This window comes from Crocinitomix algicola (genome assembly GCF_001661595.2).
Taxonomy (GTDB): Bacteria; Bacteroidota; Bacteroidia; order Flavobacteriales_D; family Crocinitomicaceae; genus Crocinitomix; species Crocinitomix algicola.
On the sequence record NZ_LYPF02000012.1, the window covers coordinates 57,672 to 173,014 of the forward strand.

General features: G+C 34.9%; 122 protein-coding genes (2 of these 122 cut by a window edge). 62 read left to right on the forward strand and 60 right to left on the reverse strand.

Annotated features, from left to right (window positions below):
- Both A8143_RS07015 and A8143_RS07020 read left to right on the forward strand, forming a co-directional pair.
- Positions 1–371, forward strand: the 3' end of a protein-coding gene (locus A8143_RS07015; RefSeq protein ID WP_066757624.1) for an ABC transporter ATP-binding protein. The gene continues 577 nt to the left of window position 1, outside the view; the window shows 371 of its 948 coding nt (coding positions 578–948); its start codon lies beyond the left edge, outside the window; the stop codon is at positions 369–371.
- A gap of 87 nt (positions 372–458) precedes the next feature.
- A complete protein-coding gene (locus A8143_RS07020; protein ID WP_217494793.1) occupies positions 459–1,259 on the forward strand; it encodes an XRE family transcriptional regulator in 801 nt (266 codons plus the stop codon).
- 41 nt (positions 1,260–1,300) lie between these two features.
- Here A8143_RS07020 and A8143_RS07025 read toward each other — a convergent pair whose 3' ends face one another.
- The 6 genes from A8143_RS07025 to A8143_RS07050 form a co-directional block, all read right to left on the reverse strand.
- Complete coding sequence (locus A8143_RS07025; protein ID WP_066757630.1) at positions 1,301–2,011, reverse strand: tRNA1(Val) (adenine(37)-N6)-methyltransferase; 711 nt, start codon at positions 2,009–2,011, stop codon at positions 1,301–1,303.
- Positions 2,008–2,547, reverse strand: a complete 540-nt coding sequence (gene rimM, locus A8143_RS07030) for a ribosome maturation factor RimM (protein ID WP_066757633.1) — start codon at positions 2,545–2,547, stop codon at positions 2,008–2,010. Before rimM ends, A8143_RS07025 begins: the two co-directional genes overlap by 4 nt.
- Positions 2,548–2,576: 29 nt before the next feature.
- Positions 2,577–3,122 (reverse strand): 30S ribosomal protein S16, encoded by a 546-nt coding sequence (locus tag A8143_RS07035; RefSeq protein WP_066757636.1) that lies wholly within the window; start codon positions 3,120–3,122, stop codon positions 2,577–2,579.
- A 166-nt stretch (positions 3,123–3,288) separates the two neighbouring features.
- A complete protein-coding gene (locus A8143_RS07040) occupies positions 3,289–4,719 on the reverse strand; it encodes an MltF family protein (protein ID WP_066758151.1) in 1,431 nt (476 codons plus the stop codon).
- Positions 4,720–4,782: 63 nt separating this feature from the next.
- Positions 4,783–5,382 (reverse strand): ACP phosphodiesterase, encoded by a 600-nt coding sequence (locus tag A8143_RS07045; RefSeq protein ID WP_066757639.1) that lies wholly within the window; start codon positions 5,380–5,382, stop codon positions 4,783–4,785.
- Between the two features lie 6 nt (positions 5,383–5,388).
- Complete coding sequence (locus A8143_RS07050; protein WP_066757642.1) at positions 5,389–6,987, reverse strand: peptide chain release factor 3; 1,599 nt, start codon at positions 6,985–6,987, stop codon at positions 5,389–5,391.
- Between the two features lie 149 nt (positions 6,988–7,136).
- Here A8143_RS07050 and A8143_RS07055 point away from each other — a divergent pair, with 149 nt between their 5' ends.
- The 6 genes from A8143_RS07055 to mltG all read left to right on the forward strand — a co-directional run bounded on the left by A8143_RS07055 (position 7,137) and on the right by mltG (position 11,806).
- Positions 7,137–7,916 carry a murein L,D-transpeptidase catalytic domain family protein gene (locus A8143_RS07055; protein WP_066757645.1) on the forward strand — a complete coding sequence of 260 codons (780 nt, stop codon included), beginning with the start codon at positions 7,137–7,139 and terminating at the stop codon, positions 7,914–7,916.
- 377 nt (positions 7,917–8,293) lie between these two features.
- Positions 8,294–8,971 carry a hypothetical protein gene (locus A8143_RS07060; protein WP_066757648.1) on the forward strand — a complete coding sequence of 226 codons (678 nt, stop codon included), beginning with the start codon at positions 8,294–8,296 and terminating at the stop codon, positions 8,969–8,971.
- Positions 8,964–9,752 carry a diaminopimelate epimerase gene (gene dapF / locus A8143_RS07065; RefSeq protein ID WP_066757660.1) on the forward strand — a complete coding sequence of 263 codons (789 nt, stop codon included), beginning with the start codon at positions 8,964–8,966 and terminating at the stop codon, positions 9,750–9,752. The genes A8143_RS07060 and dapF overlap by 8 nt, the downstream gene beginning before the upstream one ends.
- Positions 9,739–10,254 (forward strand): hypothetical protein, encoded by a 516-nt coding sequence (locus A8143_RS07070; protein WP_066757663.1) that lies wholly within the window; start codon positions 9,739–9,741, stop codon positions 10,252–10,254. The genes dapF and A8143_RS07070 overlap by 14 nt, the downstream gene beginning before the upstream one ends.
- Positions 10,238–10,753: a GNAT family N-acetyltransferase gene (locus tag A8143_RS07075; RefSeq protein WP_066757666.1), complete on the forward strand. Its 516-nt coding sequence runs from the start codon at positions 10,238–10,240 to the stop codon at positions 10,751–10,753. Before A8143_RS07070 ends, A8143_RS07075 begins: the two co-directional genes overlap by 17 nt.
- 3 nt (positions 10,754–10,756) lie before the next feature.
- The gene (gene mltG, locus A8143_RS07080; protein WP_066757669.1) at positions 10,757–11,806 is read left to right on the forward strand and encodes an endolytic transglycosylase MltG; all 1,050 of its coding nucleotides are present in this window, start codon (positions 10,757–10,759) and stop codon (positions 11,804–11,806) included.
- On the opposite strand, the gene A8143_RS16855 is transcribed toward mltG, so the two are convergent.
- Positions 11,756–12,193 (reverse strand): hypothetical protein, encoded by a 438-nt coding sequence (locus A8143_RS16855; RefSeq protein WP_139134293.1) that lies wholly within the window; start codon positions 12,191–12,193, stop codon positions 11,756–11,758. The genes mltG and A8143_RS16855 overlap by 51 nt on opposite strands.
- A 98-nt stretch (positions 12,194–12,291) precedes the next feature.
- The gene (locus A8143_RS07085) at positions 12,292–14,337 is read right to left on the reverse strand and encodes a dipeptidyl-peptidase 3 family protein (RefSeq protein ID WP_066757672.1); all 2,046 of its coding nucleotides are present in this window, start codon (positions 14,335–14,337) and stop codon (positions 12,292–12,294) included.
- 179 nt (positions 14,338–14,516) lie between these two features.
- On the opposite strand from A8143_RS07085, the gene A8143_RS07090 reads away from it, so the two are divergent.
- The gene (locus tag A8143_RS07090) at positions 14,517–16,772 is read left to right on the forward strand and encodes a T9SS type A sorting domain-containing protein (RefSeq protein ID WP_066757675.1); all 2,256 of its coding nucleotides are present in this window, start codon (positions 14,517–14,519) and stop codon (positions 16,770–16,772) included.
- Between the two features lie 2 nt (positions 16,773–16,774).
- On the opposite strand, the gene A8143_RS07095 is transcribed toward A8143_RS07090, so the two are convergent.
- The gene (locus A8143_RS07095; RefSeq protein ID WP_066757677.1) at positions 16,775–17,452 is read right to left on the reverse strand and encodes a hypothetical protein; all 678 of its coding nucleotides are present in this window, start codon (positions 17,450–17,452) and stop codon (positions 16,775–16,777) included.
- Between the two features lie 249 nt (positions 17,453–17,701).
- Between A8143_RS07095 and A8143_RS07100 the strand changes: the two genes are divergently transcribed.
- The 4 genes from A8143_RS07100 (at position 17,702) to A8143_RS07115 (ending at position 23,311) form a co-directional block, all read left to right on the forward strand.
- A complete protein-coding gene (locus A8143_RS07100; RefSeq protein WP_066757680.1) occupies positions 17,702–18,661 on the forward strand; it encodes an arginase in 960 nt (319 codons plus the stop codon).
- Positions 18,658–20,562 carry an arginine--tRNA ligase gene (gene argS, locus A8143_RS07105; protein WP_066757683.1) on the forward strand — a complete coding sequence of 635 codons (1,905 nt, stop codon included), beginning with the start codon at positions 18,658–18,660 and terminating at the stop codon, positions 20,560–20,562. The genes A8143_RS07100 and argS overlap by 4 nt, the downstream gene beginning before the upstream one ends.
- A gap of 249 nt (positions 20,563–20,811) precedes the next feature.
- On the forward strand, positions 20,812–22,299 hold the full coding sequence (locus tag A8143_RS07110) for an OmpA family protein (RefSeq protein WP_217494794.1): 1,488 nt from the start codon (positions 20,812–20,814) through the stop codon (positions 22,297–22,299).
- Positions 22,300–22,609: 310 nt separating this feature from the next.
- Positions 22,610–23,311 (forward strand): DUF2490 domain-containing protein, encoded by a 702-nt coding sequence (locus A8143_RS07115; protein WP_066757688.1) that lies wholly within the window; start codon positions 22,610–22,612, stop codon positions 23,309–23,311.
- Here the strand turns inward: A8143_RS07115 and A8143_RS07120 are convergent.
- Positions 23,308–23,784, reverse strand: a complete 477-nt coding sequence (locus tag A8143_RS07120; RefSeq protein ID WP_066757691.1) for a DUF2452 domain-containing protein — start codon at positions 23,782–23,784, stop codon at positions 23,308–23,310. The two genes, A8143_RS07115 and A8143_RS07120, sit on opposite strands and share 4 nt — an antisense overlap.
- A gap of 92 nt (positions 23,785–23,876) precedes the next feature.
- Here A8143_RS07120 and A8143_RS07125 point away from each other — a divergent pair, with 92 nt between their 5' ends.
- Positions 23,877–24,680 carry a GIDE domain-containing protein gene (locus tag A8143_RS07125; protein ID WP_066757695.1) on the forward strand — a complete coding sequence of 268 codons (804 nt, stop codon included), beginning with the start codon at positions 23,877–23,879 and terminating at the stop codon, positions 24,678–24,680.
- Positions 24,681–24,793: 113 nt separating this feature from the next.
- On the forward strand, positions 24,794–25,609 hold the full coding sequence (locus A8143_RS07130; protein ID WP_066757698.1) for an enoyl-ACP reductase FabI: 816 nt from the start codon (positions 24,794–24,796) through the stop codon (positions 25,607–25,609).
- Between the two features lie 62 nt (positions 25,610–25,671).
- On the opposite strand, the gene A8143_RS07135 is transcribed toward A8143_RS07130, so the two are convergent.
- Entirely contained in the window at positions 25,672–26,304 is a 633-nt protein-coding gene (locus tag A8143_RS07135; protein ID WP_066757702.1) for an NUDIX hydrolase, read from the reverse strand.
- A gap of 180 nt (positions 26,305–26,484) precedes the next feature.
- Between A8143_RS07135 and A8143_RS07140 the strand changes: the two genes are divergently transcribed.
- From A8143_RS07140 to A8143_RS07170, 7 genes are read left to right on the forward strand one after another with little or no spacing between them, the layout of a single operon-like run.
- On the forward strand, positions 26,485–27,021 hold the full coding sequence (locus A8143_RS07140) for a hypothetical protein (protein WP_066757706.1): 537 nt from the start codon (positions 26,485–26,487) through the stop codon (positions 27,019–27,021).
- Complete coding sequence (locus tag A8143_RS07145) at positions 27,014–27,280, forward strand: DUF493 family protein (RefSeq protein ID WP_066757708.1); 267 nt, start codon at positions 27,014–27,016, stop codon at positions 27,278–27,280. Before A8143_RS07140 ends, A8143_RS07145 begins: the two co-directional genes overlap by 8 nt.
- Before the next feature lie 3 nt (positions 27,281–27,283).
- Positions 27,284–27,676, forward strand: coding sequence for a hypothetical protein (locus A8143_RS07150; RefSeq protein WP_066757711.1), 393 nt, complete (start codon positions 27,284–27,286; stop codon positions 27,674–27,676).
- A gap of 10 nt (positions 27,677–27,686) precedes the next feature.
- Positions 27,687–28,352 carry a hypothetical protein gene (locus tag A8143_RS07155; RefSeq protein ID WP_139134294.1) on the forward strand — a complete coding sequence of 222 codons (666 nt, stop codon included), beginning with the start codon at positions 27,687–27,689 and terminating at the stop codon, positions 28,350–28,352.
- A gap of 6 nt (positions 28,353–28,358) precedes the next feature.
- Positions 28,359–28,976 (forward strand): hypothetical protein, encoded by a 618-nt coding sequence (locus tag A8143_RS07160; protein WP_066757716.1) that lies wholly within the window; start codon positions 28,359–28,361, stop codon positions 28,974–28,976.
- An 11-nt stretch (positions 28,977–28,987) separates the two neighbouring features.
- Positions 28,988–29,767 carry an MBL fold metallo-hydrolase gene (locus A8143_RS07165; RefSeq protein ID WP_066758153.1) on the forward strand — a complete coding sequence of 260 codons (780 nt, stop codon included), beginning with the start codon at positions 28,988–28,990 and terminating at the stop codon, positions 29,765–29,767.
- Positions 29,757–30,506 carry a glycoside hydrolase family 25 protein gene (locus tag A8143_RS07170; protein WP_066757721.1) on the forward strand — a complete coding sequence of 250 codons (750 nt, stop codon included), beginning with the start codon at positions 29,757–29,759 and terminating at the stop codon, positions 30,504–30,506. Before A8143_RS07165 ends, A8143_RS07170 begins: the two co-directional genes overlap by 11 nt.
- A gap of 690 nt (positions 30,507–31,196) precedes the next feature.
- Here the strand turns inward: A8143_RS07170 and A8143_RS07175 are convergent.
- The 11 genes from A8143_RS07175 to A8143_RS07225 all read right to left on the reverse strand — a co-directional run bounded on the left by A8143_RS07175 (position 31,197) and on the right by A8143_RS07225 (position 40,599).
- Complete coding sequence (locus A8143_RS07175; protein ID WP_066757723.1) at positions 31,197–32,741, reverse strand: thioredoxin-like domain-containing protein; 1,545 nt, start codon at positions 32,739–32,741, stop codon at positions 31,197–31,199.
- Between the two features lie 83 nt (positions 32,742–32,824).
- Positions 32,825–34,015 (reverse strand): hypothetical protein, encoded by a 1,191-nt coding sequence (locus tag A8143_RS07180; protein ID WP_066757727.1) that lies wholly within the window; start codon positions 34,013–34,015, stop codon positions 32,825–32,827.
- Between the two features lie 4 nt (positions 34,016–34,019).
- A complete protein-coding gene (locus A8143_RS07185) occupies positions 34,020–34,661 on the reverse strand; it encodes an ATP-binding cassette domain-containing protein (RefSeq protein ID WP_066757729.1) in 642 nt (213 codons plus the stop codon).
- Between the two features lie 70 nt (positions 34,662–34,731).
- Positions 34,732–35,181, reverse strand: coding sequence for a GNAT family N-acetyltransferase (locus A8143_RS07190; RefSeq protein ID WP_066757732.1), 450 nt, complete (start codon positions 35,179–35,181; stop codon positions 34,732–34,734).
- An 11-nt stretch (positions 35,182–35,192) separates the two neighbouring features.
- Positions 35,193–35,894: a lysophospholipid acyltransferase family protein gene (locus A8143_RS07195; protein ID WP_083261269.1), complete on the reverse strand. Its 702-nt coding sequence runs from the start codon at positions 35,892–35,894 to the stop codon at positions 35,193–35,195.
- A 104-nt stretch (positions 35,895–35,998) separates the two neighbouring features.
- Complete coding sequence (locus A8143_RS07200; RefSeq protein WP_066757735.1) at positions 35,999–37,177, reverse strand: acetyl-CoA C-acyltransferase; 1,179 nt, start codon at positions 37,175–37,177, stop codon at positions 35,999–36,001.
- A 118-nt stretch (positions 37,178–37,295) separates the two neighbouring features.
- The gene (locus tag A8143_RS07205; RefSeq protein ID WP_070137846.1) at positions 37,296–37,823 is read right to left on the reverse strand and encodes a hypothetical protein; all 528 of its coding nucleotides are present in this window, start codon (positions 37,821–37,823) and stop codon (positions 37,296–37,298) included.
- 85 nt (positions 37,824–37,908) lie between these two features.
- Positions 37,909–38,589 carry an MBL fold metallo-hydrolase gene (locus tag A8143_RS07210; RefSeq protein ID WP_066757741.1) on the reverse strand — a complete coding sequence of 227 codons (681 nt, stop codon included), beginning with the start codon at positions 38,587–38,589 and terminating at the stop codon, positions 37,909–37,911.
- A gap of 52 nt (positions 38,590–38,641) precedes the next feature.
- Positions 38,642–39,205: a Crp/Fnr family transcriptional regulator gene (locus A8143_RS07215; RefSeq protein WP_066757743.1), complete on the reverse strand. Its 564-nt coding sequence runs from the start codon at positions 39,203–39,205 to the stop codon at positions 38,642–38,644.
- Between the two features lie 23 nt (positions 39,206–39,228).
- Positions 39,229–39,600 carry a VOC family protein gene (locus A8143_RS07220; protein ID WP_066757749.1) on the reverse strand — a complete coding sequence of 124 codons (372 nt, stop codon included), beginning with the start codon at positions 39,598–39,600 and terminating at the stop codon, positions 39,229–39,231.
- 93 nt (positions 39,601–39,693) lie between these two features.
- Positions 39,694–40,599: a hypothetical protein gene (locus tag A8143_RS07225; protein WP_066757752.1), complete on the reverse strand. Its 906-nt coding sequence runs from the start codon at positions 40,597–40,599 to the stop codon at positions 39,694–39,696.
- A gap of 113 nt (positions 40,600–40,712) precedes the next feature.
- Between A8143_RS07225 and A8143_RS07230 the strand changes: the two genes are divergently transcribed.
- A complete protein-coding gene (locus tag A8143_RS07230) occupies positions 40,713–41,588 on the forward strand; it encodes a winged helix-turn-helix domain-containing protein (protein WP_066757754.1) in 876 nt (291 codons plus the stop codon).
- 20 nt (positions 41,589–41,608) lie between these two features.
- Here A8143_RS07230 and A8143_RS07235 read toward each other — a convergent pair whose 3' ends face one another.
- From A8143_RS07235 to A8143_RS07270, 9 genes are all read right to left on the reverse strand, one after another.
- Positions 41,609–42,181: a sugar O-acetyltransferase gene (locus A8143_RS07235; RefSeq protein ID WP_066757758.1), complete on the reverse strand. Its 573-nt coding sequence runs from the start codon at positions 42,179–42,181 to the stop codon at positions 41,609–41,611.
- A 38-nt stretch (positions 42,182–42,219) separates the two neighbouring features.
- The gene (locus tag A8143_RS07240) at positions 42,220–43,296 is read right to left on the reverse strand and encodes an acyltransferase family protein (RefSeq protein WP_066757763.1); all 1,077 of its coding nucleotides are present in this window, start codon (positions 43,294–43,296) and stop codon (positions 42,220–42,222) included.
- A gap of 129 nt (positions 43,297–43,425) precedes the next feature.
- Positions 43,426–44,739: a 30S ribosomal protein S12 methylthiotransferase RimO gene (gene rimO, locus A8143_RS07245; RefSeq protein ID WP_066757768.1), complete on the reverse strand. Its 1,314-nt coding sequence runs from the start codon at positions 44,737–44,739 to the stop codon at positions 43,426–43,428.
- Positions 44,736–45,125, reverse strand: a complete 390-nt coding sequence (locus A8143_RS07250) for a hypothetical protein (protein WP_139134295.1) — start codon at positions 45,123–45,125, stop codon at positions 44,736–44,738. Before A8143_RS07250 ends, rimO begins: the two co-directional genes overlap by 4 nt.
- A 4-nt stretch (positions 45,126–45,129) precedes the next feature.
- Entirely contained in the window at positions 45,130–46,083 is a 954-nt protein-coding gene (gene ftsY, locus A8143_RS07255; protein ID WP_066758157.1) for a signal recognition particle-docking protein FtsY, read from the reverse strand.
- Positions 46,084–46,151: 68 nt separating this feature from the next.
- Entirely contained in the window at positions 46,152–46,307 is a 156-nt protein-coding gene (locus tag A8143_RS16580; RefSeq protein ID WP_083261270.1) for a DUF4295 domain-containing protein, read from the reverse strand.
- 67 nt (positions 46,308–46,374) lie between these two features.
- Positions 46,375–46,563, reverse strand: coding sequence for a 50S ribosomal protein L33 (gene rpmG, locus A8143_RS07260; protein WP_066757777.1), 189 nt, complete (start codon positions 46,561–46,563; stop codon positions 46,375–46,377).
- A gap of 21 nt (positions 46,564–46,584) precedes the next feature.
- Positions 46,585–46,821 (reverse strand): 50S ribosomal protein L28, encoded by a 237-nt coding sequence (rpmB, locus tag A8143_RS07265; protein WP_066757780.1) that lies wholly within the window; start codon positions 46,819–46,821, stop codon positions 46,585–46,587.
- Positions 46,822–46,947: 126 nt separating this feature from the next.
- Entirely contained in the window at positions 46,948–48,195 is a 1,248-nt protein-coding gene (locus tag A8143_RS07270) for a CinA family nicotinamide mononucleotide deamidase-related protein (RefSeq protein WP_066757782.1), read from the reverse strand.
- 80 nt (positions 48,196–48,275) lie between these two features.
- On the opposite strand from A8143_RS07270, the gene A8143_RS07275 reads away from it, so the two are divergent.
- The 3 genes from A8143_RS07275 (at position 48,276) to A8143_RS07285 (ending at position 50,844) form a co-directional block, all read left to right on the forward strand.
- On the forward strand, positions 48,276–49,022 hold the full coding sequence (locus A8143_RS07275) for a DUF4197 domain-containing protein (RefSeq protein ID WP_066757785.1): 747 nt from the start codon (positions 48,276–48,278) through the stop codon (positions 49,020–49,022).
- Positions 49,023–49,165: 143 nt separating this feature from the next.
- Positions 49,166–49,456, forward strand: coding sequence for a hypothetical protein (locus A8143_RS07280; protein ID WP_066757787.1), 291 nt, complete (start codon positions 49,166–49,168; stop codon positions 49,454–49,456).
- The gene (locus tag A8143_RS07285; protein WP_066757788.1) at positions 49,453–50,844 is read left to right on the forward strand and encodes a proprotein convertase P-domain-containing protein; all 1,392 of its coding nucleotides are present in this window, start codon (positions 49,453–49,455) and stop codon (positions 50,842–50,844) included. The genes A8143_RS07280 and A8143_RS07285 overlap by 4 nt, the downstream gene beginning before the upstream one ends.
- Before the next feature lie 2 nt (positions 50,845–50,846).
- Here A8143_RS07285 and pheT read toward each other — a convergent pair whose 3' ends face one another.
- Complete coding sequence (gene pheT / locus A8143_RS07290) at positions 50,847–53,273, reverse strand: phenylalanine--tRNA ligase subunit beta (RefSeq protein WP_066757790.1); 2,427 nt, start codon at positions 53,271–53,273, stop codon at positions 50,847–50,849.
- Between the two features lie 273 nt (positions 53,274–53,546).
- Between pheT and A8143_RS07295 the strand changes: the two genes are divergently transcribed.
- Positions 53,547–53,945: a CAP domain-containing protein gene (locus tag A8143_RS07295; protein ID WP_217494795.1), complete on the forward strand. Its 399-nt coding sequence runs from the start codon at positions 53,547–53,549 to the stop codon at positions 53,943–53,945.
- Here A8143_RS07295 and A8143_RS07300 read toward each other — a convergent pair.
- Positions 53,942–54,517: a uracil-DNA glycosylase family protein gene (locus A8143_RS07300; protein ID WP_066757795.1), complete on the reverse strand. Its 576-nt coding sequence runs from the start codon at positions 54,515–54,517 to the stop codon at positions 53,942–53,944. The genes A8143_RS07295 and A8143_RS07300 overlap by 4 nt on opposite strands.
- Positions 54,518–54,573: 56 nt before the next feature.
- Here A8143_RS07300 and A8143_RS07305 point away from each other — a divergent pair, with 56 nt between their 5' ends.
- The 4 genes from A8143_RS07305 to A8143_RS07320 all read left to right on the forward strand — a co-directional run bounded on the left by A8143_RS07305 (position 54,574) and on the right by A8143_RS07320 (position 58,753).
- On the forward strand, positions 54,574–55,833 hold the full coding sequence (locus A8143_RS07305; RefSeq protein WP_066757799.1) for a hypothetical protein: 1,260 nt from the start codon (positions 54,574–54,576) through the stop codon (positions 55,831–55,833).
- Complete coding sequence (locus A8143_RS07310) at positions 55,833–56,666, forward strand: hypothetical protein (RefSeq protein ID WP_066757806.1); 834 nt, start codon at positions 55,833–55,835, stop codon at positions 56,664–56,666. Before A8143_RS07305 ends, A8143_RS07310 begins: the two co-directional genes overlap by 1 nt.
- A 12-nt stretch (positions 56,667–56,678) precedes the next feature.
- Positions 56,679–57,218, forward strand: coding sequence for a T9SS type A sorting domain-containing protein (locus tag A8143_RS07315; RefSeq protein WP_066757809.1), 540 nt, complete (start codon positions 56,679–56,681; stop codon positions 57,216–57,218).
- A gap of 107 nt (positions 57,219–57,325) precedes the next feature.
- Positions 57,326–58,753, forward strand: coding sequence for a hypothetical protein (locus tag A8143_RS07320; RefSeq protein WP_066757810.1), 1,428 nt, complete (start codon positions 57,326–57,328; stop codon positions 58,751–58,753).
- 19 nt (positions 58,754–58,772) lie between these two features.
- Here the strand turns inward: A8143_RS07320 and A8143_RS07325 are convergent, their stop codons facing one another.
- Both A8143_RS07325 and A8143_RS07330 read right to left on the reverse strand, forming a co-directional pair.
- Positions 58,773–59,717, reverse strand: coding sequence for a phosphoribosylaminoimidazolesuccinocarboxamide synthase (locus A8143_RS07325; RefSeq protein WP_066757811.1), 945 nt, complete (start codon positions 59,715–59,717; stop codon positions 58,773–58,775).
- Between the two features lie 21 nt (positions 59,718–59,738).
- Positions 59,739–60,674 carry a PhoH family protein gene (locus tag A8143_RS07330; RefSeq protein ID WP_066757812.1) on the reverse strand — a complete coding sequence of 312 codons (936 nt, stop codon included), beginning with the start codon at positions 60,672–60,674 and terminating at the stop codon, positions 59,739–59,741.
- Positions 60,675–60,803: 129 nt separating this feature from the next.
- Between A8143_RS07330 and A8143_RS07335 the strand changes: the two genes are divergently transcribed.
- Positions 60,804–61,676, forward strand: coding sequence for an SAM hydrolase/SAM-dependent halogenase family protein (locus A8143_RS07335; protein ID WP_066757813.1), 873 nt, complete (start codon positions 60,804–60,806; stop codon positions 61,674–61,676).
- Between the two features lie 9 nt (positions 61,677–61,685).
- Complete coding sequence (locus tag A8143_RS07340) at positions 61,686–61,994, forward strand: putative quinol monooxygenase (RefSeq protein WP_066757816.1); 309 nt, start codon at positions 61,686–61,688, stop codon at positions 61,992–61,994.
- Between the two features lie 420 nt (positions 61,995–62,414).
- Here the strand turns inward: A8143_RS07340 and A8143_RS07345 are convergent, their stop codons facing one another.
- Positions 62,415–62,837, reverse strand: coding sequence for a nucleoside-diphosphate kinase (locus tag A8143_RS07345; protein WP_066757820.1), 423 nt, complete (start codon positions 62,835–62,837; stop codon positions 62,415–62,417).
- 180 nt (positions 62,838–63,017) lie between these two features.
- On the opposite strand from A8143_RS07345, the gene A8143_RS07350 reads away from it, so the two are divergent.
- Genes A8143_RS07350 through A8143_RS07375 form a run of 6 tightly spaced genes read left to right on the forward strand, consistent with a single transcriptional unit; the run spans position 63,018 to position 68,788 of the window.
- A complete protein-coding gene (locus A8143_RS07350) occupies positions 63,018–63,692 on the forward strand; it encodes a metal-dependent transcriptional regulator (protein ID WP_245676485.1) in 675 nt (224 codons plus the stop codon).
- A gap of 5 nt (positions 63,693–63,697) precedes the next feature.
- Positions 63,698–64,615 (forward strand): metal ABC transporter solute-binding protein, Zn/Mn family, encoded by a 918-nt coding sequence (locus A8143_RS07355; protein ID WP_066757822.1) that lies wholly within the window; start codon positions 63,698–63,700, stop codon positions 64,613–64,615.
- Complete coding sequence (locus A8143_RS07360; RefSeq protein ID WP_066757823.1) at positions 64,616–65,407, forward strand: metal ABC transporter ATP-binding protein; 792 nt, start codon at positions 64,616–64,618, stop codon at positions 65,405–65,407.
- An 8-nt stretch (positions 65,408–65,415) separates the two neighbouring features.
- Entirely contained in the window at positions 65,416–66,699 is a 1,284-nt protein-coding gene (locus A8143_RS07365) for a metal ABC transporter permease (protein ID WP_066757824.1), read from the forward strand.
- Entirely contained in the window at positions 66,700–67,560 is an 861-nt protein-coding gene (locus A8143_RS07370) for a metal ABC transporter permease (RefSeq protein WP_066757826.1), read from the forward strand.
- 46 nt (positions 67,561–67,606) lie between these two features.
- Positions 67,607–68,788 carry a T9SS type A sorting domain-containing protein gene (locus A8143_RS07375; protein WP_066757828.1) on the forward strand — a complete coding sequence of 394 codons (1,182 nt, stop codon included), beginning with the start codon at positions 67,607–67,609 and terminating at the stop codon, positions 68,786–68,788.
- Here A8143_RS07375 and A8143_RS07380 read toward each other — a convergent pair.
- The 15 genes from A8143_RS07380 to A8143_RS07450 form a co-directional block, all read right to left on the reverse strand.
- Positions 68,785–69,780: a potassium channel beta subunit family protein gene (locus A8143_RS07380; protein ID WP_066757836.1), complete on the reverse strand. Its 996-nt coding sequence runs from the start codon at positions 69,778–69,780 to the stop codon at positions 68,785–68,787. The two genes, A8143_RS07375 and A8143_RS07380, sit on opposite strands and share 4 nt — an antisense overlap.
- A gap of 98 nt (positions 69,781–69,878) precedes the next feature.
- Positions 69,879–71,150 carry a helix-turn-helix domain-containing protein gene (locus tag A8143_RS07385; RefSeq protein ID WP_066757838.1) on the reverse strand — a complete coding sequence of 424 codons (1,272 nt, stop codon included), beginning with the start codon at positions 71,148–71,150 and terminating at the stop codon, positions 69,879–69,881.
- Positions 71,151–71,222: 72 nt separating this feature from the next.
- Entirely contained in the window at positions 71,223–71,816 is a 594-nt protein-coding gene (hisIE, locus tag A8143_RS07390; RefSeq protein ID WP_066757839.1) for a bifunctional phosphoribosyl-AMP cyclohydrolase/phosphoribosyl-ATP diphosphatase HisIE, read from the reverse strand.
- Positions 71,813–72,565 carry an imidazole glycerol phosphate synthase subunit HisF gene (gene hisF / locus A8143_RS07395; RefSeq protein WP_066757840.1) on the reverse strand — a complete coding sequence of 251 codons (753 nt, stop codon included), beginning with the start codon at positions 72,563–72,565 and terminating at the stop codon, positions 71,813–71,815. Before hisF ends, hisIE begins: the two co-directional genes overlap by 4 nt.
- Positions 72,552–73,271, reverse strand: a complete 720-nt coding sequence (gene hisA / locus A8143_RS07400) for a 1-(5-phosphoribosyl)-5-[(5-phosphoribosylamino)methylideneamino]imidazole-4-carboxamide isomerase (RefSeq protein WP_066757841.1) — start codon at positions 73,269–73,271, stop codon at positions 72,552–72,554. The genes hisF and hisA overlap by 14 nt, the downstream gene beginning before the upstream one ends.
- A complete protein-coding gene (gene hisH / locus A8143_RS07405) occupies positions 73,268–73,846 on the reverse strand; it encodes an imidazole glycerol phosphate synthase subunit HisH (protein WP_066757848.1) in 579 nt (192 codons plus the stop codon). Before hisH ends, hisA begins: the two co-directional genes overlap by 4 nt.
- Positions 73,843–74,931 carry a bifunctional histidinol-phosphatase/imidazoleglycerol-phosphate dehydratase HisB gene (hisB, locus tag A8143_RS07410; RefSeq protein ID WP_066757851.1) on the reverse strand — a complete coding sequence of 363 codons (1,089 nt, stop codon included), beginning with the start codon at positions 74,929–74,931 and terminating at the stop codon, positions 73,843–73,845. Before hisB ends, hisH begins: the two co-directional genes overlap by 4 nt.
- Entirely contained in the window at positions 74,928–75,953 is a 1,026-nt protein-coding gene (hisC, locus tag A8143_RS07415; protein WP_066757854.1) for a histidinol-phosphate transaminase, read from the reverse strand. Before hisC ends, hisB begins: the two co-directional genes overlap by 4 nt.
- Positions 75,950–77,236, reverse strand: coding sequence for a histidinol dehydrogenase (hisD, locus tag A8143_RS07420; RefSeq protein ID WP_066757857.1), 1,287 nt, complete (start codon positions 77,234–77,236; stop codon positions 75,950–75,952). Before hisD ends, hisC begins: the two co-directional genes overlap by 4 nt.
- Entirely contained in the window at positions 77,236–78,093 is an 858-nt protein-coding gene (gene hisG / locus A8143_RS07425) for an ATP phosphoribosyltransferase (protein ID WP_066757859.1), read from the reverse strand. The genes hisD and hisG overlap by 1 nt, the downstream gene beginning before the upstream one ends.
- Positions 78,094–78,337: 244 nt before the next feature.
- Positions 78,338–79,624, reverse strand: coding sequence for an O-acetylhomoserine aminocarboxypropyltransferase/cysteine synthase family protein (locus A8143_RS07430; RefSeq protein WP_066757862.1), 1,287 nt, complete (start codon positions 79,622–79,624; stop codon positions 78,338–78,340).
- Positions 79,625–80,027: 403 nt separating this feature from the next.
- Positions 80,028–80,969 (reverse strand): aldo/keto reductase, encoded by a 942-nt coding sequence (locus tag A8143_RS07435; RefSeq protein WP_066757866.1) that lies wholly within the window; start codon positions 80,967–80,969, stop codon positions 80,028–80,030.
- Between the two features lie 2 nt (positions 80,970–80,971).
- Entirely contained in the window at positions 80,972–82,159 is a 1,188-nt protein-coding gene (locus A8143_RS07440) for an MFS transporter (protein WP_066757869.1), read from the reverse strand.
- A gap of 1 nt (position 82,160) precedes the next feature.
- Positions 82,161–82,904 (reverse strand): type 1 glutamine amidotransferase domain-containing protein, encoded by a 744-nt coding sequence (locus A8143_RS07445; protein ID WP_066757872.1) that lies wholly within the window; start codon positions 82,902–82,904, stop codon positions 82,161–82,163.
- Between the two features lie 93 nt (positions 82,905–82,997).
- Entirely contained in the window at positions 82,998–83,570 is a 573-nt protein-coding gene (locus A8143_RS07450) for a Crp/Fnr family transcriptional regulator (RefSeq protein WP_066757875.1), read from the reverse strand.
- 522 nt (positions 83,571–84,092) lie between these two features.
- Between A8143_RS07450 and A8143_RS07455 the strand changes: the two genes are divergently transcribed.
- The 11 genes from A8143_RS07455 to A8143_RS07515 all read left to right on the forward strand — a co-directional run bounded on the left by A8143_RS07455 (position 84,093) and on the right by A8143_RS07515 (position 94,118).
- The gene (locus tag A8143_RS07455) at positions 84,093–84,530 is read left to right on the forward strand and encodes a 4-fold beta flower protein (protein ID WP_066757878.1); all 438 of its coding nucleotides are present in this window, start codon (positions 84,093–84,095) and stop codon (positions 84,528–84,530) included.
- 132 nt (positions 84,531–84,662) lie between these two features.
- Complete coding sequence (locus A8143_RS07460) at positions 84,663–84,914, forward strand: type II toxin-antitoxin system ParD family antitoxin (RefSeq protein ID WP_066757881.1); 252 nt, start codon at positions 84,663–84,665, stop codon at positions 84,912–84,914.
- Positions 84,907–85,206, forward strand: coding sequence for a type II toxin-antitoxin system RelE/ParE family toxin (locus A8143_RS07465; RefSeq protein WP_066757883.1), 300 nt, complete (start codon positions 84,907–84,909; stop codon positions 85,204–85,206). Before A8143_RS07460 ends, A8143_RS07465 begins: the two co-directional genes overlap by 8 nt.
- A gap of 464 nt (positions 85,207–85,670) precedes the next feature.
- Positions 85,671–86,288 (forward strand): RDD family protein, encoded by a 618-nt coding sequence (locus tag A8143_RS07470; protein WP_066757887.1) that lies wholly within the window; start codon positions 85,671–85,673, stop codon positions 86,286–86,288.
- Between the two features lie 75 nt (positions 86,289–86,363).
- Positions 86,364–86,873, forward strand: a complete 510-nt coding sequence (locus A8143_RS07475) for a hypothetical protein (RefSeq protein WP_139134296.1) — start codon at positions 86,364–86,366, stop codon at positions 86,871–86,873.
- Positions 86,874–87,738: 865 nt separating this feature from the next.
- A protein-coding gene (locus A8143_RS07490; protein WP_096348989.1) for an IS3 family transposase occupies positions 87,739–88,829 on the forward strand; the annotation gives its coding sequence in 2 pieces (ribosomal slippage) (positions 87,739–88,000 and positions 88,000–88,829; 1,092 coding nt in all).
- Positions 88,830–89,079: 250 nt separating this feature from the next.
- On the forward strand, positions 89,080–90,060 hold the full coding sequence (locus A8143_RS07495; RefSeq protein WP_066757897.1) for a hypothetical protein: 981 nt from the start codon (positions 89,080–89,082) through the stop codon (positions 90,058–90,060).
- A 330-nt stretch (positions 90,061–90,390) separates the two neighbouring features.
- Complete coding sequence (locus A8143_RS07500) at positions 90,391–90,690, forward strand: hypothetical protein (protein ID WP_066757898.1); 300 nt, start codon at positions 90,391–90,393, stop codon at positions 90,688–90,690.
- Positions 90,691–90,709: 19 nt separating this feature from the next.
- The gene (locus tag A8143_RS07505) at positions 90,710–91,531 is read left to right on the forward strand and encodes an RES domain-containing protein (protein WP_066757899.1); all 822 of its coding nucleotides are present in this window, start codon (positions 90,710–90,712) and stop codon (positions 91,529–91,531) included.
- 121 nt (positions 91,532–91,652) lie between these two features.
- Complete coding sequence (locus A8143_RS07510) at positions 91,653–92,297, forward strand: hypothetical protein (RefSeq protein WP_066757900.1); 645 nt, start codon at positions 91,653–91,655, stop codon at positions 92,295–92,297.
- 222 nt (positions 92,298–92,519) lie between these two features.
- Positions 92,520–94,118, forward strand: a complete 1,599-nt coding sequence (locus tag A8143_RS07515) for an RNA-binding domain-containing protein (RefSeq protein ID WP_066757901.1) — start codon at positions 92,520–92,522, stop codon at positions 94,116–94,118.
- Positions 94,119–94,372: 254 nt separating this feature from the next.
- Here A8143_RS07515 and A8143_RS07520 read toward each other — a convergent pair whose 3' ends face one another.
- The 5 genes from A8143_RS07520 to guaB all read right to left on the reverse strand — a co-directional run bounded on the left by A8143_RS07520 (position 94,373) and on the right by guaB (position 101,239).
- Positions 94,373–95,089: a hypothetical protein gene (locus tag A8143_RS07520; RefSeq protein WP_066757904.1), complete on the reverse strand. Its 717-nt coding sequence runs from the start codon at positions 95,087–95,089 to the stop codon at positions 94,373–94,375.
- 220 nt (positions 95,090–95,309) lie between these two features.
- Positions 95,310–96,695 (reverse strand): peptidylprolyl isomerase, encoded by a 1,386-nt coding sequence (locus A8143_RS07525; RefSeq protein ID WP_175437507.1) that lies wholly within the window; start codon positions 96,693–96,695, stop codon positions 95,310–95,312.
- Positions 96,667–97,482 carry a hypothetical protein gene (locus A8143_RS07530; protein ID WP_217494796.1) on the reverse strand — a complete coding sequence of 272 codons (816 nt, stop codon included), beginning with the start codon at positions 97,480–97,482 and terminating at the stop codon, positions 96,667–96,669. The genes A8143_RS07525 and A8143_RS07530 overlap by 29 nt, the downstream gene beginning before the upstream one ends.
- Before the next feature lie 134 nt (positions 97,483–97,616).
- On the reverse strand, positions 97,617–99,713 hold the full coding sequence (locus tag A8143_RS07535; protein WP_066757911.1) for a peptidylprolyl isomerase: 2,097 nt from the start codon (positions 99,711–99,713) through the stop codon (positions 97,617–97,619).
- Between the two features lie 35 nt (positions 99,714–99,748).
- Entirely contained in the window at positions 99,749–101,239 is a 1,491-nt protein-coding gene (gene guaB / locus A8143_RS07540; RefSeq protein ID WP_317040032.1) for an IMP dehydrogenase, read from the reverse strand.
- Between the two features lie 130 nt (positions 101,240–101,369).
- On the opposite strand from guaB, the gene A8143_RS07545 reads away from it, so the two are divergent.
- The gene (locus A8143_RS07545) at positions 101,370–102,008 is read left to right on the forward strand and encodes a peptidase associated/transthyretin-like domain-containing protein (RefSeq protein ID WP_066757923.1); all 639 of its coding nucleotides are present in this window, start codon (positions 101,370–101,372) and stop codon (positions 102,006–102,008) included.
- Here the strand turns inward: A8143_RS07545 and A8143_RS07550 are convergent.
- On the reverse strand, positions 101,998–102,453 hold the full coding sequence (locus A8143_RS07550) for a type I restriction enzyme HsdR N-terminal domain-containing protein (RefSeq protein WP_066757929.1): 456 nt from the start codon (positions 102,451–102,453) through the stop codon (positions 101,998–102,000). The two genes, A8143_RS07545 and A8143_RS07550, sit on opposite strands and share 11 nt — an antisense overlap.
- 144 nt (positions 102,454–102,597) lie before the next feature.
- Here A8143_RS07550 and recF point away from each other — a divergent pair, with 144 nt between their 5' ends.
- The 3 genes from recF to A8143_RS07565 are packed head-to-tail and all read left to right on the forward strand — an operon-like array spanning position 102,598 to position 104,284.
- A complete protein-coding gene (recF, locus tag A8143_RS07555; protein WP_066757932.1) occupies positions 102,598–103,701 on the forward strand; it encodes a DNA replication/repair protein RecF in 1,104 nt (367 codons plus the stop codon).
- Complete coding sequence (locus tag A8143_RS07560; RefSeq protein ID WP_175437508.1) at positions 103,688–103,987, forward strand: DUF721 domain-containing protein; 300 nt, start codon at positions 103,688–103,690, stop codon at positions 103,985–103,987. Before recF ends, A8143_RS07560 begins: the two co-directional genes overlap by 14 nt.
- Positions 103,988–104,041: 54 nt before the next feature.
- Positions 104,042–104,284 (forward strand): hypothetical protein, encoded by a 243-nt coding sequence (locus A8143_RS07565; RefSeq protein WP_066757934.1) that lies wholly within the window; start codon positions 104,042–104,044, stop codon positions 104,282–104,284.
- An 88-nt stretch (positions 104,285–104,372) separates the two neighbouring features.
- On the opposite strand, the gene A8143_RS07570 is transcribed toward A8143_RS07565, so the two are convergent.
- Complete coding sequence (locus A8143_RS07570) at positions 104,373–104,801, reverse strand: peptidylprolyl isomerase (protein ID WP_066757936.1); 429 nt, start codon at positions 104,799–104,801, stop codon at positions 104,373–104,375.
- Between the two features lie 133 nt (positions 104,802–104,934).
- On the opposite strand from A8143_RS07570, the gene A8143_RS07575 reads away from it, so the two are divergent.
- From A8143_RS07575 to A8143_RS07595, 5 genes are all read left to right on the forward strand, one after another.
- Entirely contained in the window at positions 104,935–105,381 is a 447-nt protein-coding gene (locus A8143_RS07575) for a hypothetical protein (RefSeq protein ID WP_066757938.1), read from the forward strand.
- Positions 105,382–105,384: 3 nt separating this feature from the next.
- Positions 105,385–105,798, forward strand: a complete 414-nt coding sequence (locus A8143_RS07580) for a hypothetical protein (protein ID WP_066757943.1) — start codon at positions 105,385–105,387, stop codon at positions 105,796–105,798.
- A gap of 103 nt (positions 105,799–105,901) precedes the next feature.
- Positions 105,902–107,491: a bacillithiol biosynthesis cysteine-adding enzyme BshC gene (bshC, locus tag A8143_RS07585; protein ID WP_066757945.1), complete on the forward strand. Its 1,590-nt coding sequence runs from the start codon at positions 105,902–105,904 to the stop codon at positions 107,489–107,491.
- A 1-nt stretch (position 107,492) separates the two neighbouring features.
- Entirely contained in the window at positions 107,493–108,365 is an 873-nt protein-coding gene (locus tag A8143_RS07590) for a nucleoside phosphorylase (protein ID WP_066757947.1), read from the forward strand.
- A 61-nt stretch (positions 108,366–108,426) separates the two neighbouring features.
- Positions 108,427–109,320, forward strand: a complete 894-nt coding sequence (locus A8143_RS07595) for a transglutaminase-like domain-containing protein (RefSeq protein WP_083261272.1) — start codon at positions 108,427–108,429, stop codon at positions 109,318–109,320.
- Here the strand turns inward: A8143_RS07595 and A8143_RS17045 are convergent.
- Positions 109,317–109,670, reverse strand: a complete 354-nt coding sequence (locus tag A8143_RS17045) for a hypothetical protein (protein WP_066757950.1) — start codon at positions 109,668–109,670, stop codon at positions 109,317–109,319. The genes A8143_RS07595 and A8143_RS17045 overlap by 4 nt on opposite strands.
- The gene (locus A8143_RS07605) at positions 109,667–110,413 is read right to left on the reverse strand and encodes a TrmH family RNA methyltransferase (protein ID WP_066757952.1); all 747 of its coding nucleotides are present in this window, start codon (positions 110,411–110,413) and stop codon (positions 109,667–109,669) included. The genes A8143_RS17045 and A8143_RS07605 overlap by 4 nt, the downstream gene beginning before the upstream one ends.
- 39 nt (positions 110,414–110,452) lie before the next feature.
- Here A8143_RS07605 and tamL point away from each other — a divergent pair, with 39 nt between their 5' ends.
- The 3 genes in view from tamL to A8143_RS07620 are tightly spaced (at most 15 nt apart) and all read left to right on the forward strand, a layout consistent with a single transcriptional unit that may run on beyond the window.
- Complete coding sequence (gene tamL / locus A8143_RS07610) at positions 110,453–113,170, forward strand: translocation and assembly module lipoprotein TamL (RefSeq protein WP_066757957.1); 2,718 nt, start codon at positions 110,453–110,455, stop codon at positions 113,168–113,170.
- 15 nt (positions 113,171–113,185) lie between these two features.
- Positions 113,186–114,484, forward strand: a complete 1,299-nt coding sequence (locus A8143_RS07615; protein WP_083261273.1) for a sialidase family protein — start codon at positions 113,186–113,188, stop codon at positions 114,482–114,484.
- A 5-nt stretch (positions 114,485–114,489) separates the two neighbouring features.
- Positions 114,490–115,343, forward strand: the 5' end (the start) of a protein-coding gene (locus A8143_RS07620; RefSeq protein WP_066757967.1) for a glycosyltransferase. 1,096 nt of this gene lie beyond the right edge of the window; the window shows 854 of its 1,950 coding nt (coding positions 1–854); it begins with the start codon at positions 114,490–114,492; its stop codon lies beyond the right edge, outside the window.

Below are 115,343 nucleotides of genomic sequence, written 5' to 3' on the forward strand. Positions count from 1 at the left end.
CGCATAATGGGGTTGAAGCAATGGAGTGGGCGGATAAAATAATTTTCATTGACGAAGGTGAAATTAAGAGAATTGATTCTCCAAGTAATTTTTATAATAATCCACAATCATTAAAAGAAGCACGTTTTTTTGGACCGGTTAATGAAATCCTTGTAAATGGAGAAAAAATCTATTTCCGACCCTCGTTTTTTTCACTGAATCAAGATGATAATTATAGTATTAAAGTTGCAGTAAAATTTGTTAAGCAAGTCAATTTAGGATGGTATTCAACAGCCGTATTCAGTTGCCATAGTGGTCATATTCAACTTTATTCAACTGAAGATATTTCTGAGGTTCGTGAAATTTTTATTCGAAAAATCTCGTTCAAATGATTAAAATATCAGATATTATTCATTATATTTGACTAGATATTAATCAATTGGTTATTTACAATGAGCATTTCAATCATAGGAGAAAATTTGAAATTATTAAGAAAGAGAAAAAAAATGTCTCAAGAGGAGTTAGCGTCTGCACTCGGGTTGACTCGTTCTTCTTATAGTGGGTATGAAAATGGAGTAGCGGAACCAAATTTGGAAAATTTGACCAAGTTTAGCGAGTTCTTTAATATTTCTCTGGACAAACTCATTAAAATTGAGTTAGCAAAAATCTCTGAAGCGGAATGGGAGAAAATAGATAAGGGAATTGAAGTTGATGTGGAAGGTAAAAGTGTCCGGGTAATTGCGATAACAGTTGATCAAGAAAACAATGATAATATTGAGTTAGTTTCCAAGAAAGCTAGGGCTGGATATACCACAGGTTATTCAGACCCTGAATTTATTAGTGTTTTGCCGACTTTTAACTTACCTTTTTTAAAGAAAGACAGAAAATATAGGACATTTCCAATTAAAGGTGATTCGATGCCGCCAGTTTCAGATGGAAGCTATGTCATTGGAGAGTATGTAGAAAATTGGAATACGATTAAAGATGGTTTTCCTCATATCGTTGTAACGGTCGATGATGGAATTGTTTTTAAGAATGTATACAAACGTTTGAATGATAATCAATGCTTTCAATTATGTTCGACAAATCCATTGTACGAGCCTTATGAAGTACATGCGAATGATATTGTTGAAATGTGGCGTTTTGTAAATTATATATCATCAGATTTACCAACATCGAGTTTTAAAGAGAGTGAATTGACTCAAGCAATTTTAGATTTGCAAACTGAGGTTAAACACCTTAAGAATATTTATATTCCCAAAAAACAGTTGAATAATTAGGAAGAATGTTTTGTTTGAGTTTGAAGGAGAACTCTAACTTGTTATCGTTTAGTCAAATCTATTCCATAGAAATCTTTGGTTAAGTTTATATATTCAGATGAATATTTACCATTCTGATCTTTGACAAGAAGATTAGATGTTGTCGGATTTATTTCGCTAAAACTGTATTCGATTAGTGTGCGAATGGACACTCCATTTGGACGACGGGTTCTTAGAATTCTTTTTGGAAATAGTTCCTCCGTTAGGGCACGTTCTATATGAGTTTCTTCTAAATGGGAAGGGATTATTATGGATAAAGTTCCCTTTTCACTTAAAAGTTCAGCACAAGCCAGGTAAAACTCATGGATAGGTAAATCGTTGGTGTGCCGAGCTCTATTTCGATTAGAGTCCTCACTTAAAAAGGCATTTTCAAAATAGGGAGGATTAGAGATAATCAAATCGAATTTTTCGATTGCTCCAAAATTTTGAACAGCGGTATTAATCGCAAGGATACGGTTGGAAAACTTTGAATTTCTGAAATTTAATTCGGCTTCTTTCATTGAGTGAACATCAGGCTCAATTGCTGTGATGGAAGCAGTAGGATTCTTTTGCGCGGCCATGAGAGCTAAAATTCCCGTTCCCGTTCCAATATCAAGTATTTTATTGTGATGTTGTGAAGTCCAAGCACCTAAAAGCATGGAATCGGTTCCTACTTTTTGCGGGTTAACATCTTGAATAATATTGAACTCCTTAAACTGAAAAATATTACTCATTCCTCTTCTCCAAAATACATGTCTAAAAGACCTTCAGGGCAGTTCACGGATAATACTTTTTGCTCGCGGTCTATTTTTATAATGAACTGATCTTGTTTCGGTATTAGAATTTCAATACCATTCGAGTTAATTTCAATTAAAGGGTTGTTTGATAAATCGAGAACTTGATTGACATACCCAATTTCGCCATGAATTTGATCAATCACTTTGAATCCTTCAATCTCATGAAAATAGAACTCGTTGTTTTCAAGTTCAGGCAAAGATTCTAGCGGTAAGTATAAGCCACATTTTAGGATAGTTTGGGCTTGTTTTTCCGAATCGATATCTTCAAATTTAACGATGGCCGTACCGTTTTTTCTAATTTGAATACGTTCCAAAAAAAATGGAATCAGTTTATTGTCGTATTCAACAAAAACTGATTCCAAAAAATTGTATTCCTCGGGGTCATCAACATCTAAAAAAATACTAACCTCTCCTTTGTAGCTAAACAATTTAGAGATTGTTCCTAGTCGATAACATTCCGATTTGAGAAACATCTTCGGTTAATTTAAACCAAGAGGTTGTTTTACTCTTCTTCGTTTTTTGCTTCCTCAGCTGGAGCTTCTTCAGTAGCAGCTTCCTCAGTAGCAGCCTCTTCCGTTTCTTCAACTTCTGGAGCATTTTTAGCAGCGATTTCTGCTGCACGTGCATCGTTGACAGCTTTTTCAGCTTCCAATGCAGCTGATTTAGCATCTTCTTTTGCTTTACTAACAGAATCAGCTTTACCAGCGATTTTTCCTAATTTTTCTTCTTTCCATGCATTGAATTTCTTCTCAGCATCAGCTTCAGAAAGCGCACCTTTTTTTACACCTTTATCCAAGTGATTTTTTAATAAAACACCTTCGTAAGACAATAAAGCTTTTACAGTGTCAGTAGGAACAGCACCAACTTGAACCCAGTATAATGCTCTATCGAAATCTAAATCGATTGTTGCTGGATTAGTGTTCGGGTTGTAAGTTCCAATTTTTTCAATGAATCGACCATCTCTTTTTGCTTTTGAGTCTGCCGCTACAATGTGGTAAAATGCACTTCTTTTTTTACCGTGTCTTTGCAATCTAATTTTTGTTGCCATTTTAAATTATAATTTGAAGTACGAAACTTCAGTTAATAATAGATTATCCCAATATTGGGTGCCTTTCATGTAAAGGCGGGTGCAAAGATACATTTATTTTCTTAAACTTCTGCAGATGTTCTGATTTTCTTTATTCTGAGTCAGTTTTAGAGAGTGAAAAGTGTATTTAAGATTTTAATTCATTTGGAAAAGCTGCTTTATACTCTTCAAATCGTTGTAAAATTTCACTGACATATTTGTAGGTTTCACTCCCCCTGCAGTACCCGTATTTTACCACTTGATGGCGATAATAGGTCGGTTTAGCTAGATTTTTAACCATTTCAGCAACGTTATTATCCCATACTAGATCGTCTAGTTCATATACTTCGCACAACGCTCGTGCGTCGTCAATGTGTGCACGGCCCGCATTAAATGTTGCAAGCGTAAATTTTATAGCTTCGCTGGAGTCTGGTATGATTTCGAGCCATTGATTATAGTTCTTTTTTAATTTTCTAATTCCAGCCTTTATTTGATCTTCAGCAGAAGAATTTGGAGAAATTCCATAGCTGTGAGCGGTGGAAGGCATAAACTGAAAGATTCCAAAAGCACCTGCCCATGACTGTTTCCAAATTTCAAACTTCGATTCTTGATAGATTACCGCCGATACCAGTCTCCAATCCCAACCAATTTTTTCACTTTCCATTTTAATTACATCGTCATAGGGGGAAATTTGCTCTCCTGTCAGCGAAGAAAATACCATGTTTGCCTTATTTGATAAAGCTCTTCGTTTAAAATATTTTCTACGTACTTCACCAATAGTTGATCGATTTTCTTTTGCCAACAACCATGCATTTAAAGTATCTCTTAGTTGAGGAGAAGTTGTCCGTAATCCAAAGGCTATATGGTCATCACTCCCCAATGAAAAATCAATATCGATATTGGGGTAGTACCGTGTGTCAATTTTGGCGACATTATAATCGGCAACCGTGTAATCTATCTCGCCTTCGCTTACCATCCTAATTAATTCTTCCGTTATTAAATCTCCTTCAGTAGCTATGATTTTTAAATCTAAATCAAAGGCATCGTCTAGCTGTTTTAACCGGTTGTAAAAGCTGGAGTTTTTCCAAACGTGAATGGTTTTACCGTGCAATGCTTCTATGTTTTGAATAAGTGAATCTTTAATTTGCGAGCGTCTCATTTTACGGTATCCTTCAGGTTTTCGCTGAATCAGTACCTGATGCGTTTGCAAATAAGAAGCGGAAAAATCAATATGCGCCTTGCGAGATTCGGTTATAGTTAAGTTACAGGCAATGATATCTCCAATACAGCTGTCTAGTTTATGGATCATATCATCAAGATCATTCACCATGGTAACCTGCAAGCGAATATTATGGTCTTTGGTAAATTCATGGAGTAATTCGTACTCGTATCCCATATTTTTACCTTTATAAATGAAAAAACTAGCAGGGCTATTTTCAGCGAGTACGTGCAAAACACTATCTGACTTGATTTCCTTCCAATCACGAATTAGTGGGGGGGTATTTTTAGAATGCTCAACGTCATCGTTTTTGCAACTAATTAGTACACAGAATAGTAGGAAAGGTAAAATTTTTTGCATAGTTGGCATTTAATTTTTGGACAAGGTCAACAAAAATTATTTTCTTTATCAATCTACGAAAAATTAACCAATTAACTCTTTAATAAATTGTTGAGAGTCAAATATTATTGATTTCATAAACTTTTCGAAAAGTAGATCTATTGAATCGCGATCATTTAAATAAAGTTGCATGCAGCGCACTAAATCATTCTTAAACCCAATCCTTCTTGAAAATTGCCATAAAATCATCTCAATCCCCTCTTCTGAGTGATACTGGTATAGCCATTCATGTTCTTTCAGTAAAGCATACATTGTTTTAAAATCATCTTCTAAATAATGTAAGTTTTGATCCGTTTCGTGGTAGACCATCTTGACAAAATCATCGAATGGTTTAGCACAGTAGTTTGACCAATTTTTGGTAAGGTAATGATCCAATATAATATCCGTGGCGATATACGCTATTTTTTGAACGCCCTTGTCTTGGAATTTTTTACCAATTGCCTTTATATAAGGGGAAGAATCTGTGTAGTCGTCAATATATCGATGCAAATAAACACCTTGTAGTATATGCGGAGGTAGGCTCCTAAATTTTTCAAGGTTGCCTTTATATGAGTCGCCAGCAAAGTTACCAGCAATTAATTCCGGGTATTCTCGAGCGATATAAGCATGTCCTACAAAATTCAAATCAAATTAATTTTCTTGCTCAACTTTAAAATCAGAAGTAAAATGAAACTGAATATCAGGATAATCTGATTGCGCCATTTGCAACAAGAACGGTGTTTCAGCTAAGAAAACAAAATTATCGTCCTTATCTTTAGCAATATAGATAGATTTTGCACGAATAAATTGATCCAATTGCTCTTGATTATTGGTGGTCATCCAGCAGGCTTTGTAATAGCGTTTAGGTTGAAATTCACATTTCGCACCGTATTCATTTTCCAATCGATATTTTATCACTTCAAATTGGAGTTGCCCAACTGTTCCCACAATTTTACGGTTACCAGGTTGTTGAATAAATAATTGTGCTACCCCCTCGTCGGTAAGCTGCTGAATTCCTTTCTCAAGCTGCTTAGATTTCATCGGGTCTTTATTCTCTAACTCCATGAATATCTCTGGAGAGAAACTTGGAATTCCTTTAAATGAAAAAGAGGTTCCTTCAGTAATCGTATCGCCAATTTTAAAACTGCCTGTATCATAAAGTCCAATCACATCCCCAGGAAATGCTTCATCTATAATACTCTTGTCTTGCGCCATAAAAGATGTAGGGTTGGCAAACTTTAGCTTTTTTTCCAAACGTGCATGGTTATAAAATTTATTGCGTTCAAATTTTCCGGAGACTATTCTTAAAAACGCAATTCTATCTCTATGGTTCGGGTCTAAGTTGGCATGAATTTTAAATACGAAACCGCTAAAATTTTTGGCCTCTGGAGCAACAAATCCTTCATTAGATTCACGACCTTGGGGAGAAGGCGATATCTCTAAAAAAGTTTCCAAAAGCTCTTTAACGCCAAAATTATTAATTGCACTCCCAAAAAATACTGGAGCAACTTCTCCGCGTAGATATGCTTCACGGTCAAATTCATCGTAAACTCCATCGACAAGCTCCAACTCTTCCCTTAATTCATTTGCTGGTCCTTCGCCAATTGTATCTTCTAGTTCACTCGAATTGAGATCTTCTATCGAAACGATATCCTCGGAAATCTTGGTTTTATTAGCAGCGAATAGATTTAAATCTTTATCATAAATATTGTACACTCCTTGGAAAGTTGCTCCAATTCCAATTGGCCAAGAAAGTGGTCTTACTTTAATTTTTAGGATGTCTTCCAGTTCGTCCAAGAGGTCAAATGAATCCCTTCCTTCACGGTCCATTTTATTAATGAAAATGATAACTGGTGTATTCCGCATCCTACAAACCTCCATTAGCGCTTTGGTTTGTGCTTCGACACCACTCGCACTGTCAATGATTAAGATTACACTATCAACAGCGGTAAGTGTACGGTAAGTGTCCTCCGCAAAGTCCTTGTGACCAGGAGTATCTAGAATATTTATTTGTTTTCCGAGATATTCAAATGCCATTACGGAAGTAGCAACAGAAATTCCACGCTGCTTTTCAATTTCCATAAAATCAGAAGTCGCTGTTTTTTTTATTTTGTTGTTTTTAACAGCTCCTGCAGTTTGAATTGCTCCTCCAAATAATAACAGCTTTTCTGTTAACGTGGTTTTACCTGCATCGGGGTGAGAAATTATTGCAAAAGTTTTTCTCTTTTCTATTTCGGCAATGTTCTTCATTAAAATCGGTATCTATTTTTGCTCCTTTTCTGGTCTTAACCAAAGTAAATCCATGCTTCATAAGCAGCTCAAAGGGACTGGTCTAAAACTGTATTCACTTTTTGGTTATTTCTGCGGCAAAAATAACCCTTTTTGCTATATTTGACTCCATGATAACGAGTAATCCGAAAAAGACCCTTCTTTTTTTGATCGCATTCATTGGTTGTTTAAATTCAAATTATGTAAAAGCAACAACGAATGAAGGTAAATTATCGACGGTTAAATTCTCTGTCGATTCTACACAACAAATTGCCGCCTTGAAATTTAACGCGTATGCAGAAAGTGTTTACGAAGACCTTCGGGATACAAGTTTGTCTTACACTGCGTTCATGCAAGGTCTAAAAGGCTATTATAACCTTAGTTCTGAAGGTAAAATTAAAAGAAAAAATACCCTAACAATTATTGATTTTTCAAAGCCATCGAGCCAAGATCGTCTTTTTATTATTGACCTTTGTAATCGAAAAATTTTGCATAAATCGATCGTCTCGCATGGCGTAAATACAGGGCGTTTATATGCTCAAAATTTTTCCAACAAGCCAAATTCACACAAAAGTAGTATTGGGTTTTACTCTACTTCAACGACATATCACGGTAAATATGATTTGGCTTTGCGTTTGGATGGTCTAGAATATACCAATAATAAGGCTAGAAGCAGAGGAGTGGTCATGCATGCAGCGAAGTATGCAACGTACGAATTTTTAGAAAAAAACGGAGGTATGCTTGGCCGATCATACGGTTGTCCTGCATTGCCATTTAATCATTTTGAAAAAGTGGTAGAGTGGATTAAAGAAGGTACCTGCTTATTTATATACTACCCAAGTTTATCTTACCAAAAAAATTCTGTATACCTAAACCAAAATCAATATTTACAAGAGTTTTTATACTTGTAATTTGGGGCAAACCCTTCACCGCAGAAAGCTGCGTAGGGTCGGTCTTCGCCTAGTCGCTTTTTATTTGGTTTGGCTCTAGTGAGCCAAATCAAATAAAAGAGCTCCAACAATAGGCTACGCCCTTTGCCAAACTATTTTCTGCTATAAACACGTCTTCGTTTTTTGGCATAAGTTTTGAGAGATTTTTATTATCGCAAAAACAGGTTGTGGCTTTCAATGTTATAAAAGCTGCTCGCTTGACTCAACGCTATTATGTTGATTTGTTTTTGGACTTTGGTCAATCGAATCTCAAGAAGGACCAAAGTCCTTAAACAAATAAAAAAGTTCACAAGATTTAAATTCCATCTAAGAAGAAAAAGAATCCCTTTTTCAAATCTATGGGTAAGTATAAAATTCCTACTAACTTTGCTTTTGGTTTTAGAATGAGATTATTTGTTTTCATAGCGGCTATTTTACTTGCTGGTTTCGCAGGTTTTTTCATCGGAAAATATTCAGGTGATAAAAAAATTGTTGTCGCTCCATCCGACACTAAATTAGTGACCGAATATGTCTATGATACGATAATTGAGAAGGAAAGAATTGAAGTGCCTGTTCTGACGGACGAATTGGACTCAAATTTCCAAGAGTTAGACTCTTTAAAAGATCAATTAGTAAGGGATACAGTTCAACAAAAAATAATAGAACGAGATACAAGTCATGATGAAGAGATTACTATCAATAAAGATGAGTTTTTAGGTTCGAAACGCGTTAAGATTCAATACCTGAATAAACCCGCCAACAAAGACTCTTTAATGAAGGAAATGCTTGGCATCAAAAATCATTTACCAACGGATTTAAGTATTCAGTTTTGGGAGTCTCCTATAAATTTTGTTGGATATAAATTGTCGCATAATACGTTGGTTGTATATGGTTTGCCTGAACAGTTTGAATATGAGGTTTATGCTAAAGATCAGGTGTTGTACTTGTCAAATGAGGCATTTTTTTATCAAATTAAAGAAACACATGAATTCAAACCATTCAAAGAGGTTGAAAAAAATATAGTATTAAATGATTGAGTTTTATAAGTACCAGGGGACCGGTAATGATTTTATTCTAATTGATAATTGGAATGGGAGTTTTGTTGCCGATAAACAGCAATTTGTCCAAAAATGGTGCGAACGTCGATTTGGTATTGGATCAGATGGATTAATATTTATTGAAAAATCGGATAAAGCTGATTTTAAAATGGATTTTTATAACCCTGATGGAAGTCAGAGTTTCTGTGGGAATGGTTCACGCTGTGCGGTTGCATTTTCACATCATTTAGGACATATTAAAAACAAAAAAACCGTTTTTGAAGCTATTGATGGCATACATGAAGGCGAGCTAACGGAGTCGACTGTTAAAATTGCCATGCATCAATATGATGGAATTGAGTTTATTGGAAATGATTATTTTATTCAAACAGGCTCACCACATTACATTCACTATAAAGATAAAAACCAAGCTATTGATATCTATGAATACGGGCAGACAATCCGCTATTCCAATCGATTTAAAGAGCTAGGGACCAATGTTAACCTTGTTGAAATTCTTGACAAAAATCATATAGCAGTTGAAACCTACGAAAGAGGTGTAGAAGCAGAAACTTTTGCCTGTGGCACTGGTGCCACTGCTTGTGGACTGAGTTATGCTTATAAGAATAAGTTAAATGCTGGTAAAATTCGAGTAGATGTCAAAGGTGGCCAACTTGATATTCATTTTACCGCTAAAAGTTCTCCCGGAGAATTTGAAAATATTTGGTTAGAAGGGCCAGCAAAATATGTATTTAAAGGAGTGATTGATGACAATAATTAAGAATATTCAACCTTTAACCGAATTAGACAAAAAAACGACATATTTAGTATTGATCTCACCTGAGAAGATACCTCATTTAGCAATTGTTGAAAACGACAAATACTATTCACTCACGCATAAAAAAGCAGTAATTGGAGATGATTTTGAAAGTTACCTCCGTTTTTTTAAACAATCACAACGAAAAATTTTATTAATTGAAGTCAAATTAGAGTTGTCTAAGGCTAAAATTGAAGACGTTTTTAAGCTTTTTTCCAAAGCAGCTGTCAATGACAATACCTGTCTTGCGCCAATAAAATCGTATCTCTTTAAAGAAAGTAAGGCAAATTTCGTTTATGAATTAGTACCTGAATTACAAGAAAAAAAATTAATTGGTCAAAGTTTTCAGATTAATATGGATGAAGATATTGATGAATCAAAACAATATCAACTCCGTAAATATACCAAAGACGACATTTTTTCTTACATTGATTCGCTCAATAAAAAATATGCTAACCGGGGATAAAATATATTTAAGAACAATCGAGCCAGAAGATGCAGATGCGCTTTATGCCTGGGAGAATGATCCTGAAAATTGGCGTGTGAGTAATACGATTGTCCCTTTCTCTAAAAACTTGATTAAACAATATGTAAATCAGGCTCAAGATTTATTTCAATTGCAGCAAATTAGGTTCATTATTTGTGAACTTAATCAAAATTTACCAGTTGGTACTGTGGATCTTTTTGAATTTGACCCATTCAACCAGAGAGCTGGAGTAGGGGTATTAATTCAGAAAGAGTTCAGAGGTAATGGTTATGCATTTGAAAGTTTAGAACTTCTTGCAGATTATGCTGTGAACAATGTTGGTATCCGTAATTTACACGCCAGTGTTATGGGGGGGAACACAAATAGTTTAAAATTGTTTGAGAAAGCTGGTTATAAAATGATTGGTAAAAGAAAGAATTGGTTTGTTAAAGGAGGAGACTGGGAAGACGAGTGTTTATTTCAAAAAGAATTAATTTAAAGAATGAAAAAGATCCTATTTCTAGTTTTATTTGTCACACTAATTGTGGCGGGTTGGTTTATTGGTAAACCGTATTATGATTTACATTTTAGTGCCATCGAGATCGATCAGCATAAATTAATATATATCCCAACGGGGAGTGGTTTGTCAGAGGTTGGAATGATTCTAGAAGAAGAGGGAATAATGAAGAAAGATGCTTTCAATTCATTCGCAGAAAAACTTGATTTTACCAAAGAAAAGGTCGAACCGGGTAAATATGAATTCCAGAAGGGCATGAAAAATAAAAATGTCATTTATGCTTTAAAAAACGGGAATCAGGAATTAAAAGATGTGAGAATAACCTTTAACCTTTGTCGGGATATCTATGATATGGCAGGAAAAGTTGCCCCAAACATTGAGGCTGATTCAATAGCAATAGTGAGCTATATAGCTGATCCAAAAACGATGGAGAAATACGGCTTTAGAAAAGAAACAATATCGGCACTTTTTTTATCAGACACCTATGAAGTAGGAGAATGGGACATGACTGCGGAGGAATTTGTAGATCGCATGGCAAAGGAATTTAAATCATTTTGGAATGCTGAAAGAAAAGCAAAAGCTGTTTTTTTACAATTAACGCAATCTGAAGTTGCTACCTTGGCCTCGATAGTCGAAGCTGAGCAAAGTACAAGACCTGATGAGTGGCCACGAATTGCAGGACTTTACTTAAACCGAATTAAAAAAGGAATGTTATTACAATCAGATCCAACTGCTAAATTTTGTTGGGGTGATGAATTAGAAGGCGTGAAGCGTCTCTTGAATATTCATATGGAAAGGGACTGTCCGTATAACACATATTTATATGCAGGTTTGCCTCCTGGTCCAATTCGCATGGCTTCTAAAAAAGCGATTGATGCTGTTCTGAACGCTGAAAAACATGATTACTTATATATGTGTGCAAAACCTGGTGATGAAAACGGGTATAGCGGCTTACATAATTTTGCTAAATCTTATAATCAACATTTAGTCAATGCCCGTAAATTTCAGAGCTATATGCGCTCCATCGGCCATTAATTCCTTGTAAAATCTCATAATTCTGGCATTTGAAAAATAGAATAACTTTTTATAAAGTAAAATTATGAGCATAATGTTAATGCTAAAGAACAACATTCCATCAAACACATTGGTGAATAATAAAATAGCGTTGAAAGTGAGCAGTAAGAAGCTGGTTCCAATAAAAATAAAAGCATGAAATAAAATTCGGAACCATTTTAACTGAAATGCAATAGTCATTTGCTGATGCTTATTTTCGTTAGTTAGAACTGTAAGAATTAGAGTATATATGTTTGGTCCTTTTATGGGTTTTAAATACAATGTATTTGTCTTTCCAGTGCGTACGAATTCAATCAGCTTAAAGTATGTTTGTTCGACTGGCTGGTTCCCAAATTCTTTATTCTTCATGATAGAGTTTTTGGGTAAAAGTCATTCAATCTAACGAGAAAAGCGCAACTAGAATAACTCCAATTGCGCTTTCTTTATTATTCGCCTAAAGCGATCAATTATTTACCTAAAAAACCATATTGGTAGGAATAATCTAACATTTGTGTTTCAAAATTTGTTGGTTGAGAAATGGTAACATCAGTGATTTCACCATTTTCATCTTTAACTGCTGTTAAAATAGGGTTCATAAACCCATAATATGGAGCTATATCAAGAGCGTCACTTCTTTCAAGAACCTCGTTATGAACATCTTGATCTACTTTAACTCCGTAATTTTCAACTAAGTTTTTTCCTGCAGCAAAATCGCCTTCTGATTTTATACGTTGAATTTCTCTTAATAAATCACCAAAAATCACTCTAAGTTTTTCATAGTCATTTATGTTGAAATAAGTTTTTCCAGCTTTTTCAACCTTTTCTATAACATTTTGTTCTGCACCTTTTTCAAATGCCCATGCAGCGACTAATTGGCGGTTTCTCATATGTGCTTCTTCAATATTTGCACCGGGCTCTAATCTTCTCATTTGAACCATTAAACCATTTCTGATATAAGAATCATATTCCGCTTTTCCAACCTCAAGTGTTTCAATTAGACCTAAGTCGATTAGTTTTTCGTCCAGTAAAAAATATAAGGCAACTAAGTCCGCTCGTGCTTCTTCCAAAGTTGACGAGTAATTTTTTAAAGTTTCCTTAGGGGTGCCAACTCCTTCATTTATTTTACCAGATGCATGTCCTATTACCTCGTGCATAGCTGTATGCATTTTAGAGGCAAGTTTACCATAAGAAATTGCTCTCTCAATTTCTTCATCGTCATGTGCAAATTCTCTCAGAATTCCTTCCCCACCTGCATTTTCGTATGCTTGTACAATATTTCCGAGACTTACAGATTTTGATCCGTGCTCCGCACGTATCCAATTTGAGTTAGGTAAATTGACACCAATTGGTGTTGAAGGGGATGCATCACCCGCTTCACCTGCTACATTTACGACTTTATACGAAACGCCCACTACGTTTGCCTTTTTATGTTCTTCCTGAATTGAAGAATGATCCTCAAACCATTGCGCATTTTCAGCCATTACAGCCATTCGTTCAGATGCTTCAAAGTCGTTGATTTGAATAATCGATTCGTAAGAACCTCTCATACCAACAGGATCACCATATACTTCAACAAATCCTTGGATGTAATCAATATCTCCTTCGGTTGCTTGTGACCATGCGATATTATATTCGGCCCATTTATTTAAATCTCCAGTTTCATAGTATTCGATCAATAATCCTAGCGCATTTCCTTGTGCCTCATTTTCGGCAACACCTTGAGCTAATTTTAACCATTCTACAACCTTTGTAATGGCTGCTCCATACATACCATCAGTCTTCCACACATTTTCTACTAAATTGCCATTTTCATCTTTTGTTAGCTGAGAGTTAAGGCCTATTTCTACTGGTCGTGTACCAGCATTTGCTAATTTCTCTTTATAAAAATTTTCTACATCTTTTTCTGTTACGGTTGGCCCATAGAAATTAGTAGCAGAATTCAGAATTAAATCTTCACTGTCATCCAAACTCACCCGTTTTTTATCTGCTGAGTTATCAAAAATTGCTTCAAGAATTTCTGGTCGAAGTGATGCGCCAGTTGATGCAATCAATTCTTCTAAATAAGTTCTAGAAAATTCCGGTTGAAATTTATCCATTGAATAATGATGATGAATACCGTTAGAGAACCACATTCGTTTTGTGTACGTCATCAAATGACCCCATTCTTCTGTGTTTTTATCGCCATTATAATTTTTAACAATATGCTCAAGAGCATTTCTTATTTCCAAGTTGTAACGGTAGTTTTGGTCCCAAATAATATCCCTGCCTGAAAGACCAGCTTCATAGAGGTAATAAACAAGTTTCTTTTGTGTTAAGCTTAGTTTTTCAAAACCAGGTATTTCATAACGCAAGACTTCAACATCTCCGAATCTTTCGGTATCCATTTTTTTGGATTCGTTGACCGTTAAGCTATCAGTATTGTTAGAATCAGCATTTTGATTCTCTTGTTCAGCACCCCCGCAACTGGTGAATAATCCACCAAGGACTATTCCTGAAATAATTAAATTTTTCATTGTTCATTTTTTTATGCTTTATAAAAATAAGAATACTTTCTCATTTCCTATTAAAATCATTAATTTTCGGCTCTTAGCTTATTTAAATTGAAGAATTTTAAAGATGAACTAACTATTTAACAAAAATTTACGTTAATCAAATCAAGAATTTCTAATTTTACCTATCCAAAAAAGTTATGATGAGGTTTATTTTAATTACCATTTGCCTATTACTTGTTCCCCTCTTTTCAATTGCACAATTTGGGTTTGAGAGGTATGAGGAAATTCCAGTGTTAAAGGATGGGGAATTCTTGAAGTTTCCTTGGGCGGGAGGAATGGATTACTGTCAGTTTTCTAATATCGACTTAGATTTTGATGGAACTCAGGATCTTTTTGTTTTTGATCGCACTTGTAATAAGGTCATGACCTTTATTCAAAATGGGACATCGGGCGAGAGTGATTTTGTTTATGCGCCTGAATACGAGCAACTTTTTCCGAGTGACCTTCATGATTGGACGCTTCTGGCTGATTATAATTGTGACGGTGTGGTGGATATTTTTACCGCGGCTATCGGAGGAGGAAGAGTTTATCGTAACATCGGAAATGAAATAGACGGCCATAGTTTCGAATTAGTTTCTGATATTCTAACGACCTATGTGTATGATGATTTAGGATATTTATACCTTTCTCCAGCCGATATACCTGCCATTGTGGATATTGATGGTGATTCAGATTTGGATATTCTGGGTTTTGGGGTTTTGGGTCGTTCTGTTGAATATCATCGCAATATGAGTATTGAAACTTATGGTGTTTGTGATTCATTAATTTTTGAAACCAAGAATATTTGTTGGGGTAGATTTAGAGAAGCAGCAGCTTCCAACGATGTTACATTGTGGGATACATTGGAATATCCTTGTCGTGATGAAGATTTGACTGAAGAGTTTGCTCTTCGACCAGAAGTGAACCAAGATCGACATGCAGGATCATCCTTGCTCGCATTAGATTATACTAATTCGGGCGTTATGGACTTGGTGCTAGGTGATATCTCATTTAGTAATATGACACTGCTTTTAAATGAAGGAGAAGAGGTGAATACCAATTCTGGAATGTATGACCAGGACAATGCTTTTCCGTCTACATCAATAGCGGTTGATTTACCAATTTTTCCAGCAGCTTATCACGTCGATATTAATAATGATGAGATTCGCGATTTGGTAGTATCTCCGAACTCGAAGATTGGATCGCAAAACATTGAAAGTGTTTGGAGTTATACGAATGAGAACGAAGATTTGGAACCAGCGTTTATTTTTGAAAAAGTTAATTTTTTACAGGAGGAAATGATGGATCATGGAACCTCTTCTTATCCGGTTTTTTTTGATGCAAATGGTGATGGACTGAAGGATTTATTAGTGAGCAGTCAAGGTCAGTATGATGACGGTTCAGGAAATCAAATTTCAAAATTAGCCTATTACGAGAATACAGGTACAGCTACAACACCTGAATTTATGCTTGTAACAGATGATTATGAGGATCTATCTACTCTAGGTATGGGGGAGTCTTTGGTTTTTTATCCAACCTTCGGGGATTTAGATGGTGATGGAGATGAAGACATGATAATGGGAGAGTACCTCGGGTATTGTTATTACCTTGAAAATACTGGAGGACCAGGCAATCCTGCTATATTTAATACGTTTACTTTGTTAAAAAATAGCGAAGGGGAAGCAATTTTTGAAGGAACTTATGCTTATCCTCAATTGGTAGATATTGATCGAGATGGTGATAATGATTTAGTTATTGGAAGAAGGACTGGTAAATTGCATTATTACGAAAATACAGGAACAGATGAGTATAACTTTGAATTCAAAACCAATTATTTTGGTGCTGTAGATGTTTCAGGTGATGGATTCATTGAAGGCCATGCCATACCTCAATTTGTTTCAATTGAAGACGAATACCACTTAGTTGTTGGATCAAAAAGGGGGCAAATGTTTTATTATGATGAAATTGAAGATAACCTTGAAGGCGGTTTTCATTTGGCTAATGTTTTTGTAGATAATATTCATATTGGAACTTATTCTGCACCTGCAATCGTTAACCTTACAGATGACAATCGTTTTGAAATGGCCTTAGGCAATAGAAGAGGCGGAGTTGGCTTTTATCGTTCTGCCGAGCTTTCTAATATTGGAATTGAAGATTTTTCTTCAGACTTTTCTTTCACGATTTATCCAAATCCTACTGATGATATTGTTCAAATTAATCTCGGCACTATGTCCAAGGTTCAACTGGCGGAAATGACAGTTGAAATATTTAACTTACAAGGGATTTTGATTTCGAGGCTGAAACCTATTCAAAATTTAATGACTGTTCAGTTGGAAAATTTTGCCGCAGGGACATATATAGTAACAGTTTCTAATCAAGGAAACAGCAAAAAAGAAAAGTTGGTGGTTTTAGATTAGGGTTATTCCATTAAGATATCAAATAACTCTTGTACCTCCGATTCAAATTGTTCATATGTTGTTTGTTCGAGTTCATTCTCTCGTTCAAACTCCATTTCTGAAACTTCTTTGGCGTTAAATTCGACAGCCTCAAGATGCATCATCACGCCATAACGTTCGATATCAAAAATTAATGGCATACCCTGAATTTGACTATACGCTGTAAACCAATATGCATTAATTGTTGATAAATCCTCTGTAAACCAATAGTTATTCCGCGTTAAAGTGTCTTTAGCTTCTATGCTGTATGATTTAGCACTTAATCCAACAATACTGTCTGTTTGATTTAGAGGGGTGATTGTATAATTTGGTTGAGAGCCAATCATTAATTCTATTTCATTTTCATCTAAAGTCGTGTAAAGAAGTTTGTCTCCAAAATCTAGTCGCATTTCAATTGACCTTTCGGATTCATCGGAAACTATTTCAGTGGAGAAAATTTCACCGCGTGCAATTGTTGATTTCATTTTCGTGCCGCTAAAGATAATGGTCATTGTTTCGGGCAGAATCGCTTTCATAAATCCCGAAATTTCAGCGTTTGGATAAGTAATTTCATAAATTATCTCTCCTTCTTGAATTTTATTGGATTGACAAGAAATCAGGAGAAAAATCACTGAAAAGGTAAGTAGGACAAATTGTTTCATTCGGTCACGCGTATTAGCATTATCATTTTGAACAAAGATATCATTTTCTTGGATAAACCATTAATTTTCAATTCAATTCGAATTAATTAGTCCGATTCCTCCTTGCAATATGGTCATAAATGATTTGAAATCAACCTATTTTAAGCCAACCGTAGCGTAGAATTTTTGCGATTGAGAGAAGAATAATTCGTGCCAAGGAACATAAGAATTCCTTAATTCAATTAAATTTGCAGGTTAAATTTAGCAGTTATGGCAGAAATTAAGATAATAGAAAATATGTCCGAATTAGGGGCAGGAACCCGCGGAGCAAGTTTAGGAATAGGAGCGCTACAGGTTGTTGCACGACAAAGAGGAGAAAATTTCTTTGGTCAGTATGAAAGGTTTATGATTGAGCATCAAAATGATATGCTCGATTTTCCAACAAAATACACCTATGCTAAATGGATTGATGGGTTGGCTAATGTTTATCAACAAACCGCAGATGTAGTCAACTTTGTTCTTCAAAATAAAGATTTTCCACTTGTATTATCTGGGGATCATTCATGTGCAGCAGGTACAATTTCTGGAATTAAAAAAGCATTTCCTAATAAACGTTTAGGAGTGATTTGGATTGATGCTCATGCCGACCTTCATACGCCATACACAACACCTTCTGGTAACGTGCATGGTATGCCTTTGGCTGTTGCTTTGGGTGAAAATAACATGGAATCAGCAAGCAATACTCCCAATCCAGATGTGGTTGAGATGTGGGAGGAGCTTAAAAATATCGGGGCTCCGGCTCCTAAGGTTTTACCTGATGACTTAGTTTTTATTAGTCTAAGGGATACTGAAAAACCTGAAGACGAATACATGGCGAGGAATGGGGTGAAAAATTTCTCGGTTGATGAAGTCAGGCAAAAAAGTAAAGAGGAAGTTGCGAAAGAAATTAAAGAAAAACTGAGTGCATGTGATATAATCTACGTTTCATTTGACGTGGATAGTATGGACTCAATCTTGGTTTCGAAAGGAACAGGCACTCCTGTTGAAAATGGTTTAAGTCCAGAGGAAGCAAATTACTTCGTGAATGAGTTCGCTTCTTGGGAAAAAACTTGTTGTGTCGAGATGGTTGAAATTAACCCATGTCTCGACAATAAAATAAATAAAATGGCAGAAACTGCCTATGATATACTTCGTAACACAGCCGCTACGATTGAAAAGAAAATTAAATGAGCTTAGACAATAAATTAACGATTAAGACGCTTGAATTATTGAGCGATTTTTATGAACAAGCAATAGATGCAAACCTCATCCAATTTCAAAAAACAAGAAAAGATTTTGAAGGTGATATCACGCTTGTAGTCTTTCCTTTAGCAAAAATAGCAAAAAAGTCTCCGCCTCAAACAGGTGATGAAATTGGCCAATTATTGGTAGACAAAATTGATTATATCGGCAGTTTCAACACTGTTCAAGGTTTTCTAAATTTGGTGATTACAGATCAATACTGGCTAGAAGAACTGAAAGAGATTGAAACAGTAGATAATTATGGAATTCAACCGCGAACAGAACAAAAGCTAATGGTTGAGTATTCTTCTCCAAATACCAATAAACCATTACATCTTGGACATTTGAGAAATAACTTTTTAGGCCATTCGGTAGCGAGAATATTAGAAGCCAATGGTCATGAAGTGATTAAAACTCAAATCATTAATGATAGAGGAATTCATATTTGTAAAAGTATGTTGGCTTGGCAACGATTTGGAAATGGCGAAACACCGGAAAATTCTGGAATCAAAGGCGATAAACTAGTCGGTAAATACTATGTTAAATTTGATCAAGCGCTAAAAGAAGAAACAGAAGTTGTTTTGGCAAAATGGGGGCAAGGAGAGTTTGATGTGGAGAACGAGGTGATGGCAGAATATCAACGATTGTCGCTGGCGGCAACAGAAAAAGAAGATGCTAAATCGCGAAAAGGAATTTTAGATAAAATTAAAAAATTAGCGAATAATTCTACCCCAATAATGAAAGACGTCAAAGAGATGTTGGTAAAATGGGAAGCTAAAGAACCGGAAGTATATGAGCTTTGGGAAAAAATGAATGGATGGGTTTATGAAGGGTTCAATAAAACCTATGAAGCTATGGGAGTTCATTTTGACAAGCTTTATTATGAATCTGATACTTACCTAAAAGGGAAGAAACTGGTTGAGCAAGGTTTGAAGGACAATGTTTTTTTTCAGAAAGAAGACCAGTCTGTTTGGATTGATTTAACCGATGAGGGCTTGGATGAAAAATTGGTGTTGCGTGGGGATGGAACAGCTGTATACGTCACACAAGATATGGGAACAGCTCAACAGCGAATGGAAGATTTTCCAGGTTTATCGGGGATTGTCTATACAGTTGGGAATGAACAAGACTATCACTTTAATGTCTTGTTTAAAATCTTACAAAAATTAGGGTATAAATGGGCTGAAAATTGTTTTCACTTGTCCTATGGTATGATTGATTTGCGAAACGATAAGGGTGAGGTTGGAAAAATGAAGTCAAGAGAAGGTACTGTTGTTGATGCTGACGATTTGGTGAAAGAGGTGGTTAAGATGGCACAAGAAATGACCGAAGAACGTGGGCATATTGAAGGAATGACTGAAGAAGAAAAAAATAAGCTATATCAAATGATTGGTTTAGGTGGTCTGAAGTATTATTTATTGAAAGTCGACCCAACTAAAAGAATGACTTTTAACCCAGACGAGTCAGTTGAATTGAATGGTAATACCGGTCCTTTTATACAATACGTTTACGCCCGTATTTCTTCACTTTTAAGAAGTGCTGGGAATTTCTCTGCGCAAAATATAGCTGAAGTTGACGGCTTGATTGATGTGGAAAAGGAATTGGTTAAAAAACTAGTGGAGTATCCGCAAATTGTCATTCAAGCCGGAGAAGATCATTCACCTGCGATTATCGCCAATTATATATACGACCTGGGTAAAAACTTTAATTCACTCTGGCAAAATGTTAGTGTTTTAAAAGAAGAAAATCAGGCGAAAAGAGAAATGCGTTTAATCTTGAGCAAAAACGTAGCAAAAGTGATAAAATCTGGCATGTATTTGTTAGGAATAGATGTGCCGGAACGTATGTAATAAGATTTTATTATGTATTTATTAACAATTATTTTACGTGAAACTTCAGTAATCTGAATTGATTGTTAAATGATTGTTAGTTAAGTTTTTAAGTAGGTTATATTGTTGGGAATTTCTATTGAAAATCGACTGATCTAATATCAGGTAATTGAAATATTTTTGCTAATAAGTGCCGAAAACATGCTCTAAATCGACATAAATCAATAATTTCTTTATTTTTGTGTTAGATAATTTTTAAACAATATGAAAATGAAATTTAGGTTTTTAAGTCTATTCATGGCGCTTGTACTTTCTGGTGCAGCTTATGGACAGACTGCTAGTCAAAAAATCGGAATATCCGGACATTTAGGACTTTCTGATTACTATGGTGATTTGAATGCACAATTCTTTGATATCGGTAAAACATATAGAAACCAAGGAGGGATAACAGTCAGTTATTACCTTACCTCTATGTTTGATGTTGCAGCGTCTTGTACATACGGAGGATTAGGTTACGACCAAGCAATTGGTCAAAGTTTTGGTGCAAACTTATTTCAAGCACATGGTCAATTTAGATTTAAATTCCACAATGGATTTATTTTACCAGAATCTTCGAAAATTCAACCCTACCTTTTTGTAGGTGCAGGAATTGCAGATTATGCAAACGTTGGAATTTTCACTGATGTTCAAATGAACACAAATCCAGAAACAGATTTCACAACTAATGCTGGTTTAGGAGTAACTTACATGCTTTTGGATCAATGGGGGCTGAACTACACCATGATGTATGCACATACCAACGGAGATTCAAAAGACGGATTAGCTGGTGTAACTGCCGGTTGGGATCAATTTATGATTCATCAAGTGGGTGTTGTGTTCTTATTAGGACAAGCAAACGATGCTGATAAAGATGGCGTAAATGACGCGAAAGATAAATGTCCTGATACGCCGGATGGTGTTTCTGTGGATAAAGAAGGTTGTCCAATTGATACAGACGGTGACGGAATTGCAGATTATATTGATAAATGTCCTGAAGTACCTGGTGTTGAGGCTTTAGAAGGATGTCCAGATAGAGATGGTGATGGTATCACAGATGATGAAGATGATTGTCCAGATGAGCCAGGTTCTGCTGAAGCATACGGTTGTCCAGATAAAGATGGTGACGGTATTTTAGATGAAGATGATGCTTGTCCAGATGTTGCTGGTTTAGAGAAATTTGATGGTTGTCCTGATACTGATGGTGATGGAATCCAAGACTCTGAAGATAGATGTCCAGAAAAAGCCGGTATTCCTGAATTGAAAGGATGTCCTGATACAGATGGTGACGGAATTGCTGATGTTGATGATAAGTGTCCAACAATTCCAGGAGTTGATTCAAATCTAGGATGCCCTGAAATCGCTCAAGAAACGAAAGATGTATTCGAAAGAGCATTGAAAGGAATTCAATTCGAATCAGGGAGAGATGTCATTAAACGTTCTTCATATGGAATTTTAAATAATGTTGCAGACATTATGAAAAACAATCCAGAATATAAATTGATTATTGACGGACACACTGATAGCCAAGGAAATGACGATGCAAATATGGAGTTGTCAAAGAAAAGAGCTGCTGCAGTTAAGAAATATCTGGTAAATAAAGGTGTTGCTGAAAATAGATTAACGTCTAGAGGTTTCGGTGAAACTAAACCTAAAGCAACAAACGATACAGCGCAAGGTAGAGCAACTAACCGTCGTGTAGAGTTCACAGTAGAGTTCTAATTTAACGTTTAAAAATTAAGCTAAATGCCTCGATTCATATCGGGGCATTTTTTTTGGTTTAAAATCTAATATGCCAGTTATCGAATAAGAATGACGCTTTATCGAGTAATGATGAAAGTGTCCTTTTTTAGTCCTTATCTTTACAACGAATTATTAAGCATTTTGTAAGATAATTTTAGTTTCATAGCTAAAAGTTAGGTGGGGGCGTTTTGTTTAGGCAAAACGCCCTTTTTTATCCCCTAATTTTGCCTAATCAATTGGCAGGCCACCCAAAAATGAGTAGTTTTGTGCCGAATTTAAACTACATTCCATGAAAACTGTTATAAAAAGTCTTTTACTGTTCACATTTATTTTTCACTTTTCTAATTCGTCAATGGCGCAAATCAACGAAGATAAAGTCGGTGCTTGGTATATGTATTTTGTGAATAAGAACTTCAAAAATAGTCAATGGGGATTTCAGGGTGATTTGCAATATCGAAATTGGAATTTGGGTGGAGATTTAGAACAGTTGCTCGTTCGAGGTGGACTTACATTTCGTCCCAGTAACTCTAGTATTAAGTTAACATTGGGATATGGGAGTATTACAACTGGAGTTTATGGAGATGATGAATCAACGACGCATGAAAGTAGACTCTATCAAGAAGCCTTGTTACCAGCAAAGATCAGTGATAGATTTTTAACTAGTCATCGCTTTAGATACGAACAAAGGTTTTTAAATGGACAAGATTTAAGAACACGTTTTCGCTATAATTTATTCTTAAATATCCTACTGAATAAAAAAGAAATGTCAAACGGAGCTTTGTATTTGGCGCTTTACAATGAAGTATTCATTAATGGGGAACGAAATATTGGAAATGGAGCTACAGTTGAATTATTCGATAGAAACCGTTTCTATTCTGCTTTGGGATACATGGTAAGTTCGAATACTAAAATTCAGGTTGGACTGATGAATCAAACAACAGAGAATTGGAAGAAAAATCAATTACAAATTAGTTTACACCAATCATTTTAAGACTGTTTGTTTGCATCTATGCCGTCTAAAATATCCCATGTATGATCAGCTAAAAGTCGAACAGTTGCAATATATTTATATTCATTCTTTTTTGAGCGACCCCATTCGGATGGACCGATAATGGATAGGAGTTGTTGCATCGATTGATCTTCGTAGAGATAATAAATATGATTAATTATAGGCTCGAATCGATAAGTCGCCGCATAAATGCGTTCAGAAATTTCCTTTCTCGATTGAATCTTTTTTGCCTGTTCGGCAAGTAGCTGCATTTGCTCATACAGTTGACTGAGTTGTTGGTCAGTTTGATGCTCCATAGCAGTTAAAGCTCGACCTTTTTGTTTGCCAATATCTTCAGGCTTAATAGCAGCACTACCTACGTGATGACCATAGGCTAATGTATGGGGGTTCTCTGCAATCTTGTCTGGATCTATTGGGTTAATAAATTTTTCACGCTTCTTTTTATCTTCTTCCATATCGCAATATTTCTCACCTAACTTCTACAAAAATAGAGATATTTTATTTGACTTTTTTTTTATTTTTATGAGACTAACTCTAAACTAAAACTATGGGATTAATCATCGGGGGAATTATAGTCATTTGCATCGGTGTCTTTTTGTGGATTGCAAATGGAAAAAAGGCAGAAAAATCTGCCAAATTACAACTTCTAGATACAACTCCAATTAAGGACATTATTGAAAATTTTACTAGTATAACCGATTCAATGGGAAAAGGTTCATTTTCTAATTACGTTGAAGTAAAAGGAACAGCGTATTCTGATAATGAAATACTGTCGGAATTAACAGGTGAAGCACTTTTATACTCAGAAACAAGGGTTATCCATGAATATGAATCATTAGAGGTTAAAACCGATAATAACGGTAAAAAAAGAAAAGAATGGGTACCGAAAGAAGATACTGTTGCTTCGAACAATCGTTGGGCGGTTGATTTTGGAGTGAAAGATGAATCAGGTTTTATGCTTATTGATCCAACAAAATCGCAGCTCCATACAGAGCATCTCTTCGAAAAGTTTGAACCAGAAGAAGAAGATAACTTGGCGAAAAAAGTAAGTGGTTTCGCCAAATTGTCATCTCCATCCTCCAAAGCCAAACGAACAATTGGATACCGATATAAAGAAGTTGGGATTAGGTTAGGCTCTCCCTTATATGTGGCTGGTAATGCCAATGATAGAAATGGGGAACTGAAAATTTCTATGTCGAATAATAAAGAGGATGATTTTATTGTTTCTGTAAAATCAAAAGATCAATTATTAAATAATTTATCCAGTGCAGCTAAAGGATTGAAGATTGGAGCTTATATACTATGGGCAGGCGGTGCGGCTCTATTGATATATGGAATTATAAGTATATGATAGCTTTTGCAGTTGAGATGGATTAAAATTTTATTTTTGCACTTGTTAAAAAAGAAGTATTGAGCGATTTATTGTATGCGTTCGATTGAAAATGAATAATTTAAATTAAAGATATGTCTAACGGATTATTAAAAGGAAAAAAAGGAATCATTTTTGGAGCCTTAAATGAGCAGTCAATTGCATGGAAAGTTGCCGAACGTGCACACGAAGAAGGTGCTGAATTTGTTTTGACTAATGCCCCAATTGCAATGCGAATGGGTGAGATAAATCAATTGGCCGAAAAAACTAATTCTAAAGTAATTCCTGCCGATGCAACCAGTGTTGAAGATTTAGAAAAATTAATTGACGAATCAATGGAGATCTTAGGAGGTAAAATTGATTTTATCCTTCATTCTATTGGAATGTCAGTGAACGTAAGAAAAGGAAAACACTATACAGATCAGAATTATGATTGGACAATGAAAGGGTTAGATGTTTCGGGAATGTCCTTTCACAAAGTGATGCAAACGGCTTATCAAAAAGATGCAATGAATGATTGGGGATCTATTCTTGGATTAACTTATATCGCTGCTCAGCGTGTGTTCCCTGATTATAACGATATGGCGGATAATAAATCTTACTTAGAATCTGTAGCACGTAGTTTTGGATACCATTTTGGACAGAAAAATAATGTGCGTGTAAATACAATTTCTCAGTCTCCTACGGTAACAACAGCTGGTAGCGGAGTAAAAGGGTTTAACGAATTCATTAATTTCTCAGAAAAAATGTCTCCATTAGGGAATGCTTCAGCTTTAGATTGTGCAAATTACTGTATTTCGATGTTCTCAGACTTAACTAAGTTCGTAACGATGCAAAATCTTTTTCATGATGGAGGATTTTCCGCAACAGGTGTTACACAGGAAGTTATTGAAAAATTTGGGGAAGAATAAGCTTAATAAAATTTTAAAATAAAAGGCGTTGTGTGAAAACACAGCGCTTTTTTTATGCCGGATTAGTGTTCAATTCGTTGTAAAATAAATTTAAACTCGTTCAAAATTATTGCTGTTGCTCCCCAAACCAGTTTCTCTTGAAAATTAAATGATGGAACATTTTTAATTTTTCCTCCTTTTACGGGAAAGTCTGCCATGACGCGGTTTTCTTTTAAGAGTAAGTCTTGCGTTGAAGCATGAATAATTGATTGTACTTCCCGAGGATCAGGTTTTAATGGTGGTAAATTAGGGGTAAATCCAATGTATGGGTGAATTAAAAATTGACTAACAGGGATGTAAACTTCTGTGAGTTGACCAATTAATTGGATTTGATTTGGTGAGACCCCAATTTCTTCTTCCGTTTCTCGCAAGGCTGTAATAGACGTATTTTTATCTTCTTTTTCAACTTTACCGCCCGGTAAACTAATTTGACCACTGTGCGACCCATTATATTTTGGTCGTTCGGTTAAAATAAATGAAAGGCCACTTGGCGAATTGTATAATAATAACAAAACAGCAGATAAGCGATAGTTAATAGGCTTACGCAAAGCTTCCGAAGCGGTCGCTCTAAATGGAATCATATCCCTATGCGCGATTTCTCCTGGAAGGTTCTTTAATTCCGTACCGATTTGTTGTATTATTTTAGGAATAGTCATGACAAGTAGACAAATTTAGGGAAGATTCTTGAATTTTTAATTGATGAATAAAAGGAGTATTTCACACTTGTTTGTTCGTGTGGATTGAAATATTGTTTATTTTGTTGAATGAAATGTGCATGATTTTAAGGCATAAATAATAATCAAGTTATCTTGTAATTTTATTAAAATTTAAGGGACGTGACGGACAGTATTTTATTCGAATTGTTTGATATAAAACAAAAATTTTTAAGGGAGATTCCACATCCAAAATTAATTCTGAAACAGATTAAAAAAATTGAAATCAATCAGGGGTATAACGCTCCACGTGCTTTAGACTATAGTTCGTATCCACTAACAAAAAGCAATGAAGCATTAACGTTGGTTCAGTTCCTAGACGAACACATTCATGCGGGCTTAGGATTAAAGCATCAAATATCTTTATCCAATACATACGACCAACTAAAAGATAGTTTGGTGCAACTAATTGACCATCAGGTGCAATTGGTGCGTAAATTGAAGTCTTATTTGCCTTTTATGGACAGTTATCCAGATCAAGAAATAAAACAATCAAAACCGCTTGATCCATATGCCGTTTTAAAATTGATTCAAAAGCAAAATCTCAAAGAGAATGAAATAAAGAATTATCTTTGCATCCTACTCGAAGCTGGCGAAGAAAACTCTAATACTCTTTTGGAGGCTTGTTTGCAAGCGAATAAAATTTTAGGCAATGGATGATCGATTTGAAAAATTACGCGAACTACTTGAAAACCTTAATTACCCTTCAGTGTACATGTATAAGTTTATTGTGAAACAAGACCCGAATAAAGTTGCTGAAATTAAAAAGTGTTTCAATGAATCTGCTGAAATAACGACCAAGCCTTCAAAAAATGGAAATTATATTTCAGTAAGTGTAAAAGAAATGATGCTAAATAGTGAAGCGATAATCGAACGCTACAAAGCAGTTGGTCAAATTGATAATGTTATCACCCTTTAAATTATGGGAAAATTAGAAAGTAGTCAGGTTATTTTCGGAATTTTGTATGCAACTGGTGCAATATCTTTATTAGTTGTGAGTTACATGTTATTTATAAAGCGGTTTAAACGAAATAAGTTGAAGGCAGTAAGTGAGGTAAAGTTAAATACATCGCGGTACGACAGTTTTTCAAATAAAACACAGTTTTTAATCGAATTGTCCGATAATATGCAGGTTACCTTAAGTCTTTTAAACCGAAATGAAGAATTAGTAGGAGAAATAATAAATGAAGAATTGTTAGCTGGTGAGAATGTCGTTGATTTTGATCCGACAAAATTTGAAGAAGGCAATTATTATTTATCTTTAAAGACCAAGAATTCGTCAATATTGCGAAAAATTAGAATTACAAAGGATTAATATGAATAGAATGGCAAAAATTCAAGTGAAATTATTAGTAGTGTTTCTTTGTGTTTTTTGCGTTCCTATCGTCCATTCGCAATCTGAATCATTTAATCCTAAAGGTAGTTTTAGTGTAGATCTTGGGGTTCCAACAAAAGCCAAAAATCCGGCCTTTGAAAAAGTCATGGAAGGATTATTAAACATGGGGCTCGATTATCGACATAATGTTTATAAAGGATTAACAGTTGGTGGAGGGTTAAAGTACTCGTTTTTTACTTTAAATTCTTTCGCCTTTAACTCTAATCAAGTAACAGGTTCATATCATATGCCTGGAGGATACGCAATGGTGGGGTATGAAAAATTCACAACGGACCGCGTTTCATTTAATGGGAATTTGCGTGTTGGTTATTCCAGCCTTCTATCGGTTAATGATACTAGTAAGGCTTTATATGACGGTCCTTATATAAAAGAAGCTTTTTTTATTGAGCCGACAACTGAAATAGTTATGTTGACAGATAAAGTATCTCCTCATGGATTTAGTTTTGTGTTGAGTTATAGTTTTTATTTTAATGAATTTACTAAGGATGATGTAAGTATGAAAGACATTTCTTCCATCCCTGAAGAGGATTATAACGGTATTACACGATTCTTGAGCATCGGCTTTGGTTACCGTTATTACCTGGGAAGAAATTAGTTGACAATGAGAATTAGTACGCTTTTCATCATTTTTTTAATCCTTTTTTCTTGTAAGAAAGAGGAGGTTACTGATTATAAGTTACCCAAAGGTGCAATAGCATTTACAGATGACGATTTAAATTTTGTGCCATACTCAAATCAAAACTTAGTGTTTAAAAAAGCTCCTGATTTTATTGAAGAATTGCACTATCAATTTGATGGGAGAAATGCTACCCGAAACCAATTTGCATGGGACCAAACTTATTTTAAGAATGCAGCAGATGAGCATTTAAGGGTTGAACTACGTTTACGTCATTTAAAAACAACTAATATCACCCTAAAAACATTGGCTATCTATATGCCATATTGGGACGGAGAAAGCAAGTTGAATGAGTCATTGTTTGAAATTCCTTTAAAAATGGATGCAACTTCTTCAGAAATCTTTTCTGGAAGACTGGTGTTCCATGAAGCGATTGATTTGCATGGTACCATCTGGGAAAACGTATATGAAATATTACCGCTTTTATATCCTACAGAAGAAGAGGAGAGTGGTAGTAGATATAGCAAATTGTTTTATTCGACTGAGTTTGGATTAATTCAATTGAATCAAGTAAATGGAAATAGTTGGATATTAATTCCATAAATCAAATAGAAATGAGTGTTTTTAAAGCCGTTTTTTTAGGTACAGGAACTTCTCAGGGTGTTCCTGTAATTGCATGTAAATGCGAAGTTTGCCAGTCTGAAGATGAACGAGATAAAAGGTTGAGAACGTCATTAATGTTTACAATTAAGGATAAGAATTATGTAATCGATACAGGACCTGATTTTAGACAGCAAATGTTACGTGAAAAAGTGGATTCGCTTGATGCTATTTTATTCACGCACGAACATAAGGATCATATTGCAGGTATGGATGATGTGCGTGCTTTTAATTTTGCTAGTCAATCCTCCATGGAGGTTTATGCTTCGCCCTTGGTTGAAATTGGGTTGAAAAAGGAGTTTCATTATGTTTTTGGTGATTATAAATATCCAGGAATTCCCCAAATCAACCTAAACATTATAGGTGATGAATCCTTTAAGGTAGGAGAGGAAACGGTGACACCGATTAATGTGATGCACTACAAACTCCCTGTTAAGGGGTTTCGAATAAGAGATTTTGTTTATATAACGGATGCTAATTTCATTAGCGAAGAAGAGTTTAATAAACTCAAAGATGTGAATGTACTTGTTTTAAATGCACTTAGAAAAACTAAGCACATTTCTCACTTTTCTTTGGATGAAGCAATAGCAATTATTAAACGTATTAATCCTAAAAAAGCATACCTAACGCATATTAGTCATTTAATGGGGAAACACGCGGAAGTTTCTAAAATTCTGCCCAATAATGTAGAAATAGCATATGACGGTCTGCAAATTGACCTCAATGCACATTAAAAAGTTTTTAAGACTATTTTTCATTTTTGGGATAGTTTCGTTAATCAGTTACTTTGTCTTTAAGTCAAATGATTCAACCTTTGTGTATAGTCAATATGGCGTTAAAGTTCCAGAAAGCTACACAATTTTTGGTTTGGATGTGTCTCATCATCAAGGGGAAATCGATTTTCAAAAAGTCATTGAAAGTGGAAAAGATGGCGATGCAATTTCTTTTGTTTATATTAAATCCTCTGAAGGAGAAAATCATAAAGACCGAAATTATGATATAAACGCTGAAGGATTTGCTGCAGAAAAGTTAAATTATGGATTCTACCATTATTTTCAACCCGATCGCTCTGCTATTAAACAAGCCCTTTTTTTTACGAATATCATTGACGGATATAATTTTAAGTTAATTCCTGTTATTGATGTCGAAGTTAAAGGCCACGCAAGGAATGAGTCTTTAATCGACTCAATTCTCATGTTTCAGCAAATTGTTGAAGATCGACTTTTAATTAGGCCAATGATTTATACTTATGTATCTTTTTTTGAAGATTACCTTAATGTGGAAGAATTACAAAACGAACTTTTTTGGTTGGCGAGTTATAATGGGAAAAATCCATATATGGGAAATAAAAATGTCGTTATGTGGCAGTTTACAGAACGTGCAAAAGTAGCTGGATTGACTACTTATGTTGATTTAAATGTCGCTAAAGATGATTTCTTCAATAAAGTTGTACTATCTCGCTATAAAAACTGAAAAAAGGGGTGAGCAAACTGCTTAAAATGATACATACAATAACCCAAAACCTATGAAAAGATATCATTTAAGTATAAGCGCTTCTCACCCCCCGTGTCTTATTTGACGATTAATTAGAATATAACTTACAATTATTTAAAGTAAGAATAACTGTTATTATAAACGTTTTAAACTCTCTGATGTTTTGATGGAAAAGTTAATAATTTGTTAAAACTAAATAGGGAGAAAAAAAGAAGGGGACACTCGAAGTAGAATTTTCATTAACCCAAAACTTATGAAAAAGTACATCTACTAAGAAACCAAGTGCCCCCTGTACCAATATTTATTAATTTTTCTGTTGAAAAAGAAGGGTAAGTAACTTTTCAAAGAATTCTTCATTAACCCAAAACTTATGAAAAAGTAAAATATTACATCTCCTACTCTGGCTACTTACCCATTTCTTATATATCTTGATTTAAACCGTTGCTTAAATACTTAATTTCTGATTCTGTTACAAAGATAAGTATAAAATTCGAATCATTTACGTGTTTATACCTAAAAATAGTACTTTATACGTAGTTTTAATTAATTTCTATGGAGGTGTAGGACTAATTTATTCATTTACAGTTAGTTTAAGTTAGTCTTTTTTTTTGAATAGACAAAAAAAAATCCAAATATATTATTTGGATTTTTTCTGCAGTAAATTAAATATTATTCCGCATCGGGTGCGTCACCATTTTCGGGATCACTTAAAGGGAATAGTTTTTCGTCATTTTCATGTCCAGTTTCTTTATCAATTATCACTTCAAGTTGACCAATAGATAACTGCTTATATCGAATAACTTTGTCTTTATCCAGTATAAATATTCGAGGGGTAGAATAAACGTCATAGGTGTCAGCGTAGTTTAAGCTTTCTAATGTTGTGGTTCCTCTTAATAATTTAGCAAGTTCCATTTGATCTTTACTGGTAGCAATAGAATAAACTTCAGGAGTCACACCAACGTTTAAAAAAGTTAAATCGTTTTCTCGAATAAATTTTTTCCATTTATCAAATTCGTCTCCTGTTGCTTTTCCAATAGCGAAAACTTCAATATTTCGATCTTTAAATTTTTTCTCATACAGGGTTTGAAGTTTAGGCGTTATTTTTTTACAATGACCACAGTTGGGATCCCAGAAATAAAGAATGGTATATTCTGCATCATTATCGTAAAAGCTGTGCCATTTTTTTTCGGTTGAATCAGGTAAAATGATTGGAATAGCTGGGTTTCCTATTAAGGTACGTCCAATTTTTTCCGCTCTTTCACATACTTTTTCTGTATTTTCTTCTGTCATCCAATAAGCATAATTATTGGGCTCGCAATAGTAAGCTTTCGCCATGTGATGAAAGACTTTATCCATGCCCATAACAGGGGAGGTTTCATATTTATTCGTTACGTGATGGACGATGTATTGAAAAACTTTATTTTCCTCATTTTTCATATCAGTCTGGTCAATCAACTTTTTTGCATAATGAAAAATGCTATCGGGTGTTTGCAATACGCCTTTTTCAGAAAAATATTTGTCTAGCTTATTGTGGAACACGGGAGTATTCACAATTCGTGGGTCCTTTAAATTAACGTTATCCCAATAATGATTAACGTAATACTGAAATACAAAGTTAGAATCTGTAATGTTTCCTTCTTTGTCTCTCGGATGGTCAGGTAGTTCGATATCGAGCGTCAAATCAATCATTACTCCAACAAATAGGTCTTTGTGATTTTTAACGATGTCTTTTTGATAAGCCTTTACTTCATCGTTTATTTTAGTTAACAACGCTTTGGCGTCTTCTTTTTCTTTATCCGACGATTCGGGGTTTTGTAAAACTGCAGTAGAAGGTTTACCTGCGTTTCGTTGTTTATTTGTGTAACGCATATAGTCAACAAATACCTTATTGTTCTCTGATTTTTTTATGGTACTTGTTTCAATAGGATTGTAAATATCCTTAATCGCGATATCGACATCCTCGTTATTGTCAATAATAACATCAAACCTATGATTGCTAGGGAGCATAATTGAATATAGGCCTGCTTTATGTTTAGAAGCGTCGTATGAAAACTTCCCATTTACAGCTTGTGCAGTATCTGCATAATATAAACCTTTACCAAAATATCGCGCCAAATAGATTGTTGTATCAGGCGTATTTGCTGTAATATTAATGGTTTGTGCTTGAGAACCATAAATAGAACAAAGCGTGAGTAGTGTTATTAAATATTTCATAATTTTAAATAGTTGTCCTCTAAATTTAAAGGTCAGACGAAGATAAAACTTCTTAAGCAATTGGTTTAACAAAAAATTAACGTTTATTCAGACCCTAAACGGTTTACAGCTTTTTTGATGTTTATATAATTTGAAGCAATAAAGAGTAAAAAACAAATTAAAGCGGCAATTAAAGTTATCCATAAACTTGATCCTGCAATCGCGATACCGTTTTCTTTTAGCCAAGGATTGACCAATAACAGCTTTATTGTTAGCATAATTGCAACAGATCCAGCAGTGATTAATCCAAATGTGATGCTCAATTGTCGTATAAATGTGTTCACAATTCTCTGTATCGCATATCCTATTCTTACCAAGGTCTTGATTTCATAGGAAGCTTTGCTAAGCACGAGCTGTGAGTATTGTACAAATCCCAATAATGATAGTAGCATAATAATTACAGATGCAATTCCAAAAATTCCAATAACAATGGCAATAATTGTTTTAATTTTTGCCACGTCAATCGCTGACTTGTTAACGTCTAGATTCATATCGTTCATTAATTCATCGAGTTCTCCATAACTGTTGTCTTTTGTTGTGATAAATACTCTTGAAGGGTTTTGAATTCTTCCATTTCCATATAAATTATTGGCATGTGTCAAAAATGGCTCTGGAACAAGTATTGAACTGATTTTGTGACTAAATCCAACAACGCGTCCAATCATTTTTTCTTTTTTTCCGTTTCCTTCAATATGAATGGTTAGCCGTGCAGCCATGAGTAATTCTTCTGAAATTTGATTCATTCCTTGACTTTGAGCAAACCCATAGTTAATTATCATGATAAAATCGCGTGGAAGAACAATTGGAATATATTCACTTTCCGAAGTCCAATCCCAATTTACATCGATGTCCATAAATCGAGTTGGAATGGCTTGAAAAAACATATCCGCATAAAAATGTGGCAATCCGTCTCCTGCGACTTCTGATATACCAACTTTAAAGTCAGCTGACTGAAATGGCGCCACGTCGGTAATAAAATCTTTCTTTTCTAACGCACTAATTTCTTCTGGTGTAAATTCAGTGGAATTCATACCAATACTAGTAAATTTTGTCACCTTCTTCTGTATCACGACAGAGTTTGGTCCAAATAGCTCTTCCTCATTACTATGAAAAGATTGAACATCCATTATCAATTGCAAGCTCAATAAAAGTGCTGTCATTCCAATTATTGCTCCTAGCGTGGCAAAAATAAATTGGAGATTGGTACTATTTCTAAACAATATTTTCTTTAACATAAAGCTATAGTTTTAATTCTTCGTCGTAGTTAAAACCATGATGACTACCGAGTGTTGTTAAAATAAAACCTCCTTTATTTAGATCAGTTTCTTTGGCTATTAATTCAAGTGCAATGCTCGCGTTTTTTTCATCTAAGTGACTGAATGGTTCGTCCATTAACAATAGCTCAAATGGTTGCAGGAGTGAGCGAATTATTGCAACACGTTGTTGCTGTCCCAAAGATAAAGTACCACAAACTTGGTCGTGTTTATCTCCAATTCCAAGCAAATCAAGCATTGAATCAATTTCTTCTTTAGACTTATGATTGGTTAAGTCATTTTTTAGTATCAAATTCTCCCAAACGGTTAATTCAGGGAAGAGTTGCAAGTCTTGAAAAACAGCACTTAATCTGGTGCGGCGTAATTCAATCCACGCTTCTAATGAAAATTCTTGAATGGGTTTATGATCTATTAATACTGATCCGGTATAGTCCTTTCGAAGACCATATGCTGTACTAACAAATGTTGATTTTCCTTTTCCACTGCTAGCATTAAGTAATACTTTTTTGGGGAAATTTATTTGAAACCCTCTTTTCCATACACTCGTTTCTTCATGCTGATAATCCTTTAGAGGGAAAGGCATAACGTTTTTAAATTCTAATAACATAGTCTCTGGTTTAACAATGCATAAAATACAAATTTGCTGCCAAAAAAATAGTGAACTGATTTATAGTGACTTAACCTTTGTTGTTGTACAACATTTCTGTATGAGGAATGTTATCTTCCAAGTAAGTTTTATTGGTTGATTGAAAACCATGTTTCTCATAAAAACCTGTTAAATGACTTTGAGCAGATAAACTGATTTCTTTTTCATTGCATATGTTTTCTATATAGTTAATGGCAGTTTCCATTAATTTATGCCCAAGTTTTAAGTTCCGATATTTGGGAGATGTTACCACTCTGCCAATTGCCATTTCAGGATATGAGACACCTTTTTTTAAAATACGAGCTGTTCCAATAATTTCATTATTCATTTTTGCGAGAAGATGATAGGCGTCTTTATCTTTTCCATCCAAATCTTGGTAGGGACAGTGCTGTTCAACTACAAACACTTCAATTCTCAACGCTACCAAGTCATGAAATTCTTCTTTAGTTAATTCCGAATAATGTTTAACTTCAATATTCATAGTATGCTTTATTACAAAGAAAGAATATAGTTACGTACAAATTCTGCTTTTTCGTTGATGTTTTTACCTTCCAAGGTTGATGGACAAATTGGCTCGCCAACTATCACCTCAATGGTTCCAAAACTTAAATTGAATGGTTTTTTATTGGGCCAAATTTTATTCGCTCCTATAATTTTGATCGGTAAAATTGAGACATTGGCTTGGTTGGCCAAATGAAACCCGCCTTTTTTAAATGGGCCCATATTTCCGTCTTTACTTTTGGTTCCTTCTGGAAAAATAATAACTCGTTTCCCGTTCTTTATTAAGTCACCAGCTTTTGCAATACTTTCACGTGATTTTATGCGATCAGATCGGTCGATATAAATCATGCCATATGCTTCGATAAACCAACCAAGTAAAGGCGTTTTTCGAAGTTCTTTTTTAGCGATGAAGTAAGTGTAAAATGGCATTGATTTAAATAAAACAGGTATGTCAATAAAGGAGTTGTGATTAGCCATTATGAGATAACTCTCCTTAGGATCTATTCGATTACCTCCCGACACTTTCAGCTTGGCACCAAGTAGGGGAATCACAAAAGGAGACCAAAAATGTTTTGCAATCCATTCCATTCCGTTTTGAACTCGCAGCAAATATAAAATTGCACCGAACAGTATGGAAATAAACGACCATAATCCAAAAATTAAAAGTTTAATACACGAAATAATTGCTTGCATTCAGGGTTGTTTTGGGCGAAATATAATGAAGAAATTTTTATTAATGTCAAATAAAAAAGGACCGATTTTTAAAACCGATCCTTCTCTTAATTTTTTAAAGCTTATTAATCAATGTTTTCAATAACCATTGCAGAAGCTCCGCCACCACCGTTACAAATTCCAGCAGCACCAAATTTACCACCGTTTTGTTTTAAGACATTTATTAGCGTAACAATAATTCTTGAACCTGAATTTCCAAGTGGATGACCTAAAGCGACAGCTCCACCATTCACATCTACTTTTTCTGGATCAAGACCAAGTTCTTTCGTATTAGCTAATCCAACCACAGCAAAAGCTTGATTCAACTCCCAATAATCAATGTCATTCACAGATAAACCTGCTTTATTCAGTGCAACTGGAACTGCTTTTGACGGTGCCATTGTAAACCACTCCGGCTCACGTGCAGCATCTCCATATCCTTTTATTTTAGCGATTGGTTTTAATCCGTATTTCTCAACAGCTTCAGCAGAAGCCAAGATTAAAGCAGAAGCTCCGTCATTTAAAGTTGAGGCATTTGCAGCTGTTACAGTTCCTTCTTTATCAAAAACTGGACGCAATGATGGAATTTTTTCCATTTTAACATTTTTGTACTCCTCATCTTCTGATACGACAATAGCATCACCTCTTCGCTGTGGTACTTCAACGGGTACAACTTCTTCATTGAATTTACCCTCAGCCCATGCTTTAGCGGCTCTTTCATATGAAGCAACAGTAAAAGCATCTTGATCTTCTCGAGAAAATCCTTTTTCACTAGCACATTTTTCAGCACAAACACCCATGTGTACTTGATTATAAACATCAGTTAAACCGTCTTTAACCATGCCATCAATCATTTTTACATCACCAAGTTTAGTCGCATTTCTAGCATTGTAATAATGAGGAACAGCGCTCATATTCTCCATGCCTCCGGCAATAACTATTTCATTATCTCCTGCCAAAATAGTTTGAGCAGCCAAACTAATTGCTTTCATTCCTGAAGCACAAACTTTGTTTACTGTTGTACAAGGAACGTTTTGGCCGATACCGGCGAAAAGTGCTGCTTGTCTAGCTGGAGCTTGACCGAGGTTTGCAGACATTACATTACCCATGAACACTTCGTTCACTTTATCCGCTTCTATATTGGCTTTACCCAAAGCACCCTTAATTGCGGCTGCACCTAATTTGGTTGCAGAAACCGTTGATAATGCACCTCCGAAACTCCCAATTGGCGTTCGAACTGCTGAAATGATGAATATATCTTTCATTTAATCGTATTTTTTATTTGATTTTTCGTTATGGAAATATGCTTGCAAAATTACGATTCAAAATCCAATATTCAAAATTCAATCAACAAAGGCGTTTTATGTTTTGTAAATGAGTTGATTAAGGGTAGAAGTTGTTCATCAAGGTTCGATCGATATTCCCACTTTGTGAATGACAATCGATACATGATCCGCCTTTATTCTTTGATGGGGAAGCCACATCTCCATTGGCTTCTACATAACCATATACCCAACCGAGTTCGTCGGAATATTCGTTATCAGAATCTTTATAAAACAAAGCATATCGGCTAATCGTTTCTGGGTCATCATAAAGTTCTTTAACAATTAATGAACCTTCACTGAATATTGTGCCAGGAATTACTTTTCCTTCTTCATCTAAAAAGTTTGCGGCCGTAGCATTATACCGTGTTCTTAAGTAGGGCATTGGATGTCCACTACCTGCTGATTTTTCAAGTAATGCATCGCTGTTTTTATACCAAGTAAATCCCGATGTTTCTTGTGCCATTTCATAAAGTTCTTGGTCAAGTTCTTTTCCGGCTTTATTTTTTTTACAGGATATAAAGGCAAAAGAGAGGAGAATAGAAAAAGTGAATAGTTTGTAGTGGTGAAAGTTAAATTTGTTTGTCATTTTCAAGTAGTTGGTTTGTTTATATTTCTCAAGATACGTAAAAAACCATTTTTTTAGAAATGTAATTTTAATAATTCTTGGTGGACTAAAATGATTTAATCATCTTATTGTGAAATTTTTCTACTTGATTATCAGTATTTAATAATGTTGGACCATGACCAAAACACCATATTCTTGGATTCAGATCTATTAATTTTTTAACGGATTTCAAATTAAGTTCAGGGTCTACTGTAAAAATATTTGGAGGAAGATGTAAACCTGCTCTTGTTGTTAATAAATTCATATTGGTTAAAACATCGCCAACAATTAATACACCATCATTTTCATTAAAAAAGGAGAGGTGTCCGCTAGTATGCCCGGGTGTTTCAATCACGGTGAATGAACCTACCTTGTCTCCTTCTTTTAAAGTTTTGGATACTTTATAACCTGCGCCTGCCCAGTACTTATTCTGCAATTTTGCAAGCCAATGTTGATTATTTGGATATTCGTCTGTAACATAACCACTTTCAGCACGATCTTTATCTTTCTCACCGCACCAAAGTGGGACATTAAAATATTCGCAGATGGCTTTACTTGCGCCATTATGGTCTGGGTGGGCATGGGTAAGTACATGGGCCTTTAGTTCATATCCATTTAACGCTTTAATGATTCGATTTTTATTTTTTTTTATTCCCGCATCAAAGACGTATCCATCGGCTAAATACATGTTAATTGCGTTGCGAGGCATCAAAGGAATTTGAAAAGTATTCGTTGCTATTTTATTCATGTTTTTTTTCTGCAAATTTCAATTCAATCGATTGTATGACCATTGATTTAAATCAAGAAATCCTTTTTCTTATTCTACTTAGTGTTTCTGGACTGATACCAAGAAATGATGCGAGATGGTATTGCGGAATGAATTTTATCCATTCGGGGTGTTTATCGATTAAATGAAGATAATGTTCTTCGGTCGTTAATGATATTGCTTCACGCTGCTTTTCTTCCAAGCAAGCTAAAGTATTTTCAAATACGCCATGAATCAGATTTGTGCCGATATCATTATCGTTTAAAAATTTTTCTAGATCATTTTTATCTAGCACCAATAAACTTGAATCAGATAGCGTCTGTTGATATTGTTTTGATGGAATATGATGTTGAAAAGAAACAATATCAATGACAATATTTCCTTGCGTATGAAAGTTAATATTTCTTTCATGGGTTGGCGTAGGTAAAAAAGTTCGTAAACATCCACTTTTCACAAATTTTATGCTCCGCTCAATTTTAGGTGGTTGGAGAATTAGAGTGTTCTTTCTATACTTTATTTCTTTGAATAACTTCAAAAATTCTGAACGTTGCCGCTCATTAAACCCAAATTGCCTTAAAAAAATATTATCGGCTAGCATATCAATATATGCGAATTATTAATTTAACGATGCTGATCAATTAGAATGGGGTTTCCATCAGGATCAACAGTGGTAAGACTCCCTGGACCTGTCGTCTCTTTCTCGACTTCTTTGATTAGCGGCACTCCTTTTTCTTTTAACATTTTTTGAATTTCCCTGATGTCAGTGAATGATTCTAGCGGCTGAGCATCACCATCCCAACCTGGATTAAAGGTCAAAATATTAGATTCAAACATCCCTTGGAATAATCCGATAACAGCAGTATCATTCTTCATAATCAACCATTTTTGATCGATATTTCCACGGAACTCTTTAAAACCAAAGTTCTCATAAAACGCCTTAGACGCATGAATATCTTTTACAGCTAATGAGATAGAAAAAGCACCAAGTTTCATTTATTTTCTTTTTAGTTAGAATAACGAATATAAGAAAAAGGAATCCACTTGGTGCTGTTTTGGGTTGGATTACTGCAATAGGTTGATTAAACCCTATTTTTCACTAAGTGTTTTAACTTGTTCTGCCCACTGCACAATTCTTTCCTCTTCATTCTTAAAATCAATTTGGTAAGGACCACAAACAATATGTAATGTAGTTGTCCCAGCAGTTTGATCTTCAATTAACAAAAATTTTTCGGTAAAGTTTAAATTTGAGTAGTCGTTCTGGATGTAGTAGCATCCAAATAATAACTCACCATAACCTGCTGTTTTTTGCCCGGCATTAGGGTAGATAAAGTTAACGTTCTTCTTTTCACGCCAATTTGGTGATATTCCTTGGGTGGATAGGATGTTTTCTGTTAAAGATGTATTGAAATTCTTGTTGGTAAGAATGTCCCACACCTGCTTTTGATTGGCACTAATGGTAATTTGATGTTGAACAAAATTGCCTTTCGGTATTTCGTTTATTTGATTTTGATTAAGGAATTTAACTTCTGAGAGATGGGCGCTCCCATTACCGCCATTTAAATATCTAAAACCTACAATTGAGTCAGTATCAATTTGGATGGCTTGAATAATGATAATAATTTCATCTCTATAAGTGTGAGGACTGGCATAAGTGGCTAATTGAGGTGTTTTAATGGGAAGGATTTTTGAATTTGGGTATTTATTTTGATCGATTAATATTAGCGATGCCTCCGTCTTAACTTCTTCTTCTGTAGGAAATCGTCCCTCAATTACAGGAACATTTTGCCAATTCGTAATATCCACGGGCGGAAATCCCATTAAGTTGTCTGGACAATACCAGCCACCATAAGGATGGTTTTTTCTATCCTCTTTTTTTTCAATTTTCTCTTTTTCTAATTCTTGATTAATGGAAATTTTATCTGTCTCTTGCCCACACGCAAATAGAAAATTGAAAGCAATTAATCCAAGACATTTTGTTGTTAAAGTTTTCATAATAGAATGATTAAGTTTCCTTCGAATTTATGAGCATGGATATTATTAAGGTATAAACAAATGTAAATTAATGTAAAACAAGTGTAATTTAAGTGGTTGGATTTTTTTAATATATGAAATCAAATTATTTTTACAGCATGAACAGTAAGCACATCCTCTTGCCGATATCACTCTCTTTTTTGTTTTGTTTTGTATTTTTTTTTGCGAATGGATCTATCCAAGATAATGAGCTTTTAGTTCGCTCAATAGGCCATGAATATTTAAAGCAGTCAAAGGATGATTCTACTATAATTCTACCGGTTGAAAAAATCGAAAATCGTTATAAAATGGAATTTCAAAATGAATTTTCATATCAACCTGATTTAATGATTCAAACGGTTTATAAAGTAATGGAAAAGGTGGGATTTGAAGGAGAGATTAATGTGGAAGTAGAAAAATGCAAAGTGGCTGGGTCTTGGCATAATTTTAAGTTAAGTACAAATAAAGAAGATAATTTGGCTCCCTGCAAAGGACGTATTTTGGACAAAGGGTGTTATGCTTTATTTTTTACATTCCACGAAACAGGAAATGAGGTAATGTCTTTGCCTCAAAAAGAAAGTGGAGTGCACCAACTGGTATTTTTAGTTTTGTTACTATTTCTTGGAATTGGTTTTTATAGTTGGAGAAGGCGAAGAAAACACGCAATCGTAAAGGATGAAATTCAATTTGGTAAATTTGTTCTTAATCCGGCATCAATGACGCTCTCAGATGGAAAAATGGATATCGACTTGTCAAGCAAAGAATGCGAACTACTTTTACTCTTTTTCAAAAATAAAAATAAGACCGTTACTCGCGAAAAATTGCTGAAAGAAATTTGGGATGATGAAGGAGACTATGTAGGGCGAACGCTTGACGTATTCATCTCCAAGCTGAGAAAAAAATTAGAATCCGAGTCTAATGTAAAAATATTGAATATTAGAGGAGTGGGATACAGGTTGGTTCTAGAATAATTGGGGTTTTCTTAGACTTTTTAGAGTGTTCGAATTATTTTACAAGGATTACCAAATGCGAGCACATTATTAGGTACATCTTTTGTTACAACACTACCGGCGCCAATAGTAACGTTATTTCCTATAGTAACGCCAGGCGAAATTACAGTATTTCCGCCTATCCAGACATTATCTCCAATAGTAACCGGTAAGGACTGCGTTAAGTATGCAGTAGAACCATTTTGATTAACTAACCTATCACTAGCTTTTATGGGATGTTGGGCTGTGTATATTTGTACGTATGGTGCAATCAACCCATTTTTACCAATTTGAATTTTATTATTATCCAAAAACATGCAATTGGTGTTAATAAAAGTGTTTTCACCAATTGAGATGTTTTCACCATAGTCGCAAAAGAAAGGGGATTCTATCCAAACATTTTGTCCTATTTTATCGAAAAGCAGGTTTAGTAAAACCTTTCGCTCTTCTAATAATTCCGAATCAAGTTGGTTATACTTTTTAAGTAAACTTCTTGCATTATGGTACATGTTCAATAATTCTTGGTCTCTTGAATCATAGAACTCTCCAGCCAGCATTTTTTCTTTTTCAGTCACTTTTATGCTTTATAAATTGAATTTTGAATAAAACAGGACTACTTAATTTTTTCGACTTTATTGTATTCAAAGAATTTCTTCAATTTTAAGAAAGATGACTCAAATAAATGAAAACTAAGAGCAGCAACAATATAAGTTAATACTACGCTAACGATAAAATCAGTAATTATATTATTTGTATCAAAATATTTGCCCGACATCATGTAGCAAAGTGGGTGATAAACGTACAAACCATAACTAATTTTTCCTGTATATAAAAAGAACCTGGTTTTTAGTGTTTTGTTAATTAAATTGTTTTCTTTTAGGCTTAAGAGTAAGCCAATTGCAAGAAAGTAGATACCTGCTAGAAGAAAGAACTTAAATACCTGAATGTAGTTATTACCTTCTCCAGTAAAAAATGTCCACATAATAATAGTCGGTATCAATAAGAGGGCTAATGAAATACCGAACTTCGTCGAGTTTTTGGTAGTAAATGTTTTATTCAATTCCAGTATTGCAAGATATGCACCAATTGCAAGAGCATCGAATCGGGTGAAAGTAAAATAAAATACTTCAAATCCCTCACTAAACATATATGCTCGTAATGCCATTGCTCCAATAACAATAGCTAGGATAATTTTGGATAAGTTTTTTGGACTTGCAAAGTAGACAACCAGAGGCCAAAACAAATAAAAATGTTCTTCGACGGCCAGTGACCAAAAATGTTTAGGTCCTATTGCGTTCCAGTCAAACGTTGTTGCAAAGTTTTGTAGATAGGTATAGTAATAAATTTGTTGTGAAAAAGGTGGGGTTTCAGCATTCGTAATAAAAGGAATGAAATAATAGCTAATGACTAAAAAAAGATAATAAAGAGGAAAAATTCGTAATGTCCTCCGTAAATAAAAGTTTCTGAAAAAACCTTCAGTATTTTTTGTAGCTAATAAAATCCGAGTGATTAAAAAACCAGACAATACAAAAAAAAGTGTAACCCCGGTTTGGCCAAAAATTGAAATTTTTGAGAGAAAACCAACCAACTTGGTCGTGGGTTGAATGTCTTGAAAAAAATGAAAAACCATTACCATTAAAGCTGCTATAGCCCTAACTCCATCCAAGTTTTTGTAGTAAGTAAGATTCATAACTCAAAAGGCCTTTACCACTAATATTGATTCCTTGTTAAACGCGTCAATTTTATATTAGGATAGTTACAACTCATTAAAAACTAATTGTATATTCTAAATTCTTTAAATAAGAAAAAGCGCTATTCGCTAGACAATATTTCCGTACAAATCATAATGATCAGCTGAATTAATCTTGACATTTGCAAAATCACCAATTCTTACATGATTTGCTTCATTTATTTTTACTAATACCTCATTGTCTACTTCAGGAGAATCGTATTCAGTTCGACCAATAAAATAATCGCCTTCTGCTTTATCAAAGAGAACTTTAAATGTTTTGCCAATTTTTGCTTGATTTAGTTCATGCGAAATACCAGCTTGTAAATCCATTATGATATCCGCGCGTTCTTGCTTCAATTCGGCAGGAACATCATCATTTAAAGCGTATGCAGAAGTGTTTTCCTCATGCGAGTAGGTAAAAATTCCTAATCTTTCAAACCTAGATTTTTCGACCCAATCATACATTTCTTGAAAATCGGCATCTGTCTCCCCTGGGAATCCAGAAATTAAAGTTGTTCTCAAAGCAACATTTGGAACTTTTTCTCGAATTTTAGAGATTAAATCTTCCGTTTTTTCTCGTGTGATTCCACGTTTCATGGCTTTTAGCATGTTTGTGGAACCATGTTGTAAAGGCATGTCGAGATAATTGCATACATTTTCACGGTCTTTCATCACATCTAAAACATCCATTGGAAAACCTGAAGGGAAAGCATAGTGTAATCGAATCCAATCTATTCCGTTGACATCAGCTAGTTTGTCCAATAATTCGGCAAGATTACGTTTTTTATAAATATCTAAACCATAATAGGTCAAATCTTGAGCAATAAGCATTAATTCTTTAACACCTTGATCAGCTAATGATTTGGCGTTATCGACTAATTGATCAATTGGTGTTGACACATGTTTACCTCTCATAAGGGGAATTGCGCAAAACGCACATGGTCGATCACAACCTTCGGCAATTTTAAAATAGGCGTAGTGAGAAGGCGTTGTAAGTAATCTTTCTCCAACCAATTCTTTTTTATAATCGGCTTTTAGTGTTTTCAACAATCGAGGCAATTCGCGTGTACCAAAATACCCATCAATTTCAGGAATGTCAGTTGCCAGTTCTTCTTTATACCGCTCAGACAAGCAACCAGTAACATATACCTTCTCTACTAATCCTTCCGATTTAGCATCAGCGTAGCGAATTATAGTATCTATAGATTCTTGCTTGGCATTATCGATAAATCCACAAGTATTGATAATCACAATTTCCGAATCATCTTGTTGAGCTTCATGTTCAACTGTAAATTTATTTGCTTTTAGTTGAGCCATCATTACTTCAGAATCGAAAATATTCTTCGAACATCCTAAAGTAACAACATTTACTTTATTTTTTTTTAATGTTTTTGTCTTCATTGGCTAGCCTTATTACAATAGACTTTAAATTCTCTATTCTTAATTTCTTTTGATTTCATGTGCACAACATGAAACTCGTCTCCTTTCTCTATAATTGACATCACTATATCTTTTCGCATCACGCGCTTTGAATCCGTTGGATTGTATTCCCTATCTCTTAAGATGTATTTCGTGTCGCTAAGCCAAATAACGATAAACTCATACGACATATCGCTGTTATTGCACTTTTCTATTTGGAGATTTTTTCTTCTTTCAATAAAACAGGTATCTTGATTGTTTATAACATAGAAATTTCCAGTTTTATAATTTTCACACCCGTTAGTTCCATTTTGACCTTTAACCGAAAATGACAATAAAAGAGCCGTTAATAGAAAGATGTGGTGCATGGTTTTAGTTGAATAAAGTTTCAACAAAAGCCGCTTTATTAAATACTTGCAAATCATCTATTCCTTCTCCGACACCAATATACTTTACTGGCACTTTCATTTGATCAGAAATACCAATTACGACACCACCTTTAGCTGTACCATCTAATTTTGTAATTGCTAGCGCATTTATTTCAGTTGCAATTGAAAATTGTTTCGCTTGTTCAAAGGCATTTTGTCCGGTTGAACCATCGAGTACAAGAAGAATTTCATGCGGAGCGTCAGGAATGATTTTACTCATTACCTTTTTTATTTTAGTCAGCTCGTTCATTAAATTCACCTTGTTATGTAAACGACCGGCAGTATCGATAATGACAACATCTGCACCTTGAGCTTTAGCTGATTGTAAAGTATCAAATGCTACGGAGGCTGGATCAGCATTCATTCCTTGCTGTACAATAGGGACTCCAACTCGTTCTGACCAAATAATTAATTGATCCACAGCGGCAGCTCTAAAAGTATCAGCAGCACCTAAAACCACTTTTTTACCCGCTTGTTTAAATTGATTCGCTAACTTGCCTATAGTTGTGGTTTTACCAACACCGTTAACACCAACAACCATAATAACATATGGTCCGTCTTTTACTTCTGGAACACTAAACTCTTGTAAATCATTCGTGTTATTTTCCTCCAATAAACTTGCAATTTCTGTTTTAAGGATGGAGTTTAATTCATCGGTTCCTACGTATTTGTCACGTGCAACACGGGCTTCAATTCGTTCAATTATTTTTAGCGTAGTTTCAACACCTACATCTGAAGTGATCAGGACTTCTTCCAACTCATCCAGAACTTCATCATCTACTCGTGATTTACCAACAACTGTTCGTGTCAGTTTCGATAAAAAACTTTGTTTTGTCTTTTCTAATCCTTTATCAAGACTTTCTTTTTTATCTTTCGAGAAAAAATCAAATATACCCATACTCAAATATAAGAAAAGCTTCTCCCAAATGAAGGAAGAAGCCATACAATTACATTATTTTTTGAGAATTAGTTTTTGTCAAACCAATCCTTCACCATATCATTGTGTACAATTTCAGTCTTGAAGTTGTAAGATCCGGTTACTTCGTTTTTCACCATTTTGATACACTTAGTGTGCTCTTTACCACCTCCAGTTTGTAATGATGCTACTGTCTTCTTAGCCATGTCTTGTTGATTTTAGATGCAGATTAGAAAGCGATGCTTTCAGTTCTTACTCTTTGTTCTTAATTTCTTACTTAATTTCTTTATGAACAGTCATTCTTCTTAAGATTGGGTTGTATTTTTTCAACTCCATTCTTTCTGGCGTATTTTTTCTGTTCTTAGTAGTTACATATCTAGATGTACCCGCCATACCAGACTCTTTGTGCTCTGTGCACTCAAGAATTACTTGAATTCTATTTCCTTTACCTTTCTTAGCCATTACTAAATTCTTTTAAAAAGATTATTTTAAATACCCTTTCGCTTTCGCTCTTTTGATCGCTGCCGAGATACCAATTTTATTAATTGTTCTCAATGAAGAAGTACTAATCTTCAATGTGATATGACGATCCTCTTCTGGGATGTAAAATTTCTTTGTGATAAGGTTAGGGTAGAATTTTCTTTTCGTTCTTCTCTTAGAGTGAGATACGTTGTTTCCACTAATAACCTTCTTTCCTGTTAATTGACAAACTTTTGACATTTCGTATATTTTAAATGCGCTCTTTCCAAAAATGGAGTGCAAAGTAACTAACTTTTTTCTGGTTTAACAAATAAAATGCAAAAATAATTCGATATTTTTTTTAACCTTCTTTTTTGCAACTTTTTTTTAGGTCAATGCCTCTTTTTTTTTATCGATTAATCGGAGGCGAAGAAAGTTTAAAGCACTAATTGTTGTGGCTTCAATATTTCGCTCTCTGTTGTGACCAAAGTTGAATTTTTTTGATTGCACGAAATCAGGACCAGCTAATCCCACCCATACCGTTCCCACAGGTTTTTCATCACTTCCTCCAGTAGGTCCTGCAATTCCAGAAACACTGATGCAATAATCGACTTTTAAATGACGTCTACCATGTTTTGCCATTTCTTCAACAACCGGTTGCGAAACGGCACCGTTAGTTTTAATAATTTGCTCAGGTACACCGACTAATTGCGACTTAAGTTCATTTGTATAAGAAATAATGGAACCGCTGTAAAATTCAGATGACCCCGACATTGAAACAATTCTTTTCGCAATGCTACCTCCTGTGCAACTCTCCACAGTTCCAATTGTTTGATTTTGGGCAACCAAAATTTCACCTAACACGGATTCAATTGTAGAGAATTCTTCTCCCAACACGTAATTTGGATGAGCTTGATACAATTCATCCATATTTTGATCGATAAACGACTTTTGATCTAATCGTCCAGTTAACCTTAACTTTAATGTTCCTACCGTAGGTAAATATGAAACCGAAATTCCTTCCTTAAGATTCTTTGTTTCCCAATCTTTTATCGTTTCCGCCCAATAACTTTCCCCAATTCCTATGATTTGTAAAGTACGATGATAAAAATTTCCAATCGGGTATTTTTCTTTTACTTGCTCCAAAAATTTATCGAGTAATCCTTTCATTTCATAGGGTACACCGGGCATTGAAAGCACATTTGTCCGACCTTTTTTAAACCACATCCCACTTGCTGTCCCAAGATCATTGGGAATAATTTTGGCATTTTTAGGCAGCATTGCTTGTAAGCGGTTAACCTCTAAAAACGGTTTGTTAAATTGTTGAAAAAAGTTCTCTATTCGTTCAAGGACCTCAGGATACAAAACAAGGTCATCATCAAAATATTGTGTCAAGACTTTCTTGGTAATGTCATCATTTGTTGGACCCAAACCTCCGGTTAAAAATAGGAAATCACAGTTGCCAATTTTGGAATCAACAGCTGAAGTAATATGATCTGCAGTGTCAGAAATACTAATGATCTCCTTTATTTGTATTCCCAATTCATTAATTTTTCTAGCAATATGGGCTGAATTAGTATCTACAGTTTGACCAACTAGAATTTCGTCTCCAATGGTTATTATAATGGCATCCATTTTGTTCTTATTAAAGCGATACACCTTTTGACGTAAAAGGAATATTTAATTATTTTTGAACAAATATAAGAAAGGAAAAAATGAAAAAGATAGGAATTGCACTTAGTTTATCCGCGGTATTGTTTGCTGGCAGTTGTGATGTACTTGAGGAGGTTGCAAACGAGGTAGTTAATGGTACTAGTACTTCTGAAGGAGCGAGTAATGCACTAACCAATGAAGAGGTAATAAAAGGCTTAAAAGAAGCGCTTAAAATAGGAATAGAAAAAGGAGCGGAATCAGCTTCGAAGATGGATGGTTTTTATAAAAATCCTAAAATATTTATTCCTTGGCCAGAGGATGCAGTTCGATTAAAAGATTGGGCAAATAAAAACGGGTTTTCAGGAAAAGTTGACGAGATTGAGACATCGTTTAACCGTGCAGCGGAGGAAGCGTCAAAAAAGGCAACACCAATTTTTATAGATGCAATAACCAATATGTCGATTGCTGATGGATTTGAAATTTTAAAAGGTTCTGATTCTGCTGCAACGATGTATCTTCAAAAAAATACCACAGAAGCATTAAAAACCGAATTTAAACCTGTTGTACATAATGCTGTAGAAAAGGTACAATTGACACAATATTGGAGTCCAGTAGCAGGAGCCTATAATAAAGTTGCACAATTTTCTAATAAAATGGAAGAGGTAAATACCGATTTAGATGATTACGTAACCATGAAAGGGATTGATGGACTTTTTTATTTAATCAAAGAAGAGGAGAAAAAAATTCGCTTAAACCCAGCTGCGAGAGTAACCGATATTTTACAAAAAGTATTTGGTTCGTTAAAGTAGTTTTAAAGCTTGTTTACCAGTTGTTTATGTGTTTTGTCGAGATTTTTGCTTGTTTAAGCTGATTTCAATCTTGTTTTGTCTAAATGATTGGGAATGAATTTGTTTTTGTTGTAAATTGAGTCTGTTAACCAAACTCTTTTTATATGTTCAAACTAATCCTCGCAATAGCGATTAGTATAGGTGGCGGCCAATTATTTGGACAAACCTTTACTTATTCTTTTAAAATCCAACTGGTCACAGATCCTGGTCACGCAAAAATTAAAATTGGTCAGATAAGGGATTTATTAGGGGTCAAAACTGTATATTTTCAGGATGACCTAGATCAATTTAGGATTAAGACACATCTTGATTTTGAGGTTGAAGAAATGATGGCAGACTTTGAATCGATTGGTTTAACGGTTCAGGGTGGAGTTACTAAAACTAGCAGCCAATGAAGAGATGTGTTTTAATGATTGGATTAATTCCTCAATTTGTTTTTGGTCAATTGTTTACTGCTTTACCCGTAATTACAATTTTGGATTTGACTACAGTTTCAAGTTCTATTTCGGTTACAGGAATTGGAGAGGTTGATTGCGATTTTGGTTTGACAGAAGTTTGTGTAGATATCACTCATTTTCGAGCAGCAGATGTTGAAATATACTTACAAGATCCTCTTGGGCGTGTATTTGAATTGTCTTCAGATAATGGTGGAGCAGAAGATCATTATACATCTACTTGTTTTAAAATGGATGCGGCAACTAATATCGTAGATGGTTCAGCTCCATTTACAGGGGATTATATACCAGAAACGGATATTGATTTAATTAATAATTACCAAGATGCGGATGGAATTTGGACGTTATACATCTATGATGATCGAGCTGGGTTCTTGGGTATTTTAAACGAGTGGAGCCTTCATTTTGGAGCAAGTCCGCCTTGTCCTGCTGCAACGCTAGAAGATTGCGGAGGTGGTGAGACAATTTGTTCAGATGTTACGCTCGAAGGTAATAGCAGTGGTTCGGGGAATTTTAGAGATTTAAACGCAGGCAATGATGGTTGTTTGGATGGAGAAAATGAGTCTTCTTGGTATTACTTTCAAGCCGCTAGTGATGGAGATTATGCTTTTACGATTGAGACTTTGGTCGATTATGATTTTGCGATTTGGGGTCCTTTAACGGAAATAACTTGTCCTCCTCCTGTCGCCCCATTAAGATGTTCATATGCTGGAGCTACTGGTAATACAGGTTTAACTTTTGGAGCAGTTGACGAAACAGAAGACGAATTTGGTGATGGTTGGGTCAACGCGATCACTGCTACGGAATTAGATATTTATTTAATTGTTATTGATAATTATACCGCTGACGGTTCAACGTATGATTTGAGCTGGACCCTCATGGGAGGCGGGAGTTTTGATTGCGCTTTGTTGCCATTAGAGTTATTGAGTTTTGAAGCGGAAGAAGAGAATGGAGTAGTAGCGTTAGAATGGTTAACGGCTTCGGAACTAAATACTGATTATTATGAAGTGGAATGGAGTGGGGATGCCAAGTCATGGCAGTATCTCACTACAGTTAGTGCTGCAGGAGAATCTTCTTCTGAAAGATCTTATCAAACTGTTGATTATAACCCAGCACCAGGTTTAAATTACTATCGTTTAAATCAAACGGATAAAGACGGGAATAAACTCCCCGTTAAAACCATTTCGGTACACTTGAATGAAGGGAATGATGAGAATAGAATAATCAAAATCATTAACCTGATGGGGGATGAGGTTGATGAATCCTATAATGGAATTAAAGTTGAGATTTATCAAGATGGCTCACAACGAAAAGTTATGAGCCAATAGCGCTAGCGTAATTCTGCTTTTAATTGCCCTTCAAGTTCTTGGCGAATTTTATTCATTATTCCATCAATTTGTTTATCCTTTAGGGTTTTTTCTTGATCTTGGAATATAAATGAAACGGCATATGATTTTTTGCCTTTCTCTAGATTTTTACCTTCATATACGTCGAATAAACCAACTTCTTTCAAGATTTTTCTGTCCACTTTGTTGGCTATTTTTTGGATAGATTCGAAGGTTATATTTTTGTCTAAAAGCAGAGAGAAATCTCTTCGGACAAATTGTGTTTTAGGTATAGGGTGAAACTTAATTTTATTCATACCCGTCAATTCGATTACCATATCCCAGTTAAAGGAGCCATAATAAACGGGGTTTTTAATCCCAAATGATTTTAAAACATTTGATTTGAGCCATCCTAATTCTACAACATTTTTATTGGCGATTTTTATAGTGTAACCATCTTCAAATAAATCATTTGTTAAAGGTTCAATTCTTGGCGCTTTGTTTATTCCTAGTTTAATTAAAATACTTTCAACAACACCTTTCAATTGGTAGAAAGTGGTTTTGTCATTTGAATTGGTCCAGTTTTCGTTTCTAGACATTCCTGTCATCCAAATACCTAGTTTTTTATTTTCTTGGTAACCGTTCTCGTCTTTTTTATATACTGAACCAAATTCAAATATGCGTAGGTCCGGATGTTGTCTGTTTTGATTGTGTTCTATACTTTTAAGTCCTCCAAATAAAAGAGTCTGTCGCATAACGTCTAACTCATTACTTAAAGGGTTTAAAAGTGTGACATCTTGATTCGCATCAAAAGTTTTGTTCTCAAGTTTTTCCCAAATATTAGAGTTGGTTAACGAATTATTCATGATTTCTGAAAAACCATTATCCGCAAGCAGGTTAGCTGCAATATTATATAGCTTTTCCGGATCAGGATTCTTCTTAAACGTGATTGAAGTGTTTAGTTTTTCAGGAATAGGAACGTTATTAAATCCATAAATACGCAAGACTTCTTCGATTATATCAGCTTCTCGTTGCACATCAACCCGATAAGCAGGTACACTAAGTACAACTGACTCTTCCGAATCGGAAACCATATGAATATCGAGTTCGTTCAGTATTTTTAAAATATCCTCATCCGAAATAGTTATTCCACAAAGTTGTCTACATCGCTCGAAACTAAACAATACTTCAAAGTCTTTTATTTCTTTTGGGTAGAAATCTGATACTTCGCCTAACTGGCCACCAGCTAATTCAAGAATCAGCTTAATCGCTCTGTTTCTTGCCGATAAAACTGTGTTGGGATCTACTCCGCGTTCGAAACGAAATGAAGAGTCGGTATTTAAACCATGTCTTTTCGCCCCTTTTCTAATCGTTACAGGATTGAAATACGCTGCTTCAAGAAAAATTGCTGTAGTTGAATCTTTTACACCTGATTCTAATCCACCAAAAACACCCGCTAAACACATTGGTTCTTCAACATTGGCAATGACTAAATCTTCTTCATGCAATTCTCTTTCAACTTCATCCAAAGTTGTTAATTTTTCACCTTTTTTTGCTCTCCGAACGGTTAGTTGGCCATGGACATCGTTCAAGTCAAATGCGTGAAGAGGATTCCCCCATTCATGCATGACAAAATTTGTGATATCCACGATATTATTGATTGGACTTAACCCAATTGCTCTTAGCTTATTCTGCAGCCACTCAGGTGAATCTTGAACTTTTACTCCTGTAATTACGGCACCAGCGTATCTTGGCGCTGCATCCACATCTTCAATCGAAATAGAAATATTTTCTTTTCCAATGGTCGCTAACTCTGTATCAGGTAATTCAATTTTTAAATTCAATTGTTCGTGGTAGTTGAGGTAAGCTTTTAAATCTCTCGCTACTCCTATATGACCCATTGCGTCTGCACGGTTCGGGGTCAAACCAATTTCAATTAAATAATCATCTTCAATATTAAAGAATTCGCGAGCAGGAATTCCTACGGAAGTTTCTTCAGGTAATACAAGAATTCCTTCGTGAGAGTTTCCTGTACCTAATTCATCTTCTGCACAAATCATTCCGAATGATTCTACTCCTCTAATTTTAGACTTCTTAATTTTTAACGGAGAATCAGGTTCTGGATATAAAACGGCGCCAACAGTAGCAACAATAACTTTTTGTCCAGCAGCAACATTAGGAGCTCCACATACAATTTGTAAAGGTTCGTCTCCACCAACATCAACAGTTGTAATGTTCAGTCTATCAGCATCCGGATGCGCTTCTTTAGTCAGCACATGACCAGTAACAACACCTTTAAGCCCTCCTTTAACTGTTTCTATTTTTTCTAATCCTTCTACTTCTAATCCGGTGTCTGTTAAAATCTCTGCTGTTTTTTCAGCCGTTAGATCACTATTTATGTAGGTCTTCAACCAATTGTATGATATCTTCATTTTTTCTAAGAATCCAAATTCGCACAAATGTAATTAATACCCTGCCAATTTTGAAATTCTAACTCTTCAAATTAACATTAGATTGCCTTTTTAAGAAATTATTGATTCTTAAAAAGTGTAATTTTTATTCGATTATGTGTTATACTTGGAAATGTGATAAATATGAGATTTTTCAATGGGGTCAATTTTTTCGTTTTTTTTCTATTATTAATACTGTTTTCAGGGAGTTCTAACGGCAAGAATGAGAAAGTGTTGATTGATAAAAATCGCTTGTTGGAACGTCATAATTACTATCGGAAAGCTGTTGGAGTGACCAATCTGAAATGGTCAGATGAATTAGCGAATTCAGCGCAGGAATGGGCAAATTATTTAGCTAAGAATTGTGAAATGTCACACAGTAAAACAGTTCTAGGTGAAAATATCTATTGGACTAGTGCTCATGTTGATGAACATTCACCCGTTGACCACTGGGCAAGCGAGGCCGTTTTTTTTAACCACAAGAAGCGTGTTTTTAAGTCGAGTCATGTCAACAAGATGGGACATTATACTCAGCTAATTTGGCGAGACACAAAAAAAGTGGGAGGAGCCAAACAGTTTTGTAAGCATGGTGGTGAGATATGGGTTTGCCAATATTATCCAGCAGGTAATTGGGTTGGTGAAGCTGTGTACTAAATGATTTCTTTTACGGTATTCTGTAAAATTGGAATGAGATCTCGTTCGAACCATTTATTTTTGCTTAACCAAATTCCATTTCGAGGAGAGGGGTGAGGAAGGACAAAATAATGGGGCAAATAGTTCTCAAAATTACGAACTGTCTCGGTAAGGTTTTTCTCTTTTCGTGTATTCAAATAATACTTTTGTGCATATTGGCCTATTAAAAGGGTAAGTTTCACATTTTTTAAAGCGTTAAGGATGGTTGGGTGCCATTTTGGTGCACATTCTTTTCTCGGAGGTAAATCACCAGACTTTCCCTTACCTGGATAACAAAAACCCATTGGAATAATTCCAAAATTCGAGGTGTCATAAAACACTTCCTTTGAAACATCTAACCATTGGCGAAGCCTAATCCCACTTTGGTCATTCCAAGGTATTCCGCTCTTATGAACTTTTAATCCGGGAGCTTGGCCAATGATTAAAATTTTGGAAGTAATAGCGTATCGAACAACGGGTCGTACAGCGTGATTAAGATCAGCTTGACAAATCGAACAGTTTAATATATTTTCTAATTGTTTGTTTTTTGACATAAAAATCCAGGTAAGTTTCTTTACAATTTCGTGTTTTTCATTAAATTAGGGTAATTATGAAAACAAATCCTCTTGTAAAACTAAAACTTATAATAGGTATTTGTATAATTTTAATGGATTTTGAAGGATACAGTCAAAACTTTAATTATGCAAGTGCTTCAGTTGAAAATTTGACTTTTTCCGGAGAAACATTGCCAATTCGGCGTGATGTTGGCGGGAGTTTTTATGGAACACCTCATTGGATATCTGATGCTGAAGAACAAATGCCTGTAGCCTATGTCAGTGGCAATGCAGCACGAGTAAACGCTTACCTTAATTTTACCTGTGAAAACGCACCTGATTCAATTATGGTGAGAGGAATAGGTCCTGAAGGAATGAATTTTCAGCCCAGAAAGTTACCACTCACGGCAACAGGTGATGATTCTTACTCTATTTATTATCCTTCGACAGAGGCAGATGTTTTGTTTACTGAAAATGTTTCTCGATTCTTTAAACCATTTTCGATAGGGTGGGATATCTCATTTGACAATGGAGGAACATGGAGAAATGCAGATACTACCAAAAATACTGTTTATGTCACACACAAAAGTCCGCAAGCCGAGGCAGGTCACTTTAAATGGTACCGTTCAGTTTATGATATCAGTTGTAGAAATGCAAATGAAGAATCTTCAGAAACAGCTATAATTGCCGCCGTGTGGAATGAGTTTGGAGATCAGGTTGTTTTGAATTATAAAGGTGATAGCTTGCAATATTATGGTACTAAAAACACGAGTAACACAAATTTAGGAGCATTATTAACTTATAAAAATGCGCAATGCTATACGTTTGCACAGCTGTTTTTGTCTTTAATTAAAATTCAAGGAATTATTCGTACGAATAATTATGTTTATATCACGCCTGTTTATTCCACTTCATGCGGGTATTCGGTCAATCGGTTTTTAGTGAAAAATTGGAGTTTTGCGGCACCGACGGGAGAGGGATGCCCTGCATATCCATATGAAAATACGTATACAACCTTAATCCCATATCCTTATACTGATTATAGTTTTATTACGGCAGATGTAACAGACGGGATGGGAATTCCTGGTCCTAGTTCACCAAATCCAAGCTCGTATTTTAACAATCATCAAATCGCCTTAATTGACGGGGTTTATTATGATGCTTGTTATGGCGTATCTTTTGATAGTGTAGAAGATATACCGTTTGAAGCTTTTGATGGCTGGGGTTTTAGATATAACAGTGGAGGAGTCACGCATGCGCGTTTTACAAATGATATGGGGGCGACGGAATTGTCTCAATCGATTACAACATTTTAATGAAAAAGAAAATTTACATATTTATATTTTTAGTTTTTAATCTATCAATTATAAAAGCAGCTGATATTGAGCGAAGAATTATTATTGAAGATGGAACATTTTATTATACAACCGTTGATGATTTGCATCAAATGACAACCTTATATAAAGGTGCAGTATCTGATCCTGTAAAGTTGGCTAAACCTCTTGCGATTCCCGTTGGAAGAAATTTAAGTGCTCAGCTCAATCCATTAGCATGGTATGTGAAAGATGATTTTTTCTATGGAATAAATTTTATAGATCATAGTTTAAATGATAGGAATGAGTCAATTAAACAAATCCCATTGGCAGAAGTTGAGCCATGGTCAACCAAAGCATCAAGTGTGGAATCTTTAATTATGAAAAGTGTTGATTACCCGATGTATACCCTTAACAGGCCTTATGTCGAATTAGTAAAACAAACTAAATTTTTAAATCATTTTTATTTTGATGCAATTTGGGTTCAGAGTGCCTACTATATGGTGATATCCAACAATAATAAATTGTATTATTGGGTGTACGAAAATAATAATTGGAAAAAGATCAGTGAAGATGAATTAGTTATTGAAAATTTTTTCAGTTTGTTCTCTGAGAAAGGCAAATTGGGGTTAATTACAGCAGGAGGGAGTGTTTTTTATTTAGGAGAGAAGGGAATTGGAAATGCAATTGAAGAATTAAATGATTTTAAACTATCAGAGCACATAATAGTAGAAGATAGAGATCAGGATAAAAATTTCTTGATTGCTGAATCATCTTTAAACATGGAGCAATCTTTAAAAGAAATCATAACGAAAAACGGAATTGAATTAAACTAAATTCAAAAAATCATGAAAAACATATTATCATACATTTTATTTGGGTTGTTTGTATCACCAAATTTGTTTGCAGCTGATGTTGAGGCGATGGTCGTTAATGCGGATGAGGATGAAGCAAATGGACAAATTGACCTTACATTGAATGCGGGTGTTGCACCTTTTACCTTTTCATGGGTAGGACCAGATGGTTTCACATCAACGGATGAAGATTTGTCTGATTTATTGCCTGGTATTTATACTGTTACGGTACAAGATAAATTTTGTGGAATTGCAACGTTGGAAGTTGAGGTAGAAGAAGAACCAAAAACACATGCTAATATTGAGGAAGCCGTTCTTGATGATTTATCGCTATACCCAAATCCAACAACTGGTTTTTTTGTTATTCAAACTCCTTTAGATGTTGAAGTGGTTGTTTATAATGTTTTTGGATCAATAATCGTACAGGGATATAATAAAAAGCAAATCGATTTAACAGGTCAATCCTCCGGGATATATTTAGTCCAAATTAAGAGCGATCAAGGCACGATAACACGAAAATTAGCGCTCCAGTAAGCGTCATTTTTTATACAGATAAAACGATAATTAAATAAGGGTTACGTACAACTATTGATTTTCAGCTTTGTAATAAGCTTAAATGATTCAATAATTAACCCGCATTTATGTATCGTAAACAATTTCTCTTGGCTAAAATTAGTCCAGATGATGAAAACTTGTCTTTAACGGACAAGTTTGAAGAATATCAGCTGTATCTTGGTTCAGATTCAGAATATACAGTACTTGAAGATTCACAAAATAAAATTGGCTTAATCGGCAATTTATATGATTGGCAAAATCCAGAAGACGCCAATAAAAAAATACTGCATAGACTCTTAAAATCAAATTCTCTCGATCAGCTTTTACAAAAATTAAATGATTATGCAGGTGAATTTGTCATGATACTGCGTACTAGCAAAGATTTAGTTATTCTAAATGATGCAACAGCTCAAAAAGAAGTATATTTTGAAACGAATTTTGAGTGCTTTGGTACGCAACCAAAGTTATTAGAAAAAGTTGTGTGTTTAAAGGATTATGAATCTAAAGAAGCTAAATCATTTTACAAGTCCAAAGAATTTGAACGGCGGCAGATTTTTATTGGTGATCAAACCCACAAATCAAATGTTCGTCATTTACGAGCAAATCATTATTTATCAATTAGAAAAAAAGAAATGATACGCTTTTTTCCAAAAGCGTGTATCCCACAATTGACGCCTCAAAAAGTGGCTACAATAGTTTCAAAACGCCTAAAAGGTACATTAGTGTCAATCGGTATGCGTAAAAAATTGAAATTGGGTATTACAGGAGGTTACGATAGTCGTGTACTGCTCATGGGTAGCTTAGGGATTGAATGTAGTTATTATGTGTCTAAATACGGATATATGCATAATAAACATTTTGACCTTGTTATACCGGAAAAACTGACCGGTTTATTAAAGATAAATTATAAGGTAGAAGATGGATTGGCATACAGCTGTAATAAGGATAATTTTAATTATCTCAATGATATTGAATTCCCGTCATTCGTGAGAGTGAATAAAAACGAAAATGATACGGTTTACATTAACGGTAATGTAAGTGAGGTCGCACGGAATTATTACGGTTATCTCAACAATGCTAAGGCCAGTGATTTAAGTGTGTTAACTGGATATTCGCCTTGCGCTGTAACAATAGCTTGTTATCAAGATTGGTTAAATAATCAATCATTGTTCAAGAAGATGGGGTATCATTATTTAGATCTTTTTTATTGGGAAGAGCGGATGGGGAATTGGGGGGCTAAAGCCCGGTCAGAATATTATGCTTTAAACAGAGATATTGTTTCTCCTTTTAACTCAAGAGGACTACTTAGTTTGTTATTGTCGACAAAACGTAAACATAGAGATTCTCATTTTAATACCTTATATCAAGAAATATTGTGGGAACTTTCTGGTCATGACAAATCAATTCAAAAAGTCCCCATAAATCCAAGTAAAAAGCAAACAATAATTAAAACGATGAAACGACTTAAACTGTATAATCCCTATAAGTTTTTACAGGTTAAGTTAAGGCTTTAAATTAATAAGTAGTTTTAAACTATAAGTGACTTAAAAATTCCGTTACGTTTTGATTAATTCGATTCTCGATATCTTTTACATCAGCCTTTACAAATGTTTCTCCAGTAATTTGCTCATATAACTCGATGTACCGTTGACTAACAGTCTCAACAAAATCATCGGGCATATCAGGAATAGTTTGGCCTTCTAAGCCTTGGAAATTGTTGGCAATTAACCATTCGCGTACAAATTCCTTTGACAGTTGTTTTTGTTTTTCACCTTTTGCCTGTCTACTTTCATAACCATCAGCGTAAAAATAACGAGAAGAGTCTGGTGTATGAATTTCGTCTATTAAATATATTTCACCATTTTTTTTACCAAATTCATATTTGGTATCAACAAGGATAAGGCCGCGTTCAGCAGCAATTTCTGTTCCCCTTTGAAACAATTCTCGCGTATACTTTTCAAGAAGAATATAATCCTCTTCAGAAACTATACCTTGTCCTATAATCTCTTCGCGCGAGATGTCTTCGTCATGCCCTTCCTCTGCCTTAGTTGCAGGAGTAATAATTGGTGATTCAAAACGATCATTTTCTTTTAAACCATCAGGCATTTCAACACCGCAAAGAACTCTTCGTCCTGCTTTATACTCACGGGCAGCATGACCAGCTAGATAACCTCTAATTACCATTTCTACTTTAAACGGCTCGCATTTATGCCCAACAGCTACACTGGGATCTGGAGTGTCAATCAACCAATTTTGAACAATATCCTCAGTAGCTTTTAAGAATTTTGCGGCCAACTGGTTTAAAACTTGCCCTTTGAAAGGAATGGCCTTTGGAAGAATGTAGTCAAATGCGGAAATTCTATCGGAAGCCACAATAACCAAATGATCATTGTTAATTGAATAGACATCCCTTACTTTTCCGTTGTATACAGCTGTTTGTCCTGGGAAATTAAAGTTTGATTCTTTTATTGCTTTCATGATTAATTTTTAGCCAATGACCTAGTCGTCTTTTAAGGCGTGAATAATTTTTTTAACTAATTTATGTCGAATTACATCATTGGCTGATAACTCAACGACTTCGATTCCTTCAATGTCACTCAACTTATTAACGGCCATGATCAATCCTGATTTTTGATTTCTTGGTAAGTCAATTTGAGTATGATCACCAGTTATAATAAACTTGGCATTTCTACCCATCCGAGTTAGGAACATTTTCATTTGATTGACAGTGGTGTTTTGCGCTTCGTCCAAAATCACAAATGCTTTATCCAAGGTTCTACCTCTCATAAAGGCTAATGGAGCAATTTCAATTACACCGTGTTCGAGATATTCGATTAACTTTTCGGCAGGAATCATGTCTCTTAATCCATCAAAAAGGGGCTGTAGATAAGGATCTAATTTTTCCTTCAAATCACCTGGTAAAAAACCTAAATTTTCTCCCGCCTCAACGGCCGGTCGAGTCAAAACAATTCGTTTTACTTCCCGATTTTTTAAAGCTCTTACAGCAAGCGCGACTGATGTATAAGTTTTTCCAGTACCTGCAGGGCCAACAGCAAAAACCATGTCGTTTTCATAAGATGCTTTTACGAGTTTTCGTTGATTTGCGGTTTTTGCTTTAATCAAGTTACCTCCATTCCCATGAACAATTGTGTCCCCATAGGATTGGTAAGGAATTTCTTCGGTTGATTGAAGCATTAATGTTTCTATGTGATTTTCAGAGAGTGTATTATATTTATTAATATGTGCGACTAATAAATCTAATTTTTTCTCAAACTGTTCAATGACCTCTGTTTCGCCAATAACCTTTATGGTATTTCCACGTGAGATTAACTTCAACTTTGGAAAGTAGGTTTTAATTAACTTTAGTTTTTGGTCATTCACACCGAAGAGGTCCACAGGGGAAATTCCGGCTATCTCAATAGTTTTCTCTTGCAAAATGTTAATTAATTATAATTGTTTAAATGTGTAGAGTTAAAATTAAAACTAATTTTGGGTAAAATTAAAAATTTCTGACCGAACGTGATGCACTTCTTGTGATTTCGTGATTGAAATGATGACTTTAACATGCAGATAGTTACATTGACAACAGATTTAGGGCTAAAAGACCATTATGTCGCTTCATTGAAAGGGCAACTCTATGCTGCTCTTCCAGATGTTCGTCTTGTTGATATTTCGCATAATATTAAACCCTTTAATATTGCCGAAGCGGCTTTTTTCGTCAATAATATAATTCGTGATTTTCCTGAAGGAACGATTCATTTTATTGGCGTTGATGCTTTACCGATGATTAGTATTGGTAATCCCGAAAACAATTTATATCCAATCATTTTAAAGCTTAAAGGCCACTATTTTGTTGGATGTGATAATGGCGTTTTTTCCCTATTAAATGAGTATCAAAATGCTACTGAAATTATTAGAATTGATGATTTTAGTTCTAAATTTTCTCTGCGCTTTCCAACTCGATACATTTATGTACCAACCATAGAAAAAATAGCTAAAGGGGTAAATTTAAAAGATATCGGGGAACCTATTCAAACTGTCAAAAAAGTATTTACTACTCAGCCAATCGTTGAACAAAACCTGATAAAAGGTAGTGTTATTCATGTGGATAAATATGGAAATGTGATAGTCAATATCACTGAAAAACTGTTCAATGAGGTGGGAGTTGGAAATCCATTCACGATCTATTTTAAAAACTCGCAATATTTTATTGAAAATATTTCAAAAAACTATTACGAGGTGCCTACTGGAGAAAAGCTAGCTTTGTTCAATGAGTCTGGATTTTTAGAGATTGCGATCAATAAAGGAGTGGTTGGAAATGGAGGAGGAGCAGGCTCTTTACTCGGCTTACACGAAGGTGATGTGATTCGAATGGAATTCCATCCAAAAGGATCAAAAGATAGCATTGACGCTTTATTTCCAAAATCAAATTATTAAGTATACGCTATGGGCATTCAACGAATTGTAAAGATGACGTTCAAGGAAGAACATTGTATGGATTTTGAAAACTATTTTGAATCAATTAAAGATAAAGTAGCCGGTCAACCAGGATGCTCAGGAGTGAAGCTTTTAAAAGATGTTGCTGAAAACGGCGTTTATTTTACATACAGTTATTGGCAAAGTCAGTCAGATTTAAATGCGTATAGAAATACAAGTCTTTTTGGTGCTGTTTGGCCAAAAGTTAAAAAGTGGTTTGCGGATAAACCTGAAGCTTGGAGTACACAGGTTGTGACCACTTCTAATTCTGAAAATTAAAGTTCCAGATACTAATGCGTGAAATAACCACCTTTTTCTAGGTGGCTTGAGATTCTTTGACCTAATTTATAAGTCTCTAGGTTTAAATACGGGTGATTTTTTTTAAAAAAACAGTTTAAATGCTGTTTTTTAAGCCTGAATTGTCGCCGATATTTGTCTCATTAGATTTAACGCAAGGAGGTCGCTGAAAATCCTTTAATCGAGTAGGCAGCTGTAGATTTTAAAGTTGTAGGATTAAAATCAATTACAGCGAACCGAGATGGATGAGTAGGGCCATCTCGGTTCACTTTTAGTTAGGTGTTTATTGAACGTTAGAATCTAAGAGAACCCAAACTCTATTATGTAAAAGGTTCAATCATTTGTAAAAAAAAATCCGCATCAGTGATGATGCGGATTTTTGTTATTATATGCTTTAGATGATTATCCTACAATCTCGTCTGCAGAAAAATGAAAATCACACTCGATAGCTGCGTTCTCATCAGAGTCAGAACCATGAACTGCATTTTCAGCTTTTGACGTGGCAAATTGTTTACGAATCGTTCCTTCCTCTGCTTCTGCAGGATCAGTAGCTCCAATTAACTTACGAAAATCGGCAACAGCATTCTCTTTTTCAAGAATCATCGCAACGATTGGTCCGCCCGACATGTATTCAACTAATTCACCATAAAAAGGACGCTCTTTATGAACAGCGTAGAATTCTCCGGCAGCCTCTTTTGTAAGCTGCTTTAATTTCATCGCTTTAATTTTGAAACCTGCCTCTATGATCATATCAGTGATCTTTCCAGTGTTTCCCTGAGCCACAGCTTCGGGCTTAATCATTGTAAATGTTCTGTTTGTTGCCATTGCAATCTCGTTTAAATTTTTTGGCAAAGATAAGTATCACATATTAAACATGAAGAAAAAAAATAGAGTAAATTTTTAGTCTTGTCTAAAAAAATAGTTAATTTTGATGTTAATCTATTTTTTACCTGGTTTAAATTTGAATGAATGAGTAAAAAATTGAAAACCAATAAATGAACTGAAATGGCAAGTTTGTCACAAAGCGAAGAAAATTATTTGAAGGAAATTTTTCATCTTACTCAATTACAAAAAGAGAAAGTTTCAACCAATAGTTTAGCTTCTCGTTTGAATACAAAAGCTTCTTCTATCACTGATATGTTGCAAAAATTAGCAGAAAAGCAACTTGTACAATACATTAAATACAAAGGCTGTTCACTAACTGAGAACGGTGAAAAAATTGCTGTTCAAATCATACGAAAGCATCGACTTTGGGAAACATTTTTAGTGAATAAATTGAATTTTGGCTGGGATGAGGTTCATGAGGTAGCAGAGGAGTTAGAGCATATCGATTCTGTCAAGTTGGTTGATTCATTAGATCAGTTTTTGAATTACCCGAAATTTGATCCACATGGTGACCCAATACCGGATAAAAATGGAAAAATTCCTTACCGCAAAACGAAAATGAAACTGGTAGATGCTGGCATTCATAAAAAACTGGAAATTGTGCGAGTTAATGAGGATGAAATGGGACTTTTGAAATACTTGGAAAGGCAAAATTTACAGTTGGGAACCAAGTTAGAAATCATTGAAAAATTTTCATTCGATGATTCAATGTTGGTGAGAACAGAATTAGACACAACCATCAATTTGTCCAAAAAAGTGACAGAAAATATCAGTGTAAAAATTGTAGAAAATTGAACGTTATGAATAAGTATTTTGGATGTATATTAATTCTAATATTATCGTCGGCGTGTAGGTTAGAAGAACAAACCTTCACCGGACCAATGCATATTGTTGTAACGACAGGTATTATTGAAGATGGAGTTGAACGAATTGTTGGTGATAGTGCTGAGGTATCTGTTTTGATGGGGCCTGGAACAGATCCGCACTTATATGCCCCAACACCTGGAGACATAGAGTTATTGGACGAGGCTGATGTAATCGTATCAAACGGATTACACTTGGAAGGTAAGATGGCTGAAATGCTGCAAAAATACAGTCAAGAAAAGCCTGTAATTGAGGTTGCTGAAGGAATTGATGAGAAGTTGTATCGAAAATCTGCTGATTATGCCGATGCTTATGATCCTCATATTTGGTTTAATCCAGAAATTTGGAAAAAGGGCCTAGCATACGTGAAAAAGGAGTTGGTTTTATTGGATTCCAGTAAGGCGAATTATTTCAGTGAAAATTATGAAAAATATGCCAAGGAAATTGAGGATATGAACGCTTGGGTAAAAACTAAATTAAATACATTAGATCAAGCGAATAAGGTACTCATCACATCACATGATGCATTTGGCTATTTTGGTGATTATTATGCCGTTGAAGTGAAAGGTATTCAAGGAATTTCTACGCTGTCAGAAGTAGGCTTGCGAGATATAGCTGAAATGGTAGATTATGTAATTGAACGAAAAGTTAAATCAATTTTTGTCGAAACTTCAACCTCTCAAAAGACAGCGCAATCAATTGTTGATGGAGCAAAAGACAAAGGCTTTGAACTTGCCTTGGAAGGACCTTTATATTCAGACGCATTAGGAGAACCTGATAGTGATGCTGGTACTTATATTGGAATGTTTAAAGCCAATGTGGAGATGATAGTGAATGGACTAAATAAAGAGTAGATGAAAGAACAATGTTCAATTGAAGTACATAATCTAACCACAACATATGGCAATACGCCAGTATTGTGGGATGTAGATTTTGAACTCCCGAGTGGTCAGATTATTGGTATTATCGGACCGAACGGTTCGGGCAAAACAACTCTTTTGAAAACTATCATGGGATTATTATCGCCAGCAAGTGGTTACGTAAAGATTTTTGATAAGAATATCGACCAAATGCGAGAAAGAATCGCTTATGTGCCGCAAAGAGAAAGTGTTGACTGGGATTTTCCTGCTAGTGTTTTTGATGTTGTTAAGATGGGGAGGTATCGTAGTAATAACCTTTTTCGTCGTTCAACAAAAACGGATTTAGCAATTGTCGAGGAGTCAATCGAAAAAGTAGGTCTGAGTGACTTTAGAAATCGACAAATTTCTCAATTATCTGGAGGGCAGCAACAACGTGTCTTTATTGCACGCGCCCTCGCTCAAAAAGCAGATATTTATTTAATGGATGAACCCTTTGTAGGCGTGGATGCCGCAACAGAAAATGCTATCTTATCCCTTTTGCAGGAAATGAAGAAAGACGGAAAAACAGTATTAATGATTCATCACGATTTACAAACCGTTTCTGATTATTTTGACTATTTGGTATTATTGAATACACGCTTAATAGCAAAAGGAACACCTCAAGAAGTACTAACTGAAGAGAATTTAAGTAACGCTTATGGTGGTCAACTCACTTTATTAGCTAAAGTAGCTAACTTGATTAAAGAAAACGAATTTCCAATTCGTGAACGAGATGTAGATTTATAGGATTGAAAATGGAAACTTTTTTAGATTTTATTTCATTTAAAGATCCCAATGTATTCTACGTGGTTATTGGTATTTTTTGCATTTGTTCCTCTTCGGCGCTCATCGGTACTTTTGCATATTTGAGGAAGAGAGCTTTAATTGGCGATGCTATTGCGCATGCCTTATTACCAGGAATTTGTTTGGGCTTTCTTGTTGCGGGTGAAAAAAATATAATCTATTTGTTTGCAGGAGCATTTTTAACCGGTTGGCTTTCGACTTTTTTGGTGGATTTTATTGTTAACCGTTCGAAAGTGAAACAGGATGCGGCTATTGGAATTGTGTTATCGTCATTTTTTGCATTAGGAATTGTTCTTTTAACTTATATTCAGAATAGTGGGACCACTGAGCAGGGAGGATTAAATAGCTTTCTATTTGGGCAAGCTGCAGCCATAAATAAGTCTGAAGTTTCACTTTTTGCTGGTATTTTGGTAATTGTAGTTCTAATAATAATTGTTTTTTATCGTCAGTTTTTAATTGTTTCTTTTAATCCGGATTTTGCCAAATCGATTGGACTGAAGGTCAAAACGATTGAGTTTTTATTGACTTCTTTAACTGTTCTAGCTATCGCTTCGGGGATCCAGGCATTAGGAGTCGTTCTTATGTCCGCGTTAATCATAACTCCCGCTGCTGCTGCTCGATTCTGGACGAATAATTTGTTGAAAATGTTATTAATTGCAGTCGGCTTTTCAGTGTTATCGGGATGGGTGGGGACTTATATTTCTTATGTTAATTTTGGAATGCCAACTGGTCCATGGGTCGTTCTTGTGCTTTCAATTATTACTTTGTTATCCTTTGTGTTTTCTGTTAATCATGGGATTTTAGCGCGATTTTTAAAGGCAAGGAAAAATCGCAGGAAGATTCTACATGAAAATATTCTCAAAGCACTATATCAATTGCATGAAAGAGAGGGGAACACTAATGAATTAAACCGTAGATTTAGTCCAAGAGAGCTATTGTCAATTCGATTATTCGATACAAGAAATCTCCAAAATGGCATTCAAAGATTAAAAAAACAGAGTTTATTAAAGCAAGAAGGTGGACTTTATTTTTTGACCAGTCAAGGAGCTAAAGAAAGTAAGAGAATCGTTCGTCTGCATCGTTTGTGGGAGCAATATTTGTTAAAAAGAACTCAGATAGACGCATACCATGTCCATTCAGGAGCAGAAGCGATTGAACATATATTGTCTCCCGAAATTGAAAAAGAATTAATACGCGAATTAGGAATTAGTGGAATACCAGAAGAAGACTTTTAGATGAACGATTTTTGGATTATATTTACCGCATCATTAGTAGCGATAAATGCAGCTCTTTTAGGTTGTTTTCTTGTATTGAGGAAAATGGCCATGGTTGGGGATGCCATATCTCATGCTGTCTTGCCGGGAATTGTAGTCGCTTATTTTTTTAGTGGAGACAAAACTTCGGGTTTATTGCTTTTTGGTGCCACATTAACAGGGGTTATTGCTTCTGCAATTATCGACTTCTTATCTAGGAAAGCTAAAATTCAGGGCGATGCATCCATTGGAATTACCTATACCTTGCTTTTTGCTTTGGGAATGATTATGATTGCATCTGGGGGTGGCAATAATGTAGATTTAGATATGAATTGCGTGCTATATGGGGATATAGCTACCATAAATTTAGACAAAGTAATTGTCGATGGGAACCTCTATATTGGCCCCTATGCATTTTATGTTGAATTGGTAGCTTTTTTTATTATTCTTATTGTTTTATTGGTTGGTTTTAAAGGGTTTAAGTTGATTTCTTTTAATGAGGATTTTGCCAAATCTCTAGGTATAAATACGGGTATTTGGCATTACCTAATGATGGGACTAGTCGCGCTAACAACTGTGGTTGGTTTTGAGGTGGTTGGTGCTGTTTTAGTCGTTGGTTTTTTGATTATACCACCGGCAACTGCTCAACTAATTGTAAATCAACTAAAAAACATGCTAATCGTAGCAGTAGCCTTTGGTGTAGGAGCGGTTATTATAGGTTTTTATGTAGCGTCTTGGTTTAATGTGAGTTATACTGGGGGAATGATTTTAGTTGCAGGAATTAACTTCTTTATCGTACTTTTTTTATCAAATTTTAGCAAAAAATTGAAACTGAAAGCTTAAATTTAGCGTAGGTATTTTTACTTAAGAATTAAAAAGGTACAATTCCATGAAAATTTTGAATCAAGCTTTGCTGATTTTTTTTTGTGCTCCCATCTACCTATCTAGTCAAATTATCAGTCAATTTACCTGGGAAAGTGATCCAGTAACGAATGCAGATATTGGTCCCAATGGAACAAGTGTAAGTCCTTCTGCCATTTCGGATATTAATGGTGCTGGCGGAACAAATGGATTAAATCCAGGGTTACCTAAAAGAGACATTGAATTATTTATTCCCGGTAGTCCTACCTTTGATGTTGAAGGTATTGATATTAGTTTTGATTTTCAACGTGATGAATCGGTCGCTCAGTTTTTTGAACGTTCGCCGAGTCTTTCCATAAATGGCTCTGCCAATTTATCGGTGACTTATAGAGTTGATGATGGAGCAGGGGGGTATACTACCGTCTCTTCAGGAAGTGTTTATTCGATACCAAATGACAATACGTTTAGAACCTATCGATTTTATTATTTACCCGATACAGGCGAAGGAGTCATCATGGTAAACGGAGTAGAGGTATGGTCGAATGATGGTCCTGATGGAAGGAACTTATACTGGACTGGAGCGGGAGACGTTCAGGTTGGCAATGATATGGATGGATCTGGGTCAAATAGAACAACCTTGGATAATTTGACGGTGGCTCGAGTTATAGGATCTCCTTTACCAATCGAATTGATTGCTTTTAACGCAATTCTCTCTGAAACAGCAACCCCAATTGTAACTTGCTCTTGGATTACGTTATCTGAAACAGAAAACGATTATTTTATTTTAGAACGGTCGATTGATGGTAAACACTGGAATCAATTAGCGAAGATTGATGGAGCCGGAAATTCGAATGAAAAGATTGAATACAGCTATATTGATGAAAAGCCCATGAAAGGTGTTTCTTATTATCGCTTATCGCAGGTTGATTTTGATGGAAGTCTAAATGTTAAAGATATTCGATCCGTCAATAATGATCAATCTTCATTTAAATTATATCCTAATCCGAGTTATGATTTTGTTCAAATCGAATTAAAAGAAAATAAAGGATCAACGATTGTTCAAATTTTCAATCCTTTAGGACAAATCGTTTATCAAGAAGAGGTGTCACCAACTATGACCAACTTGTTAACGGTTAATTTGAGTAGCTTTAAAGCTGGTGTATACTCCGTCTTGGTAGACGGAGAGATACAACAACTTATTGTAAATTAGTAGGTTGGTTTTTCTGGTTTATTATTCAGAATCAATTCGATCTGTTCTAAAACATCATTAGTGAGCTTATCTTTAGCCGCAATGGCCTTAAAGTTTTCGGATAACTGACTCAATTTAGATGCCCCTAACATTACAGTGCTTACATGTTGATTTTTTAAGCACCAAGCTATCGCTAATACCGGTAGCGATAAATCAAGTTCTTCCGCAAGTTTCCCCAATTTTTCTACACGTTTTAAGTTCTCTTCAGTAATGTTCTTTTCTCTAAGCCATTCTAATTCTTGTAAGCTTAAACGCGTGTCATTAGGGTCTTGGGCTGAATTGTATTTTCCAGTTAAAACACCAGACGCTAAAGGAGACCAGATTGTCGTTCCTAAACCAACAGTTTTATAGATTTGGTCAAACTCCACCTCTACCTTATTTCTATGCAGCATATTGTATTGCGGTTGTTCCATTGTTGGCCCAATTAAATTATTTTGCCTAGCAATCATATGCGCCTCCATAATTTCCTGAGCACTCCATTCAGATGTTCCCCAATACAATATTTTACCCTGTGTAATTAAATTATGCATACTCCACACAGTTTCTTCAATCGGAGTGGATTTGTCGGGACGATGGCAAAAATATAAATCGAGATACTCCACATTTAGTCTTTTCAATGCTTGGTGACAAGCTTCAACAATATGCTTGCGATTTAGTCCTTTTTGTGTGGGTTTCGAATCTTTTAATCCATTCACACCAAAAAATACTTTACTGGATACAATATAACTGTCTCTTGACCATCCTGACTGTTTTAGAATTTCTCCCATAACTTTTTCTGATGCCCCATTCGCATAAATTTCAGCATTATCAAAGAAATTTACCCCATTATCATAGGCCAAATACATGAGTTCCTTAGCAATATTATCGCCAATTTGTTTCCCAAAAGTTAACCAACTCCCTAGGGATAATTCGCTTATTTTTAAACCTGATTTTCCTAGATTTCTATATTCCATACTATCAATTATCTATTTATTCACAAGATAATTCCTAACACATTGCTATCCTAACGTTTTGGTAGGTTTAAGATTTTTTTAACTGATTCAGTGAATTTTTACAATTTGTTAAAGCACAAATTCTTTTTATAAAATGAAAGACTGAAACCTACTTTTTTTGTGAAGTACTGATTTAAGTCTCGACCGTCTCGAAATCCAAATGCTGTGGCAATATCATCGTAAGTTTCAGCTGATGAGGCTAAAATAATTTTAATTTGTTTGAGTCGTATTTGTTCTATAAAAGATTGCGCATTGATATCATGAGATTCAAGAAATAAATTATTGAGGTATACGGGCAAAATTTTCATTGAATCGGCATAGAATTGTAAGTTTTTTTGTTCTTGATGGTGAACGTTAACCAGTCGTTTGAAACGATTAATAATTTCTTCGTTAGTTACGTTGAAAAAATTCTTGAGAGAATTATATACTTTGCTTTGCTGGGTAATATTTTCCGGCAATTTTTCTATCAATTGTTCGATATAAACACGTGAAACAATATTTTCTTTGTCTATATTACCATTAATTTTAAGTTTGATTTGCCCTTCTATTGCATAGGAGAATGTAAAGCCAATACCTGATTCATCTGTTCCTTTTAATATAATTTTAGCGGTTTTCTGATTCTTATTCTTCCACTCAATTTCAATAATTTCTTTTTTGTGATATTTATTGGGATCAAATGTTAGGGAGTCTCCGTTATTTTCAAATGAAGGCGTTTCGCCAAAAATTGTGTCCAATAACTGAGGAAATTGACCTAGAATTTTTTCCAGTAGCTCATCAATACTGTGATTCCTGATTTTTAAATCGTAATTAGCATAGCTAGGACTGGCAAAATTGTTTGGCTCATTTTCGGTTTGTTTTAAATGGGGATATGGGGTATAATTTGGGGTTAAATCTAGAAGGTTCATGAGTTTTATTTTTAATTCACTCAAATCACTTGTCAGAGCTGAAAATTCAATTGCCCAAAATCCTTCAAGATTATTCTCACAGCATTCGATATTAAAATAGAGTTGGTCATTTTTATAAATTGAGAAAAATGCCCTTCCACCAGAATCCATCAATCGTTCGTCCTTTGAGTGTTGACTCATAAAGTTTAAAAGATAAAAAGAACCTTGTCTCCATTCAATTTTTTTGATGTCCGTGTAAGCACAGTTTGGCGGAACAATGCGATCTTCTGGATGCCATTCTCGTTTTTCCGTTTGTTTCATTTCGCCCAAACCTATGCTGTCCTCAGTTAAAATCTCCGCATTTAAATCTTTTATTCTATTGGTGACATTTTCAAATAAATGTGCCGCCGAAACAGGAGTAAGTAATTTAACTTTAACTTTCTTCATCAGGTAATTGGATATTAGGTGTTACGCTAAACTTAATCAAAAAGTCTTAAGTAAGAAAACGAATAAGGTCGATTATTTAACTTTACTTCTGTCTTTTAAAATTTGCTCTATTGCTTTCAAGTTGGTGTTTTTAGCTCTTAGCAGCAAGAGAAAGTGATACATTAAATCAGCGGCTTCATTTTTGAATAATGTCAGATTATCATCTTTGGCTTCAATGACTAGTTCCACAGCCTCTTCACCAACTTTTTGAGCAATTTTATTTATGCCTTTTTCGTAAAGTTCGTAAGAATAGGAGTTCCTTGCTTTTTCATTTATTCGTTCATCAATTTTCGATTCTAATTCATACAAAAAGCCCTTTGCTGATCTCAAATCAAAACAAGAATTAGTGCCATTGTGACAAGTTGGTCCTTTTGGAAAGGTTAAAATTAATAGCGTATCCGAATCACAATCAAATTTAATCTCAGCAACTCTGAGTACATTCCCCGAAGACTCTCCTTTTGTCCATAATCGTTTTTTTGAACGACTATAGAACGTTACAATTTTATCTTCTATTGTTTTTTTTAAAGCCTCTTCATTCATGTATCCAAGCATTAAAACCTGAAGACTTAGTTGGTGTTGAATTATGACAGGAATAAGGCCGTTTCCTTTTTCAAAATTTAAGTTCATCTTATCGGGATTTTTTCAGTTTTTAAATAGGTTTTTAATTGAGGAATTTTAATTTCCTCAAAATGGAAGACGCTTGCAGCTAAAGCTCCAGTAACATTTGTATTAGCGAAGATTTGTTTGAAATGAACTTGCTTTCCTGCTCCACCAGAAGCAATTACCGGAATGTTAACTTGACTGGATATCTTTTTCAAGTAATCAACTTCAAAGCCCTCTTTTGTACCATCTTTGTCCATTGCTGTAATTAATAGTTCACCTGCTCCAAGATTTTCCACTTTTCTAGCCCAATTAATCGGATTTAGATCAGTCTTTTTTGTCCCTCCATAGGTATAAACAAACCATTGGTTTTCTGTTTTTTTTATATCTATAGCTACTACTACAGCCTGCCTACCAAAAGTTTGGGCAATTTTATTAATCAATGTTGGCGTATTTACCGCAGCTGTATTTAGACAAATTTTATCAGCACCTGATTTTATAATTTCTTCAGCACTTTCCAACTCGTTTATCCCACCGCCAACAGTAAAAGGTATATTAATGTGTTTTGCAATTTTTTTGACAAGTGGAACCAGTGTTTTTCTTTTTTCGATACTCGCTGAAATATCTAAGAATACTAATTCATCAGCATGATCATCAACATATTTTTTTGCTAATACGATGGGGTCACCTGCATCTTTTAAATGATTAAAATTGACGCCTTTTACGGTTCTTCCGTCTTTGATATCTAAGCACGGTATAATTCTATTTTTTAACATATTCTGCTAATTCTTTGAGTGTGATTCGTTCTTCGTAGAGCGCTTTTCCAATAATGACTCCCGCGCATCCAATTGCTTCTAATTCAAAAAGGTTTTTAATTGAGTTGACTCCGCCGCTTGCAATTAATGCTACATCCGTTTTAGCAATAATTTCTTCATATAAGCTAATCGCACTACCATTTAGCATTCCGTCTTGTTCTATGTCGGTACAAATGACTTCTTTGATTCCTTTTGTTTGATAGTGTTCTATAAATTCTATAACATCAATATCAGCGACTGTTTTCCATCCCATTGTGGCGATTTTTCTATTCTTGCAATCCGCACCTAAAATGATTCGTTCCGTTCCATATCTCGAAATCCAACCTTCAAATTCTTCTGGTTTATGCACCGCTACACTTCCACAAGAAACTTGGTTCGCTCCCGCATTGAATGCCAATTCTAAGTCATTAATCGTTTTTATCCCTCCGCCAAAATCAACCTTTAAACTGGTTTCTTCGCAAATTGTAGCGAGTATTTCAAGATTTATAATTTGCTGCGTTTTTGCACCGTCCAAATCGACTAAATGAAGATGTTCAATTCCTGAGTCTTCAATTTTTTTGGCGATTTCTACAGGTGATTTGGAGTAGATTTTTTTCCGTTTATAGTTCCCTTTTTCAAGTCGAACGCATTGACCATTGATGATGTCTATAGCTGGTATTATTTTCATAATTCGAGAAAATTTTTAAGAAGTTGTTCTCCAGTTGATCCTGATTTTTCAGGGTGGAATTGTGTGGCATGATAGTTTTCATTCTTTAATACCGCGCTAAACGGAAGAATATAGTTTGATTCGGCAATCGTATGCTCACAAATTGAAGCATAAAAGCTATGAACAAAATAGAAATCGTCTTCGGATTCAATGTTTGATAAGAATTTTACAGGTTGTTTTTTAATCGAATTCCAACCAACATGAGGCACTTTTCGCAAAGCTGGAAATATATGAACATTAGTGTCAAAAATACCTAAGCCAGGCGTATCACCTTCTTCGCTATTTTTGCAGAGGAGTTGAAGACCTAAACAAATCCCTAAAAATGGTTGATTGATACGTAAAATAATTTCATCTAAACCTTTTTGTTTTAAGTTTCGCATGGCAGAACTGGCCTCACCAACGCCTGGTAGAATTACCTTTGAAGCGTTGAGTATCTCCGCAGGGTTGTTTGTCACAATACTCTCACAGTTCAGACGCCATAAAGCGTTTTGGACGGATACTGTATTCCCCGCATTATAATTGATGATTGCTATCATAACATTCCTTTTGTAGTAGGTAATAAATTAGTGTTGTTCTTTTGAATTGCCATCTTTAGCGCTTTAGCAAACGCCTTAAATACGGCTTCGATTTTGTGATGTTCATTTTCGCCATCAACCTTAATATTTAAATTGCAGAGTGCTGCATCTGAAAAAGATTTAAAAAAATGCGAGAACATTTCAGTGGGCATATCACCAATTTTTTCCCGTTTAAATTCTCCTTCCCAAACGAGTTGTGGTCGCCCACTAAAGTCGATAGCTACTTGAGCTAATGACTCGTCCATAGGGAGTAGAAAACCGTATCTTTCAATACCTTTTTTACTACCTAAGGCTTTATTAATCGCTTCACCTAAACATAATCCAACGTCTTCAATCGTATGATGTTCATCCACTTGTAAATCCCCGGTTACGTTTAGTTTTAGCGTGATTGAACCATGTTTAGTTATTTGTTCAAGCATATGATCAAAAAATCCTAAACCAGTGTTTATAGTAGAAGGGGTAGAACTATCAAGTATGAGGTCTAAATTTATAGTTGTTTCATTGGTTTTTCTGGAGACGCTAGCTTGCCTTGGTCTTGACTTTAGAAATTCATAAATTGCTCGCCATTTTTTTGTTGCGAGTACTGCGTTTTTATGATAATCTCCAATAAATATTCCCTGTGCGTTTAAGTTTAAGGCAAGCTGAATATCGCTGTCTCTATCGCCAATTACAAATGATTTACTAAGGTCGTAATTACCATAAATATATTTGCTTAACAACCCTGTATTTGGCTTTCTGGTGGGTAGGTTGTCTGCTTCAAAGCTTTTATCAATTAGTATTTCAGAAAAAAGTATACCTTCATTTTTAAAAGCTTGAACGATTTTATTGTGAGCGGGTAAAAAGTCTTCTTCGGGAAAAGCGGGCGTTCCTAATCCATCTTGATTAGTGACCATTACCAATTCATAATCCAATTCTTGATATATTCTTGATAGCCAGCTAAAAACACCAGGGTAGAATTCTAATTTTTCAAGACTATCTAGTTGATAATCATTAGGTGGTTCGATAACAACTGTTCCGTCTCTATCGATAAAAAGTACTTTTTTCATTGTAATTCTTTTAAAGTGTGAATGAGTGTTTGATTTTCTTTCGGTGTCCCAATACTCACGCGGAGACAATTTGAAATCTGTGTATTTCTATTTCTTAAAATGATTCCTAATTCAAGTAATTGTTGATAACGTAAATCGGCATTATCCACTTCAATAAGTAAAAAGTTCGATGCAGAAGGGTAGACCTTTTTTACAATTTTTACAGCTGAAAGTGCTAAAGTCAAGTATTTTCGCTCCTGAATGATAGTGGCTATATTTTGCTCTATTTGATCAGCTCGGTTTAAGCCTTCTAATGCTAAATTTTGATTGACATTGCTGATGTTGTAAGGTGGTTTAATTTTGTTTAAATAGTTGATTAATTTAGGATTTGAATAAGCAACACCTATTCTTAAACTTGCCATTCCCCATGCTTTACTGAGGGTTTGAAGAATGATTAACCGATCAAAATTTCGTAAGAATTCGAGGCAAGAATTTTCAGATGAAAAATCAATATACGCTTCGTCAATTACAATCAACCCTCTGAAATTATTGAGTAGTTTTAAGATTGTTTCCTTGGGTATATTGTTCCCACTAGGGTTGTTAGGCGAACAAATGAATATGACTTTTAGAGCAGGGTTTTGTAGAAGAGGTTCCACTTTCTGATAATCAATTTCAAAATCACAATTCAACGGAATTTTAATGGAAGAAACATTGTTTAATGAAGCGGTAACTTCATACATTCCATAAGTAGGAGGGAAGAGCATTATTTTGTCCAGTCCAGGCTCAGCAACAAGTCGTATGATCAGGTCAATAATTTCATCAGAACCATTTCCTATAAATACTTGATTTTCGCTCACTTGTTTGTATTTGGCAAGCCTTTTTTTTAATATATTTTGATTCGGGTCAGGATACCTGTTAAACTGACCAAAAGGACTTTCGTTTGCATCCAAATACAAATCTGCCTTTCCATTAAACTCTTCTCTTGCATTGGTATAGGCCTTCATTAATTTAATATTCGGCCGAATTAAATCTTCAATTTTCATATATCAAGGGTATTTAGGCGGATGGTTACCGCATTTTTGTGTCCCGTTAAACCTTCTGCCTCCGCCATCGTTTCAATGGCAGGGCCAATTGTTTGTAATCCAGCTGGACTTATTTTTTGAAAGGTTATCTGCTTCACGAAACTATCAACAGAAACACCACTATAACTCGCCGCATAACCATTTGTGGGCAGTGTGTGATTTGTTCCACTTGCATAATCACCCGCAGATTCGCAACTGTAATTCCCAATAAAAACAGATCCTGCAGTAATCACGGTTTCAGCAAGCATTTCGGCATTTTTACATGCAATGATTAAGTGTTCGGGAGCGTAGTTATTGCTAAACTTGAAACAGTCTTTTAAATTTTCCAAAACAATGGCTTTACTATTTGAAAGTGCTAGTTTGGCCGTATTTTGTCTGGGAAGTTCGCTTATTTGTAAGTTGATTTCTTTCAAGCAGCGTTCAACAATTGTTTGAAGTGGACTTAGGAGAATCACTTGGCTATCAGCGCCATGTTCTGCTTGTGATAGTAAATCTGCAGCGACAAATTTAGGATTACATGTCTCGTCTGCTATAATTAATAATTCACTCGGTCCAGCCGGCATATCAATTGCAGTGCCGTCCATTTGAACTTGTTCTTTAGCTTTTGTGACATATTGATTCCCAGGACCAAATATTTTTGATACTTTATCTACCTGTAGCGTACCATATGCCATAGCAGCGATAGCCTGTGCCCCTCCAATTTTGTAAATTTTGGTTATGCCAACTCGCCTAGCAGCATAAAGTATAGTCGGATTTATTTTACCAAATTCGTTGGCAGGAGTGCAGAGAATTATTTCTTTGCATCCAGCTATTTTAGCAGGAATACCAAGCATCAATATAGTTGAAAATAAAGGAGCACTACCTCCAGGAATATAAAGGCCAACTTTTTCAATGGCCGTTGCTTTTTGCCAGCAGGTAACTCCAGGTTTTGGACTGATGCGTACTTCTTTCTTTTTTTGAATATGGTGAAAAGCATAGATGTTTTCATAAGCCAATTCTATGGCGTCTTTTAATTTTTGAGGAATAAATTGAGCAGCCAACTCAACCTCTTCAGCCGTAACCTCAAAATTCACATCGTTGAAATTATCGAATTTTTGATTGTAAAAATTGATAGCTGCATCTCCATTTGTTTTCACATCTTTTAATATTTTTAAGACTTTAGGAGCCAAAAGGTCATCCGATATGGTAGGTCTATTGGATAATGACTTCCATTCATCTATATTCGGGTAGAGTATTGTCTTCATTAGTAAACCATTTTATCTATAGGAACGATTAATAAATCTTTAGCACCGGCCATTTTCAGAGCATCAATCACTTGCCAAAATTCTTTTTCTTTGATGACCGAGTGAAGAGAACTCCAGCCCTTTTTAGCAAGAGGTAAGACAGTAGGACTTTCCAAGACTGGTAAGATTTCTGCTACCGCTTCAATTTTTTCATTCGGAACATTTAATAAAATGTATTTGTTTCTTCTGGCGCGCAGAACAGCTTGAATTCTAAAAAGAACTTGGTCAATTAACGCTTTTTTATCTGAATTAACTTTATGCGATTGGACTAGCACTGCTTCTGATTTCAGAATTACTTTCGTTTCTCGTAAGCCATTTTTAAATAAGGTATTTCCAGAACTCACGATGTCACAAATACCATCAGCCAATCCAATATTGGGTGCAATTTCTACGGAGCCAGCAATCGCGTGAATCTCAGCGTTTATTTTATTCTCATTTAAAAAGGTTTTTAACGTTGCTGGATAAGATGTTGCAATCTTCTTTCCTTCGAAGTAGGATAGTTCATTGGTGTCAATTGCTTTTGGTACGGCCAATGAAACTCTACATTTAGCAAAGCCCAATTTCAGCAGAATGGTAATGTTTTTTTTCTGTTCGATTAACAGGTTTTCGCCAATTATACCAATATCAGCTGTACCATCTTCAACATATTGTGGGATGTCAGAGTTGCGCAGGTATAAAAGTTCGATTGGAAAATTTTCAACACTTACTTTGAGTTGATCATTTCCGTTGTTAACATTGAACCCACAATCCTTAAGCAATTTTAACGAGGATTCATTTAAGCGTCCTGATTTTTGAACGGCAATTTTTAGTTTACTCATTTTATTTTTAATGCGCCTGAGTAAACCTTTTAAATGAAAAAACACCATCTGATTTACTCAGACAGTGTTTTTCGATATATTACTTTTTAGCATACCACTTTCACTTTGCCTGAGAGCAAATATGAAAATGATGATGATGTAGTGCTATTCTGTTCATTTGTTTTGCAAATCTAAATGAATTTATTTGATATTAAAAAATAATTCGTGTAAATAATTTGAAAATAATTTTTTAATATACTGATGTTTAGTGTTTTGAATTAGTTTGTTCTAATGCGCTTTTTAAATCATTTTTTAAATCCTCAACATTTTCTAATCCAATTGATAAACGAATCAAATCTGGAAAAACACCAGTCTGTACTTGGTCTTCTGCTGATAATTGTTGATGCGTGGTACTTGCTGGGTGAATAATGAGTGATTTTGTATCGCCGATATTGGCTAGTAAAGAAAAAAGCTGAGTTGAATCCGTAAACTTCTTAGCAGCTTCAAAGCCTCCTTTTAATCCAAAAGTAACAAGACCACTTTGGCCATTGGTTAAGTATTTTTGACTAAGCTCGTGATAATTACTTGAAGGAAGACCAGGGTAATTTACCCATTCTACACCTTCTTGATTTTGTAGCCATTTAGCAATATGTAACGCATTTTCGGAGTGTTTTTTTATTCGAATAGGTAAAGTTTCTAATCCTTGAATAATATGAAATGCGTTGAAAGGACTTATTGCCGCTCCCAAGTCACGTAATCCTTCAACTCTTAATTTCACTAAAAATGCTGCGGCTTTAAATGTTTCAAAAAATTTTAATCCGTGATATCCTTTTGAAGGTTCAGTAATTTCAGGAAAATTACCATTGCCCCAATCAAAATTTCCGGCATCAACAACAGCACCGCCAAGTGAGTTTCCCTGACCACCAATATATTTGGTTAACGAATGAATGACTAAATTGGCGCCATAGTCAATTGGTTGTATTAAATAAGGTGTTGCTATTGTATTGTCCACAATCAGTGGTATTTTATATTTTTGAGCAATTTTAGCAACTTTCTCAATATCAATAATATCTAGTTTAGGATTCCCAATTGATTCGATAAAAATGACTTTTGTATTTTCATTAATATTTTTTTCTATTTCTTCACTTTGGTTGGCGTTTACAAAAGAGGATTTGATTCCATAACGGGGTAAGGTGACATTCAAAAGGTTAAAGGTTCCACCGTAGAGGCTATTGGAGGCAAGAATGTGATCGCCGTTTTTAAGTAAAGTTAACAAGGTCGAAGATATTGCAGCTGTTCCCGAGGCAAAAGTTACACTTCCAATTCCACCCTCTATGGCTGCTAAGCGTTTCTCGAGGATATCGTTTGTAGGATTATTTAAGCGAGAATAAATGTAGCCAAACTCTTTTAATCCAAAAAGATTTGCAGCATGATCGGTGTCGTTAAAGACGTATGAGGTTGTCTGATAAATGGGAACTGCTCTTGTTCCTTCTGTTAAATTTGTTTCGTGTCCAGCATGTAAAGCGGAGGTCGTTTTATCTATCGTTTTCATTTTTGGTTTATTTTTTTGTTTAATTCGATAAAAAAAAGTCCCTTCAGTTATGTATTACCGAAGGGACTTGAAAATGTGTTTTGCTTTTCTCAATCTGGGTAATACCTTATCCTGATGCGCATAGTCATGCACATTGTATTTTTACAACAACACATTTTATTTATCCTTTTTACACTCATTTCAATTCAAAAAAAAAGTCCTTCGCAAATGCAAAGGACTTCAAGTTCTATTTATGTTAAAACAATAGCTATGCCTTTACGTAATTTTCATTACCCATCATACAGCACATCATTGTTATTTTGTTTTTCATAGGAGGCAAACTTAGTAAATAAATGATTTAAATAACAACAGTTTGATAATTAAAAATCACTTATCCCCATTTTCACCATTTTTTTAACGGAATTTATTTTGCTCCCCATATCCCTTCCGCAGTATAAGGTCCCCCTTCAAATTCCCAAAATTTACCATCGATAAAGCGATGACTTAGGTTGATATCATCAATTTCTTTAATCTCTTCATTTGATAATTCAACAGCGGTAGCGTTAAAATTTTGAGCAATTCGTTTTTTATTGGTGGATTTTGGAATGACAGATATATTTCTTGCCATATTCCAAGCTAACGCAATTTGAGCAGGTGAGCAGTTTTTTTCTTCAGCAAGCTTTAAAATTGTTTGGTTTTCTAAAATACTAATGCTTTTTTCTGCATTTCCACCTGAGCCAATTGGTGCATAAGCTGTAAGGTGAATTCCCTTTTGGTTACTATATTCAAGGAGTTCATTTTGAGGTAGAAGAGGGTGGATTTCTACTTGATTCACTTCTGGTTTATGGTTGGATTTATCCCATAAATTTTCTAAATCCTTTGTATTAAAATTACTGACCCCAATGTGACGCGTTAAACCTTCATTTAAGACACTCTCCATTCCTTTCCAAGTTTCGGAAATTGGCAGTTCTGATAAAGGAATAAAATCATCACCTTTTGAGGGCATTACAATGTCGTGTTTCAAAGCCACAGGCCAATGTACAAGATATAAGTCCAAATAATCTAGTTTTAAATCCTCAAGTGTTTTTTTTAGAGCAGGTAAAACATTTTCTTGGCCGTGCGAATTATTCCATAATTTAGACGTTACCCATAAGTTCTCTCGTTTAACAATTCCTTGTTTTATAGCTTCTTGAATGGCATCACCAACTTCCGATTCATTTCCATAAATTGCGGCGCAATCAATATGTCTGTATCCTTCTTTAATTGCAGTAAGAACAGCGTCGTATACTTCATTTGGTTGAGATCTAAAAGTTCCTAAGCCGAGAATAGGCATCTCGTCGTGATTTTTAAATTTTATCGTTTTCATGTTTATCTTTTTTCTTTTTTATACAAAATTAGTGTGGCAAAACAACCGATTAATACAAGGATACTTCCCACCCAAGGTGTAGCCCCAATTCCTAGTAATGATTCAACCGTCATTCCACCAATTGTAGCACCAATAGCAATTCCGATATTGAAAGCCGCAATATTAAGTGCTGACGCAACATCTTCGGTTCCTGGTACATATTTCTCAGCCATTTTAACAATGTAGAGCTGCAAGGCAGGTACATTTGCAAAAGCTAAGATGCCCATTAAAAATAAAGTACCAATGGTGGGAATTTTATAAGGACTAGTGAAATAAAATAAGAATAATACGCAGGCTTGCAAGAAAAACATTATAATTAAAGCTTTTCCTGGCTTTTTATTTGAAACGTTCCCACCAATTATATTCCCTATAGCAATGGCTATTCCGTAGACCAGTAATAAAAGGCTTGTCATTCCCTGGCTAAATCCTGTTACTCCCTCTAAAAGAGGAGATAAATAAGTAAATGTAACAAATGTACCTCCATACCCCAATGCGGTGATCGTAAGTACTAAGAGTACTGATTTATTTTTAATGACTCTTAGTTGATCTTTTAATTTTAATGGAGTTGGCTTTGGTAGGTTGTTCGGAATCAAAATATAACTTGATACGGCACCAATAATCCCTAATAAAGCTACGCCAATAAATGTTGCACGCCATCCGTAATGTTGCCCAATTAAAGTTCCTAATGGTACACCGGAAACTATTGCGATGGTTAAACCTGCAAACATGATAGAAATTGCAGTTGCTCTTTTATGTTCAGGGACTAGATTTGCAGCTGTTGTTGCACCAATTGAAAAGAATACACCATGTGAAAATCCAGTAATAATTCGGGCGAAAATTAAGAGATAAAAATTAGAGGCTAAGGCGGCTAAAATATTTCCGAGAATGAAAACTAACATCACATTAACCAATAGTTTTTTTCTTGGAATTTTACCTGTTAGAGCAGTTAAAATTGGAGCCCCAATAGCCACTCCAACAGCATATAAACTGACTAAAAGTCCGGCCATTGAAACAGAGATTTCAAGATCATTGGCAACTGTGGATAGTAACCCTACAATCACAAATTCCGTTGTACCAATTCCAAAAGCACTAATGGATAATGCTAATAAAGAAGTCGGTATTCCTAAAATGGAACTTTGTGCTGACGCCATCTTAATTGTTTATTATGAGTTTAACAGCCTCCTGCGCAGTCAATTTTGCAGAAGCAGGATTTTGTCCGGTTACTAAGCGTTCATCAACACTAACTTGTTCTTTCCATAGATCTGTTTTTACTATGATTGCACCTCTTTCTATTAAGGTTGTTTCTAATAAAAAAGGAACAACTTTGGTAAGTTCAACCGCTTCTTCTTCCTCATTGGTAAAGGCACTTACGTTTTTTCCATCCACCAAATATGAACCATCCGAAAGTTTAATATTCACTAAAGCCGAAGGTCCATGACATACAGCGGCTATAACACCATTGTTTTCATATATTTTGGTCGCTATTTTGGATAATTTTTTGTTTTTTGGAAAATCCCACATCGTACCATGACCACCGGCATAATAAATTATGTCATAATCTAATGGCTGAATATCGTCAGGTTTTTTTGTTGCCTGTAATTTGGATTGAAAAGCTTCATTTTCCCAGTATTTTTTATTGATAGGATCTGTTAAATCAAAACCGTCAACTGGTGGAGTTCCTCCTTGGGGACTCACAAAAGTAATTTCAAAATTTGCTGCTTCAAATACCTCATAGGCATGCGTAACTTCGCTTAAGTAATAACCGGTCTCTTTACCTGTATTACCAAGTTTTTTATGGCTAGAAAGTACCATTAACACTTGCGTTTTTTCTTGCTGACCGAAACTATGTATCGATCCAATTCCTATAATGGATAGGATTAAAAATAATCTTTTCATCGTTTTTCATTTTAAATTCGAGGACAAAGATCGTGGATGATAAAACGCTGTGCGAGGATGTAAATCACATATTTTTTGTGACCTATATCACACCTAAAGTTTAAATCGACTGAGCGTTTCTCTTGAAACACCGAGATACGCTGCAATTAGTTTTTTTGGAACGCGCTGAATTAAATGAGGTAATTTTTCCTCCAGAGCATGATAACGTTCTTCAGCTGTTTGAGTCAATAAGGATAATATTCTTTTTTGTAAACTCACGAATCCATTGTTGGATTTTAGACGAAAAAAATTGGCTATAGCTGGAACTTCCTTGCAGATTATTTCACGGCTTTCGAGCGACAATGCAAAAAATTCGGAATCTTCAATGCAATCAACATATATGGAAGCAGGTTGTTGATTTTGGAAGGCATTATAATCGCTTACCCAATACTGCTCCAAGGCAAACTGCAAAATATGTTCGTTGCCTTTTTCATCAATGGCGTAAGATTTTAACAGTCCTTTTATAATCCAGTATTCATGTTCTACCTGCTGACCGGTTTGAATAAGAAATTGCCTCTTTTTTAATTTTTTGTCTTTGAAATGCGGTCGAATAAAATCCCATTCCTCATCTGTTAATTCGACGAGTTCTTCAAAATGTCTTCTTAAGAGCTGGTAATTATCATTCATGGTCTAAAACTAAACGAATTTTCATTGTTTCTTAGTTGAGCGTGTTAAAGTAGTTACTGCCCTTTTAGAAATCAAATGTTTAACTGTTAAATACTTGTTAAGACATTGGATTGTACGAAATGAGGTAAATTGAAAGGACTATACGGAGCGGTACGATTTTTATTTTCTTTCAGCCTTCGTAATAGGTAATTTGACCTGTTAAATTGATTACTGGCACATGTCGGATCTTTCAATCTTACAACTGTTTTGAATCATATGAATTGCACATTTTAAATGCAGTTAAAGCATGAACATCGTATACCATTGATTAATGAGCACTTGTTTATGATTATTTCTGAACTTTATCTCTTTAAAAAGAAATAAAGTTTATTACTTTTAGTCAACCGTCAGGCTGTCTAATAACCTAATTTTGACCATTTGATAGTTGGACAGGTACCTTGGAAAATTTTGAAATAGCCAATTCTCAAGGACTTAATTTTACTTATTAGACAGCCTGCCGTTGTATGGCATTTAAAAAATAACATGAAGAATATTTTAGTAACAGCATTACTCTTATTGAGTTTTAACTTATATGCACAAGATGAGATTTCACTGTTTAATTCAGATGGTGAGGCAACCGCGTACATTGATACGGAAGACGATGATTTAACAATTTATCTTTGGGGAGGAAAGCCTGTCGCGTATCTCTACAAGAAAAGCGGAGAGTTTCACGTCTACGGATTTAATGGAACTCATTTAGGTTGGTTCATTGACGGTATTATTAGAGATCATGATGGAGATGCAGTTGGAGCAACGGAAGATGCTACTTCTATGTACACGCAATATGAACCTTATAAAGGATACAAAGAATACAAACCATACAAGAGTTATCGGGAATACGCTCCGTATAAACCCTATTTGAGCAGTTCTTGGAGCTCAACAAATTTTAAAATATTCCTGCTTCAAGGTGTAGATGATTAAAAAAACAAAAGAATAACGCCATACAACAACACCTATACGCAATGCCCTTCGGGACACTGCGCATAGCCAAACCGATGGGTGTAATTTGGAAAACTTACCAATTTTTGGTATTTTTGAACAAATATTTGAATTATGAGTAAGAACACATCAATATCACTCGGAAATTATTTTGACCAATTTGTGAGCAGCCAAGTCTCTACTGGACGATACAAAAACGTAAGTGAAGTAATTAGAGCTGGACTGCGCCTTTTAGAAAACGAAGAAAGTAAAGTCATTGCTTTGAGAAATGCAATCCAAGAAGGAGTTGACAGTGGGATTGCACACGATTTTGACCCGGAAAAACATCTTCAGGAATTAAAAGCTAGACATAAAAAGAATGGCTAAATATGAACTGACCAACAAAGCAGTTGAAGATTTAACTGGAATTTGGGAATACACAATTGAAAAGTGGTCAGAACAACAAGCTGATAGATATTATAACTTGCTATTAGATAGCTGTCAAGACATTGCTAATAATCCTGATTTAGGAAAAAATTACGAGGGAATAACCAATGACTTATTCGGACTTAAAACAAGCCGGCATATAATTTTTTACCGAAAACGAATTAACCTACCCATTGAAATTACGAGAATTTTACACGGACAAATGGATTTAAAAAATAGAATAACCGAATAAAAAAACTACACACAACAAAGAACTGTGCTAAAAAACAATTAATTTTTCAATTAAATTACTTTTGAAACAGGTTGCATACTTCTATAGGTTTGGTCATATTTAACTCCTGATTTAGCAATTGCAAAGGCTTGTTTTAGTAATTTGTTACAAACTGCCTTTAACGCAAGTTTTTTACGCTTTCATTATGCTACTATTCTTTATTTCTAATCCCGACAAACTTTACGACACCCACAAAGTGAAGTACACCCCATGATATTAACCTTAACCGAATCGCTAACCAACGCAATAACTTACAGCTCGACTCAGGCGAACACCCAAAAAACTGATCTGATCAAAAATTTAAATTAATGTGCTATATTTACACAAAACCCAACCCAAAACGATTAATTAGATTATTAGCACAAGTAAATATTAAGGAATAAAAGCCATGACTTTTATTTGACCGTTTAGCAAATATTAAAATAATGGATAAAAAAAATTTCGCATACTGTGAATCATGTATTAACAAATCTTATTCAAATGATAAAGGTTTAATTTGTAGTATAACAAAAAATAAACCTGAATTTTCAAAAGAATGTGGTGATTTTGAATTCGACAAAAAAAATCATATTTATTCATATAATTCCATTGTGAATAATTCTATTCTCACAACTAGAAAAGATAGAATACTAAATTATCTAATAGACTCTGTCTCATTTATAATTATAGGTTGGTTTTTATCTCCAATCCTTATTTCCACAGTTGACATAAGCCCCTTCTTATTCCTTGGAATAATTATATTTATTTTGGCCTTCTATTATTTTTTAATGGAATTATTCTTTAATCAAACAATTGGGAAAATTGCCACGAAAACAATCGTAGTTAATGCTGAAAATTTTGAGAAACCAAATCGAATTCAAATACTGATACGCTCATTATTTAGACTGCCAATAATCAATACTCTTGATGTAATTTCTTTTATGTTAGGGTATAATTTACATGACAATGTATCGAAAACTCTTCTTGTAAAAGCAGACAAAAATTTGATTGAAAAAAGCAAAATCTTAATTGAATTGAATAAAACATTTGCTAACATGTTGTAAGCAAAATGGCGCACGATGACACTCGAGAGAATCGCCACTTAGTCTACAACCTATCCGTTAGGCATTATTAAAAAAATGGACGAATCAATTCATCGACTTATCAAGAATTACTCATCTGCTAGGACGAGTTGGGAGACCTGGTGTTTCTTAAATGATATAGACATGAAGAAAAGTTCAAAAGTCATACGGGAAATGTGTAGCAACAATGAATTGTTTTATCATTTCAGATATCTAGCATTAAAAGACGTACACATCGAACTTTATAAATTACTGAAAGAAGGTTGTTCCTCTAAAGACAATATTTTTAAATTTCTTCGAAATGATTCTAATGATCATTCTGAACTTCTTGAAGAGTTTAAAAAACTTGATCATGAAATTGAGGCAATCAAAAATGCACGGGATAAAATGTACGCTCACCTTGACCCTGACTTTAGTGATTTTATGACATCTTTTAAAGTGAATGACTTCTATATAGTATTTGATTTAATTGAAAAATCGATAATTGCATTAGGTTACGAAACGCAACTCTTGGATGCCCTTAAATTGATTCCATCTAGAAACGAGTTTGAATTAATAGAAAAATAAACAATACCTAACAAAGAACTGTACTAAAAAACAATTAATTTTTCAATTAAATTACTTTTGAAACAGGTTGCATACTTCTATAGGTTTGGTCATATTTAACTCCTGATTTAGCGATTGCAAAGGCTTGTTTTAAAGGAATATTCCAAATAGCCTTTATCGCAAGTTTTTTATGCTTTCATTGTGCTAGTATTCTTTAATTCTAATCCCGACAAACTTTACGACACCGACAATGTGAAGTGTAACTCCCTTAAATTATGCTTAACCGCACCGCTAACCAATGCAATAACTTACAGCTCGACTGAGGTGAATACCCAAAACCAATCTGATCAACAAATTAAATTAATGTGCTATATTTACACAAAACCCAACCCAAAATGATTAATTAAAACATTAATAGAGATTAATATAAGGGAATAAAAAGCATGACTTTTATTCTACCGTTGGGCATAATTTAAACGGAACGCATAAAAATGAAAAAACCTCTCGAAAATTGAGAGGTTTTGTATATCTTTCACTTAATTACGTTTCTGTAAAGAAAGAGGCTTGATTAAGCATTACAATACAAAATAAGTGAATTATTTTGTAATAGACAAATGAAAGTAAAAGAATATTGGAATATCAAAAATTAGAATACTATTTATCTCAACCAAGATTAGACCGATTTTTAATCGCTACTGGAAACTCAAAATCAAAAGCACAAAAGTTATATAGAATAAATTTGAGAGTTGCTCAATCGTTTTATCCTGTTTTAAATCTTTTCGAAATATTTTTTAGAAACATTTGTAGCCTGTTCCTTTTTGTAGCCTTCCCGAAAAATCAGACAGTTAAAAAGTTAGTTAAATAGATTAAATTTAAACTGTTGATTATGAAAAAGTCAAGATTTACAGAGAGTCAGATTATTCGTATTTTGAAGGAGTACGAAGCTGGAAAATCGGCAAAGGATCTATGTCGTGAAAATGGCATCAGTGATGCTACATTCTACAACTGGAAAAAGAAATATGGTGGTATGGATACTGCCCAGCTCAAGAAGCTCAAAGAGCTTGAGGAAGAAAACAAACGTTTAAAGCGCATGTTTGCTGATCTGAGTCTGGATCACGAACTTTTAAAGGAAGTACTTGAAAAAAAGTTCTAAAGCCTTCACAACGCAAAGAAAGAGCAGCGTTTTTAATTGAGCAGAAAGGGATATCTGTTGGGAAGGCTTGTCGAGTCGTTAATTTACATCGTTCAATGTGGTATTACACTTCAAAAAAAGATGATAGTGTGATCGAAGAAAAACTTCAAGAACTAGCAGATCAGTTACCTCACAGAGGTATAGATGAGTATTATGGCCGGTTAAAGAACCAGGGGTATCCGTGGGGTAGAAAACGAGTTCTGAGAGTGTATCGTAATCTGGGGTTGCAATTGCGTAGAAAACGCAAAAGAAGGCTTGCAAGTGGGCTAAAAGCACCTTTAACACTTCCTATACAATCGAATGTGGTTTGGAGCATGGATTTTATGCATGACGTTTTAGAAAATGGACGAAAGTTCAGAGTTTTGAATGTAATCGATGATTTTAATCGTGAAGCGCTAGCCGTGGAATCTGAATATAGTTTTCCATCGGTAAAAGTAATACAGGTAATGGAACGACTCATTGAGTTTAAAGGGAAGCCTGATGTAATAAGAACAGATAATGGAAGTGAATTCATTGCTGGCGTATTCAAGTCTTGGTGCGAAAAAAATGGCATTGAAAACAAATATATACAACCTGGAAAACCAATGCAAAATGCATATGTAGAGAGGTTTAACAGGCATTATCGTGAAGATGTACTTGATGCTTACATCTTTGAAAACATTCATGATGTCAGACAAATCTCAGAAGATTGGAGAAACGATTACAATCAGTATCATCCACATAAATCATTGTTGGGAATGAGTCCAATTCAATTCAAAAAGAAAAAATTAGGGGCTAGCCCCTAAGGATTTATTGATAGATAATCTCTATTATTACACTGTCTGAAAAAGGAACAGGCTACATTTTTCGGGAAGGCTACACGAACACCAAAAAAAATAATCTACTCAACAAATTAAATTAATGTGCTATATTTACACAAAACCCAACCCAAAACGATTAATTAAAACACTAATACAAGTAAATATTAAGGAATAAAAGCCATGTCTTTTATTTGACCGTTATGAGTAATAACATAAATACAAAAAAAGTAAAACTATGGGACTATTCGATTTTCTGAAGAAAGAGAAAAAAACAAATGAATCAAGCTCTAAAAGCCAAAGCAATAAAGCTCAAAACAACTTTATTACTAACATCACAGATTTTGGTTTCGAGGATTTCGAATTAGGAATATCTGGCAAAGTTCGAGTAGATGGAATTCTTGCAATTGCTGAATTACAAAAAAGAGCCGAAAATAAAGGAGTACAATTCTCTTATTCAGTTATGTATGTCAGTTTACTTGAGGAAGGAGCTTTAACAGTGCCTGTTGTAATAAATTTTGGAGAAGAGGCCTATACATTGTACTTTATTTACAACGAAGATGATTTGCTGAAATACAAAGACTTACAAGAGCATGTAGGTAAGACCAAATATCCTAATTTAATTTATTTTAGTTCTATACCTATTTATGAAGGATACGAACCGAAAAAAATCATTGAACCTTTTCAATTAGCTGATATGAGAATTGAAAAAGAACCTAAAGTTAATGGTACTTATGCCATGTGGTGGTCTAACAAAGGACAAGAAAAATTTGCAAATTCTGAAACTCTGAATTTATTAACGAAGCTCTATGATGTATTCAAAGGATATGAAAGTTATCTAGTTGGATATCTACTTCGTCAAACCAGAATAACAGAAGAAAAAGAACTCCAAAGAATGAACCTTCCTGAAACATCTAAAAATTTTGTTATTCTGGGACCTGAAAATAAATTGATAATATTAGATATATCTCAAGAAAAAGGTATCAGGTTTCTCTTTCCTATTGAAGATACTTCAAAAGAGTATCGAGAACGCTTTTTAAAAGGTGTATTGGTTGACTTCTTATCAACTCGACTATACTTACAAAAGAATGAATTAGAGGAAGATGAACCTAAAGAACCTAATAGTTATGATTGGTTTACTTTCATGTCTAAAGTAACAGTCGAACAGGAAGGTAAAGGGGAAAATATAGAATTGGTTGGTGGAATGAAACTAGATTAAAACTACTCACAACAATACCTATACGCAATACTACGCATAGTCAAACCGTTGTGCTATTATTCTTTAATTCTCATCCCGACAAACTTTACGACACCGACAATGTGACGTGCAACTCCCTAGAATTACGCTTAACCGAACCGCTAACCAATGCAATAACTAACAGCTCGACTCAGGTGAACACCTAAAAAACTGATCTGATCAACAAATTAAATTAATGTGCTATATTTACACAAAACCCAACCCAAAATGATTAATTAGATTATTAGCACAAGTAAATATTAAGGAATAAAAGCCATGACTTTTATTTGACCGTTAGGTTTAATTGACAAGATGACTAAGTATACCATATTTTTAACGACTCTATTGTTTTTCTCGTGTTCTGATGGAGTTTTGAGAGGTTACGAAGAAACTTCGGATGACCAAAAAACATACCTTGTAATTGAAGAAGATAAAGGTGGCGGAATAATTTCAGAAGTATATGTTGACAATGAATTGTGGTCATATGGTGTAGGAGAAAAAGGAGTAATAGAACCCGGACAACATTCAATTGGGAGATCTGCCGAAGACTGTTATATAGAGTTTACCGTTAAAAGCGAAACTGTGTTTCATTTTGATTATTGGGGACCATAATAGAATAAGCCCATCACGAATGAACAAATTTGAAAAATATCTAGCTGAACTTAATGAATTCACAGATTCTATTGATTTCGAATCCAACGATCTAGAAGAAATCAAAAAATTTGTTCCTATCGTCAGCAAAATCCTTGGTGTCGAATCATTATCAACATATGTCATGAACGTTGATACTGAAAATTTAGTTCTAACTCGTTGCCGAAAAAATAAAGGGAGGGGTATCTTATATGAAAACACGGCAGAGTTGAATTATCCAAAGGCGGAATATGTAAACCTGCATGGCAGAGCGAATGTTTGGAACCAGTCAAGATTTTATGCTTCAGACCGCCCAGGAACTTCGCTTTATGAGGTTAGACCAAATAATGATTGGATTTCTTCTATTGACTTGAGAATAACTAAACCTAGCTTAAAAATGTTAGCTGTAAATCCAAACTCGAAATATCTGCTAAAAACTCAGACAAATTTCACTGATGCTGAAAAGGCTTTTAATAAGTATCTCAGTGAGAGGTTTATGGCACAAATTCCACCAGAAAAACACTTTCTTTATTTGCCGTCAGCAATTCTTACAAACTTACTTATTCAAGATGTTGATGGAATCGTTTTTCCCTCTGTCGCGTCAAATTTAAAAGGCGAAAATTTTGTATTGAAACCTGAATTAATAGATAAATATTCACAAATTATTGAAACCAGAGTACAAGAAACATATAGACATAAATCACCATTCGAATTCAAAACTAAATGTCTATATGTTTCAAACGAATTTAGTAGAAGTGGGGAAATCATATGGAAACCCTTGAATTGCAATGGACATAAAATTGATGAAAGTATATACCATTAAAACTAAACCTAACAAAAAGTAAAATTTACAGCATAGCTGTTCGGCATAAATGCCTAATTTTACTTAGCCGTTGTAAGCAATTGAAAATTCACATTATTAATAAATTCAAAACTTTAAACAAATGAAAAATCTATTATTAGTATCAATCTTTCTGAGCCTGACACTTAATGCTGTTAGTCAGATACAGGCAATTACAGAAAACGGAGATACAATTACAGTATTTGAAAACGGTACCTGGGAAAAAACAAAGTATGCAAAAGAAATAACTTACATTAACTCAACAGTGAAAGCAACAGTAGAAGTTGACGAATTTGAAAAGACAAAGAAAATTACAACTGAAAGATGGTCAAGGTTTGGTGTAAATAATGTTTCGGAAACTATTAGTGGTTATCTTTTTAGAGTTGATGACTTAACAGTCTTTTCAATCACATATTCGGGTGATTTAGGTTGTTTATCAGAGTATAGTACTACGATGAAAGTTAAATTAACAAATGGTAATGTCATAGAGTTCGCTCAAATAAGTGATACTGAATGTGGTGATAATGAAACTGCAAGATTTATTCCTTTAACAAGAGACCAACTAAAAGACGAAAGTTTTCAATCAATTTTAGACGAAAATATAGAGCAACTTAAACAGTTTGATTGGGAAACGATTAGAATTAATGGTAGCGAATACTATACGGACATTTCTCCTAAGAAATCAGGGAAAGTACCAAATCCTGAACAATTTTTCAGACAACATATAATAGCCGCGGATAATCAATAACTGAATACAACAAAGTATATAAAACATAAGGTTGTCAGTGGTTTACGAAATGTTTGTACATTTAATCAGGTCCGCCAAATCTGCGATTTGACGGTTTTGTTAAATATTTTAAATTTGTGTCAAAACGCAAATTTGGCTACGTGCAAACATGATAGGAAAGTGCTTCAAATCCCGTACGTTTTATATACGTAGCCGTTAGCCTACATATGAAACCAACAATAAATGAATAAAGGACAAATTCAAATAGGACAATTTCTCAGAGTCTTTTCTGAAACACTTGGATTGAAGAAAACAGCTCTTCTAAGTTTGTCGAGTTTTGAGAGTGTGGATAAGGAACAAATGCAATTTGACGAAACACTAGCTGAACTAAACAAGGAATACGAGAAAAAATTTGATATGGTTTTCGCTGATTTACCTTTTGGTATGAGACGAGAACCATTTATTTATGATGAAAATAGAAAAGTAAATCAGAGTTGGAACATTCTCACAAAAGGACTTGAGAAAATAAATCCCAATGGAACTCTATTCGCAGTTATTGAACCTGCTGTTTATTTTTCAAAACAAGGAAAGGATTTTCTTGTAGCACTTGAAACCAAAGGTTATTTCGCCAATTTATTTCTAAATGCACCTGAAAAGCTTTATCAACCAAAAACAGCATTTAATCCAATTATCATTGGCTTTCAAAATCATAAAACGGATACACTATTTATTGCAGAAATTGACAATGAAAACCCCTTGTTAATTGCAAATAACTTTAAGGAAAAAAAAGGTGACAATATTCAAAATGGTAAGTGGGTTGACCGTAAAACATTTGTAACATTTCAGAAAGCAAAAATCGAAAATGAAATTGGTGGACTTCAAACTCAATACAAGGATTACAGACATTATCGACTTTCAGAAGTTGCCATATGCATTAATTTAACAAGAGAGAGTTTTAACGACTTGCCAAACTCAGTTTATATACCCAAAATAGGGACTTCTAAGGTTGTTTCGTCTATCAATGACATACGAATTAAACACCAAAATATTTTCCAAATTCAACTTGACCCTGAATTGGTTCTATCAGAGTATTTGGCTCTTTTCTACGAATCTGATTTAGGACAATTAATCCTTAGTTCATTAAGCACAGGCTCTTTCATACCAAACATTACGAAGAGTAACATTGAAGACAGTCAACTTGCCATTCCGCCTATTGCAGAACAGAAAATATTGATTCATACAAACCAAAAATTAAAAGAGCTTCAAGATACAGTAAATGAATTAAAAAGTGAATTAAGTCTTAACCCAAAAAGTGCGAATACAATATTAGAAAAGTTTGATTCGATTGTGAGTCCATTAAAGAAACTTAGTTCTGAGGACGAAATTCTTTCACTAATTAGAAAAGGAGAAAACAAAAAGTCCGAATTCAAGCAAACGTTTTCTAAAAACGTTCACACTTCAAAAAAGGACAAGGAAATTGAAAAATCTTCATTAAAGAACATAGTCGGATTTTTAAATGCAGAAGGTGGAACACTCTTAATCGGAGTTGCTGACAATGGAGAAATTACAGGTGTTGAAGATGACTTTTTCAAATCAAATGATAAGTATCTATTGAATTTTAAAAATGCACTAAACACTAAAATTGGCTCAGAATTTTATCCACTAATTGACTTTGACTTATTCCAAGTTTTGGACAAGCACGTTTTGCGTGTCACCTGTAAACCTTCAAAAAAGGCTTGTTTCTATGACGGAAATGAATTTTACGTTAGGACAAACCCTGCAACCGATAAATTAGAAGGACGACAACTGATTGAATATGTAAAAAGAAGATTTAAAGAATAAAATACGTGTGGTAACAATGTATATAAAAAATAGGCGAAATAGCAGTAAAATCAAGACTTTTGACTCGTTTCAAACTTTGGACTTAACTGAAAGTTTAGTGCTTCGAAACCGACTACTATTCTTACACTAACCGCACATAACAACACACATTCAACCTGCAAATAACTCGCAAGCGCTAATTAAGGCAATGCCATTCCTTCACTATTTTTACTGTTTTTACAGCATTGAGGCGGCGTGAGCTAAATGGGTAGAAATTAATTTGCCGCTTCCTTTTCTGTAGGTGAAGAACTAATTACGGCTTTAATTATAGCATTTTTATAGTCATTCATTTGATCAAAATCATTCGGTGATAGGGTGAGTTGTTGGTAGGTGAAGGAAAGGTTTTCTTGTGGGAAAATTAAGATGGTTTCGCCAAAACGTAGGTCAAATAATTTCATATTGATCATTAGGGTTGAAAATCCGTCGGGGCTTGAATTAAATACCCAATCATAGGTCGTGTTTTTAAGGGTAAAAATTCCTTGAGCAGTGAGGTAGGGGTAGTTTCTGGAATCAACAAGGGTATTTTCATCAATTTCAGGCGAATTATGCACCAGGATTAAAGAGAGTTTATAGTTGATTGTATCTGCGTCAATGTGCTCAAAGTCGCCGATACTTATTCCTTTAAAAAAGCGTCCGTTTGTATCTATTTCGATGGGAGTTGAAGCGACAGAATAATCGTAGTTTGTTACGGGAAACGGAGATTTATTGAGGGGATAGGCTTCAAAAATTGATTTAAAATTTTGATAAGTTTCAATGTCTTGCGCAAATAAGGTTTTATCCCATAAGGTTGAGTCAACTTGATTTTGGGCGTGTTCTTTTAATTTTTCCGGGGTCCATTTTTTGGTTAAGATGGATTTAGGTTGAGATTTTTCGGTGCTGTTTGTGCAAGCAAGCGTAAAGAGACCGAGGATCAGGTATAATAAATTTTTCATTGAGTTGAATTAGGTTCTAAAAATATGCAATTCATTTAAATGACAATTTTAGAGCCACTAAAATAGTACTAACTGCGTGGCCTTTTTAAAATGCGTTAGGGATAGGAGCAATTGTTTAAGCTCTTCGTCCTTCCGTCTTAGACGGATGGGCGGAAGCGAGTGCGGATAGCCCGACCGTAAACGCGGAGACCAAGTTTACGGGAACGCCCAAATAAACGAACTATTTTTTGAGCCAGTTGTATTTAAAGGAGCATAAATCCTGATATTCCTGATCGATTAGGATAAAGTTGGCATTAATTTTTTGGGCAATCCATTTGTCGATGACGCGTTGTTTTTTCTTAGCCATTGCAGCCATTTCTATGAGTTGTCGATCTGTATTTAGGTTGGCTACGTGCGGTTCTGTTCTGCTCAAGAGTTTCACAATTCGAATGCCCTGTTTATTTTGTTCCATATAGTTGATATACAGACCAGGAGAGGAGATGTCTCCAACTTGCATTGTTTGAGCAATTTGAGACATTTGTGGATCAATTTCATTGATATTATTGATATCCCAATAATAGTCGCCAGAATACGGGTTTACGATTTGTCCGCCATTGTATTTTGAGTTTTCATCATCGCTAAATCGTCGTGCGGCTTCCGTAAATGTTATATTTCCCAGTCTAATTTGACGGTAAAGGCTGTCTATAGCATTAGAGGCCTTAGTCATTGCAGAACGGCTAATTTTTGGTGTAATTAAGATATGTCTTGATTTATAATTGTCCCCTTTTCGTTCAATAAGTTGCACAATATGGAAACCGTATTGCGTTTCAAACACTTCGGAGATTTGGTTAGGTTCTTTGAGGTTAAACAGTGCCGCTTCAAATTCGGGCACCATGTTTCCTCTTGTTTGCCAACCCAAGTTACCGCCATCACCTCTAGATCCGGGATCATCTGAGTAAATGGATGCCGCCGAGGAGAAACTAATTTCGTTATTGACAATTTCTTCGCGGATGTCGGCTAATTTAGATTGGGAAGCTTCTTTGTCGGCGTCGGATAATTTGGGGTAGAATACGATTTGAGCCAATTTTAGTTTAGCATTGATATCCGGTATACTATCTGCAGGAAGGGCGTTGTAAAATTTTTCTACTTCTTTTGGGGTGATGTTTACATTTTCAGTAATTACATCTTGCATTTTTTCGGCAAGCATTCTTTTCTTGATCATTTCAAAAAATTCAGCTTTAATTTTGGCAACAGGTTTGCCGTAAAACTCCTCAAGTTGTTCGATACTACCAATTTGTGATGCGATGTGTTGGATTCGGCGCTCCATTTCTTGGTTGACCATTTCGTCAGGCACGTCTACACTGTCAATTTTAGCTTGATTGACGAGGAGTTTTTCAAAAAGAAAATCCTCCAAAATACCACAGTCGGTTTGTTGATCGCCTTCCTCACCGTTTTGGATAAGATTTAAGCGCTGTGCTTGAATATCGGAAAGCAAAATAATTTCATCACCAATTTGAGCAACGATTTTATCGATTACCTTTTGGCTATTGGCTGCAGATCCAAATCCGAGACAACAGATTAAAAGCAAAATTAAATGGTTAATAGCGTTCAATTTTCTGCGCTTCATATGCATGTTGTATTATATCTTCTTTTATTTTTTCTCGCAAGGTTTTAACCCGGCTATTTAAAATTCGTTCACGTATATTTTCTCGCTCAAAGCTAATAGGAGAGAGGGTGTTTTTTAGTTTATAGTCGACAATATTAAGGAAATAATAAAAACCATTTTCTTCAAAACGAATTTTAGACCGTTTGAGTATAAAACGATCCTTATTTATATCGTTTAATGGAATTTCTTTCAGTAAGTCGTCAAAATAGATCCAGCTATCCATGTCATAATAAAAGTTTGATGCGTATGTTTTTGCGTAGGTATCTATGGTCTCAAGGTCTGATTCTTTTCTAAGTTTATACGCAGCACCAATATTCTCAATGTCCGGCGCATCCAGTGGAATTTTAAGGTAGAGTACCTTAACTAAGTAATCGTTCAATTGAAAATCATCTTCATGCGCTTTATAGTAGGTTTCAATGTCTGCATCAGATACATTTTGATCCAATTGCTGTTCGATGCGCACATTTTCTAATTCGTGGATGTATAAATCGTCCTCGTATTGTTTTACTTTTTTTGCAATTTTTTCTTGGTCGATGGATTTTTCATTTTTAGCAGCTTGAATTAGGGCTTGCTTTTCAATCCATTCGTTGATATAATTTGAAACTACTTTTGCACTGTCTTTGGTTGAATAAGATAACATGAGTAGTTCAGAGCTGTAGAGTTCTTCATCGCCGACTTTAGCCACAATCTTACCTTTATAATCATCAGTTTTACATGCGGTCATCATGAATAGAACAAGGATGGCCATTATGAAAAAAAACTTATGGTTATGTTGGTAGGTTGTCATAAATGTAAACTCCAAAGCTACGTATAAAAAAAACCAACCTTTAAAACGTTACCGTCGGTTGGTTTTTATTTAACAATTATTATAAATTTAAAGCACTATTTTGAAGTGTTTTTTAGATTGTAAAGGTTATCATGGTGTATAACTACCTCATATTTATCTCTTAAAGCAGCAATCCATTCTTCTTCGAGTTGATTCTGATACGCTGCGGTAACCAATCCTTTCGCTTCATTAAATTCACGTAAACGCGGTTCTAAAGTTTCTTCAACATCAAAAACATAATATACTTCACCATTTTTATAAGGTTTATTAATGCCGTTTTTGAATGACTTTAATTTGTATTTCGCTAATTTTTCTTTTCGTTTAGCTCTTTTAGCAGCCAATTTAGCTTTGGCTTTTTCATCAAGGTTTTGTTCATTTTCAACTTGAATAGGAGGGATACTTTTTCTCACTTTAAAAGCTTCAGTGGTATTCGCATTGAATGTTTGCTTCACCATTTTTACATTAAGCTGAGATTCCTTATTCATGGTTTGCTCAATTTCTTTACCGCTCAACTTGCCCTCTTCAAGAAGGGAGACAACCGCTTTTGCCGTCGCTTTATCTTTACAAGTAAATAAGTTTCCTTTGTAGCGAATAGGGTAGGTGAAATCTTCACGGTTTGCTTCGTAATACGCCTTGATGCCAACGGTATCTTTTGATGCTTTTTTCCAAATCTCGTCCTGCATAATTTCGAATACAAGAATACCATCAGAATATTCGTTGATGAGGGCTTTAAATTTTGGATGTTTTCTTTCTAATTGTGAATCTTCATACTCGATGATTGTCTTGTTAATCATCTCATCTAATTTATTATTAAAGTAGATTGATTTATCAATTTGTCTCGATTTAGTTTGAGTTTCTAATAAATATTCTTCAAAATCTTTAATCGTGTAAGATTGGTCTGCAAATGTGTAAAGAATATCATTATCGTGAGAATGGTCTCTTAAACCTCGCCACTTTGCCATAAAAATTTCATCACCCACAGTATGGATAAAAATTGGCAACAATTTTTGAGCGGCATTTTTATTTAAGTAATATTCTTTTTTCAAGTCGTTAATAAATGCCTCATGCGTTGTTTCAGCACGCATGTCTCTTTCCACTTTTAATTCTAGTTCTCTTTTCATCGCTTCGAAAGAAGGTATAGGAAGAAGTTGAATTCTTTTGATAATGTGATACCCAAACATTGTTTTAACCGGTTTGGTATATTCGCCATCCTTTTCAATTGCGAAGGCTGCTTCTTCAAATTTAGGAACCATTCGTTGTTTAGATCCAGATCCAAACATCGGTAATAAACCTCCTTTTGCTTTTGAAGACTGATCATCAGAGTATTTAGCCGCAAGTTCTTCAAATCTTTCGCCTGCTTCTAGTAGATTATATATTTCGTTGATTTTAGTTTCAGCATTTGCTTGAGCTTCTTTTGACGATTCATCATTCACCAAAATTAGAATATGCGCAGTTTCAATCATACCCATCGCCTTACGTTTATCTACAACATGAATGAGGTGGTATCCAAACCTCGTTCGTACCGGCATTGAAACTTCACCTACAGGAGTGTTGTAAGCTGCATTTTCGAAAGGGTAAACCATTTGCATTGCGGAGAAATATCCTAAATCACCACCATTTTTACTGACCGATTGATCATCTGAACCGTTTTTACCACGGGCTACATCTTCGAATGTTTCACCATTTGTTACGATTCGCTCTCTTAATTCCAAAGCACGGTTATATGCTTTTAAAGTGTCAGCGGGAGCGGCATCAGGTTGAACGCGAATAAGGATATGACTTGCTCGAACTTCAGTAATTGTTCGTTCGTAAGCTTCTTTTACCAATGCCTCATTTCTACTTTTATCCGTCATATACGGAAATGCAAGTTGCTTTCGATACTGAGCCAGTTCCGCTTTTAATCGAGGTATTGTGTCATACTTTGCTTCTTTTGCTGCTTGAACTTTAAGCTTATAATTCGTGAATAACTTAATGTAGTTATCCAAAGAATCCTTGTGAAAAGACGGGTTTTCATTGTTTTTTGAATATATGGCTAAAAACTCTGAAGCATGCGTATTTTCTCCTTCTATAGTTAGAATTACAGGGTCGTTCTCTTGAGCAAAGGCACTCAAACAAAGTGCCATGCTTACGAATAATAAGCGTATTTTTTTCATTTTTTTAGTGTTTCAAAAGTTAGTGAGTTTCAAAATTATTTTAAGCTGTAGTTCGGAGCTTCTCTGGTGATTGAGATATCATGCGGATGGCTTTCTTGAACACCCGCAGCTGATATTCTTACAAAAGGCGCTCCCTTCAAAGTATCAATATCAGGGGCACCACAGTAACCCATTCCTGCTCTTAGTCCACCAATGATTTGATGCATAACTTCATCTAAATTACCTTTATAAGGTACACGACCTGAGATACCTTCTGGAACGAGTTTTTTAACATCGTCTTCAACGTCTTGAAAGTAACGATCTTTAGAGCCTTTTTGCATGGCCTCTACCGATCCCATTCCACGATATGCTTTAAACTTTCGTCCTTGGTAAATAATCGTTTCGCCAGGCGACTCTTTAACACCTGCAAACATCGAACCAACCATAATTGTATCTGCACCAGCAGCAATTGCTTTTACAAAATCACCGGTGTAACGTATACCGCCATCAGCAATGATTGGAACACCTGTTCCTTCAAGCGCCAAAGCCACTTCGTTCACTGCAGAAAGTTGAGGAACACCTACACCTGCAATGATACGGGTTGTACAGATCGAACCAGGACCAATTCCAACCTTAATAGCATCTGCACCAGCATCTGCTAAAAACTTTGCGGCCTCTGCCGTTGCAATATTACCAGCAATGACATCCAACTTTGGAAATTGAGCTTTTACTTCTTTCAATACGGACACAAATGATTTTGTATGACCGTGGGCTGTATCAATTACAATGGCATCTACGCCAGCATCTTTTAACGCCGTTACACGTTCTATGGTATCGTGCGTTACTCCTACAGCTGCTGCTACTCGTAATCGTCCGAATTCGTCTTTACAAGAATTAGGATGCTCTTTTACTTTAATAATATCACGATAAGTAATTAAACCAAGTAGTTTATTGTCACTTGCAACTACTGGTAGCTTTTCAATTTTAAACTCTTGTAGAATTTCTTCTGCCTGCTCTAAACTTGTTCCTTCCTTAGTGGTAATCACATTTTCAGATGTCATTACATCTGCAACATTTTTATTAATGTTTTTTTCGAATCGTAAGTCACGATTCGTAATGATGCCCTTTAAAATTCGGTTTTCATCCACAATTGGGATTCCACCAATTTTATTCTCTTTCATTAACCTTAGCGCATCACCAAGTTTTGCATCTAAAGGCAAAGTGATAGGATCTAATATCATACCACTTTCCGATCGTTTTACTTTTCTAACCTCCAAGGCTTGCTGCTCGATGGTCATGTTTTTGTGGATTACCCCGATTCCTCCCTGCTGCGCAATTGCAATAGCTAAAGCAGATTCAGTAACGGTATCCATTGCAGCAGAAACAATGGGTGCGTTTAACGTAATATTCTTTGTGAATTTTGTTTGAAGCTTTACTTCTCTAGGAAGAACTTCGGAATATCTTGGAACTAATAAAACGTCATCATAGGTTAAACCTTCTTTGACATTATTTATATCGGATACAGGCATAAAATCGAATTTATTCATTTATAAATTCCCGCAAAGTTAATAAAAATGAACGGCATCGAGCACAGAAATTTGCTATCTACTTTAAATTTTGTTAAATAGTTTTGTTAGGAGGTCGATAATCGTGATATTTGTGCTAGTCACTTTTAGCATGAGAATTTTAATTAGCCTAATATTTTTGGTGGGATTAATCCCTGCATTTGGACAGTCAAAACAGACTGAAAAGGATTCTGTTAGGCTAATTCAATTAACGGGAATTGTTATAACGGATAGTCTATACAGGGTTCCTTATGCAACGGTTGGTGACCTGACATCTGGGAAAGGTGTAATTGCTGATTTTTATGGTTATTTCGCTTTAGTTGTTCGACCGGGTGATACCTTAGAATTTCGTTCCATAGGCTTCAAAAGAAAACAATATATTGTTCCGGATTCGGTGATGGAAAATTCAATATCCTTGGTTCAAATGATGACGGAAGATACAATAATGGCAGAGCCTGTAAATGTTTACCCTTGGCCTTCGAGAGAGGAATTCGCAGATGCTTTTGTAAATATGGATTTGCCAGATGATGATCTAAAACGGGCGCAACAACGTCTATCTCCACAAGAAATGGCTTTTGTTGGAGCCCTGCTGGCTGGTGATGGTACAAGTGCCTATAGTGCCTACCGTGTTCAACAACGAAAAGAGTTGTACACGCGAGGTCAAATGCCAATGAATAACTTATTGAATCCAGCAGCTTGGGCTGAATTTTTGAGAGGGATTGGAACGGGTCGTTATCAGATTAATCAATAACTTTTTTTAAAGCAGTGTAAGCTGGAATTTCTTCGAGGTATTCCATTTTATTCTCAATTGTGTTAATGTAAGCACAAAAATGGTTCATCCCATTTGTTAAGATCAAGTAGTTTGCCTTTAGTGTGTGAGTATATTTAGCAATTTGGTAGAACGTGTCTTCCGAAATTTTAATCATTGGAGCCTTGCATTCAACGATACAACAAACCTTATTGTTTTCGTCAAAAACAGCAATATCACAACGTTTATTCATCCCATTATACTTTACCAAATATTCAGACACCATACGACCCTTAGGGTAGTTTAGGTGATTGATCATAAAGTGTATGAAATGCTGTCTAACCCATTCTTCTGGTGTGTTTTTAATGTATTTTGAACGCAATTCGTCCCAAATTTCATTGCCTTTTATTTTCAAATTGCAATCGGGCAGGTTGATTGGTGGATACATAAGGTCAAAAATACATTTCGCAAAAGAATTTACCAAAAAAAGGAATTGTTTGTATTGAATAATCCGTTAAGCTAAGACCATTTTTGTCTTGCTTATTGTCTATCTTTGACATCAGTTAAAATCTATCGCGATAATTAATAATAAATGCACCTTAATTCACTTGCCCTCGTCAATTTTAAAAATTACAAAGAAGCGACATTAGAGTTATCGCCCGATATCAATATTTTTATTGGTGAAAATGGTGCAGGTAAAACAAATGTACTTGATGCCGTTTATTATTTAGCTTTTTGTCGATCTTTTTTAAACCCAATTGACAAGCAGTGCATTCGAATTGATGAGAAGTTTTTTTTACTGCAAGGTTCGTTTGTGAAAGAAGAGAAGAAAATTGCAATAACCTGTTCAGTAAAAGAAGGGCAAAAAAAGAAAGTAACTCGAAATAAAAAAGAGTATGAAAAATTAGCCGATCATATCGGTGAGTTTCCAGCTGTCGTTATTTCTCCCTATGATCGTAATTTAATTAGTGAGGGAAGCGAAACACGACGTAAGTTTATCGATAGTATTATTTCTCAGTTTGATCGAAACTACCTCGAAACTCTTATCCGGTATAATAAGGTTTTGCAACAAAGAAATGCGCTGCTGAAACAGTTTCAAGAAATGCGAATTTTTGATCTTGAGAGTATTGATGTTTGGGATTTGCAGTTAATTGATCTTGGGAATGTCATACATAAAAAACGATCAGCCTTTCTGCTCGACTTTATTCCGGTTTTTCAAAAATATTTTAACCTCATTTCAAATAATAAGGAGGAAATTGACATCCATTATAAATCTCAGTTAATAGAAGAAGATTTTGCTACCTTATTGCGGAAAAGTCACCGTAAGGACAATGCTTTAGGATATACGAATGTTGGTATTCATAAGGATGATTTGGTTTTTCTAATTCATCAACAGCCCATTAAAAAATTTGGTTCACAGGGTCAACAAAAGTCTTTTTTAATCGCTTTGAAACTGGCACAGTTTGAATTGGTAAGTGGTTTATTAAAAAAGAAGCCGATTTTATTATTAGATGATATTTTTGACAAATTGGACCACCTTAGGGTCGCTCATTTAATGCAGTTAATTTCCGACCATATTTTTGGACAGGTTTTTATTTCGGACACAGACAGAGACCGAATAGAAAAAGTGTTTGATGGAATTAAAATTGAGCGTAAATTATTTACAGTTAATCAAGGAAACATTGAAGAAGGATAGAAATAAAGAAAGTATTCCAATGAAAGATGCCTTATCAAATTATTTTAAGGCAATGGGAATGGAAGACAAAATTAATGAAACCCGTTTGCTCTCACAATGGGGAGATATCATGGGAGAAGCAATCGCTAAACGAACAGAAGATTTATACATCAAGGACGAAAAACTATTTATTCGTGTGAACTCTTCTGTAATCAGAGACGAACTGCAACAACAAAAAGCAGAGATTGTAAAGAAATTAAACACGATAGCTGGTCGAAAAATAATTTCAGAAATTTTTTTGAAATAAAAAACAAATGCTTACATTGGTGACAGTTAAATCGAAAAAGAGCCAATTTAAAAGATGAAAAAATCTATTTTAGGAATCGGAGTATTTACATTATTAGTTTCTTGCGGAGGCTATACTACAGAACAAGGAGAGGCCGCTGAAAAGATGTGTGAATGTATGGAGGAAAGTGAAATCACAGATTACGATATTAAGTATTTTGAATGTGATATGATGCTCAAAAACACCTATAAACCCGAAGTCTTTGAAGAAGGTACTTGGCCTGAAGCTTTAGAAGAAAAGTGCCCCGATTTAAATTAAGATAGAAAAAACATCTATGAATTATAGACTACAAAAAAAAGCAGGAATCTAAACGTTCCTGCTTTTTTTGTATAAGATGCTACCGTTATTAATCTTCAATCTCTATTGATTCAATTTTGTCACCTTCACGAATGTCATCTACAACATCTACACCTTCAATAACCTTACCGAAACACGTATGGTTTCCATCTAAATGAGCGGTATTATCACGGCTGTGACAAACAAAGAATTGAGATCCTCCCGTATTACGACCGGCATGGGCCATTGAAAGTACACCTCGATCATGATATTGCTTTTCAGCGGTTACCTCGCAGTCGATTGTGTATCCGGGTCCTCCAGCACCTGTTCCATCAGGACACCCTCCTTGAATAACAAAGTCAGGAATTACTCGGTGCCAACTTAAACCATTGTAAAATCCATCTTTCGCAAGTTTTACGAAGTTAGATGTTGTGATTGGTGTTTCATCGTATAATTCGGCAACCATGGTGCCTTTATTTGTTGTAATTTTCGCTTTCATGTTACTTATTTTATTTTCACTGCAAAATTAGTTATCCTAATTTGATTTCCCAAGACAATCCTAAACATCAAAATTTGAGTCTTAGTTATGAAAAGTCTTCTTGATAATTTTTATATTGCTTTAAAAAAAAGAAATGAGTGATTTTACAGAAGTCTTAGAGTCAAATGAACCGAGCCAGCAAAATGTTCCGGAGGTAGTTAAAGTCTTGGCTATTTTTTCCTACATCGGAAATGGTTTTTGGATTTTAGCTTTTCTCGTCATTTATATGATGATGCGGATGAATTCGAATGAACTCGCTGCGCTGATGAATATTAACATGGCCTCAGATTATTTTGTGAATATATTTCTAATTGTATTTATTCTTGCCAGTATATTAGGTGGGTTATGTATATATGGTGCCGCGCTTATGTCAAAAGGATTAAAGAAAGGGTTTACTTTTTATGCGATTGGAAATGGAATTTGGGTGCTTATATTGTTGATAGGCTCTTTAGAAAATGGTCCTTTGTCAAATTATATTATCCTACTTATTTCAGCTGTTTTTATATTAGTATTTGGAATGCAGTTGAAACATTTACGCTAGGTTATGAGTCGAAATAAGAATTTGTTTAAAACGTTTACCAGTCTGGCGTATATCGCGAATGTGATATGGGCAGTTTTGTTTTCAATTTTGTTGATAGGATGTATTTTAAATGGTGAGGCCATTTTAAACGCTGCACCTGATTCCATTAATCCTGAAGGTTTTTTTGGCAGTTTAATAGCATTGTTTTTAGTGCTGAGCATTGTGGTTGTGACCCTTTGTGTTTTGTCAATTCTTGGGTTAAATAAAATGAGAGCAAATGCAAGAAAGGGTTATTTTCTTTACGTAATTTCTAACGGTGTTTGGGCTCTGTTGCAAATTTATATTGGTTCGGATGGTACTATTTTTTATCTGGCGTCAGGTTTAATCTCGATCGTTTTTATCTTTTATTTTACGGTACAATTACCAAAATTTAAATAAAGACATTTTTTAATTTTATTCTTGGATTTGTTTCGCTAGATGTTTAAACAAGTATTAAGCTTTTTTAAACATTATTCTAGATTTCATTCAGTATTTTTGCACCATGGTTCAAAAAGAATATACATTTAAAGCATTTAACTTCTCTTCTCAAATTATTCGTGATTTAGTAGAGAAAAAAGATACAGTAAGTCCGTTTTTAAGTGAATTTTTCTCAGCGGATAACATATTAAATCAAATCAGCAAAAAGTCGTTTTCTAACAATCAACGTTTACAGTTAGTAGACCGTCTAGCGATTCAGAACGAAAAAATAGTTCTAACATCAGAAACGCAACGCAATCTTGAAAAGCTAAAGAGTGATACTACTTTTACAATAACAACGGGTCATCAATTAAACCTAATGACTGGTCCATTATATTCACTATATAAAGTCGCTCAAGTCATAAAAATTGCGGAAGATTTATCAAGCAAGTCAAGTGATCATCATTTTGTTCCTGTATTTTGGATGGCGACAGAGGATCACGATTTTGAGGAAATTAATCACATTCATCTTTTTGGGCAAAAAATTGCATGGGAAAAAGAGGGACAAACAAACAAAATTGTGGGTGAAATTATCCCAAAAAACTTTGAACCTTTTATCGACCAAATTTCTGAAAAATTTAGAGAAGATCACCTCAAGTCGATTATCCAAAGATTTGGCGAGGCGTACACCGAGTCTAAATCGCTGGCGACCGCAACAAGGTGGATAATGAATGAGTTATTTGGGGAGTATGGTTTGATAATAATTGACGGAAATGATCCGGTACTTAAGCAACAATTTAAACCTATTGTTAAAAAGGAAATTCAAGAAGGATTTGTCGCAAGAAAAGTAAAGGAAACGAATCTTTCACTAGAAAATGCAGGTTATCATCAACAAGTATTTGTTCGAGATTGTAACTTATTTTACATCGATGAAAACGATGAGCGAAAACGAATTGCCAAGATAGAAAATGGATTCGAAGTTGATCATACATTTTGGAGTGAAGAGGATTTGTTAAATTCATTAGAAGAACATCCTGAAAAATTTTCTCCGAATGCACTCATGCGACCTATTTACCAAGAGATTATTTTACCTAATTTGGCTTATGTTGGCGGTGGGGGAGAAATTGCGTATTGGTTACAGTTGCAAGCTGTTTTTGAAGAAATTGAGTTAACTTTTCCGTTGCTCCGCGTAAGGGATTCCTTTATTCTTCTGAAAGAAAGAGAATTAAGAGAGCTTGAGGAACTGAATTTTGAGATCGTCGACTTGAAGAGGGACATGCATGCTCTTTTAAAAGAGATTGCGTTAAATGAAGTGGAAGAAGAAATTACTTTGAGTAATGAAGTCATCGAATTAAATAAAATCAAGGATATTATTGTCGGTAAAGCTGAAAATATTAATCAAGGATTGGTGGGGATGGTAGAAGCTGAATTTGTCAAAATGGTTAAATCGGTAGAACGTATTGAATCGAAATTGATAAAAGCTGAAAAAAGTAAACATGATAAAAAAGGTAAAAAAATCGAGAAATTGCAAGCTAAAATATTTCCTAATGGAGGCTTTCAAGAACGATACGAAAATTTCTTGCCTTATTACTTGAATGATACCGAATTTGTTCATAAAATTATAGATAATCTTCCAGCCGAAGATGAACCCAAAATCCGTATCTTAATTGATTAATATGAAAAATTATACCGATTCAGAATTGACCTTGAACGAGGATGGTAAAATTTACCACCTTGGAGTAGATGGAAATGATATCGCAGATACAGTAATTTTAGTAGGAGACCCGGCTCGCGTTGAGTTTATTGGATCCTATTTCGACGCTATTCGTTTTAAAAATGAAAATCGAGAATTTTGCACTTTAACTGGTACATATCGTGGAAAGGAAATTACAGTTATATCGACAGGAATTGGGACGGATAATATTGATATTGTGTTAACTGAATTGGATGCAGCAGTAAATATCGATTTAAAATCACGAAAAGATCAAGCGGTACCGAGAAGATTAAATCTAATTAGAATCGGAACGTGTGGAGGTCTTCATCCTGATATAGAACCAGGATCCCATATTATATCGAAGTATGCTATAGGCTTAGATGGGCTGGCGCATTTTTATCAAATTCCTTATTCGGAGGATGAAAAGAATGCTCTTGCTGCATTAAAAGATCATACCCAGTGGCCGTTAGACATTAATCAACCGTATCTAAAACAAGGAAGTCAGGAGTTGATTGAATTATTAGGTGAGGGCATGGAGCAAGGAATAACGACAACAGCGAATGGCTTTTATGGTCCCCAAGGACGTTCCATCCGAATTCCACTTAAACACGTGCATTTTAAAGAAGGTCTTAGAACTTTCGAATGGGGTGGGGTTCGCGCAACGAATTTAGAAATGGAAACTTCTGGATTATATGCATTAGCTGGAGCTCTGGGGCATCAATCGGTTACGGTTTGTCTCGTATTAGCAAACCGTTATAGTAATTCATTTGAGCCCAACTATAAAGATAAAATGGCAAATCTAATTCAGTTAATTTTAGATAGATTAACAAAATAGCGTTAAAAAGATTTTACTAATCAGTTCATTATGCCGACAAAGGTGAGTTACCTTTGTTTTGGTGAAAATCGCAGACATCAATATTCATTCCCGCGTAAGCTCATTAATACGCTTGGCTGAAGATCCAGATCCTCATGTGTTTAATCATGTGAAAAAGGAGCTGGTAAGAATGGGGGACGGGGTTGTATCAACATTGGAAAAAAGTTGGTGTGATCATGATACGAATGAATATCACCGCAATAGAATTTTTGAAATCATTCGAGAAATTCAAGTCAATGATATAAAGGCAGATCTCGAAAAATGGAAAGCTTCATCAACTAGAGATTTATTGAAAGGTACGCTTATCATTGCACGTTTTCAGTTCCCTCATTTAGATTTCGATGTTGTAGACGCAGAATTGGAAAAAATTAAGCAAAAGGTTTGGCTTGAGATTAATGAGGAGCACACGGCCTTTGAAATCGTAAAGATTTTCAATCACGTTTTATTTGATTTATGCGGTTTTTGTGCGAGTGAAGATAGTTTTCATGCACCACAAAATTCATTAATAAATGCGGTTTTAGAAACGAAAAGAGGGAATCAACTAAGTTTGTCAATCCTCTATTCTGTCATTGCTCAAAAGCTACACATTCCAATTTTTGGAATCGATTTACCCAATAATTTTATCCTTGGATTCATGGATGAATTTCAAACGCTTAAAATGTTGGGCTTGGATAAAGATGAACGCAATGTTTTATTCTATATAAATCCTTATTCGAAAGGACGAATATTTGATCAGAATGAAATTGAAAATTATTTAAAAAGTCATCATTTACCCATTCGACATGATTATTTTGTACCCTGCAGTAATACTGACATTCTCAAAAGGTTAATTGATAACTTAGCGAATGCTTATTTGAAAGTTGGCGAAATTCAAAAGGTAGAAGAATTGGAACTTATTCGTAAGGTACTCGCTTAGTCTTTTATTAATCGATAGGCTAATACAAATGAAATAGGCAAAAAAGCGATTAGAGTTAATGTTGTCATTTCAAATTTCCAAGCATAATACAATCCATATCCTAGAATTATAAAAATTTGAATGCCTCCAAAAATTAGCAGGCGCGTTGCTTTTTCATATGTTAAAAAATATAAAATGATATATGCAGGCAAAACTATTGTTAATCCCATCAAAACAAAGCTCAGAATTATCAAATAAGACTGATGAAGTGACAAACTCGATTGAAAATAAATCGAACCAAGCAAATAAAATAATGGTCCGCAAAGCGAAGCAGTTATTAATGCAGTTAAAATAAATCGAAGAAATTTCATGGCTTATTTTGCCTGTAATGCGAAAGTATAATTCCAGTGGCCATTGCTACATTTAGTGATTCCGTTTTTCCAAATTGCGGAATTTGTACATGCTGGTTAATCAAGTGATTTAATGACGCATCGATACCATGCGATTCACTACCCATTAATAAAACGGTCTTGGTATTAAATTCAGTTTGATAAAGTGATTCTCCTCCTAAAGCAGCACCCAAAATAGTGTAGTTAGCCGCTTTTAATTGGTTTAACGTTTCATGCAAATCTGTCCTGTGATAATTCATTCGGTAAACGGCCCCCATAGAAGATTGAATGACCTTAGGATTAAATAAGTCTACAGTAGCTTTTGAAGCAATAATCTGTTTTATTCCGAACCAATCTGCCGTTCGAATAATGGTGCCTAAATTACCCGGATCATTAATAGTATCTAACGCGAGAATAATGTTTTCTTCGTCAAAATTAATGGGCAAATCTTTTGGATACTTAACAACAGCCAGTACTTTATTCGGTGCTTTTAAACCTGAAATTCTAGCTAATTCATTGTCAGACACTAAAAAAGAATGGAGATGATTAGGGATTTGAACATGATAGTCCTTGGTGTAGAAAACACCATCAATTTTGAAGTGGGATTGCTGAAATAATTCATCCACCAATTTAACACCTTCAACCACAAATAAGCGATTTAAATCTCTGTACTTTTTAATTTGAAGTGATTTAACTAATTTTATTTCGTTTTTTGACAAGGACATCTCGCTATTCGATTATTTTTGTAAAGTTACCGTATTTTTATGAGAAGACCAGTTCATATTCTATTGCTTTTTGCCCTTTCTTTTTTAGCCCTTTTCGGCTGTAGGCAGGCAAAGTATGTTGAAAATGGTAAGTACTTGTTAAAGTCTAATGAGGTTCGTTTCAAAGCAATCAAAAAAGACAAGGTGGTATACAATTCTGATCATCCCTTCATTAGCTCCGGTGAATTGACAGAATTAATACGTCCCGTTCCTAATCGATCGGTAAAGCTTTTCTTCTATAACAGAATTGATACCGTTAAATACAACGAGCAAGTAGATCGCAAAGAGGCCAAATTCAAAAAAAAGAACTTAAAAAGGCAAAAAAGGGAAGAGCGAATTAATTTAAAACGTATTAAAAAGGCAGAAGAAAATGGTGATTCTCTTTATCGTCACAAAGTAATCCCACCTAAACCTGTAAAATTAGGATGGCGTGATTGGGTTAGAACCAACTTAGGACAAGCACCAGTGACGTTAGATACTTTCAGAGTCAGTAAGTCGCGTCAACAAATTGAAATTTACCTCAAGAAAAAAGGATTCTTTAACGCCCAAGTTTCAGACTCGATAATTTATCACGAAAAGAAAAGAAAAGCAAGTACACTTTTTACAGTAAAACCTGGAAAACCTTATCGCATTCGATCAATTAAATTTGATTCAATTCCTCAAAACAAGGTCATTTATGCGAAGTATAAGGAAATGAAAAAAAATTATGGAAAAATTATTGAGGCAGGAGATTTACTCGATGAAAATTTATTAGATCAAGAACGAGAAAGATTATCACAATATTGTCGAGATGAAGCTGCAATGTTAGGCTTCAATAAGAACTACATTGGTTATGCGGTGGATACTACAGTTGGAAATATGTTGGCGGATGTCACAATTTATGTAAAGCCTAAATTTGTTAAAGATCCAACCGATCCTGATAAAGAAAGGATGGTTGAAATTGATCACCTTGTATACCGTGTAAAAGACGTAACTTTTCATTTACATAACCCTAATCAGAAATCGTTTAAAGATTATGCTGCTTTTGTTAATCGGTGTGATAGTTTAGGCATGTCTATTTACGATGCTAAAGGTCGATATGTGCTACTCGATACAATTACTATTAAAGGAAAAGGAACCTTTATTTTTAATGAAATCCCTTTTGTAAACCCCGATTTACTTGACCGTCAAAACTTTCTGGAAATCGATCAGGCCGCTAAAGGTGGCGAAACAAAATATTATAAGGAGTATTATGTAGAGCGAAGTGCAAGAACGATGTCTAATTTAGGTGTTTTTGAAAATGCGAGTCCAAAAGTTCAAGTTGACCCTAAGGACCCTCTAGGTCGATGGGTAGTGGTGGATTACCATTTAACGCCTTTAGATAAGTCCTCGTTTTTGCTAGAACCAGGGGTATATAATACCAATGGAATTTTAGGAATTAATGGAATCGCAAGTTATACCAATCGAAATTTATTACGAGGTGCTCAGGAACTGGCAATAAGTTTTACTGGTGGTATGGAGTCTCAGCCATTAATTGTTGGAGGAGCTGAAGGTGGGGAACAAAGAGCTTGGGAACTGAATACATTTGAATGGGGTCCAAAAATATCACTTACATTTCCCAAAATTGTACCCGTACCAAGGGCATTGGGAGATGGTATTTCTAAACGTGCTTATCCTAAAACAGTTTTTGACTTAAATGTAAATTATCAGAAAAGAACGGAGTTTAAAAGAACCCTCACCGAGTTTGCCTATTTCTGGAAATTTCAAGTCGGAAAAACACAAAATGTTGCTTTTAATTGGTTGAAATTCAGTTACGTTAATCTAGAAAAAGAGGCGTCGTTTCAACAAGACTTAATTAACTTGAATGATCCTTTTTTGTTAAATTCTTATTCTGATCACCTTGCCATAATTACAAGTGCCACATGGCATTATAACAATAACCTTACAGTTGATAATACAACAACAAAAAACCTTCATGATTTAACCTTTACAGGTTCCATGTCTGGGAAGGCATTAACACCTGTTATTTATGACGGGTTAGCTTCCGCCAACTCAAGCGTGACGGACGTCAATGAAAATGGACTGAAAGAAATGTTTGGAGTGCCATATACTGAGTTTTGGAAGATTGAAGGTCAATATATTGCTAATCAATACATCAACCCTAAACACCGAATGGCTTACCGGGCAATAGCAGGAATTGGAATTGCTAGTGGAAACTCTCCTTCATTGCCTTATGAACAAGCCTTTTTTGCGGGTGGTTCGAACGATATTCGAGCGTTTAGTGCGCGAACAATGGCTCCTGGTTCATATAAGGCTTACGCAGATTCAAATGCAACTCTAACACAAATTGGTGACATGAAACTAGAAGCGAATGTAGAATGGCGATTTGAAATGACAGAACTTCTAGAGGGCGCTTTATTTGTGGATGCAGGAAATATATGGAACTTAAGGAGAGATACAATATCGGCAGATGCTCCTTCTGTGTTTAAACCAACTTTTTACAAAGAGATTGCAATTGGTACTGGTTTTGGTATTCGTGCAGATTTTGATTTTTTAATTGTTCGTTTGGATCTATCATTTGCACTTCATAATCCACATTTACCCGAAGGAGAACGCTGGGCATTTACGGATAAAACAGTCTATAAATCGTATTTCCAAGATCCAGATTCGGGAGAACTTATTAATTATGAACGTCCCCATTGGCCTAGGATAAACTTCGGAATAGGTTATCCGTTTTAATTCTATTTTTTTTTAATGAAATTTATTTGCACTATTCATCAATTGGTATTGTTTATTTTTATTGCAATTTTCAGCACAACTTTTGCTCAATTTGAAAATGTAAAGTTGCCTTTGCCAAAAAAAGCTATTTATCCCTACAGTCAAGTAGAACCATCAATCTACATTAACCCTAAAAACACAAACGAAGTGATTGCCGGTTCTGTCATGAATGATTATTACTATTCTAAAGACGGCGGTAAAACTTGGCGTTCTCGCTCTATTCATTCTAAATGGGGCGTAAATGGCGATCCTTGTCTCTTGATTGACACACTTGGACGTTATTATTATTTCCATCTTTCCAATATCAAAGGACAAGCTTTGATTGGCGGCATTGTTTGTCAACGCTCCAAAAAGCTTAAAGGAAAGTTTAATAAAGTTGGGCGAACAGCAGCAAATGGCAAATTTCATGATAAAGAATGGGCAGTCGTTAATCCTAAAAATAATCACCTTTATATGACTTGGACACAATTTGATGCTTATGATTCGAAAAATCCTCAAGATTATAGTTTTATCGTATTTTCAAAAAGTGAAGATGGAGGAATGACTTGGACAGAACCAAAAGAAATTTCATATTTTCCGGGTGACTGTGCTGATAATGATCAAACGGCTGAAGGTGCTGTTCCTGCTATAGGTCCAAATGGAGAGCTATATGTATCTTGGTCAAGGAACGATTCATTATGGTTTAATTGTTCGTTTGATGATGGACAATCATGGATGCCAACTGAAAAATTTATTGCAAATCAACCAGAAGGATGGGTAATTGATATTCCTGGAATATACAGAAGCAACGGTCTACCAATAACTGTTTGTGACCGAAGTTCATCAAAAAACAGGGGAACAATTTATGTGAATTGGGCAGATCAGCGAAATGGGACACACAATACGGACATTTGGTTTACCAAATCAAAGGATCAAGGTAAAACATGGACAAAAGCTAAACGAATAAATCAAGATACTTCAGAAAAGCACCAATTTTTAACTTGGATGACCATTGACCAAACTAATGGGTTTGTTTATGTGGTTTATTATGATAGAAGAAACCATAATCAAAACCAAACTGATGTTTATTTAGCTGTCTCAAAAGATGGAGGAGAGTCATTCAATGAATATAAGATAAGTGAATCTCCCTTTACACCAAATCCTAAAATATTTTTTGGAGATTATTCTAATATTTCCGTTCATAATGGCGTTATTAGACCAATTTGGACCAGATTACACAAAGGTCGTATTAGTCTCCACACTGCACTGATACACCAAAACCAATTAAGTGATTGAATTTTATGAAATTATCGGTAGTTATAGTAAATTATAATGTGGAGTTCTTTTTAGAACAATGCCTTAACTCCGTTTTTGCAGCACTTCAACACGTGGACGGCGAAGTGTTTGTTGTCGATAATAATTCCATTGATGGATCGCTAAAAATGGTATCCGATAAGTTTCCTGAAGTTAAGTTAATTGCGAATAAGGAGAATGTCGGTTTTTCAAAAGCAAACAATCAAGCTTTAAGAATTGCGGAGGGTAAATATCATTTATTATTGAACCCTGATACCATTGTAGAAGAAGATACTTTTTTAAAAGTTGTGCAATTCATGGATGAACATCCAAAGGCAGGAGGATTAGGGGTTAAAATGATCGATGGTAAAGGAAATTTTTTACCTGAATCAAAGAGGGGACTGCCAACTCCTAAAGATGCTTTTTATAAAATTTTCGGACTTTCTCGTCTCTTTCCAAAATCTAAAAAGTTTGGTCGGTATCATCTTTCTTACCTTGACAAAGATAAGACTCATGAAATAGAAATTTTATCAGGTGCTTTTATGTTAATGCGAAAAGATGCGCTTGACAAAGTGGGGTTATTGGATGAAGCTTTTTTTATGTATGGCGAGGACATTGACCTAAGTTATCGTATTGTCTTAGGCGGATACAAAAATTATTATTTTCCAGGAACAAGAATTATTCATTATAAAGGAGAAAGTACAAAGAAAAGTAGTGTTAATTATGTTTTTGTTTTTTACAATGCGATGATCATTTTCGCGAAGAAACACTTTTCGAGTAAAAATGCTAAAACCTACTCTTTTCTAATAAATTTAGCGATTTATTTTAGGGCAAGTGTTGCCATTGCCAACCGAGCAATCAA

Excerpts from the sequence above, each read along its gene's own strand:
- A8143_RS07025 (WP_066757630.1), bottom strand. The coding sequence starts at position 2,011 with ATGAGTAATATTTTTCAGTTTAAGGAGTTCAATATTATTCAAGATGTT.
- rimM (WP_066757633.1), bottom strand. The coding sequence starts at position 2,547 with ATGTTTCTCAAATCGGAATGTTATCGACTAGGAACAATCTCTAAATTG.
- A8143_RS07035 (WP_066757636.1), bottom strand. The coding sequence starts at position 3,122 with ATGGCAACAAAAATTAGATTGCAAAGACACGGTAAAAAAAGAAGTGCA.
- A8143_RS07040 (WP_066758151.1), bottom strand. The coding sequence starts at position 4,719 with ATGCAAAAAATTTTACCTTTCCTACTATTCTGTGTACTAATTAGTTGC.
- A8143_RS07050 (WP_066757642.1), bottom strand. The coding sequence starts at position 6,987 with ATGAAGAACATTGCCGAAATAGAAAAGAGAAAAACTTTTGCAATAATT.
- A8143_RS07055 (WP_066757645.1), top strand. The coding sequence starts at position 7,137 with ATGATAACGAGTAATCCGAAAAAGACCCTTCTTTTTTTGATCGCATTC.
- A8143_RS07060 (WP_066757648.1), top strand. The coding sequence starts at position 8,294 with ATGGGTAAGTATAAAATTCCTACTAACTTTGCTTTTGGTTTTAGAATG.
- dapF (WP_066757660.1), top strand. The coding sequence starts at position 8,964 with ATGATTGAGTTTTATAAGTACCAGGGGACCGGTAATGATTTTATTCTA.
- A8143_RS07070 (WP_066757663.1), top strand. The coding sequence starts at position 9,739 with ATGACAATAATTAAGAATATTCAACCTTTAACCGAATTAGACAAAAAA.
- A8143_RS07075 (WP_066757666.1), top strand. The coding sequence starts at position 10,238 with ATGCTAACCGGGGATAAAATATATTTAAGAACAATCGAGCCAGAAGAT.
- mltG (WP_066757669.1), top strand. The coding sequence starts at position 10,757 with ATGAAAAAGATCCTATTTCTAGTTTTATTTGTCACACTAATTGTGGCG.
- A8143_RS16855 (WP_139134293.1), bottom strand. The coding sequence starts at position 12,193 with ATGAAGAATAAAGAATTTGGGAACCAGCCAGTCGAACAAACATACTTT.
- A8143_RS07085 (WP_066757672.1), bottom strand. The coding sequence starts at position 14,337 with ATGAAAAATTTAATTATTTCAGGAATAGTCCTTGGTGGATTATTCACC.
- A8143_RS07090 (WP_066757675.1), top strand. The coding sequence starts at position 14,517 with ATGAGGTTTATTTTAATTACCATTTGCCTATTACTTGTTCCCCTCTTT.
- A8143_RS07095 (WP_066757677.1), bottom strand. The coding sequence starts at position 17,452 with ATGAAACAATTTGTCCTACTTACCTTTTCAGTGATTTTTCTCCTGATT.
- A8143_RS07100 (WP_066757680.1), top strand. The coding sequence starts at position 17,702 with ATGGCAGAAATTAAGATAATAGAAAATATGTCCGAATTAGGGGCAGGA.
- argS (WP_066757683.1), top strand. The coding sequence starts at position 18,658 with ATGAGCTTAGACAATAAATTAACGATTAAGACGCTTGAATTATTGAGC.
- A8143_RS07110 (WP_217494794.1), top strand. The coding sequence starts at position 20,812 with ATGAAATTTAGGTTTTTAAGTCTATTCATGGCGCTTGTACTTTCTGGT.
- A8143_RS07115 (WP_066757688.1), top strand. The coding sequence starts at position 22,610 with ATGAAAACTGTTATAAAAAGTCTTTTACTGTTCACATTTATTTTTCAC.
- A8143_RS07120 (WP_066757691.1), bottom strand. The coding sequence starts at position 23,784 with ATGGAAGAAGATAAAAAGAAGCGTGAAAAATTTATTAACCCAATAGAT.
- A8143_RS07125 (WP_066757695.1), top strand. The coding sequence starts at position 23,877 with ATGGGATTAATCATCGGGGGAATTATAGTCATTTGCATCGGTGTCTTT.
- A8143_RS07130 (WP_066757698.1), top strand. The coding sequence starts at position 24,794 with ATGTCTAACGGATTATTAAAAGGAAAAAAAGGAATCATTTTTGGAGCC.
- A8143_RS07135 (WP_066757702.1), bottom strand. The coding sequence starts at position 26,304 with ATGACTATTCCTAAAATAATACAACAAATCGGTACGGAATTAAAGAAC.
- A8143_RS07145 (WP_066757708.1), top strand. The coding sequence starts at position 27,014 with ATGGATGATCGATTTGAAAAATTACGCGAACTACTTGAAAACCTTAAT.
- A8143_RS07150 (WP_066757711.1), top strand. The coding sequence starts at position 27,284 with ATGGGAAAATTAGAAAGTAGTCAGGTTATTTTCGGAATTTTGTATGCA.
- A8143_RS07155 (WP_139134294.1), top strand. The coding sequence starts at position 27,687 with ATGGCAAAAATTCAAGTGAAATTATTAGTAGTGTTTCTTTGTGTTTTT.
- A8143_RS07160 (WP_066757716.1), top strand. The coding sequence starts at position 28,359 with ATGAGAATTAGTACGCTTTTCATCATTTTTTTAATCCTTTTTTCTTGT.
- A8143_RS07165 (WP_066758153.1), top strand. The coding sequence starts at position 28,988 with ATGAGTGTTTTTAAAGCCGTTTTTTTAGGTACAGGAACTTCTCAGGGT.
- A8143_RS07170 (WP_066757721.1), top strand. The coding sequence starts at position 29,757 with ATGCACATTAAAAAGTTTTTAAGACTATTTTTCATTTTTGGGATAGTT.
- A8143_RS07175 (WP_066757723.1), bottom strand. The coding sequence starts at position 32,741 with ATGAAATATTTAATAACACTACTCACGCTTTGTTCTATTTATGGTTCT.
- A8143_RS07180 (WP_066757727.1), bottom strand. The coding sequence starts at position 34,015 with ATGTTAAAGAAAATATTGTTTAGAAATAGTACCAATCTCCAATTTATT.
- A8143_RS07185 (WP_066757729.1), bottom strand. The coding sequence starts at position 34,661 with ATGTTATTAGAATTTAAAAACGTTATGCCTTTCCCTCTAAAGGATTAT.
- A8143_RS07190 (WP_066757732.1), bottom strand. The coding sequence starts at position 35,181 with ATGAATATTGAAGTTAAACATTATTCGGAATTAACTAAAGAAGAATTT.
- A8143_RS07195 (WP_083261269.1), bottom strand. The coding sequence starts at position 35,894 with ATGCAAGCAATTATTTCGTGTATTAAACTTTTAATTTTTGGATTATGG.
- A8143_RS07200 (WP_066757735.1), bottom strand. The coding sequence starts at position 37,177 with ATGAAAGATATATTCATCATTTCAGCAGTTCGAACGCCAATTGGGAGT.
- A8143_RS07205 (WP_070137846.1), bottom strand. The coding sequence starts at position 37,823 with ATGACAAACAAATTTAACTTTCACCACTACAAACTATTCACTTTTTCT.
- A8143_RS07210 (WP_066757741.1), bottom strand. The coding sequence starts at position 38,589 with ATGAATAAAATAGCAACGAATACTTTTCAAATTCCTTTGATGCCTCGC.
- A8143_RS07215 (WP_066757743.1), bottom strand. The coding sequence starts at position 39,205 with ATGCTAGCCGATAATATTTTTTTAAGGCAATTTGGGTTTAATGAGCGG.
- A8143_RS07220 (WP_066757749.1), bottom strand. The coding sequence starts at position 39,600 with ATGAAACTTGGTGCTTTTTCTATCTCATTAGCTGTAAAAGATATTCAT.
- A8143_RS07225 (WP_066757752.1), bottom strand. The coding sequence starts at position 40,599 with ATGAAAACTTTAACAACAAAATGTCTTGGATTAATTGCTTTCAATTTT.
- A8143_RS07230 (WP_066757754.1), top strand. The coding sequence starts at position 40,713 with ATGAAATCAAATTATTTTTACAGCATGAACAGTAAGCACATCCTCTTG.
- A8143_RS07240 (WP_066757763.1), bottom strand. The coding sequence starts at position 43,296 with ATGAATCTTACTTACTACAAAAACTTGGATGGAGTTAGGGCTATAGCA.
- rimO (WP_066757768.1), bottom strand. The coding sequence starts at position 44,739 with ATGAAGACAAAAACATTAAAAAAAAATAAAGTAAATGTTGTTACTTTA.
- A8143_RS07250 (WP_139134295.1), bottom strand. The coding sequence starts at position 45,125 with ATGCACCACATCTTTCTATTAACGGCTCTTTTATTGTCATTTTCGGTT.
- ftsY (WP_066758157.1), bottom strand. The coding sequence starts at position 46,083 with ATGGGTATATTTGATTTTTTCTCGAAAGATAAAAAAGAAAGTCTTGAT.
- A8143_RS16580 (WP_083261270.1), bottom strand. The coding sequence starts at position 46,307 with ATGGCTAAGAAGACAGTAGCATCATTACAAACTGGAGGTGGTAAAGAG.
- rpmG (WP_066757777.1), bottom strand. The coding sequence starts at position 46,563 with ATGGCTAAGAAAGGTAAAGGAAATAGAATTCAAGTAATTCTTGAGTGC.
- rpmB (WP_066757780.1), bottom strand. The coding sequence starts at position 46,821 with ATGTCAAAAGTTTGTCAATTAACAGGAAAGAAGGTTATTAGTGGAAAC.
- A8143_RS07270 (WP_066757782.1), bottom strand. The coding sequence starts at position 48,195 with ATGGATGCCATTATAATAACCATTGGAGACGAAATTCTAGTTGGTCAA.
- A8143_RS07275 (WP_066757785.1), top strand. The coding sequence starts at position 48,276 with ATGAAAAAGATAGGAATTGCACTTAGTTTATCCGCGGTATTGTTTGCT.
- A8143_RS07280 (WP_066757787.1), top strand. The coding sequence starts at position 49,166 with ATGTTCAAACTAATCCTCGCAATAGCGATTAGTATAGGTGGCGGCCAA.
- A8143_RS07285 (WP_066757788.1), top strand. The coding sequence starts at position 49,453 with ATGAAGAGATGTGTTTTAATGATTGGATTAATTCCTCAATTTGTTTTT.
- pheT (WP_066757790.1), bottom strand. The coding sequence starts at position 53,273 with ATGAAGATATCATACAATTGGTTGAAGACCTACATAAATAGTGATCTA.
- A8143_RS07300 (WP_066757795.1), bottom strand. The coding sequence starts at position 54,517 with ATGTCAAAAAACAAACAATTAGAAAATATATTAAACTGTTCGATTTGT.
- A8143_RS07305 (WP_066757799.1), top strand. The coding sequence starts at position 54,574 with ATGAAAACAAATCCTCTTGTAAAACTAAAACTTATAATAGGTATTTGT.
- A8143_RS07310 (WP_066757806.1), top strand. The coding sequence starts at position 55,833 with ATGAAAAAGAAAATTTACATATTTATATTTTTAGTTTTTAATCTATCA.
- A8143_RS07315 (WP_066757809.1), top strand. The coding sequence starts at position 56,679 with ATGAAAAACATATTATCATACATTTTATTTGGGTTGTTTGTATCACCA.
- A8143_RS07320 (WP_066757810.1), top strand. The coding sequence starts at position 57,326 with ATGTATCGTAAACAATTTCTCTTGGCTAAAATTAGTCCAGATGATGAA.
- A8143_RS07325 (WP_066757811.1), bottom strand. The coding sequence starts at position 59,717 with ATGAAAGCAATAAAAGAATCAAACTTTAATTTCCCAGGACAAACAGCT.
- A8143_RS07335 (WP_066757813.1), top strand. The coding sequence starts at position 60,804 with ATGCAGATAGTTACATTGACAACAGATTTAGGGCTAAAAGACCATTAT.
- A8143_RS07340 (WP_066757816.1), top strand. The coding sequence starts at position 61,686 with ATGGGCATTCAACGAATTGTAAAGATGACGTTCAAGGAAGAACATTGT.
- A8143_RS07345 (WP_066757820.1), bottom strand. The coding sequence starts at position 62,837 with ATGGCAACAAACAGAACATTTACAATGATTAAGCCCGAAGCTGTGGCT.
- A8143_RS07350 (WP_245676485.1), top strand. The coding sequence starts at position 63,018 with ATGGCAAGTTTGTCACAAAGCGAAGAAAATTATTTGAAGGAAATTTTT.
- A8143_RS07355 (WP_066757822.1), top strand. The coding sequence starts at position 63,698 with ATGAATAAGTATTTTGGATGTATATTAATTCTAATATTATCGTCGGCG.
- A8143_RS07360 (WP_066757823.1), top strand. The coding sequence starts at position 64,616 with ATGAAAGAACAATGTTCAATTGAAGTACATAATCTAACCACAACATAT.
- A8143_RS07365 (WP_066757824.1), top strand. The coding sequence starts at position 65,416 with ATGGAAACTTTTTTAGATTTTATTTCATTTAAAGATCCCAATGTATTC.
- A8143_RS07370 (WP_066757826.1), top strand. The coding sequence starts at position 66,700 with ATGAACGATTTTTGGATTATATTTACCGCATCATTAGTAGCGATAAAT.
- A8143_RS07375 (WP_066757828.1), top strand. The coding sequence starts at position 67,607 with ATGAAAATTTTGAATCAAGCTTTGCTGATTTTTTTTTGTGCTCCCATC.
- A8143_RS07380 (WP_066757836.1), bottom strand. The coding sequence starts at position 69,780 with ATGGAATATAGAAATCTAGGAAAATCAGGTTTAAAAATAAGCGAATTA.
- A8143_RS07385 (WP_066757838.1), bottom strand. The coding sequence starts at position 71,150 with ATGAAGAAAGTTAAAGTTAAATTACTTACTCCTGTTTCGGCGGCACAT.
- hisIE (WP_066757839.1), bottom strand. The coding sequence starts at position 71,816 with ATGAACTTAAATTTTGAAAAAGGAAACGGCCTTATTCCTGTCATAATT.
- hisF (WP_066757840.1), bottom strand. The coding sequence starts at position 72,565 with ATGTTAAAAAATAGAATTATACCGTGCTTAGATATCAAAGACGGAAGA.
- hisA (WP_066757841.1), bottom strand. The coding sequence starts at position 73,271 with ATGAAAATAATACCAGCTATAGACATCATCAATGGTCAATGCGTTCGA.
- hisH (WP_066757848.1), bottom strand. The coding sequence starts at position 73,846 with ATGATAGCAATCATCAATTATAATGCGGGGAATACAGTATCCGTCCAA.
- hisB (WP_066757851.1), bottom strand. The coding sequence starts at position 74,931 with ATGAAAAAAGTACTTTTTATCGATAGAGACGGAACAGTTGTTATCGAA.
- hisC (WP_066757854.1), bottom strand. The coding sequence starts at position 75,953 with ATGAAAATTGAAGATTTAATTCGGCCGAATATTAAATTAATGAAGGCC.
- hisD (WP_066757857.1), bottom strand. The coding sequence starts at position 77,236 with ATGAAGACAATACTCTACCCGAATATAGATGAATGGAAGTCATTATCC.
- hisG (WP_066757859.1), bottom strand. The coding sequence starts at position 78,093 with ATGAGTAAACTAAAAATTGCCGTTCAAAAATCAGGACGCTTAAATGAA.
- A8143_RS07430 (WP_066757862.1), bottom strand. The coding sequence starts at position 79,624 with ATGAAAACGATAGATAAAACGACCTCCGCTTTACATGCTGGACACGAA.
- A8143_RS07435 (WP_066757866.1), bottom strand. The coding sequence starts at position 80,969 with ATGAAAACGATAAAATTTAAAAATCACGACGAGATGCCTATTCTCGGC.
- A8143_RS07440 (WP_066757869.1), bottom strand. The coding sequence starts at position 82,159 with ATGGCGTCAGCACAAAGTTCCATTTTAGGAATACCGACTTCTTTATTA.
- A8143_RS07445 (WP_066757872.1), bottom strand. The coding sequence starts at position 82,904 with ATGAAAAGATTATTTTTAATCCTATCCATTATAGGAATTGGATCGATA.
- A8143_RS07450 (WP_066757875.1), bottom strand. The coding sequence starts at position 83,570 with ATGAATGATAATTACCAGCTCTTAAGAAGACATTTTGAAGAACTCGTC.
- A8143_RS07455 (WP_066757878.1), top strand. The coding sequence starts at position 84,093 with ATGAAGAATATTTTAGTAACAGCATTACTCTTATTGAGTTTTAACTTA.
- A8143_RS07460 (WP_066757881.1), top strand. The coding sequence starts at position 84,663 with ATGAGTAAGAACACATCAATATCACTCGGAAATTATTTTGACCAATTT.
- A8143_RS07465 (WP_066757883.1), top strand. The coding sequence starts at position 84,907 with ATGGCTAAATATGAACTGACCAACAAAGCAGTTGAAGATTTAACTGGA.
- A8143_RS07470 (WP_066757887.1), top strand. The coding sequence starts at position 85,671 with ATGGATAAAAAAAATTTCGCATACTGTGAATCATGTATTAACAAATCT.
- A8143_RS07475 (WP_139134296.1), top strand. The coding sequence starts at position 86,364 with ATGGACGAATCAATTCATCGACTTATCAAGAATTACTCATCTGCTAGG.
- A8143_RS07495 (WP_066757897.1), top strand. The coding sequence starts at position 89,080 with ATGGGACTATTCGATTTTCTGAAGAAAGAGAAAAAAACAAATGAATCA.
- A8143_RS07500 (WP_066757898.1), top strand. The coding sequence starts at position 90,391 with ATGACTAAGTATACCATATTTTTAACGACTCTATTGTTTTTCTCGTGT.
- A8143_RS07505 (WP_066757899.1), top strand. The coding sequence starts at position 90,710 with ATGAACAAATTTGAAAAATATCTAGCTGAACTTAATGAATTCACAGAT.
- A8143_RS07510 (WP_066757900.1), top strand. The coding sequence starts at position 91,653 with ATGAAAAATCTATTATTAGTATCAATCTTTCTGAGCCTGACACTTAAT.
- A8143_RS07515 (WP_066757901.1), top strand. The coding sequence starts at position 92,520 with ATGAATAAAGGACAAATTCAAATAGGACAATTTCTCAGAGTCTTTTCT.
- A8143_RS07520 (WP_066757904.1), bottom strand. The coding sequence starts at position 95,089 with ATGAAAAATTTATTATACCTGATCCTCGGTCTCTTTACGCTTGCTTGC.
- A8143_RS07525 (WP_175437507.1), bottom strand. The coding sequence starts at position 96,695 with ATGAAGCGCAGAAAATTGAACGCTATTAACCATTTAATTTTGCTTTTA.
- A8143_RS07530 (WP_217494796.1), bottom strand. The coding sequence starts at position 97,482 with ATGGCCATCCTTGTTCTATTCATGATGACCGCATGTAAAACTGATGAT.
- A8143_RS07535 (WP_066757911.1), bottom strand. The coding sequence starts at position 99,713 with ATGAAAAAAATACGCTTATTATTCGTAAGCATGGCACTTTGTTTGAGT.
- guaB (WP_317040032.1), bottom strand. The coding sequence starts at position 101,239 with ATGAATAAATTCGATTTTATGCCTGTATCCGATATAAATAATGTCAAA.
- A8143_RS07545 (WP_066757923.1), top strand. The coding sequence starts at position 101,370 with ATGAGAATTTTAATTAGCCTAATATTTTTGGTGGGATTAATCCCTGCA.
- A8143_RS07550 (WP_066757929.1), bottom strand. The coding sequence starts at position 102,453 with ATGTATCCACCAATCAACCTGCCCGATTGCAATTTGAAAATAAAAGGC.
- recF (WP_066757932.1), top strand. The coding sequence starts at position 102,598 with ATGCACCTTAATTCACTTGCCCTCGTCAATTTTAAAAATTACAAAGAA.
- A8143_RS07565 (WP_066757934.1), top strand. The coding sequence starts at position 104,042 with ATGAAAAAATCTATTTTAGGAATCGGAGTATTTACATTATTAGTTTCT.
- A8143_RS07570 (WP_066757936.1), bottom strand. The coding sequence starts at position 104,801 with ATGAAAGCGAAAATTACAACAAATAAAGGCACCATGGTTGCCGAATTA.
- A8143_RS07575 (WP_066757938.1), top strand. The coding sequence starts at position 104,935 with ATGAGTGATTTTACAGAAGTCTTAGAGTCAAATGAACCGAGCCAGCAA.
- A8143_RS07580 (WP_066757943.1), top strand. The coding sequence starts at position 105,385 with ATGAGTCGAAATAAGAATTTGTTTAAAACGTTTACCAGTCTGGCGTAT.
- bshC (WP_066757945.1), top strand. The coding sequence starts at position 105,902 with ATGGTTCAAAAAGAATATACATTTAAAGCATTTAACTTCTCTTCTCAA.
- A8143_RS07590 (WP_066757947.1), top strand. The coding sequence starts at position 107,493 with ATGAAAAATTATACCGATTCAGAATTGACCTTGAACGAGGATGGTAAA.
- A8143_RS17045 (WP_066757950.1), bottom strand. The coding sequence starts at position 109,670 with ATGAAATTTCTTCGATTTATTTTAACTGCATTAATAACTGCTTCGCTT.
- A8143_RS07605 (WP_066757952.1), bottom strand. The coding sequence starts at position 110,413 with ATGTCCTTGTCAAAAAACGAAATAAAATTAGTTAAATCACTTCAAATT.
- tamL (WP_066757957.1), top strand. The coding sequence starts at position 110,453 with ATGAGAAGACCAGTTCATATTCTATTGCTTTTTGCCCTTTCTTTTTTA.
- A8143_RS07615 (WP_083261273.1), top strand. The coding sequence starts at position 113,186 with ATGAAATTTATTTGCACTATTCATCAATTGGTATTGTTTATTTTTATT.